Source organism: Cupriavidus sp. L7L, assembly GCF_004353535.1.
Taxonomy (GTDB): domain Bacteria; phylum Pseudomonadota; class Gammaproteobacteria; order Burkholderiales; family Burkholderiaceae; genus Cupriavidus; species Cupriavidus oxalaticus_A.
This window is the reverse complement of record NZ_SMNY01000001.1, coordinates 168,851-272,619: the sequence shown is the minus strand read 5'-3', so window position 1 is coordinate 272,619 and position 103,769 is coordinate 168,851. Positions and strand designations below refer to the sequence as shown.

Here is a 103,769-nt window from a genome sequence, read left to right as displayed (position 1 = left end):
GTCGAATTTAAGTCTTAAAACGTCCTTGATCATGCGCATGTTCATCCGGTGCGCGGGCATGCTCTCTCCGGCAAAAGCCGGCGAGCATAGCCCGTGCGGTTGATGTCATGCGCAACGCCAACCCTGCCTTCCGGTCCGGTCGGTCACGTTCCCGAAATGCCCGGTCACGTTGCCGAAATCGCCGGTCACGATCCCGAAACGGCCGGTCACGTTCGTCCGAAATACGCAGCCGGAGCCCTGCTTGTTGCGAATTCGATTGACGCCCAAGGCCGAGAGGAAGAGCCCCCGCTCCATCGACTTGACCGCCGGCTCGCTGGCCTGCTCGGGACTTTCCGGAACGGCGAGGTCAAGGGCAACGAAGGCCATGCCGAGCAGCGCCTGGAAGTTGGCGCCGCTCGGATATCTTCCCTGCAATGTTTCGAGGACATGGGCGGCCGTGGCCTCCATCAGGTCTTTTCCGGTTCCCGCGATCAAGGCGGCATCCTCGGCCCCTTTTTGCGCGCGTCTGGCGTAGGCGACCAATGCATCTGTTAGTGCTACGCCGCGCAAAGAGGAGAGCACCTTGGGCGACAGCGTGCCGTCGTCGGTCAAAATAAAGCCTTCCGCGTCGAAAGCTGTCTTTGCGTTGTCGATCGCCTCCCGACCCACATAGTTGGTAGACGCTTCTCGGAACCCGCCGCACGCCCGAACCTTTGCGAGCAAACCTGAAGCGAACCGGCTTGCCGCTCCAGGATTTGAGTCCATAACTGCGTAGAGCACGGCGCGAACGCGCTTCGCCTTTCCAATTAGCTGGCCTTGCTGCTTTGGGTCATGCTTTGCAAGGCCCGCCTGGTTGACGTGAAACTCGATGTCGGCATGCGAAGGTTCTCGGTAGACGCCGTTATTGTTCGAGTCGTCCACCAGTTGCATGAGTGCGTGCGCAATCGTGTCGGTCACCGGGATATGGGACATTTCTCTTTCCTCTTTTTAAGACGTGCCAAAAACACTGTCTCCTTAGCTTGCCTCCGAACCTCATCATATATAGCTTGGGGAGCGCTTGGCGTGCCAGCAACCTGGCAGGCAGCCACTTTGGCTTTTGCTTATACAGTGCCAGCTTATTGTAAAGTGTGCACGAAAGGAGACCATTGTGCGCCCGCCACTTCACCAGCGTTTCGTTGATAAGGCCGTTGCCGCAATCACAGCGGCTGTGGAGATCTACAACAAGCCGGCGTTCTTGTACCGGGAGGAAACATTCTCGATTCTGGCTCTGAACGCCTGGGAGCTGCTGCTCAAGGCAAAAGTCTTGAAGGATGCAGACAATGCCATCGCATCGCTAAGGGTTTACGAGAATCGCCTAACCAAGGCGGGCATTAAGTCGCAGAAGAAATTTTTGAAGCGAAACCGCGCCGGCAACCCGCAGTCCATCACATTGAGTGGCTGCGTTGCACGTCTTGAAGAGGCGCCGGCATCCAGACTGCCCAAAGAGGTAAGGGCGAACCTCGACGCACTGGTTGAAATCCGGGACAACTCAGTTCACTTCATCACCGCCAGCACAACGCTCGCACGCCAAGCTCAAGAGTTGGCCGCAGCGTGCGTTCGAAATTTCATTCTTTTGGCGAAGAGCTGGTTCAAAAGGGATTTTGCGGGAATATTGAATTTAGTTTTACCGCTGTCGTTCGTGACCCCTGCACAAGATGCCGGAGCCGTGGTGGTATCTGCCGACGAGTCTCGCCTCATTGAACATCTCAAGACACTGGCACAGGAAGTAGGCGACGGCGAGGGCGAATACGCCGTAGCCATCCGCCTGCAAGTGAAACTAGAGAAGAGCGCCCTGGCAAACGCCTCCAAGGTTCAAGTCTCCAAGGACGCCGACGCCATCAAGGTGCAGCTTGCGGAACAGGATATCAAGGAGAGGTACCCTTGGACCTATGATGAGCTATGTAAGCGTATGGCCGCTCGCTATAGCGACTTCAAAATGAACAACGAGTTCCACGCTTTGCGTAAGCCACTGCTCGACGACGAGAAGTACGCGAAGGTCCGGTATCTTGACCTCGAGAACAAGGCTGGCCCGAAGAAGCCTTACTTCAACGCGAATATTCTGCTGGTCTTTGACCAGCACTACACGAAGAAGATCGGGTGAGTCTCAGTTGGACTGGCGCGAAAGCGAAAGCGAACCCAAACTGCCCGCATTGTGGAAGGCACTGACGCGCTTGGTATCCGCAGACGCTGTTGATGGACATTCGAACGTCAGCTTTGCGACGTTCACTTCTGGCTTACGATGGTCCGAAATGGGTCGGTAGGGGGGCCGTATACCAGCGCCTACCGACTTGACAGTCTACGTTATCCCACCCAAATAACTACCCGCTGGCGCTGAACTTTTACCTTCAGCGATTGGCCGACGCGGAATCCCGCCCGCTCCAACCAAACACCCTTCAATCGAATCCACGGAATCACCCGCAGACCAGTGAAATTGTTGCTGCTACCTGGAATAACGGGGAAATGGGTTCGGCTAATCTTGATTGTCCGAACGTGCGTGCCTGCAAATCTGGACTTCATGGCGGCTCCCAAGAGAGTGACCGCGAGCTGTCCGGGTGCGGTAAAGCCGCTGCAAGAGTGTGTTCAGCACTTGACGAGAAAGAGCCTACGTAAGACCGTTGCTGCTTGCAATCTTCTATAAGGACACGCATTACGGCGCTTCCAAGTCGATCTATCAGACCTTCTGATCGGCATCGGCGCTGGCCTCGAACTGCACCTTGTCACACAACGGCCAATACTTGCCAACCAGCCGGTCGCGTGGAAACGAGGCAATCGCAGCCGTGCTCAAGCCCTCGCTATCGACTGAAATTATCTGCTTAGCCACCGTCCGATACCCGGCACGGAAGTGATTGGCCCCCTTGATCGCGACGACCTTGTATCCAGTGACATCCACGCCGTGCAGCACAAACGGCTCGACATCAAAGATCTGCTCGGCACGCGAAGCCACGATGACATCGACACCGTTTATGATCAGGCGACACATCACCCCCAGGTCAAAGCGAACGCCTTCGAACATCGATCCAGGGCGATTCACAAAACGACCGTCCGTGATGCATTTCACATAGGCATCGGCCTCGATCGGCGCGCCCTGGAAGCGGCCTTGCTTGCCGCCCAGCGAGACCTTGATCGTGGCCCCGACACCCGCGCGCTGAGCTTGTGCAACCACGCTAGCATCGTTGATCGACGCAAAACAGCACGTGCCCGCGGGCGGATTGGCGTCCAGTAACGCGCGAAGCAGATGCGTGCCGTCTCCGGGTGTGCCGCCGCCCGGGTTGTCTGCGTACTCGTTGACAACGACAGGCCCCTCTGCCGCCGACAGGGCAAGGGCGACGCCCTGTGCGGGGGGCGGAAACGTCGGACGGAACGCCTCGCGATGCGACCAGATCCATTGCGCGACGTCGTCGACGCAACGCTGCGCAAGCGCGGCGTCTCCGGTTGTGGTGCACACGACCGCCGGGCAGGGGGCAGCGATATCCGCGTAGGGGAAACCGTGGAACCACGAGCAGTCGATCACGCCGGGCTGTGCGGCCAGCTTCCGGCAAACGTCGTTGACTTCCGCCGGGATGAACCCGTCTTGTGTCGTCACGATGTACGGCAGCATCGGCAGGCGTCGCACCGCGGTGACCGGTGTGAGCCCGCCCCGAATCATCTCAAGCAGCAGCTCGACGGCTTCGACGCCCCGGTCATGGAAGTCGGTATGCGGATACAGCTTGCACGGCAAAGTCAGGTCGCAAGCGTCGCGCATCGCGTCCGTCATGTTGCCGTGCAAATCGTAGACCGCCGCAATCGGGACACCCGGCCCGACCAGCGCACGAACGGCAAGCGCCAGATCGCCTTCGATGTCTTCAGTGCCGTCGGCGACACCGGCGCCATGCAGGGCCAGCAGCACGCCGTCAACCGGCAGCGCAGCGCGAATGCCATCGAGGATGTCTTGCTTCATGGTGGCATACGCGCCGGCTTCGATCGTGCCCGACGGCGTCGCCTGCCCGACATAGGTGGGAATGAGCGTGGCGCCGGTCCTGCGCGCGCCTTCGATAAAGCCGCCCACCTGATGATTCGATTTGTCGAACGCCGCCAGGATTTCGTCGCCCCGATACTGCTCGAACGCGCGCAGCGGCGTCATGCCCGCGAATTCGGCGGCGTACGTGTTGGTCTCATGGATGAGTCCGGCAACGGCCAGGCGGGCGGGCGATTGGTCTGAAGTCACGGGAATGCCTCCGGGATGCTTGTTTTGCGCGCGATCAGCGATTGACCTTCTTTGGATCAAAGCTTAGGGCGACCAGGGCGCCGGCGACAAGCGCCCCGGCGATGATAAAGATGGCCGGCGCGGTGCTGTGGTACGTGTCGCGGATCCAGCCGATCAGGTACGGGCTGACGAAGCCGCCAAGGTTCGCCAGGCTGTTGATCGCGCCGATGCACGCCGCTGCCGTCGCCCCGCCGAGGAATGCCGTCGGCAATGTCCACATGATCGGCGAGAAGCTGATGATCCCAGCCGCCGCGATCGACAGCGAGATCACGGCGAGTACGAGATTCTGCCCCGCGAAAACGCTCGCCACGAGCCCGAAGGCGCCCACCAGCATGATGCCGGCAAGGTGCCAGCGACGCTCTCCATGCCGATCCGAACTCCGCCCCACCAGCACCATGGCCACCACGGCCACGCAATACGGAATCGCGCTGAGCAGGCCGATCTGTACGCCACTGACTGCCCCGGCGTCCTTGATCAGCGTGGGCAGGTAGAAGCCGAGTGTGTACAGCGCCATCATCGCCGGAAACGTCATCAGGATGATCTTGCAGATCCGCATGTCGCGCAGAATGCCGGTCAACGGCATGTGCTCCCGGCCATGATCGTCCTGCGCGATATCGTTCTCGATCAGCTGGCGTTGCGCTGGTGTCAGCCATTTGGCGTCCTTGACGCGATCCGTCAGGATCCACAGCACGCCGATGGCCAGCGGCAGCGTCGGCAGGGCTTCGAGCACAAACACCCATTGCCAGCCGGCGTGACCGCCGACCTGGTGAAAGCGCTCCAGGATCCAGCCCGACAAAGGGCTGCCGAGCAAGCCGGCGATTGGAATGCCCGCCTGGAATATGGCCGTGACCTTGGCGCGGCGGCGATTCGGAAACCAGTACGTCAGGTAGAGGATCACGCCGGGGTAGAAGCCGGCTTCGGCGACGCCGAGCAGGAAGCGTACCGTGTAGAACTGCCACGGTGTCGTGACAAATGCCATGACTCCCGAGAGTAGGCCCCAGGAGATCATGATCCGGGCAATCCAGAGTCGCGCGCCGACACGATGCATGATGAGGTTGCTCGGCACCTCGAACAGCATGTAGCCAATAAAGAACAGCCCTGCGCCGAGCCCATAGGCTGCCTCGCTGAATTGCAGGTCGGCCAGCATATTGAGCTTGGCGATGCCGATATTTACGCGATCGAGATACGCGACGACGTAGCACAGCATCAGGAACGGGATGAAGCGGAGGGCGACCTTGCGGTAGGTGGCATCCTCGAATGCGTAAGCGTCAGTCTGCCCCCGAACATCGGGCGATAGCGTGGCGTGCTGGTCCATGAAAATGTCTCCTTTTATTGTTGGGGGCGACGACAAGAGGGTCAGGCTGCCTGTTGCATCGGGCCAGAAGCATGGCCGGCCAGCGTTGCGGCGTAATCCTGGAACCGGCGAAGCTCCTCGGGCGGGACGAGCGAGCCGCCGGTAGCCCAGATCACATGCGTGGCGTCGTGCATGGACAATCCTTGATCGCGCACATACGTCTGACCCTCAGGCGAGCGGCGCAGCCAGCCCGGGCCTCCGATGCCGGCGGCCGCTGACGGCTCGACTTCCACGCCCATCGAAGTCTTGAGCGCGAGCAACTGAACATAGAGTTGATCGTCGGCGACGGTGAACACGCCGGCGAGTTGGGAAGCCATCAACGGGCTGACCAGATGGGATGCCTGGCCGACGGCGAGGCCATCGGCATCGGTCCGGTTATCCAGGCCGATGTCATAGACGGATACGGGAGCTTGCGCACCGGAGGCCAACTGCACCAGTACGCACGGCGAGGCCACCGGCTCGGCGAAGAAGCAGTGCACATGTTCGCCGAACAGCGCCTTGAGCCCGTAAGTGATGCCACCGGGTGCGCCGCCGACACCGCAGGGCAGATAGACGAAGAGCGGATGCGCGGCATCCACGACGCGGCCGGCTTCGGCCAGCTGGCGCGCCAGGTGGCGTGCCGCGGCGGCGTATCCGAAGAAGAGCATGGCGGAGCGCTCGTCATCAACAAAATGGCAGCGCGGCGCTGCCAGCGCCTGCTCCCGGCCCGCTGCCACGGCTTCAGCGTAGTCGCCTTCATGTTCCACGACGCGTACGCCGCGTTTGCGCAGGCGGTCCTTCTTCCACGCCTTGGCGTCCGCGGACATATGTACAACCGCATCGAACCCGAGAGCAGCCGCCATCACGCCGATGCTCAAGCCGAGGTTGCCGGTGCTGCCGACCATCACCGAGTATTGCGAGAACAGCGCGCGCGCTGCCGCCGTCGCCAGCACGCGGCGATCACCGTCCGGGTCGAGGACACCGTGCTCGATCGCGATGGATTCGGCAATCGCCAGCACTTCATGAAAGCCGCCGCGTGCCTTGATGGAACCGGCTATCGGCAGTTCGTCGTCACGCTTGATGAACCACGCGCCCTCGGCGCCATCGTTGCCGACGATCGCATGCTGGAGGGCGGTAGCCGGCATCAGTTGCGATTCCACTTGCCCATGGCTTGACCCCAGTTCGGGAAACAGCGTCGCCAGGAGCGGTGCACAACGCGCTAGACGCGCCTCGGCTGATGCGATGCCTTCCGCCGATGGGGCGGAAGCCGGCAGGGGTTGCCCCAGCCTCGGATTCAGCCAAAGCAATGGCTGTCTCGATTGAAGCCTTGCTAATAGATCGCCAGAGAGCGGCAGAGTGGCCATTACGTCATTCTCCAAGGAATTCCCTATGAGCCGTGATCGTAGGCGCTGTGATCGTGCAAAAATAGCGATCGTTTCTAACGCATGCATTAGCCAAGCTAATACGAATGCAGCTCGATTCCTCTGTTCTCGGGGCGCTGCGGTGTTTCGAAGCCGCAGGCCGCCTGCTGAGCTTCACCAAGGCCGCCGAATCGCTAAGCCTCACCCAAAGCGCGGTGAGCCAGCAGATCCGCCATCTGGAAGACCGTCTCGGCTACGCGCTTTTCGTGCGCCAGCCGCGCAACCTGAAACTGACGCCAAAGGGGGAGGCGCTGTTCGAGACGACCACGCGCGCACTGCACGAGATCCAGCAGACGATCCAGCGACTCGGCCTGCCAAACGCGCCTTTGCAGGTCAATTGCCTGCCGTCGTTCGCGCTGCAATGGCTGATGCCGCGCCTGACCGAATTTCACCGCGAGCAGCCGGATGTGTCCGTGCGCCTCAAAGCTGAGTTCCAGTCGCTGGACAGGCAATCGATGGACGCGGAAGACATTGACGTGGCAGTGCGTTACGACCCGGTCCGCTACAGCCGGTTGCACGCGGACGTCTTGCTGGATGAGTACCTGATTCCCGTGGCCACGCCCGAGTACCTCGCCCGGCATCCTGGGTTATCTGATGGCGCTTCGCTCGACGGCGTCGTGTTGCTGCATGACGCATCGCCATGGGTCGGCGCAGCCGAGTTCGTGGAATGGCGGACATGGCTTGAGGCCTTTCATCCGGCATGGATTGCGCATCTGGAGGGGCCGCAATTCAATCTGTCGAGCCTTGCCATCAGCGCTGCGCTGAACCACCAGGGGGTGGCGATGGGGCGCACGGCCCTGGTCTATGACGAGATCAGGAGCGGACGGCTGGTGAATGTCTTCGGCAAGCACGTACGTGCGCCGGCGCGCTACATGCTGCTTTCTCGTAATCCTGAGGATCGGCGCACGACCATTTTCTCTACGTGGCTCAAGGCAGAGTGTGCGCGCTTTGATGCTGCGCGGATGGAGTTGCTTTCGCTGGATGGCGTACCGGGAAGAGCCGGGTTAGGGCGTTGATTCGATAATCCCCGCGATGAGAGCCCTTCCAAACCTGGCTTGACGAGATTGCAGAGAAGCGGATAGATTGACGCCACCATGACCCGCCGCCCCGCCTCCCTCTCTTTTCATCTCACTGCGACCCAACCGCAGTGGGGCGCGCGCGCCAAATCCAAAAAACAGTCGCTCATCTGACCGGAGCGTGCTGTTCCGTCAGTTGAGCGACGGAACAGCATCAATGTAAAAGACGGTCTGCCAATCCCCTTACTGTCTTGAGCGCATCTTGCTCCGTCGCTTGCCTGTGCGGTTTCCGAATCGGTCGATCCGGAGCATGCAATGCAAGAAGTGGAATATCTCTATCGTGGTATCTGGCTACCCTTGGTCACCCCATTTCGCAACCATGAGGTCGATCACGTCGCACTGCGGCGGCTAGTGGCCCATTACCGCTGTAGCGGCGTGGCGGGATTGGTGGTGTGCGGCAGCACCGGCGAAGCCGCCGCGCTCGATGAGGCGGAACAGTTGGCGGTGCTGGATACCGTGCTGGCCGAGGCGGGGGAGTTGCCGGTCATGATGGGCCTGGCTGGCAACAATCTCCGGCATGTGCTTGGCCGTCTGGACAGGATTGGCGAACGTCCGCTGGCGGGGGTGCTGGCGCCTGCACCGTACTACATAAGACCGTCGCAGGAAGGATTGAAGGGGTATTTTCGCGAGCTGGCCGACAGATCTCGGGCACCCTTGGTGCTTTATGACATCCCCTACCGAACCGGTGTGACGCTGAGCGCCGAAACGCTGCTCTCGTTGGCAAGCCACGGCAATATTCGAGGAATCAAGGACTGCGGCGGCAATGCTGAAACCACGCAAGCGTTAATCGCCGATGGCCGCCTGGCAGTTCTCGCGGGAGAGGATCACCAACTGCTTGCCACGCTGTGCATGGGCGGGCAGGGTGCGATCGTTGCGTCAGCGCACATTCGGCCTGATCTCTTCTCGGTGCTGTGGCGCGCTGTGGATGACCAGCGCCTGAGCGTTGCCCGCGAGCTTTTCCATGCCCTGATGCCGCTGATTCGGCTGATGTTTGCAGAACCTAACCCTGGACCGGTCAAGGCATTACTGGCTAGGCAAGGCTTGCTGTCTGATGAACTGCGCCTGCCGATGATGTCGGCTTCAACCGCGCTCGCCGGGCAATTGGCAATTTTTTGTGATGCCTTGGACGCGGTACACGCGAATGCGTTGTAACTGAGCAGGTTAGATGTGGGCGTACGGTCGCCCGTATGCCTTCATAAGCGCAGCCCGGAGATATTCGGCGCAACACTGGACTATGGCCGCCGTGCTCAATCGACGGCGCTTCCTTAGCCATTGACTCCCGCCATCTTGCGACATCGGCACCGCCATCGACCCGCACCTCATCCGACGAAGGCCAGAATTCTCCAACGAGCCTTTCACGCGGAAACGACGCAATTGCAGCCGTACTCAAGGCATCTGCTTCGATCGAAGCAACAGGAAGCGGCCTTGCTTGCCGCCAAGTGACACCCTGATGGTGGCACCGAGCCGCTGTGCTTGTGCAACCTAAATTCTGATACGAATTCATTTCATTCAGATTCGGAACCGTCCTATGGCGGGGCGGGCGCCCCTAGTGGAAGCATGGCTGTGTCGAATTTGGTCGTTGAATGTTGGTCCGATTCGCTCATCCTTTTCCCTCTAAGGAATGCTAAACCTTGCGTAGCGCTGTCCACAGCGGCCCGCCCTTGCGGACACATCCCCACACTACGCCGGACCTATGTATTTTGGTCCGCTACCAACCCAAAAAAGACGACGTCTTTTACGCCAACACCGCGATAAGGAGTTGTAATGCCTGATATTCGCTATGCTCTGCTCGATGGGGACAAGACCAACACAAACGGTGTACTCATCGCCACCGGCGAGAGCATGTTCCATCACGGTGTGAAGGTGGGTGTCGAAGGCGACTATGCAACCTGTCTGGCCTGCAAGGCTGGCGGGCCTGTGATGAACGACTGTTACCCTGCCTTTGATCTGCGTGGGAAACAAATATTGGTGAGCGGCGCGCGCGTCTATTGCAAGTGCCCGACCAACCCGATAGTCATCCACTCCCAGACCAATTTCACCATGGAAGTAAACCGGATGGGGCACTATGCGCCGCCACTCTCATCGGGGCCAAGCTCCAGCGTAGTATCGGCAAGTCACGATACGCAAATCATTGAGCAATACTACGAGCTTGTTGATGCCGAGACGGGCGCGGGGGAGGAAGGTTATCGCTATGACCTATTTGTTGAGGGGCAGCGGATTAGCCAGGATACCCCGTTTGGCAGCGGAGCAACCCCGACGGTGCGCGGTGGCGTGTCCATGGAAATCGTCATGTGGCTGGACAAGGCAAAGGAAACACGAGCATGACAGAAGTTTCAAGATCGGCGTCGGCAAGTTCAGCGCTGTCTTCTGAGGAGCGTCTGTTGGCAGCTATCGCCTATGGCGAGTCGTCAACAAGGGACCTGTACGAAGAAATGGCCGCACTGGCAAGTGTGATGGTCCGTCAGATGAAAGCCAGGGGCTATTCCACCATCGATGCCTTTACATCGAAGGACAAGAATTTTTCATTTGTGAGAGCAGACGGCAACGCGCGCTACGCTAAGTTAATGAAGGCCACGGAGAAAGACATTGAAAAGAGCCCGCCTATGTCCGATGCAGTCAAGGCCGCACGAAATGCTTTCTCAGGAGGCGTAGATTTCTCGAATGGCGCGTATTTTTGGGATGGAGCAGACATAAAGTCTAACTACAAGCATCACGCGAAAGTAAAGTCCGGAATCCATATCACGGATCCTGTTCACAATATTTACGGAATCAGCGAATCAGGGAAGACGAAAATTCTGTACAAAACAGTCAAGAAGAAGGTAGGCGGACAGGTGAAGACTGTGCGGGAGGAGGTTGGACGCTACTCCTGGGTCTATGAATCCACCGCAGGCGTAGGCGGCACCATCTTCTGGCGTTACGGCCGGGATTGGGTGACAGTCACCCGTGCGAAGGAGTACAGATGATACGGCCCACCATTCTGGCTTTGCTTGTCGCACTTTCAGTTTCTGCACATGCCGAACTGGTGCCGGAGGCGGTCATCGATAGTTGCCTGCTATTTGACAAATCGACTGACGCTTCGGTTTCTATTGTCCCAATTGAAGGGGAGGCGCATCTGATTGATGATGTAACGGTACCCGGCCATCGGCTATTTATACCTGCCAGCGACAGAAACAGGCTTCGGATTGGCTATGCGACCAGCAAGCGCGGACTCAAGGATTATATCTTCGTAGGTACACATCGTGGCTACATCATGCGAGCGGTTGCGGTCGGCAAATTCCGGCCAGCAAGAGTTGAGGAACCGGGCCTTGCAGCTTTTGCATTGTTGCGCCAGCGTGGACTTCAATATGTGTGCCTGATGGAAAGCAACGGCAACGGCAGTGCGGCTTTTGTGAGATCGGCCTTTGTAGGCCGAATTCCACCCTCGAAAGGCTCCGCACTGAAACTGTTCTACAAGGTGGCAGACGTGAAGAAGTTCAATGCATTCGATGGCGCAGAGCGCTTTTGATGCGGACTTAGCTTCCATCGCTTCAGACAACAAGCTTAGATGTAAGGAGGATGGCGGGACGACACAACGATTACAGTCCGGCCTAGCCGCGAAGCGCATCAATCATCAGCGGCTGCCCCGGTCCCGCCCAAATACTCGTTCGAGGGTTGCATGGGAAATCTGCAATTGCCCAGATCGCTTGAGCGGTGGAAAATCGGGCCGCCACGGCTCTTTTTTCGAAGGGCCCAACCCCAGCCCGGCAGCCTTTCTTCCGCAACGACGCAGCAGATGCGACCATCGTGACGTCCTCCGCCTCCTCTCGCCTTCCTCGGCTGCATTTCGACCTGACAACTGTCCAGCTCTTCATCGCCGTCGCCGACCTGGGCAGCATCACCCGCGGTGCAGAGCGTCTCCACCTGGCTCCCGCCGCCGCCTCCCGCCGCATCCTCGAACTGGAAGCCCAACTAGGCGTCTCGCTGTTCGAGCGCCTTCCCCATGGGATGGCTTGCACTGAAGCCGGCCGCGCACTGTTAGCCCACGCCCGCGGCATTACCCACACCGTCCAGCGCATGCAGGACGACGCCGCCTCCTTCGTCGGCGGCGACCTGGGCGTGGTACGTGTAGCCGCCCCCAAATCCGCAGTCATCCAGTTCCTCCCCTTCGACATCCAGCGCTGTGCCACAGACTGCCCCGGCGTCCGCATCGACCTCCAGGAAATGAACAGCCTGGAAGTCCAGCAATCCCTGCGCCGCGGCACCGTGGACATTGGCATCTACGAAGGCAGCCTGGGCGTCGTGGACCTGCCGACCGCGCTCTACCGGACCGACAAGCTGGTGCTGGTGGTGGCGCGCGGCCACGCGCTGGCCAAGCGCAAGCAGGTCACCTCGGAAGACGTGCTCGACTGCGACCTGATCGTCCTCGGCGAAAGCTCGGCCATTTCCATCGGCCTTGAGCGTCTGGCCGAGGAAGCCGGCCGCGTGCTCCACATGCGTATGCGCGTCGGCGGCTTCGACAGCATCGCCGCACTGGTGGCCCAGAACCTGGGCGGCGGCCTGATGCCGGAGGCCATTGCGCACGAGGTGGCAGGCGGCAGCCGTTTCGCGCGGTTACCGATTGCCGAAGACTGGGCGCAGCGCCAATTCGTGCTGTGCCACCGGCCCCATAGTGCACTTTCCTCCGCCGCGCTCAGCGTCCTGGAAGTGCTTGCGCAAAACGCGAAACCAGAATCCCCAAAATAGCGATAGCCCGCGGCGCGTGCATTGCGGAAGATGGCTCCATAACGATTAGTACTACGGAGACACGCAATGCAGCGCAGACAATTCATCCTGGCCACGGCGGCCGGACTGGCGATGCCCGGCCTGGCGCGCGCCGCCGCTGACGTGCAAGGGCCGGTGCGCATCGTAGTGGGTTTTGCCCCCGGTGGCGGCACGGATGTGCTGGCGCGCGTGATCGGGCAGAAGCTCGGGGTCATGTGGAATACCAGCGTGGTTGTGGAAAACAAGCCCGGCGCGACCGGCGCGATCGCCGCTGCCTATGTGGCCAAGCAACCGCCGGATGGCACCACGCTGCTGATGGCGCATGTCAACAGCCATGCGATCGCCCCGGCGCTGCTGGACGTCAAGTACGACCCCCGCGCTGATTTCACCCCGATTTCGATGGTGGGCGTCACGCCCAATATGCTCACCTGCCGTCCGGAACAGAAGGTGCGCACCGTTTCGGACATCGTGGCGCTGTGCCGCAAGAACCCGGGCAAGATTTCCTTCGGCTCGTCCGGTATCGGCTCGGCGCAGCATCTGGCGCTGGAGATGTTCCGGATGCAGGCCAGGATCGACGTGGTGCACGTCCCGTACAAGGGCTCGGGCCCGCTGGTGGCGGACCTGATGGGCGGCCAGATCGACTATGCGTTCGACACCATGACCGCCGCCACGCCCTTTATCCAGCAAGGCAAGGTGATCGCGATCGCGCAGACCCGGCTCAAGCGCGCGGCCAGCCATCCCAATGTGCCGACGCTGGCGGAGTCGGGCTTCCCCGGCCTGGACGCGGCGTCGTGGTACGGCCTGGTGGGGCCGAAGGGCATGCCGCCGGCGCAGGTGCAGCGCATGAACGCGGACGTCAACCGCGTGCTGGCGATGCCCGATGTGGCCGAGCGCCTCAAGAGCTTTGGCGCCGAGGACTCCGGCGGCACGAACCAGCAGTTCGGCGCCTTCATCGCGTCCGAGTCTACCAAGTGGGCCAAGGTCGTGAAGGACGCCGGCGTGAAGGCCGAGAGCTGATGGCGCGGAGCCGCCGCGCCCACATCCGCCGACTTGTCGAATTTCCCAGGAAGCACCCGATGACCGATTTCACCGATTCCGGCGCGCAAGCGCCTGCCACCAAACTGCCGCTGTCCGGCGTGCGCGTGCTCGACGTCAGCCAGGTCATGGCCGGGCCCTACGCGTGCATGCTGCTGGCCGACCTCGGCGCCGACGTGATCAAGGTCGAACCGCCAGAAGGCGGTGACCAGACGCGCGGGGCGATGGGGTTCAAGATGAAGGGCCCGGACAGCATGGGCTTCCTCAACATGAACCGCAACAAGCGCAGCGTCACGCTGGACCTGAAGACCGAATCCGGCCGGGAGGTGCTCTATCGCATGGCGGAATCGGCCGACATCCTGGTGGAGAACTACCGCCCCGGCGTGATGAAGCGCCTGGGGATCGACTACGAGACGCTCAGCAAGATCAATCCGAAGCTGGTCTATTGCAGCATCTCGGGCTTCGGCCAGAGCGGGCCGTGGGCCGGGCGGCCGGGCTTCGACCTGATGGCGCAGGCGATGTCGGGCGTGATGAGCGTCACCGGCTACCCGGGCGGCGCGCCGGTGAAGGCGGGCGTGCCGGTGGCCGATATCGGCTGCGCGCTGTTCGCGACCTACGGCATGCTGTCGGCCTATATCGGCGCCAAGGAGACGGGGAAGGGGCAGTATGTCGACGCGTCGCTGTTCGACTCCGCGCTGGCATTCTCGGTGTGGGACACCTGCGAGTACTGGGGCACGGGCCGCGAGCCCGAGCCGCTCGGCACGGCCAACCGCATGAGCGCACCCTACCAGGCGATGAAGGCCGCCGACGGCTACTTTGTGATGGGGGCTACCAACCAGAAGCTGTGGCAGCTGCTGTGCAACACGCTCGACCGGCAGGACCTGCTGGCGGATGAGCGCTTTGCCACCGTGGCGCTGCGGCTGGCTAACCGGCAGGCACTGATCACGGCGCTGGAGGAGAGTTTCGCCAGGCAGGGCGCCGACTACTGGATCGAACAGTTGCTGGAAGTCGGCATCCCTGCCGGGCCGATCCTGACCTACCCGCAAGCTTTCGACAGCGAGCATGGCCGTCACCGCCAGATGCGTATCGAGATCGATCACCCGATCGAGGGCAAGGTGCCCAATATCGGCTTCGCGGTGAAGATGGGCGGCACGCCGCAGCAGGTACGCCGTCCGCCGCCGCTGCTGGGCCAGCATACGGAAGAAATCCTGGCCGAGCTGGGGCTGTCGAAGGACGAACAGCAGTCGCTGGCCGCGGCCGGCGCGTTCGGCGCATGAACGCCGCGCAGCCGCCGGGAGGCGGTCAATCCGGGGCGAGCCAGCGTGAAGGCGGTGCTGGCAGCGACGGGCAAGTCCGGCTCACGGTGCAGGGGCAGGTCGCGACGCTGACCTTCGACCGCCCGGCCGCGCGCAACGCGATGACGTGGGCGATGTACGAGCAACTCGCCACTCACTGCCGCGCGCTCGCGGCGGATGGCAGCGCGGGCGTGCGCGTGGTAGTGCTGCGCGGGGAGGGCGGGGAGGCCTTTGTCGCGGGCACTGATATCGCGCAGTTCCGGCAATTCTCGAATGGCGATGACGGGGTGGCCTACGAAGCGCGCATCGACGAGGGCATCCGCCTGGTCGAACAGCTGCCGATGCCGACCGTTGCCGTGATCGAGGGCTGGGCGGTGGGCGGCGGGCTTGCCATCGCGACCGCCTGTGATTTCCGCGTGGCGACGCCCAAGGCCCGCTTCGGCGTGCCGATCGCCAAGACCCTCGGCAACACGCTGTCGGCGCTGAACCTCGCCAAGCTGCGCGCGGCGTGGGGCTTGCAGCCGGTGCGGCGCATGCTGCTGCTGGCGCAGATCCTGGATGCGGATGCCGCATTGGCGTGCGGATTCCTGGAAGGTGTCTATGCTGCCGAGTCGCTGGAGAGCGAGGTCGCTGCGCTATGCAGCCGGCTTGCCGCGCTGGCGCCTGTTACGCAGACGGTCGTCAAGGAGGCCTTGCGGCGGCAGACCGTGGAGGCGGTGGCCGATACCGATGATCTCGTGCGCCTGTGCTACGGGAGCGAAGACTTCCGCGAAGGGGTGGAGGCGTTTGTAGGCCGGCGGCCGCCGGAGTGGAAGGGGCGTTAAACGTGCAGGCTGGCCCGGCGCGAATGATGGTTCGCGCCGGGCCATTATCGTTTACCGTCAAGCGGCCTTCCTCGCCTCGGAAGTATCCGCCTGTGTGCGCGCATCACCGCGCTGGGACTTCATAAATCAGCCGCACATATTTCGGCGCGGGCTGGCTGTCCACTACCACGCCGCCCATCGCCTCCGGAATCCGCCGGCTTGCCCAATTCTCTTCCGCCACCGGATAGATGAACCGCGGCGGCTGCAAGGCAGCCATCGCCCAGTCTTTCACCGCCAGCACGGCCTCCATTCCATAGCCGTGGCCGTGGGCGTCTTCCCGGATCCAGATGCCGAATTCCGGCGCGGGCGTATCGGCGTGATGCAGCCCTGCCAGTCCCAGGAATTGGCCGTCACTCGTGCGGCGGATGGTAAAGATAAAATCCGATCCGTCGTCCATGGCCGGCAGCCAGGCTTGCCAGACGTCACGGAATGCCGCCAGGGATGGGGCAGGTTCCCATTCCATGTAGCGTGCCAGGGTTGGCGTGATGCAAGGCCATACTTCGTCGGCATCGGCGCCGGAGAAGGGGATCAGGGCGAGGCGTGCCGAATGGATCGTTGGTGCGGACATGGCGTTCTCGATGGGAGATCAGGCACCTTCATTATTGCGCACAAGAATCCATTCGACCGGTACTACGCATTGCTTTGGGGGAATCAAGCGGCTGTCATTCGTTGACCGTACGCATGGGTGTACCTGGGCGTTACCCTGCCCGATCCAGCACTCCTTCCCGCGCCTGCATCGTCCTCTTTGCAATATTCAACTGGTGAATCTGCGTGGTCCCCTCATACAACCGGAACAACCGCACATCGCGATAAAACCGCTCCGCCACGGTACGCGCCATATACCCGCTGCCGCCAAAGATCTGCACCGCACGATCCGCCACGCGTCCGCACATTTCAGAGGCGAACAGCTTGCACATCGATGCCTCCATAGTCACGTCCTCGCCGTTGTCGCGGCGGCGGGCGGTTTCCAGTACCAGCGCGCGCGCGGCGTGGATGTCGGTGTTGCTGTCGGCAACCATTTGCTGCACCAGCTGGTAATCGGCGATCGGCTTGCCGAACTGGCGTCGCTGGCTCGCGTAGCGCACCATCTCGTCCACCAGGCGGATGGCAGGGCCGATGCACAGGCCGGCCAGGTTGATGCGCTGCTTGTTGAGCGCCTTCATCGCCGTCTTGAAGCCGACGCCAGGCTGGCCGCCGACGATGGCGGTGGCGGGCACGCGACAGTCCCGCAGGTAGACGTCGCCCACCGGCGAGCCGTGCTGGCCCATCTTGCGTTCCGGTTCGCCGGTGCTGATGCCGGGCGTGCCGCGTTCTACAAGGAAGGCGCTGATGCCGTGCGCGCCAGCGGTATCGGAGTCGGTGCGCGCGAAGACGGTGAACAGGTCGGCGATCGGTGCGTTGGTGATGAAGCATTTGCTGCCGTTCAGCACGTAATGGTCGCACTCGCGCCGGGCCGATGTCAGCAGCGAGGTGGCGTCGGATCCGGCTTCGGGCTCGGTCAGCGCGAAGCAGCCGGTCAGCTCGCCCGATGCAAGCCGCGGCAGGTAGCGCGTCTTCTGCGCTTCGGTGCCGTCGACGACCAGCGACTCGGAGGCGATGCCGGTGTTGCCGCCGAAGCGCGCGCGGAAGACGGTCGCGGCCTGCGAAACTTCGATGTTGACGAGCGTCAGTTCTTCGGACGTCAGCCCCGCGCCGCCATAGGCCTCGGGGATGCTGTGTCCGAACAATCCGAGTTGTCGCATGGCGTCGACCACTGGTTCAGGGATGACGTCGTCGCGGTCGATGTCGGCTTCTAGCGGAATGCAGGTATTGAGGACGAACTGGCGGAGGTCGGCAAGCAAGGCTTGCATGCGGGCGGCGTCACGGATCATGGGAGTGTCAGCTGGGTAGGTGTCTGGGAAGGAGCGGGATGTGTCTTGCCGTGTGGACGACAGGCGCTACTGGGCGCTGATGCCGGCGGTCTTCAGCACGCGGGTCCACTTCTTCGACTCGCTGTCCAGGTAGCGGTCAAAGGCCGGTGCGGATTGCGGGGCTACGTCCATGCCGATGTCGGCCAAACGCTTGACCACGGCAGGATCGCTGACGGCCTGCGCCGCGGCGTCGGCGAGCTTGCGCACGACGGCGTCGGGGGTGGCGTGCGGCGCGACCAGTCCGAACCACGCGCCTACTTCATAGCCGGGCAGGCGCGCAACTTCGGCGACGGTGGGAATGTCCGGCAACGCCGCGGACCGCTTGGCGGAAGTCACCGCGAGTGCGCGCAGCTTGCCGCTCTGGACCTGCTGGCGGGCGATCGCCGCGGTCAGCGCCATCATCGACACGCGCGCGCCCAGCACGTCCGTCAGCGCCTCGGGCTGGCCCTTGTACGGCACATGCATCAGCTTGACCTCGGTCATTTGCGCGAGCAATTCGCCGGAGAGGTGGTTGGAGGTACCCACGCCGGCGCTGGCGTAGGTCAGCGCACCGGGCTGGCTGCGCGCGGCGTCAAGCAGTTCAGGCAGGGTGCGCAGGCGCGACGATGCGGGGACCACGATCACGTTGGGCACCACGCCAAAGCCGGCAACCGCGCGGAAGTCGCGGGTGCCTTTCCAGTTGATCGCGCTGTTGAGCAGCGGCCCGACCACGTAGCTGGGACTGACGGCAAGCAGGGTATAGCCGTCAGGCGTGGCCTTGGCAGCGATGTCGGTGCCGATGGAGCCGCCCGCGCCGGTGCGGTTCTCGACGATGACAGGCTGGCGCAGCAGCAGGGCCATGCGCTCGGCGGTGACGCGGGTGACGGTGTCGACCACGCCGCCGGCCGAGAACGGCACGATGATGCGAATGGCGTGGGCGGGGAACCTGTCGGCACTGTCGGCGGCGCCAAGGGCCACGGCAGGCGCGAGCGCGGCGCAGCCGAACATGGCGGCCAGCAGGCGCCGGCGCGCTGTTTGAGAGGATTGCATCTTGTCTCCTGGTCTGGGATGTTCCCGTGGTTTCCCGATAAGGCCGCAATCTCGCCGGATCGCTTGGCGCCTCCTTGCTACAACCTCCGCGGCGTCGTCACCGCTTGTCGTCACTGCCTGGCATCACATCAACGCGCGCACGCCAGCTCGATCTGCCTGACGCCTTCGCGCAATTTCTGCGCGACCGTGCGCGCCAGCATGTCGTCACGGTCGCGCGCGGCGGCGACGGTGCAGTTCAGCGCGAACGGGTCTTCATGCAGCGATTGCCGGATCGGCACGGCTATCGCGTGGATGTCCGTTCGCCATTCGCCGCGGCTAAGGCAAAAGCCATGCGCCGCGTAGTGCGCCTGTTCCGCAATCCACATCGGCTGCTCCCGTTCGAAGCGCCCGGCATCTTCCACGCGCAGCCGGTTCAGCACCGCGGCGCGCTCTTCCGCCCCGCACGCCAGCAGCACGGCGCGGCCGATCGAGGTGGACAGCAAGGGCCGCGTACTCCCGATGTCGGGCTGGTACACGTTGCCCGGATCGACGCGGCAGCTGTCCACGTACACCACCGTCAGCCGCTCGCGCATCCCCAGGTTCACCGTGCACCCGGTTTCGCGGGCGATGGCTTCCATATATGGCCGCGCGATCTGGCGGATAGCCAGCCCGGCAAGCATCGGATACGCCAGCGCCAGCACGCCAGCGCCGAGCCGGTACTTCTGGTTGCCCGGCACCCGGCTCAGGAAGCCAAGCAGGCTGAGCGTGTACGTCAGGCGCGACACCGTTGCCTTGGGCAGTCCGGTCCGCGCCACGATGTCCTGGTTGCCCAGCACCGGGCTGCCCGGCGTGAACGCCCGCAGCACGTCCAGCCCGCGAGCCAGGTTGCTGGCGAACTGGCGATCGGTTGAGAGTTCGTCGGCGCTGGCAAGGCCGGGCAGTGGAGTGCGTTCCATGTCTGGCGGCGGTCTGTTGGCATTCATGCTCGGATCCGTGAGGGGGGCTCGTCAATGTTGTAGCACGACGGTTCCGCACAGCGAAACCGTGCTTGCGCCCGGCGAGCGGGGCTGTCAGTTTGGATCGCAGCGACCTGCGCCCAACCCCAAAACGAAGAGACAGATCCCAATGCCGAACGCGTCACCCGACCACGCCGCCACGGCGGCAACGCCTTGCAACACCCACACCGACGCCGGCACCGGCCCGCTGGCGGGCGTGCGTATCCTGGACATGGCCACCGTGGTGGCGGCACCGTTCTCGGCCACGCTGTGCGGCGACATGGGCGCCGAAGTCGTCAAGCTGGAACTGCCCGATGGCAGCGATCCGCTGCGCTCGCTTGAACCCGTCACCGACGCGCACGCGCTGTACTGGAAAGTGACCAACCGCGGCAAGCGCGGCATCTCGCTGGACGTGCGCACACCGCGCGGCAAGGAGATCTTCCTGAAGCTGCTGCCGCAGTTCGATGTCCTGGTCGAGAACTTCCGCACCGGCACGCTGGCGCGCTGGGGGCTGGATATCGAGACCCTGCGCGCGGCCAATCCCGGCCTGGTGGTATTGCGGCTGACCGGCTTCGGCCAGACCGGACCGTATGCGCAGCGACCCGGGTTTGCGCGGATCTTTGAAGCGATGAGCGGGTTCACCAACCTGGCAGGCTCGCCGGAGAGCGGGCCGATGCACATGAACTACCCGGTCGGCGACATGGTCGCTGGCTTGTTCGGCGCCTTTGCCATCGCCACCGCCGTGGCGGAGCGGCGCGCGCGGCCGGACCTGCCTGGCCGCGAGATCGACCTGGCCGCCACGGAAGCACTGTTCCGGCTGCTGGAGCCGCTGGCGGTGGAGTACGAGCAACTGGGCCGCGTGCGCCAGCGCGCGGGCAATCGGACTACCTATGCGGCACCGTCGAATATGTACCGGACCTCGGACGATGTCTGGGTCTCGGTGGTGGCGTCGTCCGATGCCACCTTCCGCCGCCTGGCAGAAGCGATGGCGGCGCCGCAGCTCGCGTGCGCGGCCGACTACGCCACCAACGCCGGCCGCGTGCGTAATCTCGATGCGCTCGACGCGCAGATCGCGGCCTGGTTTGCTGCGCGGTCCTACGCGGACGCGGCGTCGGCGCTCGAGGCGTGCCAGGTGCCGTTCAGCAAGGTGTTCAGCATCGCCGACATTGTCGAAGATCCGCAGATGCAGGCGCGCGAGGCGATCGTGCGCCTGCCGGATGCCGAGCTTGGGTCAGTGCCGGCGCCATGCGTGGTGCCGAGATTCTCCGGCTACGCACCGGCCGCGCCGCGCTGCGGTCCGGCCGTGGGCGAGCACAATGCGCTGGTCTATGGCGCGTTGGGACTGGGGGCGAGTGAGTTGCGCGCACTGAGGGAAGCGGGCGTGATCTGAATCGTTTCAGTTCTTGCCGACTGGTGCCGCCGAAAGAACTTAGCGTGCGCGAAGGACACACCGATTGCAGTGTCCTCTCAGTGCCGCTTTAAGTCCCTATTTCACACTCCTTCGATTCATAGGCTTTCGTCTGCGTTAGTTGTCAGTTGACAACTAACGCAGACGCACCGTGACGCGGAGTCCGCCATAGACGCCATCATGAGCGCGCTCGCCGACATAAAGCGTGCCATACCATCCGCAATGCTGATCGAAGCCGCGCCGGATCTGGTCGGCCTGACGGATATTGCCGATGCGATCGGAATGTCCCGCCAGAACATGCGCAAACTGATGATCGGCCATCCCGAGTCATTTCCGCCGCCGGTGCATGAAGGCGCCAGTTCGCTATGGCACCTGCGCGAGGTCTTGTTGTGGATGAGCAAAAACAGCTACGAGATAGAGCGGACACTGATTGAAACGGCATCCACGACCATGCAAGTCAATCTGGCAATGCGCGTCAGGGACGTGAGCCCTGCAATGGAGCGCCGGTTCCGGCCGTTGGTGGCCTGATCAGCGCTTCCGGTTGCCCCTGTCAGCGCACCACACCCCGCTGCGGCATGCCGTAGCCAGTTGGTGCGCTGGTTCCGCAATTACGGCGTCTGACGCATGCCAGCTCAATCCAGCCGGATGTTGTACTCCTTGATCACATTCCCCCAATAAGCCTGGTCGGCTTTCGCCACCGCCGCGAACGCCGCCGGGCGCGAAGTCTTGACGATCAGCCCCAGGTCGGCCATGCGTTGCCGGATATCGGCCGCGGCCATCACGGTCTCCATATCCGCGGAAATCTTCTCGACGATGGCCTGCGGCGTGCCGGCCGTGGTGAACAGGCCGAGCCAGGCCGGGCCGTCCAGCCCCTTGTAGCCGAGTTCCTGGAAGGTGGGCACGTCGGGCAGCATCGGCGCGCGCGTGTTGCCGGTCACGGCCAGCGGCTGCAGCTTGCCGCTGCGCGCATGCTGGCGCACGGTCATCGGCGACAGCGTACCCAGCGAGATCTGGCCCCCGATCAGGTCGGTGGCGATCGGCGCCTCGCCCTTGTACGGGACGTGCAGCAGCTCGACGCCGGCACCGGTCGTGAACACCTGCATATAGAGATGGGCGCCGGTGCCGATGCCATAAGTGCCGTAAGAAAGCTTGTTCGGCTGCGACTTGGCCAGGCTCACCACCTCGGGCAGCGTGCGTGGCATGGCGCTGTTGGCGGTCAGCACCAGGCTGGAGGTGCACAGCTGGCCGATGGCGGTCAGGTCGCGCAGCGGATCGAACGGGGGCTTGGCCACCATGTAGGGCGTCTGCACCAGGCTGGGCAGCGCCAGCAGCAGCGTGTAGCCATCGGGCGCCGCCTTGGCCACCACGTCGGCGCCGATCATGCCGCCGACGCCGGGGCGGTTCTCGACGATGACCGGGCGCTGCCACAGCTTGCCGAGCGGTTCGCCAAGCGCGCGTGCCAGCACGTCAGTGGCGCCGCCCGGCGGGTAGGGCACGACCAGCCGCACCGGCTTCGACGGATAGTTCAATACGGCGGACTGGGCTGACTGGGCCCGGGCATGGCCAAGGCCAAGGCCAAGCGCCGAGGCCGTGGCGGCGAGGGAACCTGCACCCAGCCACTGCAGGGCTTTGCGTCGGTCAGCTTGCATGGTGTTTCCTCCTGGTTGTGACGTCCTGGTTGTCTTGTAGCGCCTTGCGCGCATGTCAAACGGCAGCGTACGGGCCGCTGCCGGCGCGGCACATCGGCGCTATGGACGAGACAGTGGGACGGTATTTACCCCGAGGAGCAAACGGCGATGACAGCGCCGCCGTGAAATCTTTCAACACACTCGGCAAGAAATCTAAATTCCTTTTCAGTAACCGTTCTGTGACGATACCCGCAGGTGCGCTATTGCACCTTTTTGTCTTTTGGCGGAGGACGTCCTATGGCAACCGGCAAGCGCAACGGGCTTCATTCGCAGGCCCCGGCGCACGGCGCAGCGCAAGCGCCGCCTGCCTCTGCTGCTGCGGCGCCGCATCGACGCCGCACGTTCCTGATTGCCGTGCTGGCCTGTGCCTGCATGGCGGCAGGCGCGGGCGGCAGCTGGTGGTACGCGCAGTCGCTCTCCGGCAAGGCGCCCGGGGTGGTGGAAGGCGACGGCAAGAGCGGTCCGCTCGGCATGGTCCGCATACCCGGCGGCGAATTCCTGATGGGCAGCGACAGCAAGATGGCGCAGGCCAACGAGAAGCCGGCGCACAAGGTGCGCGTGCATGCGTTCTGGATGGACAAGCACCATGTCACCAATGGCGAGTTCCGCAAGTTCGTCGAGGCCACGGGGTACGTCACCACGGCGGAGCGGGTGCCGGACTGGGAGACCCTGAAGGTACAGCTGCCCCCTGGCACGCCGCGTCCGGCCGACAGCGCGATGGTGGCCGGCGGCATGGTCTTTGTCGGCACGCCGCGTCCGGTGCCGCTGCGGGACTATTCGCGCTGGTGGCGCTATGTGCCCGGCGCCGACTGGCGTCATCCGGGAGGTCCCGGTACCTCGATCGAAGGCAAGGACGACCATCCGGTGGTGCAGGTGTCGTACGAAGACGCCCAGGCCTATGCCAAATGGGTCGGCAAGCGCCTGCCTACCGAGGCCGAGTGGGAATTTGCCGCGCGTGGCGGGCTGGAGCAGGCCACCTACGCATGGGGCGACCAGTTCGCGCCCGCCGGCAAGCAGATGGCCAACGTCTGGCAGGGCCAGCAGAACCAGCCGTTCCCGGTTGTTAGCCCGGCAGTGAGCCAGGTAGTCAGCCCGAAGGCCGGTGGCGCGCTGGGCACCAGCCCGGTCGGCACGTTCCCGCCCAACGGCTACGGACTGTCCGACATGACCGGCAATGCCTGGCAATGGGTCGCCGACTGGTACCGCGCCGACCAGTTCCGGCGCGAAGCCGGCAAGGCGCAGCCGATCGAGAACCCGGCCGGCCCCCTGGCCTCATGGGATCCCAGCGAGCCTGGCGTACCGGTCAACGCGCCCAAGCGCGTGACGCGCGGCGGCTCGTTCCTGTGCAACGAAGACTACTGCCTGAGCTACCGCCCCAGCGCTCGGCGCGGGACGGATCCTTTCAACAGCATGTCGCACCTTGGCTTCCGGCTCGTGATGGACGACAGCCGCTGGGCCGAAATGCGCCGCAACGCGCCCCATCTGCCGCTGGCGATGGGCGGACAGCCGCAGCCGGCGTCACGCTGATGCCGGAGCGGTGCGACACGACACAGGAGCAAGTGCCATGAGCATGCCTGCCAACAGCGCCTTGCGCGCAAGCGCATCGCGCAAGACGATCGCGGCACTATGCGCCGCGCTGGCGCTTGCGGGCCTGCAGCTTTCCGGCTGTACCGCGCCCGCCGGACCCGCGGCCCCCGCGGCACAGGCCACTGTCGTCCAGGCGCAGCCCGCCGCACAGCCCGCGGAACAAGCGCTGCCATCGTGGCGCGACGGCGCCGCGCGTCAGGCGCTGCTCAAGTTCGTGGCCGACGTGACGCGCCCGGGCTCGCCCACCTTCGTGCCACCCGAGGCGCGCGTGGCGGTGTTCGACAACGACGGCACGCTGTGGAGCGAGCAGCCGCTGTACTTCCAGTTCTTCTTCCTGCTCGACCAGGTCAGGGCCGCCGCGCCGCAGCATCCTGAGTGGCGCAACAATGCCGCGTTCAAGGCGCTGATGGCCAACGACATGAACGCGCTGATGGCAAACCAGAAGCAGCTGCTCGGCTTGATCGCCACTGCCAACAGCGGCATGAGCGTGGACGAGTACGACCGCACCATCCGCGACTGGCTGTCCAGGGCGCGCCATCCCAGGTTCAAGCGGCCCTATACCGAGCTGGTCTACCAGCCGCAGCTGGAACTGCTGTCCTACCTGCGCGCCAACGGCTTCAAGACCTACATCGTCTCCGGCGGCACCATCGATTTCATGCGGCCGTGGAGCCAGCAGGTCTATGGCATCCCGCCCGAGCAGGTGATCGGCTCGTCGCAGGCGGTGCGCTACATGGTGCGCGACGGCAAGCCGGTGCTGGTGCGCGATCCCAAGCTCGACTTTATCGATGACGGCCCCGGCAAGCCGGTCGGCATCTACCGCCATATCGGCCGCCGGCCCATCCTCGCCGTCGGCAATTCCGACGGCGACCTGCAGATGCTCGAGTACACCGCCGGCGGCGACGGTCCGTGCATGGCGGTGCTGGTGCATCACGACGACGCCGAGCGGGAGTTCGCCTACGACCGCCAGTCCAAGGTGGGCAAGCTGGACAAGGCGCTGGATGCGGCGCGCTCGCGAGGCTGGACCGTGGTCAGCATGAAACAGGACTGGCAGCAGATTTATCCGGCCGGCAAGCCATGAGCACGATGCGACCAGCAGTGAACCGACCGTAACGGGTCAATGAACGGAGGCGGAACATGCACCGAGTTGAAGAAGGCATAGGGAAAGGGCGGGGCTCCAGGCTGGTGATACTGGCCATGGCCGCCGCCGTGTTCGCGATTGCGGGCTGCGGCAAGAAGGAGACGCCGCCCAAGGAACAGCAGCCGGCGGCGCAGGCGCCCACGGCGGCGCCAGTAGCGGCCGAGCCAGCGCCGGCCAAGGAGAATCCGCCGGTGGCGGCCAACGCGCCGGTTGCCGCGGCTTCGGCGCCCGCGCTGGCGGCCACCGCGCCGTCCGGCAAGAAGCCGAACATCCTCGTCATCTTCGGCGATGACGTCGGGCAGACCAACATCAGCGCCTACAGCCACGGTGTGGTGGGCTATCGCACGCCCAATATCGACCGGATCGCGAACGAAGGCATGATGCTCACCGACTACTACGGCGAGAACAGTTGCACGGCGGGCCGCTCCACCTTCATCACCGGCGAGGTCGGGCTGCGCACGGGCCTGCTGAAGGTGGGTATTCCGGGCGCGCCGGTCGGCCTGCAAGCGCAGAACGTGACAATTGCCCAGGCGCTCAAACCGCTTGGCTATGCGACCGGGCAGTTCGGCAAGAACCACCTGGGCGACCGCAACGAGTACCTGCCGACCGCGCACGGCTTCGACGAGTTCTTCGGCAACCTGTACCACCTCAATGCGGAAGAGGAGCCTGAGCGTCCGTACTACCCGAAGAACGACGCGGCCTGGGTCAAGGCGAATGGGCCGCGCGGCGTCCTCCACTCCTACGCCGACGGCAAGGTGGAAGATACCGGTCCGCTGAACCGCAAGCGCATGGAGACCATCGACGACGAAACCACGGCGGCGGCGATCGGCTTCATGGAGAAGCAGGTGAAGGCGGACAAGCCGTTCTTCGTGTGGATGAACACCACGCGCATGCACGCGTTCACGCACGTGCGCGAGTCGATGCGCGGACAGAGCGGCATGCCTGGCAATGAGTACGCGGACGGCATGCTCGAACACGACGGCGACATCGGCAAGCTGCTCAAGTCGCTCGACGACCTGAAGGTTGCCGACAACACCATCGTTGTCTACACGACCGACAACGGACCCAACCAGTGGTCCTGGCCGGACGCGGCAACCACGCCGTTCCGCAGCGAGAAGGACACCAACTGGGAAGGGGCATTCCGCGTGCCGGCACTGGTACGCTGGCCGGGCAAGATCAAGCCTGGCACGGTGTCCACGACCATGATGTCCGGTCTCGACTGGTTCCCGACGCTGCTTGCGGCCGCCGGCGATGCCGACATCAAGGACCGGCTGCTCAAGGGCGCCAGCATTGGCGGAAAGTCCTTCAAGGTCCACCTGGATGGCTATAACTTCCTGCCGTACCTGACCGGCCAGACCAATGCCGGGCCCCGCCAGGACTTCTTCTACTTCAACGATGACGGCGTACTGGTGGCAATGCGCCACAACGACTGGAAGTTCGTGTTCTGCGAGCAGCGTCACCCGGGCGGCTTCGAAGTCTGGGCCAACCCCTTTACCTGCCTGCGCGTGCCAAAGGTGTTCAACCTGCGCATGGATCCGTATGAACGGGCGGATATCGTCTCCGATCAGTACTATGACTGGACGGCGAAGAATGCCTATATGGTCAGCTATGCATCGTCACGGGTGGCGCCGTTCCTCCAGACGTTCAAGGACTACCCGCCCAGCCAGCGCCCGGCGAGCTTCACCATCGACCAGATGACCGAGGCGGTGATGAAGTCCCTCGACAAGGGGGCAGCCGGGAAGTAATTCCAGTGGCAATGGTTGGCCGGGTCATCCCGGCCAACCTCTTCACCAGGATCGCACCATGAGAGAAGCGCATGCCGGCGCCAACGCCGGCAAGCAGCAAGCGCGGCACAGTTCTGACAAGCCGCGGCGCGCGGAAGGCGCCGCCTTGCAGGCAGGGCAGGGTCAACTGGCGCATCACGGCGCCATGCTGACACCTGCCCTGCTGCTTTTCGTGTCCGGTGCGGCCGGACTGATCTACCAGATTCTCTGGATAAAGCAGCTCGCGCTCGTGGTCGGCGTGGATGTGCACGCCGTCACCACCGCCGTGGGCGCATTCTTTGCCGGGCTCGCACTCGGCGGCTGGTTGTTCGGGCGTGTCGCGGACCGCCATGCGCGGCCGCTGCGGCTGTATGCGTGGCTCGAAATCGCCGTGCTGGTGCTGGCCATTGGCGCCACGCTGGCGCTGGCGCGCTCCGCCGCGCCGTTCGCATGGCTGGAGAGCCGCGCCGGGCTGCTGGCCTGGGCGTTGCCGTTCGTGCTGGTGATCGTGCCGGCGGCAGCCATGGGCGGCACGCTGCCGGTGCTGATGCGTGTGCTGGCGTCGCGCCCCGGCTACATCGGCACACATGGCGGACGCCTGTATGCCGCCAACACCACGGGCGCCATTGCCGGCACGCTGCTGGCGGGCTTCGTGCTGATCCCGTGGCTCGGCATCACCGGCAGCGCGCTGGCCGCGGCCACGCTCAACGGTCTCGCCGCGGTCGCCGCGCTGGTCCTGGCTTCGCGCACCGTGCCTGCGCAGGAACCGGCCGCCACCGCTGCCGCGCCAGCATCCGCGGAGCGCGTGCGCGATGCGGACGACGGGCGGCTGGCGCTGGTGCTTTATGCCGCCGCGGGCGGCATCGCGCTCGGCTATGAAGTGGTGTGGTCGCAGGCCATCGTGCAGTTCATCAGCACGCGCACCTTTGCCTTCACGGTGGTGCTTGCGACGTATCTTGCTGGCCTTGCCATCGGCAGCGCGCTGGCCGCGCGGCGGTCCGATCGGGCGCGCGACCCGTGGGGCGCATTCGCGATGCTGATCGCCGCCGCAGGGCTGGTGGCGCTGCTCGAAATCGTGGTGCTTGGCGAATGGCTGCTGCAGGCGCAGGCTGGGGTGTCGGCCTGGGTGCAATCGGCCACGTCGAGCGGCCTGGCGGCCGCCTGCGCGAGTTTCGCGGTGGCGGCGCTGTGCGTGGTGTTCGTGCCCACGCTGCTGCTGGGCGCGGCGTTCCCGTTCGTGCTGCGAGTGGGCGTGGACAACCACCGGCTCGGCGCCGGCGTGGGCGCGGTGGTCGCGCTCAACACGCTGGGCGGCATCGTCGGCACGGCGGTGGCGGGGTTTGTCCTGGTGCCGCGCATCGGCCTGGTCCATACGCTGTCGCTGCTGGCCGTGGGCGCCGGCATGGTCGGCATCGTCGCGGTCGCGCTCGGCTCGGGTGTGCGCAAGCTGGCGCGCTGGTCGGTGCCGATGGTGGCGGTGCTTGCGGTGATTGCCGCGGCGCTCGCGCCCGCGGACCGGCTCGCCACGCTGCTGGCGCGCGCACGTGGCGGCGAGATCGTGTTTTACGAGGAAGGCGGTGGCGCCACCGTGGCGGTGGTGAAGCAGTCGTCGCCGAGCCACACATTCAACCGCCTCTATATCCAGGGCGTGTCCAATTCCGGCGACACCATGACGTCGCTGCGCTACATGCGATTGCAGGCGCTGCTGCCGCTGATGGTGCATGGCGGCACGCCGCGCTCGGCGCTGGTGATCGGCCTCGGCACCGGCATCACGGCCGGCGCCACGCTGCCGTATCCGGGGCTGGAACAGCGCGTGGTGGCCGAACTGCTGCCGCCGGTGCTGCGCGCCGTGCCGCAGTTCCAGGGCAACTTCGGCGTGGCCGGGGACAAGCGCGTGGAGATCCGCCTGCGTGACGGCCGGCGCGAACTGTTGCAGAGCGAGCAACGCTACGACCTTATCACGCTGGAACCGCCGCCGCCTTCGGCCGCGGGCGTGGTCAACCTGTACTCGACCGATTTCTATCGCCTCGCCGCGGCACGGCTGCAACCGGGCGGACTGGTCGCGCAATGGCTGCCGTTGCCCACGCAGAACGATGAAGACACGCGCTCGCTGGTGCGTAGCTTCCTCGACGTGTTCCCGCACGCGACGCTGTGGACCACGGAGCTGCACGAGATGATGCTGGTCGGTTCGCCGTCGCCGATCACACTCGATGCGGTGCGCATCCGCCAGCGTTTTGCGGAGCCCGAAGTCGCGTCGGCGCTGCGCGCGGTGGGCGTGGCGTCGCCGGCAGCGCTGCTGGCGACCTGGGTGACGGACCGCGCGGGCCTGGAGCGCTATGCCGGCGATGCGCCCGCCGTGACCGACGACCGCCCGCGCATCGAATACGCTACCTGGGTGCGGCGCGCCGAGTTCCCGCAGGTCCTGCAGCGCCTGCTGACGCTGCAGACCGAGCCGACGGTGACGGGTGCCGATGCCGGGCTGATCGCCGACATCGGGCGCGAACGCGAAACGCTGCACACTTTCTACACTGCCGGCCTCGACGCCTATTACGGCGACCGCGACGCGTGGGCGCTGCATATGCAACAAGTCATGCGTGCCGATCCCGACAACCCTTACTACGCCTGGTTCGGAGGTGGCCGCCGAACGCCCGGCCCGGCGCCATCGAGGAAAGCCCCATGAGCACCCGTGACGACGTGCTGGCACTGCAGCAGCGGATGGGCGAAGCCATCGTCGGCCAGCAGCACATGATCGAGCGCATGCTGCTGGGCCTGCTCGCCGATGGCCACCTGCTGGTGGAAGGGCTGCCGGGCCTGGCCAAGACGCGCGCGATCAAGGTGCTGGCGCGGAACCTGGAGGCGAAGCTGTCGCGTATCCAGTTCACGCCCGACCTGCTGCCGGCCGATATCACGGGCTCCGAGGTGTACTACACCGAGGGCGGCAAGGGCGAGTTCCGTTTCCAGCCCGGGCCGATCTTCGCCAACCTGGTGCTCGCCGACGAGGTCAACCGCTCGCCGGCAAAGGTGCAGGCGGCGCTGCTCGAAGCCATGGAAGAGCGCCAGGTCACCGTCGGCGGCGTCACCCACAAGCTTGATCCGCTGTTCCTGGTCATGGCTACGCAGAACCCGATCGAGCAGGAAGGCACCTACCCGCTGCCCGAAGCGCAGATGGACCGCTTCCTGATGCACGTGAACGTGACCTATCCCGAGGCCGACGCCGAGGCGCAGATCGTGGCGCTGGCGCGCGCCGAGGAGTCCGGGGCCGCCCCGGGCGCGCAGTCGGCCGCCGCGCAGAAGCTGGGGCCTGAAGTCATCTTCGCCGCGCGGGCCGAGATCCACGGCATCCACGTGAGCGAAGCGGTCGCGCGCTACATGGTGGCGCTCGTGCATGCCACGCGCCAACCCAAGGCCGTCGACGACGAGCTGGACCGCTGGATCCAGGTCGGCGCGAGCCCGCGCGGCTCGATCGGGCTGGACAAGGTGGCGCGCGCCCATGCCTGGCTGCGCGGTCACGACTTCGTCTCGCCCGAGGATGTGCAGGCCGTGGTGCACGAGGTCTTCCGCCACCGCCTGATCCTGTCGTACGAGGCGCACGCGGCCGGTGTCAGCGCCGATGCCGTGATCGACCGCCTGGTGCGGCAGGTGGCCGTGGCCTGACGCGGCGGGCGGCGCCATGCGTTCCCACCTTGCCTCGCTCGGCCGCTCGCCGGTGCCCGCCGGGGAGGGGCCTGCTTCGCGCGCGCAGCCTGGTGTCTGCGTCGATGCCGCGGCGCTGGCGGCGCTCGAAGTTGCCGCGCGCGATTTCCATTTCCTGCCGCGGCAGCCCGTGCACAGCGTGCTGGCCGGCCGGCATGCCTCCAGGGTGCGCGGGCGCGGCCTGACCTTCGAGGAGGTTCGCGGCTACCTGCCCGGCGACGATATCCGCAGCATGGACTGGCGCGTCACGGCGCGCACCGGCAAGCCGCACGTACGCGTGTACAGCGAGGAAAAGGACCGGCCGGTGCTGCTGCTGGTGGACCAGCGCATCAACATGTTCTTCGGCAGCCGCCGCGCGATGAAGTCCGTGGTCGCGGCCGAGGCCGCAGCGCTGGCCGCGTGGCGCGTGCTGTCCGAGGGCGACCGTGTCGGCGGCCTCGTGTTCGGCGACGGTGAATGCACCGAGCTCGCGCCGCGCCGCAGCCGCCAGGCGGTGGAGCACATGCTCGGCGAGATCGCGCGCCATAACCAGGCGCTGCGCGCCGATGCCCCCGCGCGGCGCGGCGCCGGCCAGCTCAATGCCGCGCTCGAGCGCGCGGCGCGGCTCGCGCGGCATGACCACCTCGTCATCGTCATCAGCGACTTCGATGGCCATGACGCGGCCACGCGCGACCTGATGCTGTCGATGAGCGCCCGCAACGACCTGCTGACGATGCTGGTCTATGACCCGTTCCTGCTCGAACTGCCGGACTCCGGCCACCTTGTCGTCAGCGACGGCGAGCTGCAGGTCGAGCTGGGATTCGGCCACGCGTCGACACGCAAGGGCATTGCCGAATTCGTCGATGCGCAGAGCCGCGACCTGCTGGGCTGGCACCGCGCCATCGGCGTGCCGCTGCTGCCGCTGTCGGCCGCGGAGGAAACGCCGCTGCAACTGCGCCGCCTGCTCGGGCAGGCGCTGCCGCAAGGCCAGGGAACGCTGCGCGCCCGGCAGGGAGGGCGGCCATGAGCGACCTGGTGCACAGCACGGCCGCGCCCGACAGCGCCACGATTGCCGGCGATCTCCTGCATATGGCCGAGGTGGTCGTGCCGCCGCCGCCGTCATGGCGGCCGCAGACCATCGGCTGGCCGGTGGCCGGCGCGATCGTGCTGGCGCTGCTGGCCTTCGCGGCCTGGCGCTGGTGGCGCCACTACCGCGCCAACCGCTACCGCCGCGAAGCACTGGCCGAGCTGGCACGGTTGCGCGCGGGCATGTCCGCGTCGCCGCAGGCTCGCGCGCACGCGCTGGTTGCCATGGCGGAGCTGCTCAAGCGCACCGCGCTGGCGGCGTGGCCGCGCACAGAGGTGGCGAGCTTGGCCGGCGCCGAGTGGGCGCGGTTCCTGCAAGCCTGTGCGGGCAAGGCCGGCGCGGCGGCACCGGTGCTCGCGACGCTGGTCAATGACGCGCAGTACCGCGATGCGGCCGAGCTGGCGCAATGGTCCGACAGCCAGGTGAAGGCAACCGCCGCGGCCTGCCAGCAATGGATCGCCGGCCACCATGTACCAGTTTGAATACCCGTGGCTCTTCGTGCTGCTGCCGCTGCCCTTGCTGCTGTGGTGGCTGTTGCCGCCGTATCGCGAGGAAAGCCCGTCGGTGCGGCTGCCGTTCTTCGGCGAGGTGGCCAGCGCCGTGGGGCTGAAGCCGGCGCCGGGCGCGGTCGTGCCGCGCAGCAACTGGCTGCAGCGCATCCTGGCGCCGCTCGCATGGGCGCTGCTGGTGACCGCGCTGGCGCGCCCGCAGTTCCTGGAGGCGCCGATCGAGAAGGTGCAGCCGGCGCGCGACCTGCTGCTCGCGCTGGACCTGTCGCAGTCAATGGATACGCAGGACTTCCGCGATCCGGCCGGCGCGCTGATTCCGCGCGTGCAGGCGGTGCGCGACGTAGTCAGCAGTTTCGTGGCGGGCCGGCCCGGCGACCGCGTCGGCCTGATCGTCTTCGGCGACGCGCCGTACCCGCTGGCGCCGTTCACGCTGGACCACGCGCTGGTGCAGGCCATGATCCATGACCTGCTGCCGGGCATGGCCGGGCCCAGCACGGCGTTCGGCGATGCCATCGGCCTTGGCATCAAGATGTTCGACCAGAGCCAGGCGCCCGAGAAGGTGCTGATCGTGCTGACCGACGGCAACGACACCGCCAGCAAGATGCCGCCCGAACGCGCCGCGGAGATCGCCAGGCAGCGGCACGTGATCGTGCATACGATCGGCATCGGCGATCCTTCCGCCGAGGGCGAGCAGCGCGTCGATCTGGGCGTGCTGCAGCGCATCGCCGCGCAGACGGGTGGACGCTATTTCTTCGGTGCCGACCAAAAGGGACTCGAAAGCATCTACGCAACGCTCGACCGCATTACGCCGCACAACCACAAGACGCTGTCGTGGCGGCCGCGGCGCGAGCTGTTCATGTGGCCGCTCGGCGCGGCGGTTGGCATGGTGCTGGCGTACCAGCTCATCATGGCGGCGTGGTCGGCATGGCTTGCGCGTCCGCGCCGGCGTGGCGCGCCGCAGCCGGCGGCGCAGGAGTCGTGATGCAGGCGCTCGCGGATTTCCATTTCCTGCGCCCGTGGTGGCTGCTGGCGCTGGTCCCGGCGGTGCTGCTGGTGTGGGCCGTGCGCCGCCGCGGCGATGTGCGGCGGCGCTGGCGCGATGCGATTGCTCCGCACCTGCTGGACGCGTTGATGGTCGGCGAGCGGCGCCGGCTGGCCATCCGTCCCGTGCACCTGACTGCGCTGCTGCTTGCGCTCGGCGCCATTGCGCTGGCCGGTCCCGCGTGGGAGCGCGAGCGCCCGCCGTTTCTCGACGACAAGGCGCCGCTGGCGATCGCCATCGACCTGTCGCCGACCATGGATGCCATCGACGTGACGCCCACGCGGCTCGAGCGCGCGAAGCTCAAGGTCAAGGCGCTGCTGGCGCGCCGCGACGGCGGACGCACGGCTATCTGGGCCTACGCCGGCTCCACGCACCTGGTGCTGCCGCTGACCGACGACGCCATGCTGCTGCAGACTTTCGTCGATGCGCTGCAGACCCGTATCATGCCGGCGCCCGGCAGGGACACCGCACTTGCGCTGCGCACCATCGACGCGGCGCTCGCGCAAGAGGAGGTGCCTGGCACCATCCTGTTCCTGACCGACGGCGTGGAAACCGCCGCCGTGCGCGCGTTCAAGACCCGGGCAGGCAGCGGGCGCAGCCAGCCGGTGGTGCTGGCGATCGGCACCGAACGCGGCGGCCCGCTGCGCAGCGGCACCGACGGCTTTGTCGAGAAGGACGGCGTGCGCGTGTTCGCGCGCATGGACACGGCCGCGCTCAAGCGCTTTGGCGACGACACCGGCGTGCCGGTCGCCACGTTCACGCCCGACAGCGACGACGACGTCGCCTGGGTGCAGCGCCATGTGCAGTCGCACCTCGCGCAGAAGCAGTCGGCGGACAACACGCGCTGGAAGGATGAGGGCTGGTGGCTGACGGTTCCCATCGCACTGCTCGGCGTGCTGTGGTTCCGCAAGGGCTGGACCGTGCGCTGGATCACCGGCGTGCTGCTTGCCGTGGCGCTGGCGGCGCCGCAGCAGGTGCTGCGCGCGCAGGCGCCGGCGCCCGGTGCCGAAGCGCCACGCGCGTCGCGCTTTGTCGACCTGTGGCTCACGCATGACCAGCAGGGCCGCCGGGCCTTCGAGCGCGGCGATTTTGCCGCCGCCGCCGCGCTGTTCGACGACCCCATGTGGCGCGGCGTGGCGCAGTACCGCGCCGGGCAGTACGCGCAGGCGGTGCAGAGCTTCGCGCTGATCGATTCGCCCGAGAGCGACTTCAACCAGGGCGATGCGCTGGCACGGATGGGCAAGTACAAGGACGCGGCGGCGCGCTACCGGGAGGCCCTGAAGCGCCGCCCCCAATGGCCCGCGGCAACGGCCAACCTGGCGCTCATGGAGAAGCTGGCCGCGAAGGCGGAAAAGCCGAAGGAAGGCGAGGAGCCGCCCGACATCAAGCCCGACGAAGTGAAGTACGACAGCGAGTCCAGGCCGCCCGAAGGCGAGGGCAAGAAGCTGGAGATGGGCGCGGTCGAAAGCGCGGAGACCTGGATGCGCGCGATCCAGACCACGCCGACCGAACTGCTGCAACGCAAGTTCGCGCTGCAGCAGGGCCAGGCGCAGCCGGGCGCCGGAGCCAAACCATGACGCGCGCGGGTCGGGGCTTCGGCATCTGGCTCGCCGGCCTTGCGCTATGGCTGGCGAGCGCGCTCGCGCTGGCGGCCGATCCCATCGTGCGCGTCGACGTGGCGGCGCGGCAGCCCGTGCTGCCGGGCCAGCAGATCCGCGTCGACGTGACGATACTGGCGCCCAACTTTTTCCTGTCGGCGCCCGTCTTCCCGACACTGCAGGTGCCCGGCGCGATCATCACCATGCCGGACGACCGCGGCCAGAACATGGTCGAGACCATCGGCGGCGTGAGCTATGCCGGCATCCGGAAGACCTACCTGTTTGCCGCGGAGCAGGGCGGAGATTTCAGGTTGCCGCAGGTCTCCATCGCCTTCACTTATTCCGGCGACGACGGCAAGCCGCGCCAGGGCAGCGTGACGCTGCCGGCCACCACGATCCGTGCCGCGGGCGCAGCCGGCGCGCCGGCCGTTGCCACGCTGCCGGTGGCGCGCCTGAACGTCACGCAGCGCTTCGACCGCCCGGTCAGCGGCCCGCAGGCCCAATTCCATGCCGGCGACGCGCTGGTGCGCACTATCACCACGTTCGCGCCGCAGACGCAGGCCATGATGATCCGGCCGCCCAAGGTGGAAGCGCCGGCCGGCGTGCGCGTGTTCGCGGGCGATCCGCAACTCAGCGATGCCGCGCACGACAGCGCGGGCAACACGGGCGGCAGCCGCACGGACCGCATCACCTATGTGTTCGAGCACGCCGGGACCTATACGCTGCCGGCGATCAAGGTGGAGTGGTTCGACCCGGTCACGCGCAAGCCTGGCGAATCGGAGGCGCCCGAGGTGAAGGTAGACGTGGCCGGCGCGCCGCACCTTGCAGGATTGTCCCCGACCGGCCCCCGCGCCGCGCCGTTGCCCGGGGAGGGCGGGACCGCGTGGCGCCTGTGGCTGTGGGCGGCCGGCGGCGCCCCGGTTTTGCTGCTGGGATGGCTGCTGCTGCATTGGGCACGGCCGCGCGTGGCACGCCTGCGCCGGGCGCTCGCGGCACGGCGCAGCGCCAGGGCGGCCGGCAGCGAGGCGCAGCTCGCGGCGCTGCTGCAGGCCTGCCGCGCGAACGACGCGCCGGCAGCCTATCGCGCCCTTGGCGTGTGGTCGCGCAGCGCGTGGGGCAAGGCACCATCGGAGTGGGCGGCAGGCACCGACGCGGCGCTGGCTTCCGCCGTCGATGGACTCGAACGGCGCCTGTTCGGTGCCGGCACCGGCACGGGGCAATGGAACGGCAGCGAACTGGCGGGCCTGTTGCCGAAGTACGGCCCCGCACACCGGCCTGTCCGGGCGCATCGGGCCACGCCGGCAGCCCTGCCGCCGCTCAATCCCTGAGCCCCGCTGGCGAACCGGCCGGATCGACTATGATGGGCGCCTCGCCGCCAGCCTGCCCGGAATCGGATGGTCCTTATGCGTGCCTGGCGGCGGCTTCTTGTCCACTTTGCCCGATGCCGCCATGGCCCGCCTTCAACTCGATCTTCCCGACGACCAGTTCTGCTATTCGACCCACCTGACCGTGCGCGTCACCGACATCAACTCGGCCAACCACCTGGCCAACGATTCGATGATCTCGATGATCTCCGAGGCGCGCGCCCGCTTCCTCTATGAGTTCGGCAGCGAGGGAGACAAGGTGGAGGGTCTCGGCATCATCGTCACGGACCTGGCCACCATGTACCGCAACGAAGCGCACGCGCGCGACCAGCTGCTGTTCGAAGTCGGCGTGATGGACTTCAACAAGTACGGCGGCGACATCATCTTCCGCATCACGCGCCCGGCTGACGGCACGCTGATCGCCATGGCCAAGTCCGGCTTCGTGTTCTTCGACTACGTCGGCAAGACCGTGATGCCGATGCCGGCCGGGTTTGCCGACCGCTTCCCCAAGGTGAACTGGGTAGCGTAGCCGGCGTATCGGTGCGCCGGCGCGCGGCAGCGCGCGCCGCCAGCATCAGCTCTTGCGCTCGCCGCCCAGCGCTTCGGTCAGGTCGCCCAGCAGGCCCGACAGCTCGCCGGCCATCATGGCAAAGTCGGCGTCGAAGCGCTCGTCTTCGTCATGCGTGGTGCCGTCGGCCTGTTCCTTGATCACGTCCAGCGGCGCCACCTTCTTCACCACCAGCCCGTCGGTCAGCACGAACGAGACCCGGTCGTTCCAGGTCATCGCCAGGCGCGTGCAGCGCTTGCCGGCGGCAATGTGCCGGCGCAGGTCTTCAGGATCGAGGGGGTGGCGCACGTAGCGCACCGTGGCCTTGCTTTCGCTGCCGGACTGCAGCTCGATTTCCTGGTCGACGGTGAAGCCGCCCGGCGCGGCGTCGCCGGCCAGCCATTCGGTCATCGCCGCCACCGGCGACTGGTTGACATGCAGGTTGACCAGGGGCAGCGGATCCAGCGCCTTGAATAGCATGCCGCGCACTTCATCGGCCTTGGCCGCGGCAGCGGCGTCGATCGCCAGCCAGCCGTTGTCCGGGTCGATCCACACGCGGGTGTCGCGGCGGATGCTGAAGGCGCGCGGCAGCAGTTCCTCGGTGACCTGCTCCTTCAGTTCCTTCAGCTGCTTGCGGCCCGGCTTGTAGCCTTGCTGCTCCTCGATCTCCGCGGCGCGTGCGCGTGTGACCTGGTTGACCACGGTGGTCGGCAGCAGCTTCTTCTCGGTGCGCAGCGTCAGCAGCATCTGGCGGCCGACGGCGTGGACCAGCTGGCCGTTGTCACGGGGCGAGGCCCAGCCCTGCGTCTGCATTTCGAGGCTGGTGCCGGGGTAGAAGGCGTGCTTCGCCAGGCTGGCTTCGACCTCGTCGGCGCCGGGCGTCCACGGGGCGGAGAAACGATGGACCTGCAGGTTCTTGAACCACATGAGAATTCGGCCAAAGGGACGAATTCTATCCCCTCGCGGCGGATGGCCGCGAAAAACCGCCGCCGCACTGCCGTCGGACCGTGCGGCGCAAGCCGGCGCCAGGCGCTTACAGGTCGAGCCGGGTGACCTTGCTGCCTTCGAGGCTCAGGCCTGCCATCAGCCCGGCATTGGTCATCACGAAACCGACGATCGGCTGCTGCGCGGTATTGGTGTCGAGCACGCCGCTGGCGCCGACCGTCGCCAGCGCGACGGTAGCGTCGACACCAGCGGTCCAGCCTGAACTGCGCACGAATTTGTCGTACGCGTCCTGCGTCAGGAACATCAGGATCACCGACTTGGACTGCGCGCCGATCTGCCAGCCGACCGAGCCGGAGACCAGGCGGTAATAGCCGCGCGTCGCGCCGCCCGAGCGCAGCGCGCCGTCCCCATATTCGCCGCCGACGATAAAGCCCGCCGACAACGTCTTGGGGAACACCAGGATGCCGCGCGCGCGGTTGCCGAGTTCACGCGAGCCGTTGACCGAGCCATACAGGCGCGACAACGTGGCATCGACGCCCGAGTCCAGCTCGCGGCGCCGTGCCGCCTTGTCGGTCGGCGCGTCGGGCTTTGTGGTGGTGCAGGCACCCAGTGCCAGGCTGCCCAGGGCAAGGCCCGCGCTGGCGGTCAGGAAGTTTCGACGTTTCATCTTGTCTCCTTGGGTGTTGTTGTCGTCTCTGAAGCATAGGCGGCAAAAGCACTCGGACAAAAGATCACGTGGTGACGAGTCGTTTCCATTTGTGACGAAGGTAGCCTCGCCCGGGCATTCATGGCAGTTTGTCGGCTCCAGAAATGACTACGCATCCATGCGGCACCGCCGCATCGCATCATCAAGGCATGAAGAAATTACTTACCGCCCTGCCACTGGCCTTGCTCGCCGCGTGCGCTTCCCAGCCCTCGACCGGACCCGCCAGTGAAACTACCAACACTGCCGCCAGCGCCGCCACCGCCGACAGCAGCGGCTGGCAGGCGCTGCGCGCCAAATACATGGACTGCGTCAAGGAGAAGGCCGACGACAACCTGTCGTCCAAGGGCCAGTCGAAAGACGTGGCGAATGCGGCGCTAGCCGCATGCCAGTCCGACCTGAACGCCATGCACGACTCTTTCCGCAGTTACCTGGACGGTCAGATGTCGTCGGCGCACGGCAAGAACAGCGCCCGCCAGGCGGCGGCGCGCGTCACTGCCGATACCCGCGACAAAGCGCGCAACTACCTGGTGCGCTATGTCGAGAACCAACGCTACGCGTCGCGCGTGAACTGACGCCGCGCCGCGGGCGCGCTCACAGCATCTCCAGCGCCCCCGGCCCGTCCGGAGGCGGGAAGATGCGGTCGAGTTCGGCCAGCTGGGCCGCCGACAACGGGTGCGACAGCGCGCCGATATTCTCCTGCAGGCGCTCGCGCCGGCCGGTCTTGGGGATGGCGATGACGCCGTCCTGCGCCAGCAGCCAGGCCAGCGCCGCCTGCGCCGCGGTCATGCCGTGGTCGCGCGCGAAGCGCTTCAGCCCCGGGTTGCCCAGCAGCCGCGATTGCTCGATCGGCGAGTAGGCCATCACCGGGATGCCGCGCTGGCGCAGCCACGGCAACAGGTCCCATTCGATACCGCGCCGGCCGAGGTTGTACAGCAGCTGGTTGGTGGCCATGCCGTCGCCGCCGGGCGCGTCCCATAGCTCCTGCAGGTCCGCCAGGTCCAGGTTGCTGACGCCCCAGTGGCGGATCTTGCCGTCGCGCTGCAGCGCCTGCATGGCGGCGACGGTCTCTTCCAGCGGCACGCCGCCGCGCCAGTGCAGCAGGTACAGGTCGATGCGATCGGTCTGCAGCCGCCGCAGGCTGCGCTCACACGCCTGCACGGTGCCGCGGCGGCTGGCGTTGAACGGATAGACCTTGCTGACCAGGAAGGCCTCGTCGCGCCGCCCGGCCACGGCCTCGCCGATCATTTCCTCGGACTGGCCCTCGCCGTACATCTCGGCGGTATCGATCAGCCGCAGGCCCAGGTCCAGGCCCAGCCTTAGCGTGGCGATCTCTTCGGCGCGCGCGGCGGGCGTCTCGCCCATGTTCCATGTTCCCATGCCGAGCGCGGGGATACGCTCGCCGTCGGGCAGGGTGATCTGTTTCATGCGTCGGATTCCAGGATGGCCGGGTTGGGTGCCGGCGGCACCCAACTCACACTAGTTAACAACGCACTAAATGTACAAGCGGCGGGGCGCCCGATTGCTTCAGACCAGTCCGGTCACAAAATACATCCCGATTACAGCGCGATAACGCCGCCCTGCAGGCGACGCGCGCTTCATCCGTGCTGGTGCCGATACTCCTGCGTGCGGCCGCCGTAGCCATACGCCGCCGCGCGGGCATCGATCACATGCACATAAGAGACGGGATGCAGGTTGCCGAGCAGGCCCGCCATGGTCTCGAACACAGCCTGGATGAACTGCGCCTTCTCGGCTTTGGTATTGGTCTCATCGGTGACGCTGATATCGAGATGGAAGGCGTTGCGCCCCTGCTCGGACAGCGGCACGCCGCCGATGATCCAGCTGTCGTGCGGCACGTAGTGGACGGTGATGGCAATCACGTCGCGCTTCTTGCCGAGCACGCTTGCGGTCAGGTCGGCGATGGCGGCGGCGCTGCGGCGGGTGAGGGCGGCATCGGGCTGGCCGGACAGGTGCAGGACGATGTGGGGCATGGCTGGCTCCTGGTTTCGTGGGTGGGTGATGCCATGTTAGGAGCCGGTGTAGTATCGGAAAAGCGGGAATATCCGATGCCATCCATCGGATTGGCCGAAGTAACTGCGGCCGCCTTTGCCTCCCTCTGCCACCCTCTGCCAGCCTATGCCGGAGCGCCCATCATGCGTGGATTCGACACAGACCAGTTGCGCACCTTCGTCACCGTTGCAGACTGCGGCAGCCTGTCCGCCGCCGCGCCCCGGCTGTTCCTGTCGCAATCGTCGGTCAGCGAGCAGCTGCGCAAGCTGGAAGAGCGCGCCGGCGTGCCGCTGCTGTCGCGCGGGCGGCACGGCGCGGTGCCGACGCCGGCCGGCGCGCGGCTGCTGGAGCACGCGCGGCGCATCCTCGCGCTGAACGAACTGGCGCTGCAGGAACTGCGCGGACACGCGCTGGAAGGCGACCTGCGGCTTGCCGTCACCGACTACTTCCGCCCGGGCGAAATCGCCGGCATGCTGCGGCGCCTGCGTGAACGCTATCCCTACCTGCGGCTGCACGTGACGGTGATGAAGAGTGCGGCAATCGATGCCGCCGCCGGGATGGATGCCTTCGATATCGGCCTGAGCATGCGCCTGCCGCGCGGCCGCGACACACAGGGCAAGAGCACGCGGGGCACGGTGCTGCGGCGCGAACCGCTGGCCTGGGTGGCGGCCTCCGGCGAGGCCGGCGCCTTGCCCGCCACGCTGCCGCTGGTGCTGCTGCCCGACACCTGCTCGCTGCACCAGTTCGTGGTGCAGCTGCTGTTGCGCAAGCGCTTGCCCTTCGAGATCGCGCACTCGGCCTCGGGCGTAGCGGGCCTGCATCTCGCGCTCGCGGCCGGGTTGGGGCTGTCCTGCCTGAATGCGGCGGCGATCGGGCCGGGGGTCGCGCCGCTGGACGGCGGCACGGTCGCGCGGCTCGGGTTGCCACGCCTGCCCGAAGCGGAGTTCTTCCTGCTACCTGCCCGCCGCAACGAATCGCCGTTCATTGCCGAGGTACGCAACGTGCTGGCCGAGCAGTTGGCCTGAGTCGGCTCATCTGAGTCGGCTCATAAGTCAAACACCAGCGTACTGCTCCCGGTCAACGCCGATCTGAAAACAACGCTGCGCGACATTGAATGGGAATAATTCGCAATCTCGTTGACCCCTTCATTCTCATAATTGATAATGCATCGCTTTCTTAAAAAGAATTACAGTCAATTACAGGGAAATGAGAATAAAACTTCACCCGATCTGCGCCGCGGTGGCAGGGACCCTTGTTTTTCAACCGATGGCAGCCTGGTCGCAGGCGACACCGACGGCAGCGGCGCAGCTGCCCGAGGTCACCGTCAAGGCCGACGTCAGCCGTGAGCTGGGCGCCGGCTACAACCCGCCCAACGCGGTCAGCGCGACCAAGACCGAAGCGCCGCTGCGCGACGTTCCGCAGACCGTCAACGTGGTCACTGCCGAGGTGATGCGCGACCAGCACGCCACGTCGATGCAGGACGCGCTGAAGAACGTGCCCGGCGTGTCGTTCTCGCATGGCGATGGCCAGCGCGACCAGGTCTCGATCCGCGGCTTCACCGCGATCGCCGACCAGTTCGTCGATGGCATTCGTGACGATGCGCTGTACTTCCGCGACCTGTCCAACGTGGACCGCGTCGAAGTGGTCAAGGGCCCGGCGGCGGTGCTCTACGGGCGCGGTTCGGCCGGTGGCCTGATCAACCGCGTCACCAAGAAGCCTGGCATCGACGTCACCGATTTCGCGCTGAGCTATGGCATGTGGGCCGACCGCCGCGCCGAGGCCGACGTCGGCCGCGTGTTCGCCGACGGCGCCGCCGCGTTCCGCATCACCGGCGCCGTGCAGAAGGCCAACAGCTATCGCTCGCAGCAGTTCCTGGACCGCAAGGCGATCGCGCCGTCGCTGGAGCTTCGCGTGGCGCCGGAGACCACCGTGCTGTTCCAGGCCGACTACCTGGAAGACCGCCGCGTCACCGACTTCGGCATCCCGGCCTACCAGGGCCGCCCGGTCGACGTGCCGGCCTCGCGCTACTACGGCGCGGCCAATGCGCGCGATGCCGACTACTCGCAGTCGCGCGTGTTCTCCGGCACCGCCACGATCAACCACCGCTTCAACCAGAACTGGTCGATCCGCAATGCCACGCGCTACTACCACTACTCGCTGGACCGCAACAACACGCTGACCGCTGCGGTCAACGAAGCGGCGCGCACGCTGACCATGAACCACGGCAATGTCCGCCGCGAGGAACATGGCTGGTTCAACCAGACCGACCTGACCCAGAAGGCGACCTTCCTGGGCATGGAGCACGAGATCCTGTACGGCATGGAGATCGGGCAGCAGAACAAGGACCAGGTCAACAACACCAAGCCGGTGCCGGGCACGTTCGACCTGTTCAACCCCGTGCTGCCGACCCTGCCGCGCCTGGCGCCGGGCAACCCGACGACCTCGAACCTCGGCGTGTTCGACACGCTGGCGTTCTACACCCAGGACATGATCAAGTTCAGCGAGCAGTGGAAGGCGCTGGTCGGGGTGCGCTACGACAACTTCCAGCAGGAGACCAGGAACCGGATCGCCGGCCAGCGCGACCTGTCGCGCACCGACACCGCCTGGAGCCCGCGCGCCGGCCTGGTGTGGCAGCCGTCGAAGGCGCAGTCGTACTACGTGTCGTGGAGCAAGTCGTTCCAGCCGTCGGGTGAGGCCTTTGCGCTGGCGGCCAACAACGCCGACCTGGCGCCCGAGACCACCAACAACACCGAAGTCGGCGCCAAGTATGACTGGCTGAACGGCAAGGCCAGCACCACGATCTCGGTGTTCCGCCTGGAGCGCAGCAACATCAAGGTGGCCAACGCCACCAACACGGCACTGCTGCCGATCGGCGAGCAGCGCACCGACGGCATCGAGATCTCCGGCGCGGCCGAGCTGGGCGGCGGCTGGCGCATGCTGGCGGGCTACGCGTACCTGGATGCCACCATCACCAAGTCCACCGCCGCGCTGCAGGGCAAGCGCGCCACCATCACGCCGCGCCACTCGGGCAACGCGTGGGTGACCAAGGACCTGGGCCACGGCTTCGGCGTGGGCGCCGGCCTCAACCTGGTGGGCGCGCGCTATGCCGATCCGCTCAACACCGTGACGCTGCCCGGCTACGTCACCGCCGACGCCATGGCCTGGTACCGGCGCGGCGCCTTCGAGGCGCAGCTGAACGTGTACAACCTGTTCGACAAGGGCTACATCGTGTCGGCGCACGGCACCAGCCCTAACCTGAACATGCCGGGCGCCCCGCGCAGCGTGATGGCGACGCTGCGGTACCGGATGTAAAGCGCAGCATCGAGGACAAAAAAACCGGGCGGTGAGAATCGCCCGGTTTTTTTTCGCCAGCCGCGTCGCCGCGCCATCGCATGCTGCCGGCGGTTGCGGAGAAACCCTGAGTCACATGAGCCGTCGCACGCTCAGTGATCGCGCTCCCAGGTCTGGGTGCGGCCGATCAGGCTGATGCCGATGAAGCCGCGCACGTTGAGCTTGCTGCCATCCTCGGCGAGCGACATCTTGCTCTTGTAGACCTTGCCGTTCTCCGGGTCGAGGATCTCGCCGCCGCTCCACTCGTTGTCGCCGGTCTTGCGCAGGCCGGTCAGGATGGTCATGCCGATCAGCGGCTGGTCCTTGCGCGCGTCGGTGCACTTGTCGCAGACCCTGGGCTTGCCGTCGCCTTCGACGAAGGTCTTCACCAGGCGTCCGCTGTAGACGCCGTTCTTCTCGCTGATCTCCACCAGGCCGCGCGGCTTGCCGGTGCTGTCGTCGATGGTCTTCCACATGCCGCTCGGCGAGGCCTGCGCCATCGCGGCGGCGCTGCCGAGCAGGGCGGCGGCGAGCACCGCGGCACGCAGTGCCGGACGCACCAGCGGACGGACAGCGGCGAGGTGGGATGGGTTGCGCATGATGTCTCCTTTGAGGTTCGTTGCCACCGGCAGGGTGCCGGTGCGATGCGCCGCGCGGCGATTGCCGCCTGCGTCGAAGCAGCGGAGCCTGGGCGGCGGGCGCGCACGCCAATCTACTGTCGCAGCCGCGGCACTGCAATCGCCCGGCATGCTGCGCCGGTCCCCGCGGCGGCCTGCGCGCACGTCTTGCATGCTCCCCGCAAAGCCGCATGCAGCCGTTGTTTGCGGGTTATTGTGTTGCAGCAAATCGGGCCGCCGAGCGCGCTGCCGAAGCATTCCTCTAAGCGGACGTGCGGCGCATCGCCGGGCTCTCGCGGCGAGATCGGCAAGCCTGTGGCAAGCGCTGCGAAGCGTGCCGGCACGCGCGGCATCGCGCGATGCGCGCAGCGATCTGTGGTGCGTGATCGGAGTCATCCGAATGGATGAGAGCGGCGATCGCGATGCTGTCGGCGCAGCTGTGTCCCGACAACCGATCGAAGTGTTGCCGCGATGCTTCGCACGCGTCGCCGCTTTGCTCAATCGCAACGCTTTGATGTCCTCGCGCTGTTGCTTCGATGCAAACCGTTGCGTTCGCGCATCACTCTTCGTGGGCTTGTTCGGCGTGCTTTCGCGAGGTGAGTGGCGCGAGTCGTCGCAGTCAGCCGGACGCCCTTCGCGCGTGCGCGCTGACGACTGTGTAACGCATGCAGGCGACGAAGCGCGCCACCCGTTTCCGGCGCGAGCGCTTACGTGCTCGCGCACTGCCGCGCAGGTCGCGCGCGTATCGGTGCATCGCCCGCAAAGCCTTTGTCCATGCGGCTTTTCGGAAAGCGCGATGACGTGCGCAGCAGGGCGCGCGCAATCCTGCGATGCGCGTTGCGCGGGTTGTAATCGGGTGCCGTGCGGGTGTGTAAAAGCTGCGCGTGCGCGGGTCGGGATGGAGGGCCGCGACGCGTGTGCGAACGAGCGAAGCGCGTGTTCGCATCAGCGTGCGCGCGATGCATTGCGATGCCATCGGCAACGTCTTCGTGACGACGCGCGAGAGAACTAGTTTGAGTAATGCATGCAGGCAAGTTTTTTTGCACTTTTTTCTTAACATCATCGTGCAAACGAATTATGATTCGCCTTGACAAGAGTCTCACTTCATTGCAGAGAAGCAGGAAGCAAGATTGGAACGACGAGCGCGATGCGCGCTTCGATGCAGTGATGAAGGTTGTAGCTGAGGAGCACGAGAACTTTGACGCAGACCTGGCCGAGCCGGCTTCTTAAAACGCGTGCAGTCTCCCTTGGTCCATTGACGGGTTGGACCAGCTACCACCGAATGAATGCCGCTTGCCGTGCGCGAGGCCATGCCCGCACCGCAGGCCTGCTGTCCGATATCTCCTCTTTTCAGGCCGCGCGCCGACCCGACTGGCGGGGCGGGCCGATCGAATATTCCAGGGCGCGGCAAGTGCCCCGGTCCCGCTTGCGGGTCCGCGACTGCCGCGAAGTCACCGCCATGGGCGGTGCGCCTGCAACCGAATTCATTAGCGTGCAGCCGCAGTCGGGCCGCGCGCCGATGAATCGCTCGCTCGACTGGGGCCGCGCTGTGGTATCGCGCCTCGGGTTGGTCGGGTCGCCTGACTTAGGTCATTCGATATTCACTCTCTAGTGAAGGAGTTATCCATGGCAACTGCTGCAAAGAAAAAGCCGGCGGCTAAGAAGGCCGCCAAGCCGGCCGCCAAGAAGGCCGCTCCGGCCAAGAAGGCCGCAACCAAGAAGGTAGCCGCCAAGAAGGCAGCACCGGCCGCCAAGAAGGCACCGGCCAAGAAGGCCGCCGTGAAGAAGGTCGCCGCCAAGAAGGCTGCGCCGGCCAAGAAGGCTGCGGCCAAGAAGGCCCCCGCCAAGAAGGCCGCGGTGAAGAAGGTCGCCGCCAAGAAGGTTGCAACCAAGAAGGTCGCCGCCAAGAAGGCAGCACCGGCCAAGAAGGCCGCAGTAAAGAAGGTCGCCGCCAAGAAGGCCGCACCGGCCAAGAAGGCTGCAACCAAGAAGGTCGCCGCCAAGAAGGCCGCACCGGCCAAGAAGGCTGCTGCCAAGAAGCCGGCTGCCAAGAAGGCTCCTGCCAAGAAGGCTGCTGCGAAGAAGCCGGCTGCCAAGAAGGCTGCCGCGAAGCCTGCCGCTGCCCCTGCCGTTGCTCCCGCTTCGGCTGCCAAGACCGCGCTGAACCCGGCCGCTGCCTGGCCGTTCCCGACGGGCAACCGTCCGTAAGCTGCGCCGCCACGGCGTGGGACTTACGCGTTCCGTACGGAACCACATCGGCACGCAGTGCGTGCCAGCATGACCGGATACTGCGTATCCGGTCAGCAAGACGCCAGTCTTGCTGACCCGCCGATGGCCGCTGGCCCGGCGGGTTTTTTCATTGGTGCGCGAGCAAAGAAAAAGCGCCGCGGCCCTTGCGGGCGCGGCGCCTGGATGCGCTGCATGCTGGCGCCCGCCCGGGCGCAGCGGTTCAGTGCGTGACGCGGGTGACGCCGCCCGAGGACAGCAGCCGCACGCGCTCGCCCGGGCGGAAAACCTCGTCGGCCTCCTGCGTGATCGCGCGCATCTCGCCGTTGTCCAGGCGCACGGTGATCTCCAGGCCGCGCCGCTCGTTGACCTTGTTCTCGGCAGCGCTGCCGGCGATGCCGCCCAGGATCGCGCCGAGGATGCCCGCCGCCACCGCGCCGTTGCCGCTGCCGATGGTGCTGCCAGCGGCGATGCCGCCGATGGCACTGCCGGCGAGCGTGCCCGCGCCGGTCTGGCTGCGCTGGATGGCAACTTCGCGTATGCCTTCGACCACGCCATAGCGTACGGTCTGCTCGCGCTGCGCCTGCCCGGTGCTGTAGACGCTGTTGGAGTTCGACTCCGTCGCACAGCCGGCGACCAGGGCCGCGATGGCAATGACGGCAAGCGCGCCGCCACGGAGCTGGTGGTTCATGTCAAATCCCGAAGAGGCCACGCACTGGCCGCAGGTCAGGCGTAGCGGTACCCGAATGCAGACTGGAACCGGTTGCCGATTTCCTCGCGCGACAACCAGTGGTTCTGCGGACCCTGCTGCGCGATCTTGACCGACCCCATCAGCGATGCCAGGCGGCCGGTCGTTTCCCAGTCTAAACCGTTTTCAATGCCGTAGAGCAGGCCGCCGCGGAAGGCGTCGCCACAGCCGGTCGGGTCGACGATGCGCTCGGCCCGCACGGCCGGGATCGCGTACTGCTGGCCATCGGCATAGATGCTGGCGCCGCGCTCGCCGTGCGTGACGATGAAGGCACGGACCTTGGCGGCAACCTCGGCGCTGGTCCATGCGGTACGGGACAGCAGCACCTGCGCCTCGTAGTCATTGACTGTCACGTAACTGGCGAGTTCAACGAACTCCCGCAGGTCTTCGCCGTTGAACAGCGGCATCGCCTGGCCCAGGTCGAAGATGAACGGAACACCCGCCTCGGCGAACTGGCGCGCGTGGTGCAGCATGCCTTCGCGGCTGTCCGGGGCCACGATGCCGAGCGCGGGCGCCTTGCCGCTGCCGAGCGCGTCCCTGACGTTGTTCAGCTGCGACTGGCTCATTGCGCCAGGGTGGAAGGCGGTGATCTGGTTGTTGTCCAGGTCGGTGGTGATCATGGCCTGCGCCGTGAAGCTCTCGGGCAGCACGCGGATGTGGCTGGTGGGAATCTCCAGCTTGCGCAGGTATTCCAGGTAGGGCTCGGCATCGGTGCCGACGGTGGCCATCACCACCGGATCGCCGCCCAGCATCTTCAGCGTGTAGGCGATGTTGCCGGCGCAGCCGCCGAACTCGCGGCGCATGCCTGGCACCAGGAACGAGACGTTCAGCATATGGATCTGGTCCGGCAGGATGTGTTCGCGGAAGCGTCCGTCGAACGTCATGATGGTGTCGTAGGCGACGGAGCCGCAGATCAGGCTGGCCATGCTCTCTCCAGGTGGTAGGTTGTTGGTGGATAGGTCAGATAAAGCAAAAACGGCCGCCCCGGTTGCGCGGGCGGCCGCTGCCGTCAGGCGGTGCGGATTACTTCAGCGCGGCCAGGGCGGCTTCGTAGTCCGGCTCGGTCTTGATTTCCGGGACCAGCTGGGCGTACTTGACGGTGTCGTTCTCGTCGAGCACCACCACTGCGCGCGCGGTCGCGCCGGCCAGCGGGCCGCTCTTGATGTCCACGCCGTAGTTGCCCTTGAACTCGGCGCCGCGCATCGTCGACAGCGTCACCACGTTGGCCAGGCCTTCGGTGGTGCAGAAGCGGCCCATCGCGAAGGGCAGGTCGGCCGAGATCGTCAGCACGACGGTGTTGGCCAGGCTGTTGGCGGCCTCGTTGAACTTGCGGGCCGAAGCCTGGCACACCGGCGTGTCCAGGCTCGGGACGATGTTCAGCACCTTGCGCTTGCCGGCGAAGTCGGCCAGCGTGACGTCCTTCAGGTCCTTGCCGACCAGCGAGAAGGCGGGCGCCTTGTCGCCGGCTTGCGGGAACTTGCCTGCGACTTCGATCGGGTTGCCGCCGAGGGTAACGCTGCTCATGTCTGCTCCTTGATGTCTGATGGTTTCCGGTTCAGTTTCCGGCGCCTGGCCGGCCAATGCCCCGGTGGGGGGCGCTGCCCGCCGCCGGACTCGGATTCGGTCCGGCGGCAGGCCGCGGAATTCAGGGATAGAAAATCAGCACGCGGTAGTTGGATGGCGCCTGCTGCGTCCGGAATCGTACCCGAACCGGCAGCTCCATGCCGGCGCGAAGCCCCTCTGTCGCGAAGGCCTTTTGCGAAGGGTCCAGGTAATCCGCCGGTTGCAGCACACGCCGCAGCAGCAGCTGGTCCTGCAGGTCGGTCATTACCAGCTCGATCGCTGGCAGCGCGGTGGTGGCGCGGCCGAGGTTGCGCAGCGTGACGGCGAGCATGTAGGCATCGCCGCCTTCGTCCAGGCGCTGCAGCTGCGAACTCTCGATGCGCAGTGCGTCGATGTCGCGCCACGGCGGCACGTCGCAGCCGAACGGGGCGCATGCGGCTTCCAGTGCCGGGCGCAGCATCGGGAACTGTCCGGCCAGCGGGCTGCGCGCGAGATACACGGCCTGCACCGTCGCGCCCAGGGCGAGCACCGCTGCCGCGGCGTACCAGAGCGTGCGCGGCGCCGGCGCGCGGCTGCGCGCGGGGGCACGCTCGCGCTCGCGTTCGCGGGCGTGGCGCAGGAAGTCGGGAGCGAAGACCGGGCCGGCCGGGGCTTCGGCGCGGGTCCAGCGGCGCGTGGTCTGCTCGCGTGCGACGGCTTCGCCAGTGATGCTGGCGGGCGCGCCAGTGTCGGGCGCGGGCCCGGCGTCGCGGCCGTAGCGCGTATCGCTGGTGTCGGTGCGCTCGGCAGCCTTGCTCTCGGACGGCTCGGCGGCGGACTCGGGCGTGTCTGCCGGCGCCGGATGGATCGCCGGTGGCGGGCCGATATCCGCCGACGCCGCGCGCAGGAATTCGCTGGCACTCGGGATTGCCGCGGGTGCGGGCACAGCGTCCGGCTGGGGCGCCGGCGCTTCCGCTTTCCCTCGCGCTTCTGCTTCGGGCTCCCCGGCCTTGCCGATCCGTGCCGGCTCTTCGAGCGCAGGATGATCGAGTGCGTTGTGGTTCAGTGCGGGCCATGCCGGCGCTGCAACTTCGGGTTCGGCCGGCTGAGGCGCCGCGTGCGTCGCGGTGGCCTCCGCGTCGTGCGTGGCTTTGCGCTCTGGTTCAGGCTGCGCTTCGGGTTCCGGTCCTGGTTTTGCTTCTGGCTCCGGTTCCGACTCCGCCATGGGTTCCGCTTCCCGCGCGGTCTCCGTGGCGGGCGTCTGCTGCGGCGCGGGCTCGATGTCCGCCTGCCGTTCCGCATCGCGCGCGTCGCGCTGGGCGACGGCATCGTTGGCCTCGCGCAGCGCCCGTTCGATCTCGTCCTCATGCACGTCCGCGTGGGGCGGTGCCGCGACGTCGAGGTCCGCGGGCGAGGTCATGAGCATGGTAGGCGCGTCCAGCGCCGGCACGTCATAGCCGGGATCGGTGGTGGGCGTGAAGGGCGTGAAGGGGGCAGGGGCTGGCTGCGATGCCGGGGCAGACTCGCCGGGGCGCGCAGCTTCAGCTGCCGGTGCGGGCGTGGCCGCGGTCGGCGTGGTCGTTGCCGGTACGGCGGACGCCGGCGGCGTGGCACTGCCTGCCGGCACGGGGATTTCGATCAGGTGCTCGCGCGCATCGAACACCGTTTCGCAGTGGCCGCAACGCACCAGCCCCTGGCGCAGGCGCAACTGGTCGGCGACCAGCCGGAAGGCGGTGCGGCAGGCCGGGCAGCGCGTGACGAGCTTGACGGCGGCCATCTGGACTGGTCAGGGACGGGTGCCGTGCAGGCACACCCAGCCTTCCTCGGCGCGCCATACCGTCAGCGGCAGCCACGGTGCATAGGCGGCGGCAACTTCCTCCGCCTGGCGCTCCAGCACGCCCGACAGCACCAGCCGGCCGCCGGGGCGCACGCGGGCGCTGAGCATGGCGGCCATCAGCTTGAGCGGGTTCGACAGGATATTGGCGACCACCAGGTCATAGGTGGCCTCCGACACCGACTCGGGCAGCGCGAACGACGCCTCGACCTGGTTGCGCTCGGCGTTGTAGCGCGACGCTTCCACGGCGTTGGGATCGATGTCGATGCCAACGGTAGCGCCCGCGCCGAGCTTGCGCGCGACGATCGCCAGGATGCCGGAGCCGCAGCCATAGTCGAGCACGGTCTCGCCCGGCACCACGTGTTGCTCCAGCCACTGCATGCACAGCCGCGTGGTCGGATGGCTGCCGGTGCCGAAGGCCAGGCCGGGGTCCAGCTCCAGCACCACCGCATCGGGCTCGGGGGCGTCGTGCCACGACGGCACCACCCAGATGCGCTCGCCGATGCGGATCGGTTCGAACTGCGATTGCGTCAGGCGCACCCAGTCCTGGTCTTCCACCGCGCGCAGTTCGTATGCCGGCACCGGATCGATGCCAAGCTGGTTGGCGGCAGCGGCCACCACCACGGCGGGATCGGCATCGTCGCCGAACAGCGCCACCACGCGCGACCGGTTCCACGCGAGTTGCTTGGGTTCGAGCCCGGGCTCGCCGAAAAGCGGTTGCTCATCGGGCGTATCGGCATCGGCGTCTTCCACCGAGACCGACAGCGCACCGAGGTCGAACAGGGCCTCGGACCAGGCTTCGGCCTGGTCCTGCGCCACTTCGATCACACATTCCTGAAATGCCACGGGCTTCCTTGCTTGCTGCTTGGGGTTGCGGGTAAGTCGCGTCAGGCCTTCGCGCGCTCCGCCAGGCGATGCTCGAGATAGTGGATGCTGGTGCCGCCTTCGACGAAGTTGGCGTCCATCATGAGCTCGCGGTGCAGCGGCACGTTGGTCTGGATGCCGTCCACAACCATTTCGGACAGCGCGATGCGCATGCGGGCGATGGCCTGCTCGCGCGTGGCGCCGTATGTGATGATCTTGCCGATCATCGAATCGTAGTTGGGCGGCACGAAGTAGCCATCATACGCGTGCGAGTCCACGCGTACACCAGGGCCCCCCGGCATGTGCCAGGCGGTGATGCGGCCGGGCGACGGGATGAACTTGAACGGGTCCTCGGCATTCACGCGGCATTCGATCGCGTGGCCGCGGAATTGCACGTCCTTCTGGCGGAAACGCAGCTTCTCGCCGAAGGCGATGCGGATCTGTTCCTGCACGATGTCGATGCCGGTGATCATCTCGGTGACCGGGTGCTCCACCTGCACACGCGTGTTCATCTCGATGAAGTAGAACTCGTTGTTTTCGTACAGGAACTCGAAAGTGCCGGCGCCGCGGTATCCCATCTTCTTGCAGGCCTCGGCGCAACGGTCGCCGATGCGCTCGATCAGGCGGCGCGGGATATGCGGCGCCGGCGCTTCTTCGATCACCTTCTGGTGGCGGCGCTGCATCGAGCAGTCGCGCTCGCCCAGCCAGATCGCCTGCTTGTGCTGGTCGGCCAGGATCTGGATCTCCACATGGCGCGGATTCTCCAGGAACTTCTCCATGTAGACCTCGGGATTGCCGAAGGCGCGGCCGGCTTCCTCACGCGTCATGTTGACGGCGTTGATCAGCGCCGCTTCGGTGTGCACCACGCGCATGCCGCGGCCACCGCCGCCGCCGGCGGCCTTGATGATTACCGGGTAGCCTACGCGGCGCGCGGTCGCCAGGATTTCCTTGGGGTCGTCGGGCAGGGCGCCGTCAGAGCCCGGCACGCACGGCACGCCGGCCTTGATCATGGCCTGCTTGGCCGAGACCTTGTCGCCCATCAGGCGGATGCTGTCGGCGGTCGGGCCGATGAAGACGAAGCCGGATTTCTCCACGCGCTCGGCGAAGTCGGCGTTCTCCGACAGGAAGCCGTAGCCCGGGTGGATGGCCTGCGCATCGGTCACTTCGGCGGCCGATATGATGGCCGGCATGTTCAGGTACGACTGCGGCGACGGGGCCGGGCCGATGCAGACGGCTTCGTCGGCCAGGCGCACGTACTTGGCCTCCTTGTCGGCCTCGGAATACACCACCACCGTCTTGATGCCCAGTTCGCGGCAGGCGCGCTGGATGCGAAGTGCGATTTCGCCGCGGTTCGCGATCAGAATTTTTTCAAACATGGTCTCTCTCTGCGAGAACGGGAGCGGTCCCGCCGCGTGCCGCCATGGCACGTCGGGCGCGCGGCCGTCAGGCTGGCCGCCGGGCCGCACGCCGGGCCGCACTAACGCGCGGAACTGCATGGAACTGCACGGAACGGGTCGCGATGCCCACAACGTCCCTGGCGTCCTGAAACGCCATAGAGGGCCGCGCCGGTGCTGTGCCTGCCGCCGCAAGGGCGGTCGTCGGCAGCGCTGGGCGCGGCATGCCTTTCAGGCTCAGCCGATGACGAACAGCGGCTGGCCGTATTCCACGGCCTGGCCGTTCTCGACCAGGATTTCCTTGATGACGCCGGCCTTGTCGCACTCGATTTCGTTGAGCAGCTTCATGGCTTCGATGATGCAGACGGTCTGGCCTTCCTTGACCGAATCGCCGATATTGACGAACGGTGCGGCGCCCGGCGACGGCGCGCGGTAGAACGTGCCCACCATCGGCGAGGTCACGATGTGGCCGGCGGGCAGTTGCGCAACCGGCTCGGCGGCCGGGGCGGCGGTGCCGACCGGGGCAGCGGCCGATGCGGCCGGCAGTGCCTGCAGCTGCGGCATGGCCATCGGCGCGGCGACGATTTGCGGCGGTTGCTTGACGATGCGTACCTTGCCGTCGCCTTCGGTGACTTCCAACTCGGAGATGCCGGATTCGGCCACCAGGTCGATGAGCGTCTTCAGCTTGCGCAGGTCCATCTTCTTATCCTCCTGAATCAGGTTGTCCGGCCGCGGCCCCGCTGGGCTGCGGCGGAAGAAATCGTTTGGCGCCCACCACGGAGCCGCGCCCGCCGTGCCGCAGCACGTGCAACGGGCGCGGTCCGCCGGGCGGCGCGCGCAGGTTCGTCAAAAAATTCTGGCAGGGGTCAGCGCCCCGGGCTTCCTGGCGGCGGCTGTTCCTGGGCGAGCGCATAGTCGAGTGCCAGCAGGTATCCCTGCCAGCCCAGCCCACAGATCACTCCGACAGCGATATCGGAGAAATAGGAGTGGTGACGGAAGCTCTCGCGGCGGTGCACGTTGGACAGGTGGACCTCCACAAACGGGATGGCCACGCCGGCCAGCGCATCGCGCAGGGCCACGCTGGTGTGCGTGTAGGCCGCCGGGTTGATGATGATGAAATCGACGCCTTCCTCGCGCGCGGCGTGGATGCGGTCGACCAGTGCCCCCTCATGGTTGGACTGGAACGAAGCCAGGGAAATACCGGCCTTGGATGCATGGTCGGCCAGCGCTGCGTCGATATCGGCCAGGGTGGTGTGCCCGTAGGTCTCCGGTTCGCGCGTTCCCAGCAGGTTCAGGTTAGGCCCATGCAGGACCAGCACCTTGCGGTAGCGGGCTGAGCGACGGATGGAGCGGGTTGCAGTCACGGCGGCTCGACCAGATCAACGAAATTGCGCGGAGATTACCGTAGCTTAGAGGGATTTGTCTAGCGCGGGATACAAGGCGCGGCGGCATCGGGACGATACGGCGGCGCTTTCGGCACTTTCCCGGGCCTCAGATACGGAAACGGAACAAATCGCGCGAGAAATCCGAAATTGACCGGAGATACCGAAAGAACTTACTCAGGTGCGAGGCAGCACCGCGCGCAGCTCTTCCGCGGTGACGCGGCCCATCTTGCGGTACTTGACGCTGCCGTCGGGGTTGATGACCACGGTATAGGGCAAGCCGCCGGCGCTGTTGCCGAAATTGCGCGACAGCTCGGTGCCGGCGAAGCCTGCCACCGCGAGCGGATAGGCGACCGGTACCTTCCTGGTGAACTGCTGGATATTACTGGCTGAATCAATACCGATGCCGACAAACTCGACTTGCCGGTCCTTGTATTCCTCGTGCAGCGCGGTCAGCTCGGGCATTTCTTCGACGCAGGGGCCGCACCACGGCGCCCAGAAGTTCACCACCAGTGTCTTGCCCCGCAGCGTGCCCAGGTCAAGCTCGGTGCCCGCGGGGTCCGGCAGCCGCGTCTGGAAGAACGCCTCGACGGCCTGGTCGCTGGCCGGCTTGGGCGAGAACACGAAATGGCCGGCAATCGCGCCGGCGGCGCATGCCGCCACGGCAACCGCGATCCACAGCCAGAGGCGGGAGCGGCGGACGGTCGAGGAGACGGTATCAGTCATTGGATTAGGTAGCGTGAGCGGGGCGGGCGCGGGCCGTGATTCAGGACGGCCCGGTGCCGGCATCTTCGCCGATCAGCGCGCGTACGGCCTGCAGGTCCGCGCGGGTGAGCCGCCCGGAGGCGTCGGCGCGCACGGCGCCGCGTTCATCGACGGCATCATACAGCGCAATATGGATGCCGACCGGCGCACCCAGTTCCGCGCGCACCTCGCCGGCCAGCTGGCGGGCCGCGCGGCGGTCGGGCCACTGGCCCTTCCACAGGAAGCTGAGGGTCTCGACATCGCCGCGGCCGCCGAAGTGACGGCTTTCGCTGGTTTCGAAGTCGACCCCGGCGTTCAGCAGGTGCAGCGTGGCGTCCTTGGCGCTGTCGCAGAAGCACTGCAGGTAGATATCCGAGTGCTCGGTGGCGGTGCCGTTCAGCACGGCGCCCACCAGGTAGGGCCGGAACGGCGCCAGGTCCTCCATGGCCAGCACGGCCACGCGGCGCAGCAGGGCCAGCACGCGCGGCTGGGTGTCGCCATGGAACAGCGCCTGGTAGGCGCGCACTTCGGCCTCGACCTGGTCGTTGTCGGGCAGCCATTCGCCGGGCACGCGCTGCTCGCCCAGCACCTGGCGCGCGGCCTTGCGCTTGGCGGTGGCGTAGTCGGCGCCGTCCTCGGCGATCATGCGGGCGGCGGCCTGGGCGATTTCCTCGCGCAGGCGGGTGGGGTCGGGCGGGGCACGTCGGCTCATTGCCCCATGATACCGGAGCGCACGCGGGGCGCCGCACGCACGTGGCCGCCGGTGCCGCGGTGCAGCGAAGGCCGCCGGCGCTCGGGTACAATCAGTGGCTTCCTGCCCGGCCTGCCATCACCATGCGGCCACGCTGCCGCCGCGCGAGCGCCGGGTGCCGAGTCCCCAAGCCTGCGGGCTTCATGTCTTCCCGGGAACCCATGCATATTCATATCCTTGGCATCTGCGGCACCTTCATGGGCGGCCTGGCGGTGCTGGCCAAGCAGGCCGGCCATCGCGTCACCGGCTGCGATGCCAATGTCTATCCGCCGATGAGCACCCAGCTGGAAGCGCAGGGCATCGAGCTGATCGAAGGCTTCGACCCCGCCCAGCTGGCGCTGGAGCCTGACCTGTTCGTGATCGGCAACGTGGTTTCGCGCGGCAATCCGCTGATGGAAGCCATCCTCGATCGCAACCTGCCCTATGTGTCCGGCCCGCAATGGCTGGGCGAGCACGTGCTTGCGCGCAAATGGGTGCTGGCGGTGGCCGGCACGCACGGCAAGACCACCACCACGTCGATGCTGGCCTGGATCCTGGAGGATGCCGGCTACAACCCGGGCTTCCTGGTGGGCGGCGTGCCGCAGAACTTCGGCATCTCGGCGCGCGTGACCGAGTCCGATTTCTTCGTGATCGAGGCCGACGAGTACGACACCGCGTTCTTCGACAAGCGCAGCAAGTTCGTGCATTACCGCCCGCGCACTGCGATCCTGAACAACCTGGAATACGATCACGCCGACATCTTCCCGGATCTGGCGGCGATCGAGACGCAGTTCCACCACCTGGTGCGCATCGTACCGGGCCAGGGCCGGCTGGTCGTCAACGGCGTCGAGGAAAGCCTGGCGCGCGTGCTCGAGCGCGGCTGCTGGAGCGAGGTCGAGCAGTTCGGCGTGGGCGACTGGCGCGAGAGCGATGCCGCCCACACCGCCCACACCGCCCACACCGCACAGCCGGGCAAGGATGCCTTCGACGTCTGGTTCGAGGGCGCCGTGGTCGGCACCGTGGTGTGGGACCTGCAGGGCACGCATAACCGCATGAACGCGCTGGCGGCAATCGCCGCGGCGCGCCACGTGGGCGTGCCGGCGGAGCAGGCGATCGCTTCGCTGTCGCGCTTCGCCAACGTCAAGCGCCGCATGGAAGTGCGCGGCGAGGTCGGCGGCGTGACCGTCTACGACGACTTCGCCCACCATCCGACCGCCATCCAGACCACGCTGGAAGGGCTGCGCCGGCGTGTCGGCAATGCCCGCATCCTGGCGGTGCTGGAGCCGCGCTCGAACACCATGAAGCTGGGCGTGATGAAAGCCCAGCTGCCGGCAAGCCTGGAGCAGGCTGACCTGGTGTTCGGCTACGGCGCCCCGGCCGGCAAGGACGCGCTGGGCTGGGACCTGGCCGAGTCGCTGGCGCCGCTGGGCGACAAGGCTGGCGCATTCCAGGACCTGGGCGCGCTGGTGCAGGCCGTGTGCGCCGCGGCACAGCCGGGCGACCACGTGCTGGTGATGAGCAACGGCGGCTTCGGCGGCGTGCACCAGAAGCTGCTGGACGCGCTGGCCGCGGCGGCCTGAGCCGCAGGGGGCTGCCATGCTGCTGTACCTGCACGGATTCCGCTCCTCACCGCAGTCGTTCAAGGCGCGCCTGGTGCAGGAGCGCATGCGCGAGTGGGGCGTGGGCCGCTACTACGCCTGCCCGGAGCTCAATGTCTCGCCGGCGCTGGCGATCGCCCAGGCCGACGCCGCCATCCGCGCCGCCCAGGCCGGCGGCGACCAGGAAGTTGCCATCGTGGGCTCGTCGCTGGGCGGCTTCTATGCCCGCTGGCTCGGCGAGCGCCACGGCTGCAAGACCGTGCTGCTGAACCCGGCGGTCCATCCGTGGACCGACCTGGAGCAATACCTCGGCGAGCAGCCGCTGTGGCACGGCGGCGGCTCGGTCACGGTCGAGCGCCGCCACCTGCTGGAGCTGCTGGCCCTGCGGGTGGACGCCATCACGCGCCCCGAGCGCTACTACCTCCTCGCCGCCACCGGCGACGAGGTGCTGGACTACCGTGAAATGGTGGCCGCCTGCCCCGGCGCGAATATCCGCGTGATCGAGGGCAGCGACCACGGCATCAGCGAATTTGCCGACTACGTCGACGAAGTGCTCGCCTTCTGCGGCTATGGCCCGGGCGGCAAGGTGCCGGCAAGCGCGGGCGCGGCATGAGCGCGCAGTCCGCGCGCCGCTGCGGCTGGAGTTCGCACCTGGCATTCGATGCGGCGATCACGCCCAACCTGCGGCGCTGGGTCACCGGCGACGACGGTTCGCTGACCGCGCGGCTGGTGGCCGCGTCCGAGCGCTTCCGCGTGGCGCAGCTGCTGCAGCGCCCATTGCGGCCGCTGGCCGATGAATGGCAGGTGCTGGGCCAGCACGACCGCGTCCCGGCGCTGACGCGCGAAGTGCTGCTGATCTGCGACGATATCCCCGCCGTCTTCGCCCACACCGTGGTGCGGCTGCGCCATGCGCGGCGCGACTGGCCGTTCCTGCGGGGGCTGGGCGCGCGCCCCCTGGGCGGGCGGCTGTTTATCGATCCGGCCGTGACGCGCGACCCGTTCCAGTTTGCCCGGCTGCTGCCGCACCATCCATTGCGCCAGGCGCTGCAGCGCGTGCTGCCGGCGATGGCGCCGCTGCCCATGCTGCCTGCGCGGCGCTCCGTATTCCGGCGCGGCGACGGCGTCATGCTCGTGACAGAGGTCTTCTTGCCGGACCTGCTGGCACGGCCAGCCCCGGGGACCAAGGCGATTGCGCTACCGATGTTCCGGCGCACCACAGACCGCGGCCCCATCACTTCACACACTACCGAAATCAAGAGATAACAAGATGAAACTGCAGGGTCGGGTTGCCATCATCACCGGTGCCGCCGCTGGCATCGGCTTTGCCACCGCGCAGCGCTTCGCCGCCGAAGGCGCCGTCGTCGTGCTGTGCGACGTCAATGAAGCGCGCGTGCGCGAAGCCGCCGGCAAGCTTGCCGGCGCCGGCGCCAGCGTCTCCGCCTACCGGGTCGACGTGACCCGCCGCGAAGACGTCGATGCCATGGTGGCTGCGGTGCTGGCCGCGCACGGCCGCATCGACATCCTGGTCAACAACGCCGGCATCACCAAGGACGCGCGCCTGGCCAAGATGACCGAGGCGCAGTTCGATGCCGTGATCGACGTCAACCTGAAGGGCGTCTTCAACTGCGCCCAGGCTGTCGCCACGATCATGACCGAGCAGGGCAAGGGCGTGATCCTGAACGCTTCCAGCGTGGTCGGCCTGTATGGCAACTTCGGCCAGACCAACTATGCCGCCAGCAAGTTCGGCGTGATCGGCTTCACCAAGACCTGGGCGCGCGAGCTGGGTCCCAAGGGCGTGCGCGTCAACGCCGTTTGCCCCGGCTTCGTCAATACCGAGATCCTGCAGACCGTGCCCGACAAGGTGCTCGACGGCATGAAGTCGTCGTGCTGGCTGCGCCGGCTGGCCGAGCCGGCCGAGATCGCCAGCATCTACGCCTTCCTGGCCAGCGACGACGCCAGCTATGTCAACGGCGTGGCGATCGAAGCCAGCGGCGGCATGTCGCTCTGACCCTTCCGGTTATTTCCGGCCCGGTCCCCGGCGTCCTGCGGCGCGCACCGCCCCGGGGCGCACGCCCGGGGCCGCAGCGCCGGTGCGGTATCATTCCGGGTCTGCGGCCTGGCCCTCGTGGCCACGGCGCGGCGTGCAGCGCGCCGCCGGCCGGGGCCGTTTGCACCATTTCTCCCACAGGATCCACCGCTGCGCCCGCTCCGTGGCGCCCCGAAGCGGATCCGCGCATTTCTGAAAGTACCGATCGATGCAGTTGCTGTTCGAAGAAGGCGGCGAGATCCGCGCCGGCACCGTGCTGAACCAGCAGGGCGAGGCTTACCAGGTGGAGCTGCCGGCCGGCAAGCGCACCAAGGTCAAGTCGCGCGACGTGCTGCTGCAGTTTGCGCAGCCGTCGGCGATCGAGCTGGTCCGCCAGACCGGCGACATGGTGGCCGAGATCGACCTGGACTTCCTGTGGGAATGCGCCCCCGAGGCCGAGTTCGGCTTTGCCGAGCTGGCCGCCGAGTATTACGGCGCCGAGCCTGGCGCGGTGCAGCAGGCGGCGCTTGCGATGGCGCTGCACGGCAACCCGGTGTACTTCCGCCGCAAGGGGCGTGGCCGCTACCAGCGCGCGCCCGAGGACCAGCTCAAGGCCGCGCTGGCCGCGCTCGAGCGCAAGCGCCAGCAGGCGCTGGTCCAGGCCGAATATGAAGAGCAGCTCAAGGCGCTGACGCTGCCGGAATCGTTCCGCAACAAGGTGCTGCAACTGCTGTTCAAGCCGGACAAGAACAGCCTGGAATACAAGGCCATGGACGCGGCCTGCACCGCGCTCGGCATGACGCCGATGCGGCTGATGGTGGCCGTCGGCGGCGTCGCCAGCGCACGTGCGCTGCACGAGGCCAAGTTCCTCGCCGAGTGCTTTCCGAAGGGCACCGGCTTCCCCGATACCGACGTGCCCGAGCCGCCCGCCGACCTGCCACTGGCCGAGGTCGAGGCGTTCTCGATCGACGACGTCACCACCACGGAGATCGACGATGCGCTGTCGGTGACGAAGCTGCCCGATGGCAAGCTGCGCATCGGCATCCATATCGCCGCGCCCGCGCTGGGTATCCGCCGAGGCGAGGCGCTCGACGTGATCGCGCGCCAGCGCCTGTCTACGGTGTACTTCCCGGGCGACAAGATCACCATGCTGCCCGACCCGGTGGTCGAGCGCTACACGCTGCAGGAAGGCCGGGTTTGCCCGGCCCTGTCGCTGTATGTGACGGTGGACACGACGGTCTGGCTGATCACCGGCAGCGAGACCCGCGCCGAGATGGTGCCGATCTCCGCCAACCTGCGCCACAACCTGCTGGACGATGTCATCACCGAGGCCTCGCTCGCCGACGGCACCGGCGACTACCCGTTCCGCGAGGCGCTGACCCAGCTGTGGCACTTCGCCGGCTACCTGTACGATGAGCGCCAGAAGGCGCGCCTGGCCAGCGGCCTGCGCCCCGAGACACACAACCGCGCCGACTTCAACTTCTACCTCGACGACCAGGACGACGGCAGCCAGCGCGTGCGCATCGAGCAGCGCAAGCGTGGCTCGCCCTTGGACAAGATCGTGGCCGAGCTGATGATCCTGGCCAACAGCACGTGGGGCAAGCTGCTGGCGGACAACGGCGTACCGGGCATCTACCGCACGCAGAAGGCGTGGGGCATGCACCGCACCCGCATGCAGACTTACCCGGCGCCGCACGAAGGCCTGGGCGTGCAGCAGTACGCGTGGAGCACCTCGCCGCTGCGCCGCTACGTCGACCTGGTCAACCAGTGGCAGATCCTGGCGGTGGCGCAGCACGGCGTGACCGCCAAGCTGGTGGCGCCGTTCAAGCCCAAGGACGCCGACCTGCTGGCTGCCGTGGCCGACTTCGAAGGCACTTATGCCGCCTATGCCGACCACCAGTCGACCATGGAGCGCTACTGGTGCCTGCGCTGGCTCAAGCAGGAGAACCGCGAGCGCCTGGTCGCCGCAGTGCTCAAGGAAGGCGCGGTGCGCTTTACCGAGATCCCGCTGGTCACACGCGTGCCCGAGCTGGTCCAGGCGCAGCGCGGCACCCAGGTGCTGCTGGAGATCGGCGAGACCGACGAGATCACGCTGGAAGTCTCGTGCCGCGTGCTGGAAATCTTTGCCGGCGAGGGTGTGTTGCCTGAAGAAGAGCTGGAAAGCGACGAGGAAGCCGCTGAAATGTCAGCCGAAGCCGCTGCCGAGGCTGCTGCGGAAGACGCTGCCGAGCAGGCCGCGGGGGCCTCGGAAGAGGCTGCCGCAGAAGCCCCCGCAGAAGCCGGTGGCAACGTGCCGGCGGAGCCGTCGGCTGAGCGCGACACCGGCGGCACCGCCGCGGGCTGAAGCCTTCGGAAATCGGCGGGGCTCACTTACAATGCCTAGCGGCATTCCCGGCTGGCCGGGAATGCTCGTCAACCAGTCGCCTCGCACCTTCCGAGCCAAATTCCCGCCATCGTGAACGCCGCATTCGCCGCTCCCCGCCACTGGTGGCACGCCAGGTGGCACAACAGCAGTACGCTGGCCAAGGCGCTGGCCATTTCCCTGGTTGTGCATGCGCTGCTGCTGATGGTGCGCGTCGCCGCGCCCGAGGTGTTCGAGATCAAGCGCACCGACTCGCCGCTTGACGTGGTGCTGGTCAATGCCAAGTCGGCGCAAAAGCCGCGCAACCCGACCGCGCTGGCGCAAGCCAACCTCGAAGGCGGCGGCGACCACGACCTGCAGCGCGCCACCACGCCGCTGCCCGCGCAGACCGTGACGCAGGAGGGCGACCTTGTGCGCCAGGTGCAGCGCCGCGTCGAGCAGCTCGAAATGGAGCAGCAACGCCTGCTGACACAGGCACGCGAGGCCGCGCCCGCGGTGCACAGCCAGCCGCTCAAGCCCGGCGAGAAGCGCCAGGACAATCCCCGGCGCGGCCAGGACGAGCGCACCTCGGCCGACGAGATGGCCAAGCTCGAAGCCGAGATCGGCCGCAACCTGGACCACTACGCCAAGCGGCCCAAGCGCTTCCAGCTGACCGCGACCAGCGCGCAGGCGGTCGACTACGCGCAGTACTACGACCGGCTGCGCCGCAAGATCGAGGCGCGCGGCACCACCGATTTCCCGCAGCGCAATGGCAAGCCGCTGTACGGCCAGCTGATCCTGGTGATCAACGTGAACCGGCTCGGCAAGCTCGGCTACAACCGCGACGGCTACAACATCGACGCCATCGACGTGGTCAAGAGCTCGGGCGATCCCGCGCTGGACCGACAGGCCGTGGCGATCGTGCGCGCGGCCGCGCCGTTCGGCGCCTTCACCGCGGAAATGGCGGCACGCCAGGACATCCTGGAAGTCATTTCCACCTTCAAGTTTTCGCGCAGCGGGCTGGAAACCCGGCTGCAGGCACGCTGATGACAACTCCAGACACTACGCCCGACAGCACCCAGAACACGCCGGACCAGTATGTGGTGATCGGCAATCCGATCGCGCACAGCCGTTCGCCGGCGATCCACGCCGCCTTTGCGCGCCAGACCGGCGAAGCGGTGCAGTATGACCGGCTGGAAGCGCCGCTGGACGGGTTTGCCGATACCGTGCGCAAGTTCTTCGCCGACGGCGGTTACGGCTGCAACGTGACGGTGCCGTTCAAGCTGGAGGCCTATGACCTGGCCGACCGCCTGACCGAGCGTGCCGAAGCCGCCGGCGCGGTCAATACGCTGTGGATCGAGGATGGCCTGATCCACGGCGACAACACCGATGGCGTGGGCCTGGTGCGCGATATCCAGGACAACCTCGACACGCTGGTCGAAGGCAAGCGCGTGCTGCTGCTTGGCGCGGGCGGCGCGGCCATGGGTGCGATGCTGCCGCTGATCGAGGCGCGTCCGTCGCGCATCGTGGTGGCCAATCGCACCGCGTCGCGCGCGTCCGACATGCTTGAAGAATTCGTCGAAGCGGCCGACCAGTTCGGCGTGGAGCTGTGGGGCGGCGGCCTCGATGCGCTCGAAGGCCTGTCCGAGGACGAGGCCTGCGACATCGTGATCAACGCCTCGTCGAGCAGCCTGCATGGCGAAGTGCCGCCGCTGCCCGAGTTCCTGCTGGGCGAAGGCGTGCTGGCCTATGACATGATGTACGGTGCCGAGCCGACCGTGTTCCTGCAGTTCGCCGCGCGCTGCGGCGCGCGCACCAGCGACGGCCTGGGCATGCTGGTCGAGCAGGCCGCCGAGGCCTTCTATATCTGGCGCGGCGTGCGTCCCCGCACCGCTCCCGTGCTGGCCGAGCTGCGCGAAGCGCTGCAGGCCGAACGCAAGGGCTGAGCGGGGCGCCGCCAGCCGTGGCCATCCGCAACCGCACGGCCGGCGCTGCCCGCGGCGCTGCTTCCGCCGGCTCGGCGCTCAATCCGCTGCGCTGGCTCGGCTACCTGCTGGGCTGCGTGGTCGCGGGCGTGCTGGCGATGCAGCTGTATTTCTTCGTGCAGATCGCCAGCTGGCAGTACGTCAATCCGTCGAGCACGACCTTCATGCGAGCCGAGCGCTGGCGGCTGTGCGGCTTCAACTTTTGGAGCTGCGGGCTGGAACGCGACTGGGTGCCATACGAGCGCATCTCGCGCAACCTCAAGCGCGCGGTGATCGCCAGCGAGGATGCGGGCTTCGTCAACCATCCCGGCTACGAACTCGACGCCATGCTCGATGCCTGGGAGCGCAACAAGAAGCGCGGCCGCATCGTGCGCGGCGCGTCGACCATCACGCAGCAGCTGGCCAAAAACCTGTTCCTGTCGTCCGAGCAGCATTACCTGCGCAAGGGGCAGGAGCTGGCGATCACGTGGATGCTGGAGTTCTGGCTGGACAAGCAGCGCATCTACGAGATCTACCTGAACTCGGTGGAGTGGGGCGAGGGCGTGTTCGGCGCGCAGGCCGCGGCACAGCACTACTTCCGCACCAATGCCGACAAGCTCAGCATCGGCCAGTCCGCGCGGCTGGCGGCGGCGCTGCCGGCGCCCAAGTGCTTCGACAAGAAGGAGTACTGCGCCAACGTGCGGGTGAATTTCCGCGCCAAGGCGGGGATCATCGCGCGCCGGATGGGCGCGGCGACGCTGCCGGACTGAGGCCCGGCGGGCCTCCGGGACTCAGCTCAGCCACCCCTTGCGGCGGAAATACACCAGCGGGATCGCCGCCGACACCGCCATCAGCGCGATCGCCCACGGATAGCCCGCGGCCCAGTCCAGTTCCGGCATCACCTTGAAGTTCATGCCGTAGATACTCGCGATCAGCGTGGGCGGCATCAATGCCACCGACACCACCGAGAACAGTTTGATGATCTTGTTCTGGTTGATGTTGATGAAACCGACGGTCGCATCCATCAGGAAGTTGATCTTGTCGAACAGGAACGCGGTGTGGTTCTCGATCGAGTCGATGTCGCGCAGGATCTGGCGCGCTTCGTCCTGCTGCTCGGCCGACAGCAGCTGGCTGCGCATCAGGAAGGACACCGCACGGCGCGTGTCCATCACGTTGCGGCGGATGCGGCCGTTCAGGTCTTCCTCGCGGGCGATGGTTTCCAGCACGTCGGCCGCGGCGGCATCGGTCACGTTCTCGGCCAGCACGCGGCGGCTGGCTTCTTCCAGGCGCTCGTAGACTTCTTCGATCGAGTCGGCCGAGTATTCCGCATCGGTCGCGTACAGGTCCATCAGTACATCCTTGGCGTTGCGCACCGAGCCCGGTCGCATGCGCGCGCGCAGCCGCACCAGCCGGAACACCGGCAGGTCTTCGTCGTGGATGGAGAACAGGACGTCCTTGGTCAGCACGAAGGCCACGCGCACGTTGCGCGAGACCTCTTCCTCGGCGAGCAGGAAGTCGGTGCGGATATGGATATTTTCGTCCTCGCCCTCGAAATAGCGCGCCGACGCCTCCAGGTCGCCGAGGTCTTCCAGCTCGGGAAGGGCGACGCCGTAGGCTTCCTTGATCCAGTTCAGCTCTTCGTCGTCAGGGTTGACGACATCGATCCAGATCGGCTTGTGCTGCAGCAGCTCATTGCGCTCGTCGACTTGCTCCTGGGCAAGCCGGCCTTTCTGCAGGACGAACAGGTTGATCATCCCCGGGATTCCTTATTGCTGATTTGCGACGAAAAACAATGACAAGCGCGAAGACAAGCGCAGGCGGCTCGCCGCATCCCAGGTATTGCGTCATGCCCCGTCATGGCCCAGCGGCAAGCCGCGAAAGGCCGGGCCACGGGCAAGCGTGATCGCGCTGTCCCGCGGCTGCGCGAGAGCAGGGCGGACAAGGCGATGGCGTTTGCCTGGGTTGGCTGGCTAGCCGGGAGAGGGAAGATCCGCCACGGCAGGGCGCGCATGGCGGCGCCGCCGGTGGCACGGAAAGACACTCGCCCGCAGTTCTGACTGCGGGCAAGGCCGACGAAGCGCGGAGCCGGGTGCTCCGGGCAGGTCGTCGTTACGCAGCCCGCAGTGACATGGCATTCGCAGTGGCCGCATGACTGCGCCAACTCGAACACCCGATGCTACTGCCCACGTAATTTCTCCGGGATTGTGATGGCCGCGAGTGTAGCCCAACGAAGGGGCGCTTGTTAAGTGAAATCTCCGCGAAGTCGGCGCGGCAGGCGGCGTGGCCGTTGTGCTCCGCCCCCCAGGCGGGCTCAGCCCATGGCACCGCGCAGCCGGCGCCACAACAGCGGCGCCAGCATCACCGAGGACAGGGCCATGAACATCAGCACGATGGCGGCGTAGTCCTGCCAGTGCGGCAGCTCGCCCAGCAGCCACATGCCCGAGAAGACGCCGACCACCGGGATGAACATGATCGACAGGCTCGACACCACCGGCGGCAGGCTGCGCGCCAGCCCGAACCAGACCAGGTGGCAGAAGGCGAAGACCACCACCGCGTTGTAGGCGATCGCACCCCATTCGACGGCGGTCGGCATGCGCCACCCGTGCTCCAGCAGCAGCGTGCCGGCGAGCAGGAAGGGCACGGTTGCCAGCAGCATCCAGAAGGTCATGGCGCCGATCGGCACGTCAGTCTGGGTGCGCTTCATCAACTGGGTGCCGAAGCCCCAGCCAGCCGCGGCCAGCAGCATCAGCAGCGTGCCGGCAGGGCTGCCGGTCAGCGCGCTGATTTCGCCCGACAGCAGCAGCACCGTGCCCGCCAGCGCGCAGCCGATGCCAATCCAGGCCCAGCCGCCGATGCGTTCGCGGAAGAAGACCAGGCCCCACACCACGGCCCAGATCGGCATGGTGTAGCCGAGGATGGCGGCACGTCCCGACGACAGCATCTTGACCGCGCAGATGGCGAACAGGTGCCACACCACCATGTTGGGCAGGGCAAGGCGGAACACCGTGCCCCATTCGCGCCGCGGCACCGCCAGCGAATCGCCGCGCAGGCGCAGCGCCAGGCCCAGCGCGACCACGCCGCCGGCCATGCACAGCAGGCGGAAGCCCATCGGCGGAAAATGCGCAACCCCGACCTTCATGATGGGCCAGTTGATGCCCCAGGCGAGGGTCAGCACGACAAGCAGGAAAATACCGCGGCGATCGAGAGACATGACTGCAGGATGGCGGCTGTGCGCGATGCCGCTCTTTGTTTTGAGAGGAAGCGCAAAACGATAGCACGCAGCGGGTAAAATTGCCGGAAACGACATATGCTGCAGGGATGAAAGGTTTTCACGCCGCTGCGGCCAACCGTGCCGGCCTGGGACTTGGATGTCCCATGAGGCGCCGGCGCCACCAGGAAATTTCGAGCATCCCATGACTTTCACCGAGCAGCTTGCTGCCGCCTGGCAGCGCAACGATTCCCTTCTGTGCGTCGGGCTCGACCCTGATCCGCAGAAGCTGCCGCTGTCGCTGACCGGCACGGGCGGCGCCATCTTCTCGTTCTGCCGCGAGATCGTCGATGCCACCGCCGACCTGGTTTGCGCCTTCAAGCCGCAGATCGCGTATTTCCATTCGCAGCGCGCCGAAGACCAGCTCGAGCAGCTGATCCACTACATCCACGACGCCCACCCCGGCATCCCGGTGATCCTGGACGCCAAGCGCGGCGATATCGGCTCGACCGCCGAGCACTATGCGCTGGAAGCATTCGAGCGCTACCGCGCCGACGCAGTCACGGTCAGCCCGTACATGGGCTTCGATTCGATGCAGCCGTACCTGGCCTACCCGGACCGCGGGGTGATCGTGCTGTGCCGCACTTCCAACCCCGGCGGCTCGGACGTGCAGTTCCTGCAGGTCGAGGGCAAGCCGCTGTACCAGCTGGTGGCCGAGGCCGCGCGCGAGCGCTGGAACACCACCGGCCAGATGGGCCTGGTGGTGGGCGCCACCTTCCCCAACGAGATCGCGCGCGTGCGCCAGATCGTCGGCGACATGCCGCTGCTGATCCCCGGCATCGGCGCGCAGGGGGGCGATATCGAAGCAACGGTCAAGGCCGGGCGTACCGCGGATGGCACCGGCATGATGATCAACTCGTCGCGCGCGATCCTGTACGCCAGCCGCGAGAAGGATTTCGCGGCGGCGGCGCGCAACGTGGCGCTGCAGACGCGGGAGACCATCAATCGCTACCGCCACGGCTGACTGCCGCATGCGGAAGGTTAAAAAAAACCGCGCCAGCTGGCGCGGTTTTTTGTTGGGCTGCAGTGTGGGCTGCGGTTGGGCACCCTGGGACGGCAGGAGCCCTCAGGCCTCATTGCGCAGCAACTCCAGCAACCCCCGCATCGCGTGCTCCGCCGCCTGGCGCCGGATCTGCGCCCGGTCGCCGGGAAAGCGCTGGGTTTCCACGATGGTGGTGATGCGGTTGCTCCAGCCAAAGCACACCATGCCCACCGGTTTCTCCGGCGTGCCGCCGTTGGGGCCGGCCACGCCGGTGATCGCCAGCGAGACCTGCGCGCGGCTGTTCAGCAGCGCCCCTTCCGCCATCGCGCGCGCGACCTCTTCGCTGACGGCACCGTGGTCGCGGATCAGCTTGGCCGGCACGCCCAGCATAGTGGACTTGGCTTCGTTGGAATAGGTGACGAAGCCGCGCTCGAACCAGCCTGAAGAGCCCGAGACATCGGTGATGGCGGCGGCGACCAGTCCGCCGGTACAGGACTCGGCGGTGGCCAGCATCAGGGATTTATCGGCAAGGGCGACGCCGGACTGGACGGCAAGCTGGTCGAGCAGGCGGCTGACTGACATGATGGATTTGGGGTTTGTTGGAAGGGGCGGGACTCAGAACGAGCGCCACAGCGCGAACACCAGCAGCGTGTAGAAGGCCGCGAAGATGTCGTCGAACATCACGCCGAAGCCGCCGCGCAGGCCGGGGCCCTTGAGCGTGCGGTCGTAGTAGCCAATCGGCGCGGGCTTGGCGATATCGAACAGCCGGAACCACAGGAAGGCGGCGAACTGCCCCCAGAATCCGGTCGGCGTGACAAAGGCCAGCACCAGCCAGAACGCGATGATCTCGTCCCACACCATGCTGCCATGGTCATGCACGCCCATGTCGCGCGCGGTTTTGGCGCAGGCCCAAAGGCCCAGCAGGAAGCCGCCGCCTACCACCCATAGCCAGGTGGTCGGCTCGATCCACAGCGACACCACCACGAACGACAGCCACGCGTAGAGCGTGCCGACCGTGCCGGGGCTGACCGGCGACAGGCCCGAGCCGAAGCCGAAGGCGATCAGGTGGGCCGGATGCGCCAGCATGAAGCGCGCCGTCGGGCGCGTGACCTTGACGGTCTGGCCGGCTTCCAGGGTCATGGCGGGATCGCGGGGTGCGGCCCCGGACGGGATGGTGGACATCAAGGTTGGCTCGTGTGATGCGGATGCTGCTTATGGTTATGGCCGGCTTGCTGCGGCAACTGCTGCTTTCAGTGCTGCAAAAGGCGGGACTCCGGTTCCCGCGCGGCGCGCCGATGCCGGCATCATGACACGCCTGTGCCCCGGTGTCAGGAGGAGGCGAAGTGGTCGAAGCTGGCGCCGGTGTAGCGCGTGGGGTTGCCGGCATGGTCGACCAGGCGCAGGCCCGGCTCCGATGTGATCGCACCGACTCGCGTCAGCGGCAACGCCAGCCGTTCGCTGATTGCGGCGAGCGCATCGCGGTTGCCCGCCGGGGCGGTGAAGCACAGCTCGTAGTCGTCCCCGCCCGCCAAGACGCATTCACGCTGGATCGCCTCCGGCTGGCTGGCCAGCACCGCCGAGCGCGGCAGGGCGTCGACATCGACCAGCGCGCCCACCTGCGAGCGTGCCAGGATATGGCCAAGGTCGCCGATCAGGCCGTCGGAGATGTCGAGTGCTGCATGCGCTACGCCGCGCAGGGCCATGCCCAGTGCCACGCGCGGTGTCGGCGTGTCCATGCGCGGGCGTACCTGGGTGAAGTCGGGCTCGGGCAGCAGCCATTCTCCACGGCAGTCGCCCAGTGCGAGGCGCGCGTCGCCAAGCGTGCCGGAGATCCAGATATCGTCGCCCGGGCGTGCCGCGTCGCGGCGCAGCGCCGCGCGGTGCGGGACATCGCCGAACACGGTCAGCGACAGCGTCAGCGGACCGCGCGTGGTGTCGCCGCCGACCAGCTCGCAGCCGTGGGCGTCGGCCAGGGCCAGCATGCCGTCGGCCAGCTCGGCCAGCCATGCCGGGTCGGCCTCGGGCAGGGCTAGCGCCAGCGTGAAGGCGCGCGGCTCGGCCCCCATCGCGGCGAGGTCGGACAGGTTGACCGCCAGCGCCTTGTGGCCCAGCGCGCGTGGCGCCACGTCGGCAAAGAAATGGCGGCCGCTGACCAGCATGTCGGTGCTGATGGCGAGGTGATGGCCCGGGCGGCCTTCGATCAGTGCGCAGTCGTCGCCCACGCCGAGTGCGGCTTTGTGCACCGGACGCGTGAAATAGCGGCGAATCAGGTCGAACTCTGAAAGGGGAGCGGTCTGGGCGTCGGACATCGCGGCGAACTGGCAGTGGACAGGTGTTTGCCCGGCCGGCAGGCACCGGAGGGACGGAAGGACTCGGAAGGGCGCATCAGGATGCGGCGCCGGCAGCGTTTCAGCAAGATACTGCCGCGCACGACAGCCATGACCGCAGCGAGTCACCAGCCATGCGCCGGGCGGCGCTACGCTTGCTGGTGTTGCCCCGCTGGATGGGGCATATTGTACCGAATAGCAAAGGTGCCCCAAGCAAAAGGCTTATTGTGAAATAGTATTTCACTATATAAAATGCTGGGTTCCAAAGGAAGAGAAGGGCGGACACGTGGAGCCGGTCCGCCGATCGTCCCCGCCAGTCAATGACGGCTCCACCGATTGGAAAATGCGCCGATGACCAGCCCTCAGCAGTCCCCGTCCCAAGACGATCTGAAACAGCAGCAGCGTGAGGCGCTGCGCAAAGCGGCGCTCGAGTACCACGAGTTTCCGACCCCCGGCAAGATTTCCGTCACCCCGACCAAGCCGCTGTCGAACCAGCGCGACCTGGCACTGGCCTACTCGCCGGGCGTGGCCGCGGCCTGTGAAGAGATCGTGGTCGACCAGGCCAATTCCTTCCGCTATACCGCGCGCGGCAACCTCGTCGCGGTGATCACCAACGGCACCGCCGTGCTCGGCCTGGGCGACATCGGCGCCGCGGCCTCCAAGCCCGTGATGGAAGGCAAGGGCGGCCTGTTCAAGAAGTTTGCCGGTATCGACGTGTTCGATATCGAAATCGACGAGAAGGACCCGGAAAAGCTGGTCCAGATCATCGCCGCGCTGGAGCCCACCTTCGGCGGCATCAACCTGGAAGACATCAAGGCACCGGAGTGCTTCTACGTCGAGCGCAAGCTGCGCGAGAAGATGAAGATTCCCGTCTTCCACGACGACCAGCACGGCACCGCAATCGTGGTGGCCGCGGCCGTGATCAACGGCCTGAAGGTGGTCGGCAAGGACATCAGCAAGGTCAAGCTGGTCGCCTCGGGCGCCGGCGCCGCCGCGCTGGCCTGCCTGGACCTGCTGGTCGACATCGGCCTGCCCATCGAGAACATCTGGGTGACCGACCTGGCCGGCGTGGTCTATGAAGGCCGTACCGAGCTGATGGATCCGGAAAAGGCCCGTTTCTCGCAGAAAACCGACAAGCGCAAGCTGGGTGAGGTCATCGACGGCGCCGACATCTTCCTGGGCCTGTCCGCCGCGGGCGTGCTCAAGCAGGACATGGTCCAGCGCATGGCCGACAAGCCGCTGGTGCTGGCGCTGGCCAACCCGAACCCGGAAATCGCGCCCGAGCTGGTCAAGGAAGTCCGCCCGGACGCCGTGATGGCCACCGGCCGCACCGACTACCCGAACCAGGTCAACAACGTCCTGTGCTTCCCGTTCATCTTCCGTGGCGCGCTGGACTGCGGCGCCACCACCATCACGCGCGAGATGGAGATCGCCGCGGCCAACGCGCTGGCCGAGCTGGCGCGCCAGGAGCAGAGCGACATCGTTGCCAGCGCCTATGGCATCCAGGACCTGTCGTTCGGCCCCGAGTACCTGATCCCGAAGCCGTTCGATCCGCGCCTGATCGTCAAGGTGGCGCCGGCCGTGGCCGAAGCCGCGATGAAGTCGGGCGTGGCCGCCCGTCCGATCGAGGACATGGACGCCTACCGCCTGCAACTGCAGCAGTTCGTGTACCACTCCGGCACGCTGATGAAGCCGATCTACGCCGCCGCGCGCAAGGTCGAGATGGAGAAGAAGCGCATCGTCTTTGCCGAGGGCGAAGAAGAGCGCGTGCTGCGCGCCGTGCAGGTGATCGTCGATGAAAAGCTGGCCAACCCGATCCTGATCGGCCGCCCGGCCGTGCTGCAGCACCGCATCGAGCGCTTCGGCCTGCGCCTGCGCGCCGGCGTCGACTTCACTGTGGTCAATCCCGAGCACGACGAGCGCTTCCGCGACTACTCCGACGCGTATTACCGCATGATGGCGCGCCAGGGCATCACGCCCCAGTACGCCAAGCTGGAACTGCGCCGCCGCACCACGCTGATCGGCGCCATGCTGGTCAAGCAGGGCGAGGCCGACGGCATGATCTGCGGCACCGTCAGCACCACCGCGGCGCACCTGCGCTACATCGACCAGGTGCTGGGCGGCACCGGCAAGGTCTACGCGGCCATGAACGGCCTGGTGCTGCCGGGCCGCCAGATCTTCCTGGTCGACACCCACGTCAACGTGGACCCGACCGCCGAGGAGCTGGCCGAGATCACGCTGATGGCTGCCGAAGAACTGAAGCGCTTCGGTATCGAGCCCAAGGTCGGCCTGCTGTCGCACTCGAACTTCGGCACGTCCGAGGCGCCTTCGGCCCGCAAGATGCGCGATACGCTCGCCATCCTGCGCGAGCGCGCGCCGGAACTCGAAGTCGACGGTGAAATGCACGGCGACAGCGCGCTCGACCAGAAGCTGCGCGACCGGCTGGTGCCGGACAGCACGCTGCAGGGCGAAGCCAACCTGCTGGTGTGCCCGAACATCGACGCCGCCAATATCTCGTACAACCTGCTCAAGGTTGCCGCGGGCAACAACGTGGCGATCGGCCCGATCCTGCTGGGCGTGAAGGCGCCGGTGCATATCCTGACGCCGTCGGCGACGGTGCGCCGCATCGTCAACATGACCTCGCTGGTGGTGGTGGACGCTGCTGCCAAGCGTTAAGCCTGCTGCGTTGCAGCGGTTGCGGAAAAGCCGGGTTCGCCCGGCTTTTTTGTCGCTTGGCGGTGACGGTTAGTATGCGCACACATACGCTTAACATATTGAAACAATTGAAGAAATCCCGCTGCGCCGGGGCCGGGATTGATTAATTGCGTGCATGCGCGTAACCTTACGCCTTTGATACAGGCGCTCGCCATGAGCGCCCCGGTGCGGTTGGCATCCGGCGCGTGAATTGAAAGGCGCGCAAGGTTTGCCGGCCAGGGTGGCCCGGACAGATCGTCTACCCAAACAGCGGCAGGCTCGATTTCCGGTTCAACCTAGACAAGCAACGTGGTTTCCCAAGTACCCTTGATGCAGCAGGCAGCGCGGATGCTGGCCCGGTCGATGACCGGCGCGGCGTTGGTGCTGGCCCTGGCGCAGCCCGCGCTGGCGCGCCAGGCGCAGACCGAAGGCATGGGAACCATTGCGGTGCAGCAGTTGCCCAACGAAGCACGGCAGACCCTGGAGCGCATCGAAGCCGGCGGCCCGTTTCCGTATGACAAGGACGGAACCAGGTTCGGCAACTACGAACGCCTGCTGCCGCAAAAAGAACGCGGCTACTACCGCGAGTACACGGTAAAGAGCGCCAGAAGCCGGAACCGGGGAGCCAGGCGGATCGTATGCGGCGGGGAACAGCGCGCTGCCAACGATTGTTACTACACGGAAGACCACTACAACAGCTTCAAACGGATACTCAAATGATGACTGACATTTTCGGATTGGGCGACGCCCTTGCCGCCCGCGAAGAGCGCGGCGCCGGAGATGGCTGGCAGCGGGCCCAGCAGCAGGCCCAGAACCTATACGACAACGTGCTGACGATGCCGCAGCGCCAAGAGCTCACGCACAAACTCCCGCCCGCGAACGCGCCCGTGGCCATGCCGGCCGGTGCAGGCTGGGCTGACGGCACCAGCGAGGGGGCCATGAACCTGTTCAAGACGGTGCGTCCGAACATCGTCCAGTCGATCCGCGCCTTCCGCGTGCCCGAGCTGGCCCAGGCGGCCGCCGATCTCGGCCAGCATTTCCTGTATGCCAACTGCGCGCATTGCGCCAGCAAGGCCGAGGTTCTGGAAACGATCGCAACGTCGTTTATCTTTCCCAAGCATTTCGGCAAGAACTTCGATGCGCTGGCGGACTGCCTGACCGACCTGATCTACAAGGCTGGCCCGCAGCCGGGCTTTGTCATCGTTCTGGAAGGCCTGCCGATTGCGCAGAAGTTCGACAAGGAAGGGCGCGAGGTGCTGCTCGACGTGTTTCGCGATGCCGCCGAGTTCTGGGGCGAGCGTAAGGTGCAGTTCCGGGTGTTCTACTCGTTCGCCTGAGCGCCGGTACCGTTCCATACAAGCAAAAAGCCCGCAATTGCGGGCTTTTTGCTTGTATGCGCGCGGCGCGTGCCGGCCTCACTCCTGCGCAGGGACATGCCCGTGCGGCGTCAGCCGGTCGATCAGCTCGGGCAGGCCCTCGCTCAGTTGCGCTGCCACGTCCTCCTGCGACATCCCGGTCGACTGTGCCAGCGAGTCCAGCGCCCCGGTCCCGCCCAGCGCGTCGCTCAGCGCCGAAGGCGTGACCGGCTGGTTGGCGCCGGTGCCGATCCACGAATCCACCTGCTCGCCCAGCCCCGCCTGCGCCAGGATCTGCTGCAGCGCGCCGATGCCGCCTGCGGCAGCGCCCAGCGCCTGGCTGTTGGCCGGGGCGCCACCCTGGCCGCCAAGCAGCCCGCCGAGCAGGGAGCCAAGGTCGAGCCCGCCGGTGGCGCCGGGCGCGCTGGCATTGCCGCCGATCATGCCGCCCAGCAGCCCGCCAAGGCTGCCCAGTCCACCGAGCCCATCGTCGACCGGCGCTGCGGAGCCGCTTTCCTGGCTGCGGTTGCGCATGGCCAGCATTGCCAGCAGGCCGAGCGCCATCATCAGCTTCGGATTGAGCCCGCCGGCGCTGCCTTCTTCGCCGCGGGCATTGCCCAGTTGTCCGAGCACGCCGCCCAGCACGCTATCGAGTAGTCCCATGGTCGACTCCTTCAGTCAAGGTTGGCGCTGGCCGGATGGCCGCCGCCGTCAGAATCCGCCAAGCAAGGCGTTGAGCGTGGAAAGGCAGGCCAGCCCGGCGGTCTCTGTGCGCAGGATGCGCGGGCCGAGCGACACGCCGGTGAAGCCGGCTTGCCGCGCCGCTTGTTCTTCATCGGGCGACAGCCCGCCTTCCGGTCCGATCAGCAGCGTGACGCCATCGGCGAGCAGGGCGTCGCGGTGCTCGGCAATATAGGCCGGCAGCGACTGCTCGGCCCGCGGCGATACCAGCAGCCGTGCACCGGCGCCGCTGCCTGACTGCGCCAGCCACGTCTCAAAGTTAGCGACCGGGGCCACTGCCGGCAAGCGATTGCGCCCGCATTGTTCGCAGGCGGCCTGCACCAGCGCCTGCCAGTGCGCCTGGCGCTTGTGCGCGCGGTCACCGGCGAGGCGCACCACCGAGCGGTTGGCCTGCAGGGGCTGGATCGCGGCGACACCGAGTTCTACCGCTTTCTCGATCAGCCAGTCCATCTTGTCGCCGCCGGCCAGCCCTTGCGCCAGCGTGACGCGGAAGGGCAGCTCGGCCTCGGCCGCGTCGTGCGCGCCGATGCGCGCCAGCGCATGGCGCTTGCCCAGTTCAAGCAGGGTGGCGGCGTGGCTGCCGCCGCGACCGTCGAACAGCGTGATGGCGTCACCGGGCGCCAGGCGCAGCACCTGGGCGTGGCGTACCACCGGTTCGGGCAGCGGAAATTCGGCTTCGGCGGCCAGGACCGTGTCCGTGCCGCCGACAAAGAAACGCGGAGCCATCAGCTTGCCTTGCCCCCGTTCGGATCGAGCGGCTTGCCGAAGCCCCAGCGGTACCCGTCCGGGTCCTCGACCATGCAGTAGCGGTCGCCCCAGAACTGGTCGGCGGGGGCCATCAGGCTGACGGCGCCGGCGTCGACCGCGCGCTGGTGCATCGCGTCGACATCGTCGCAGTAGACATAGAAGGTTTGCGGGCATTCCACGCCCAGCGAGCGGGGCGTGCGGGCGGTGCTGCCCCAGGCGCCTTCGGGTGCGAACATCACCACCAGGTCGCCCTGGTAGTGCATTTCGGCATGGGTCGGCACGCCGTTTTCATCGACCACGTTGCCGGCGGCAAAGCCGAAGGCGCGGCTGTAGAAGTCCAGTGCGGCGCGCCCGTTGGCGACGGTCAGGTAGGGGGTGAGCCAGGGGGTGTTGGCCGGTCTGCTCATGATCGTCTCCTGTCTGCGGGAAACCCGGCGCGGTCTGTCACTCGTCTGTTGCCGAGCCGGCCCGCGCGGTGCGAGTGTGCATCTTACGCGCGTGGCGGTGCGCTGTCGAAGTCGGCGCAGCGCTACGTGCACAGCCACCCGGGTGATCCCCGAGCCATGCCCGCTGCCGGTGTCCGGGAGTCCGGAAAACCCCTTAGCTTCTGTTAAAATTGCGGTTTTCCCGCCGACAGGCTCACGCCCGCCCGCGTCCAAGCTCACGTCCAAGACCGCACGAATGTCCGCCCTAGCCCATCCCGCCACGAGTCCCTTCGCTTCCCAGCCCGCCAAGCTGATGGCCGATGCCATCCGCGTGCTTGCCATGGACGCCGTCCAGCAGGCCAATTCCGGCCACCCCGGTGCGCCGATGGGCATGGCGGATATCGCCGTGGCGCTGTGGGGCCGGCACCTGAAGCACAACCCGGCCAACCCGCACTGGGCCGACCGCGACCGCTTCGTGCTGTCGAACGGCCACGGCTCGATGCTGATCTATTCGCTGCTGCACCTGAGCGGCTATGACCTGCCGGTCGAAGAGCTGAAGAACTTCCGCCAGCTGCACAGCAAGACCGCCGGCCACCCGGAATACGGCATCACCCCGGGCGTGGAGACCACCACCGGCCCGCTCGGCCAGGGCATCACCAACGCGGTCGGCATGGCGCTGGCCGAACGCCTGCTGGGCGAAGAATTCAACCGCCCCGGTTTCGATATCGTCAACCACCACACCTACGTCTTCCTGGGCGATGGCTGCCTGATGGAAGGCATCTCGCACGAGGCTTGTTCGCTGGCCGGCACGCTGAAGCTTAATAAGCTGATTGCGCTGTGGGACGACAACGGCATCTCGATCGACGGCGACGTCGTGCACTGGTTCAACGACGACACCCCGAAGCGCTTCGAAGCCTACGGCTGGAAGGTGATCCGCGGCATCGACGGCCATGACGTTACCGCCGTCGACCTGGCGATCTCGCAGGCCAAGGCCAGCGACAAGCCGACCCTGATCTGCTGCCGCACCAAGATCGGCAAGGGCGCGCCCAACAAGGAAGGCGGCCACGACGTGCACGGCGCGCCGCTGGGCGGCGCCGAAGTGCTGGCCACGCGCGAGGCGCTGGGCTGGGCCCATGCCCCGTTCGAAGTGCCGGCCGACGTCTATGACGCCTGGGACGCCAAGGCCAACGGCCAGGCGCTGGAGCGTGCCTGGACCGCGCTGTTCGACGCGTACGCCGAGCGCCACCCGTATGAAGCCGGCGAATTCACCCGCCGCATGAAGGGCGAGCTGCCAGGTTCGTTCGACGCCGCCGTCGAGGCTTTCATCGCCAAGTGCGAGGAAAAGGCCGAGACCATCGCCACCCGCAAGGCCAGCCAGAACACCATCGAAGCCTTCGGCCCGGTGCTGCCCGAGTTCCTCGGCGGCTCGGCCGACCTGACCGGCTCGAACCTGACCAACTGGTCGGGCAGCAAGGCCGTGCGCGTGGACGCCTGGGGCAACCACATCAACTACGGCGTGCGCGAGTTCGGCATGAGCGCCATCATGAACGGCATCACGCTGCATGGCGGCTACATCCCCTACGGCGCGACCTTCCTGACCTTCTCGGACTACAGCCGCAATGCGCTGCGCATGGCGGCGCTGATGAAGATCCGCTCGCTGTTCGTGTTCACCCATGATTCGATCGGCCTGGGCGAAGACGGCCCGACGCACCAGTCGATCGAGCATGTCGCCAGCCTGCGCCTGATCCCCAACATGGACGTCTGGCGTACCGCCGACACCACCGAGACCGCGGTGGCCTGGGCCGAGGCGATCCGCCGCGAGAATGGCCCGAGCTGCCTGATCTTCAGCCGCCAGAACCTGCCGTTCCAGCAGCGCGACGACGCCACCCGCGCCAATATCGCGCGCGGCGGCTACGTGCTGCGCGACAGCGTCAACGCCAGCACCGGCCGTCCGGACGCCGTGATCATGGCGACCGGCTCGGAAGTGGGCCTGGCGGTTGGCGCGGCAGACGCGCTGGCAGCGGAAGGCGTGCATGTGCGCGTGGTCTCGATCCCGGCGACCACCGTGTTCGACAAGCAGGACACCGCCTACAAGGCCAGCGTGCTGCCGGCCGGCGTGCCGCGCGTGGCGGTCGAGGCGGGCGTGACGGACTTCTGGTGGAAGTACCAGGTCCAAGCGGTAGTGGGCATCGACACCTTCGGCGAATCGGCCCCGGCCGGCGTGCTGTTCAAGCACTTCGGCTTCACCGTCGACAACGTCGTGCGTACGGTGAAAGACACCCTTATCTAAGCATCCGGGCGCTGCAACCGCGCGGTGCGCCGCGCGGCAGCAGCGGCGCCCACCGGTTTTCATCGATCCTCAGGAGAGACAGTCATGACCATCAAGATCGGCATCAACGGCTTCGGCCGCATCGGGCGCATGGTGTTCCGCGCCGCCGCCGCCAACTTCAAGGACATCGAAGTCGTTGCCATCAACGACCTGCTCGAGCCCGACTACCTAGCCTACATGCTGAAGTACGACTCGGTGCACGGCCGCTTTGACGGCGAAGTGTCGGTCGACGGCAACACCCTGGTCGTCAACGGCAAGAAGATCCGCCTGACCGCGGTCAAGGATCCGGCCGAGCTGAAGTGGGGTGAAGTCGGCGCCGACGTGGTGATCGAGTCGACCGGCATCTTCCTGACCAAGGAAGGCGCGCAGAAGCACATCGATGCGGGCGCCAAGAAGGTGATCATGTCGGCCCCGTCGAAGGACGACACCCCGATGTTCGTGTACGGCGTGAACCACGAAACGTACAAGGGCGAAGCGATCATCTCCAACGCGAGCTGCACCACCAACTGCCTGGCACCGGTGGCCAAGGTGCTGAACGACAAGTGGGGCATCAAGCGCGGCCTGATGACCACCGTGCACGCTGCCACCGCCACCCAGAAGACCGTTGACGGCCCGTCCAACAAGGACTGGCGCGGCGGCCGCGGCATCCTGGAAAACATCATCCCGTCGTCGACCGGCGCCGCCAAGGCCGTGGGCGTGGTGATCCCGCAGCTAAACAAGAAGCTGACCGGCATGTCGTTCCGCGTGCCGACCTCCGACGTGTCGGTGGTCGACCTGACAGTCGAGCTGGAAAAGTCGGCTTCGTACGAGGAAATCTGCGCCGAGATGAAGGCCCAGAGCCAGGGCGCGCTCAAGGGCGTGCTGGGCTACACCGAAGACAAGGTTGTCGCCACCGACTTCCGCGGCGATGCCCGCACCTCGATCTTCGACGCCGAAGCCGGCATCGCGCTGGACGGCACCTTCATCAAGGTCGTGAGCTGGTATGACAACGAGTGGGGCTACTCGAACAAGTGCCTGGAAATGGCCCGCGTGGTGGCCAAGTAATCCGGCTGTCCTTGCAGCCAATAAAAAACGCGCCTTCGGGCGCGTTTTTTATTGGGCGCGATGGCCGTTCAGGCGCCCTCGCGCGGCGCCAGCGGGCGCGCGTCGACCGCCGCGCCGTCCACCAGGAAGTGGCCGCCGGCGACATGGTGGATCGTACGCAGCGCGTCGTGGCCCTCGAAATGCCAGCGCCCGTTGCTGAACACGCGCGAATCCGCATGCGCGGCTACCACCTCACCGAGGAACAGGTCATAGGTCTGCTGCGTTGCCGGTTCCGGCAGCAGCCTGCATTCGAGCCAGGCCGCGCTGCCTTCCAGCAGCGGCGCGCCGACGACGGTGCCGGCAAAGGTGCCCAGCCCGTAGGCATCGAACTTGTCGATCCCTTGCTGCTCCAGCAGGGCCAGCCCGGAGCTGGAGCCAAGCGCTTCGGTCAGGTCGACCTGGCTGACGGTGGGCACCTGCAGCACGAATTCGCCGCTATCTTCCAGCAGGCGCCGGGTCCAGGTGCTCTTGTCCAGCACCACCGCAACCTTGGGCGGCGCGAAATCCAGCGGCATTGCCCACGCGGCGGCCATGATGTTGCGCTTGCCGCCCGCGGCCGCGCTGACCAGCACGGTCGGGCCATGGTTGAGCAGCCGGTAGGCCTTGGGCAGTTCGACAGGAAGGCGGTAATGGTCGGTGCGGGAGTCAGGCATGATGGCGGACGCGTTCGCGGCCTGGGAAAAGAATGACAAAAATGGGATGGTGACCCCCAATATACGCCGATGCCCAAGGCTCTGCTGCGGCACGGAAAGTATGCGTATATGAGACCAACTTCATAAAAATGACCTCATTTTTCAGAAATGTGACAAGGTTTGGCGCTCCGAAAATGCCGAATTTGCTTTCCGAGCTTGTTTTTTCCTCTTACACTATCAAGATGCCGTTGAACTCTGATGTGCAGCCAGTGCAAGTGGTGGGGCCATCTTTGCTAAGAAAAATCTGACCTGGGCCTGATCATGGTGAACGTAGACACAAAGCTTTTAGTGATCTTCACCGAGCTGCTGAGTAAGCGAAACGCCACCTACGTCGCGGAGAAGATGCACATGACCGCGCCGGCGGTATCGCATTCGCTGGGCCGGTTGCGCGAGATTTTTGATGATCCGCTCTTCATCCGCGTTCCCCACGGCCTGACGCCCACCCCCCGCGCGCTGGAGCTGGGCCCCAAGATCCGCGACATGCTGGACCTGTGGTCGTCGATCAACGAAGGCGACGCCGATAATTTCGATCCCGCGGTGGCCACCGGCACGCTGAGCATCGGCTTTGCCGCCGAGCTGGGCGACACGGTGTTCAACCGCTTCGTGCTGCGCATCAAGCAGCTGGCGCCGGACCTGCATATCAAGCTGGTCGAGTCCCATTCCTGGGAAGCCGACGTGGCCTCGATGCGCGCCAATGAGCTGGACCTGGCGTTTTCCCCGTTCCCGACCCGGCATCCGGAAATCGTCGAGGAAATGGTGACGTCGCTGAACCTGTGGGTGTGCGCGCGCAAGAACCACCCGGTGCTGAAGAACCACTGCACGCTCGAGCAATACCTGGACTGCGGCCATATCTTCATGGCGCATTCCGGCGGCGCGGGCCGCCCGGCGCCGTCGCTGATCCCGCTCGACTACGCGCTGCAGCAGCGCGGCCTCAAGCGCAATGCGACGCTGACGGTGCATTCGTGGCGGGCGCAGGCCGAGATGGCCGCGCAGACCGACATGATCTTCACTGTCAATGCGCTGACCAAGGACATGGCCTGCGAAACCTACGGCCTGAAGGCGTTCCCGCTGCCGGCTGAACTCAATACCACGGTCGGCCTGAACATGTTCTGGCACCGCAGCCGCAACACCCATCCGATGCTGGTATGGGCGCGCAACCTGTTCCGCCAGGTGGTGGCCGAGTTTGTCGGCCTGTCGGCGTCGCGCCCGTCGCGCGTGGTTGCTGCAGACGACCTGCAGGCGCTGCGCGAGCCCTGAACCAGGGCATGCCCATAAAAAAACCGGCGCCTGGCGCCGGTTTTTGTTTTGCCGGATGCGCTACGCGGTGCGTGCGCCGGCTTATCGTTTGGGTCTGTGGGGACAGTCGGTCTTCGTGCAGTTGCCGTACAGCGACAGTGCATGTTCCTGCAGGGTAAAGCCGCGCTCGCGCGCAATGCTTTGCTGGCGATGCTCGATCTCGGAGTCGAAGAACTCCTCGACGCGGCCGCAATCGAGGCAGACCAGGTGGTCGTGGTGCTTGCCTTCGTTGAGTTCGAAAATGGCCTTGCCGGATTCGAAGTTGTTGCGCGACAGCAGGCCTGCCTGTTCGAACTGGGTGAGCACGCGGTAGACGGTTGCGAGGCCGATATCCATATGCTCGTTCAGCAGGATACGGTAGACGTCTTCCGCGCTCAGGTGCCGCTGTTCGCTGGTCTGAAAAATTTCAAGAATCTTCAGCCTGGGCACGGTCGCCTTCAGGCCGATATTCTTGAGGTCCGCCGGACTCGGCATGGGCGTGACTCCCTAGAGTACAATGTCTGGATAGTTGAATCATAAGGGTTTTGACAGCAAAAGTCGCCCGCGGTGCCGCATGCCATGTGGGCAACGCGCCTCAGGCATTTGCCGTCGGTCCCATGTGGTTGCCGCGGCAGGCGCCCCGTGCGCATGTGGTGTAGCCGGCTCTTGCAGCGCTTGCTGCGCCGGTCTTCCGCGGTACTTTCCGTACTTTCCCTTTCCCTCCCGGAAGCGAGATACATGCGTTATATCCGTTCGTCCGCCATGCGCCCGACGCTGGTTGTCTCCCTGCTGGCCGCGGCTCTGCTGGCCGGCGCCTGCTCGGCCTACGATTCCACCTCGCGCAAGGTAGCCAACGCCATCACGCCGTACCGGATCAATATCGTGCAGGGCAACTTCGTGTCCCGCGAGGCCGCTTCGCAACTGCGCGAAGGCATGACGCGCGAGCAGGTCAAGTTCCTGCTCGGCACGCCGCTGTTGACCGATGTGTTCCACGCCAACCGCTGGGACTATGTGTTCTCGTTCCGCCGCGGCAATACCCCGGTGGTGCAGCAGCGCCGCTATACGGTCTTTTTCGATGGCGACCGCCTGGTCAAGTTTGGTGGCGACGAACTGCCGTCCGAATACGAGCTGATCGCCGAAATTGACGGCATGAAGAAGGCGCTGAAGGACCAGACCCCGGGCAAGGTGTCCACCAGCAGCACGGCCGCTGCCCAGGCTGAGCCGCAGACCACCGTGGAAAACTTCGTGCCGCGGCAGGCGGCCGAGCCGGCCGCCGCGCCGGCACAGGCGCCCGCTGCATCTGCCGCCCCCGCGGCTGAAGCGCCGCCGGCTGCGGCCCCCGCCCCCGCCCAGGCCACCGCGCCCGCCGAAGCGTCCAAGGCCAACTGAGCCGCCATCCGCGGCTTGCCATCTGTTCCCGGGCCGGTCAGCCATGACCGGCCCATTCACTTTTCGCGTATTGCGCACATTCCGCTGAGCCAGACACCATGAACATCGCCATCGCAGGCGCATCCGGCCGCATGGGCCGCATGCTGATCGAACAAGTGTTGAACACCGAGGGCGTGAAGCTGTCGGGCGCGCTCGACCTGCCGGGCTCGCCGGCACTGGGCCAGGACGCGGGCCTGTTCCTCGGCCGCAACACCGGCGTGGCGATCACGGCGGACCTGGAAGCCGGCCTGGCCGCTGCGGATTGCCTGATCGACTTCACCCGTCCGGAAGGCACGCTGGCGCACCTGGCCGTGGCGAAGAAGCTGGGCGTCAGGATGGTGGTCGGCACTACCGGCTTCGACGACGCCGGCAAGGCCGCGCTGGCCGAAGCCGCCAAGTCCATCGGCATCGTCTTTGCCGCCAACTTCAGCGTCGGCGTCAATGCCACCTTCAAGCTGCTGGAAGTGGCGGCCAAGCTGCTGTCGACCGGCTACGACATCGAAGTGATCGAGGCCCACCACCGCTTCAAGGTCGACGCCCCGTCGGGCACCGCGCTGAAGATGGGTGAAGTGATCGCCGATGCGCTCGGCCGCGACCTGAAGACCTGCGCCGTCTATGCCCGCGAGGGCCATACCGGCGAGCGAGATCCCAATTCGATCGGCTTTGCCACCATCCGCGGCGGCGACATCGTCGGCGACCACACCGTGATGTTTGCCGGCATCGGCGAGCGCATCGAGATCAGCCACAAGTCGTCCAGCCGCCAGTCCTATGCCGACGGTGCCGTGCGTTCGGCCCGTTTCCTGGCCGACAAGCCCAACGGCCTGTTCGACATGCAGGACGTGCTGGGCCTGAAGTAAGGCGCCCCCGGCGCGGCCAGCGCCGGCGCCACGGTTATAATCGATTGCTTTAGCATTGCTCGCCGGACGGGCGCCCCAGACGGGCGCCCGCCGCCCACATTCCAACGCTTCCCCGGCTGCCGGCAGGCCAGATGCCGCGCAGACGCTGCCCTGATCGTTGCCCTGACTGCTGTCCCGACCATGCAAGACAAATACCTTCCTTCCGCCGTTGAACAAGCCGCCCAGCAGCACTGGCAAGCCATCGACGCCTACCGCGTGTCGGAGCATGCAGCGGGCCCCGACGGCAAGGAAAAGGCCAAGTTCTACGCCTGCTCGATGCTGCCATACCCGTCGGGCAAGCTGCACATGGGCCACGTGCGCAACTACACCATCAACGATGTGATGGCGCGCTACCTGCGCATGAACGGCAACAACGTGCTGATGCCGATGGGCTGGGACGCCTTCGGCATGCCGGCGGAAAACGCCGCGCTGAACAACGGCGTGGCGCCGGCCGCCTGGACCTACGACAACATCGCTTACATGAAGAAGCAGATGCAGTCGATGGGCCTGGCCATCGACTGGTCGCGCGAGGTCGCCACCTGCAGCCCGGACTACTACCGCTGGAATCAGTGGCTGTTCCTGAAGATGCTGGAAAAGGGCATCGCCTACCGCAAGACCGGAACCGTCAACTGGGACCCGGTCGACCAGACTGTGCTGGCCAACGAGCAGGTCATCGACGGCCGCGGCTGGCGCTCGGGCGCGGTGGTGGAAAAGCGCGAGATCCCGATGTACTACCTGCGCATCACCGAGTATGCGGAGGAGCTGCTGGGCGACCTCGACGGCCTGGGCTGGCCCGAGCGCGTCAAGGTAATGCAGCAGAACTGGATCGGCAAGAGCGTGGGCGTGCGCTTCGCCTTCACGCATGACATCCCGGGCGAGGACGGCAAGCCGATCAACGACGGCAAGCTCTACGTCTTCACCACGCGCGCCGACACCATCATGGGCGTGACCTTCTGCGCGGTCGCCGCCGAGCACCCGCTGGCCACGCACGCCGCGCTGAACAACCCCGAACTGGCTGCCTTCATCGACGAATGCAAGCACGGCTCGGTCATGGAAGCCGACATGGCGACCATGGAGAAGAAGGGCATGCCGACCGGCCTGCAGGTCACGCACCCGCTGACCGGCGACAAGGTCGATGTGTGGGTCGGCAACTACGTGCTGATGAGCTACGGCGACGGCGCCGTGATGGGCGTGCCCGCGCACGATGAGCGCGACTTCGCCTTCGCCAACAAGTACAGCCTGCCGATCAAGCAGGTGATCGACGTGAAGGGCCAGCCGTACTCGACCGAAGCCTGGCAGGAATGGTACGGCGACAAGGAAAACGGCACCTGCATCCATAGCGGCAAGTATGACGGCCTCGGCTACCAGGCCGCGGTGGAAGCCATCGCCGCCGACCTGGGCGCGATGGGCCTTGGCGAGAAGAAGACCACCTGGCGCCTGCGCGACTGGGGCATCTCGCGCCAGCGCTACTGGGGCACGCCGATCCCGCTGATCCACTGCGACAGCTGCGGCGTGGTGCCGGTGCCCGAGCAGGACCTGCCGGTGGTGCTGCCCGAAGACCTGGTGCCGGACGGCACCGGCAACCCGCTGGCCAAGGACCCGCGCTTCCTGCAGTGCACCTGCCCGTCGTGCGGCAAGCCCGCGCGCCGCGAGACCGACACGATGGATACCTTCATCGATTCGTGCTGGTACTACATGCGCTATACCTGCCCGGACGCGGCCACCATGGTCGATGCCCGCAACGACTACTGGATGCCGATGGACCAGTACATCGGCGGCATCGAGCACGCGATCCTGCACCTGCTGTACGCGCGCTTCTGGACCAAGGTCATGCGCGACCTGGGCCTGGTCAAGTTCGACGAGCCGTTCACCAACCTGCTGACGCAGGGCATGGTGCTGAACGAGACCTTCTACCGCGAAGACGCCTCGGGCAAGAAGCACTGGTACAACCCGGCCGACGTCGACGTGCAGACCGACGAGCGCGGCCGCCCGGTTGGCGCCGCGCTGAAGGCCGACGGCCAGCCGGTGGTGATCGGCGGCATCGAGAAGATGTCGAAGTCCAAGAACAACGGCATCGACCCGCAGGCGCTGATCGACCAGTACGGCGCCGACACCGCGCGCCTGTTCGTGATGTTCGCCGCGCCGCCCGAGCAGCAGCTGGAGTGGAGCGGCTCGGGCGTGGAGGGCGCCTCGCGCTTCCTGCGCCGTGTGTGGAACTACGGCTACGCCAACGCCGCCGCGTTGCGCGATGGCGCCGGCAGTGCGATCACGGCCGATGACGCCGAGCTGCGCCGCGAGATCCACGGCGTGCTCAAGCAAGCCAACTACGACTACCAGCGCATCCAGTACAACACCGTGGTCTCGGCCACGATGAAGATGCTGAACGCGCTGGAAGACGCCAAGACCGCTTCGCCGGCCGCGCGCCGCGAGTGCTTCGGCATCCTGCTGCGCGTGCTGTACCCGGTGGTGCCGCACATCACCCACGGCCTCTGGGAACAGCTGGGCTTCGCCGCCGAAGCCGGCGGCCTGCTCGACGCCCCGTGGCCGCAGGTCGACGAAGCCGCGCTGGTGCGCAGCGAGATCGAACTGGTGCTGCAGATCAACGGCAAGGTGCGCGGCAGCATTACCGTGCCGGCCAGCGCCGACCGCGCCGCGATCGAGGCCGCCGCCGCCGGCTGCGAGACCGTGGCCAAGTTTGCCGAAGGCAAGGCGCCGAAGAAGATCGTGGTGGTGCCGGGCCGGCTGGTGAACGTGGTGCTGTAACGGGTCAGCGGCCCGGAACCTGACTGAGGAATCGCCAAGAATGAAGCGACTGAACATGGGCCGCCGCAAGGCGCTCGCGGCGATGCTGGCGGTGCCGGCAACGGGCCTGCTGGCCGGCTGCGGCTTCCACATGCGCGGCAATTCGGACTTCGCGTTCAAGCGGCTCTATATCGGGATCCCGCCCAACTCGCTGATGGGCGCGGACCTGCGCCGCGCCATCCGCGGCGGCTCCGACACCCAGGTGGTGGCCGACCAGAAAGAGGCCGACGCGCTGCTGGACGTGCTACAGGACACCCGCACCAAGTCCATCCTGTCGATCACGACCGAGGGCGTGGTGCGCGAATACCGCCTGACGCAGCGCTTCACCTTCCGCCTGCGCGATGCCGCCGGCAAGGAACTGATCGCGCCGTCGCAGCTGGTGCTGACGCGCGACCTGACCTACAACGAAGCCAACACGCTGGCCAAGGACTACGAAGAGCAGCAGCTGTACCGCGACATGCAGCGCGACATCGTGCAGCAGCTGATGCGCCGGCTGGCCGCGGTCAAGGCCATCTGAGCAGGGCAGAGTGACGGCATGCAACTCAAGCTCGACGGGCTCGACGCGCACCTGAAGCAGGCCAGGGCCCGCGGCCTGGCGCCGCTGTATGTGGTGCACGGTGACGAGCACCTGCTGGTGCTGGAGGCCGTGGATCGCCTGCGCGCCACGGCGCGCGAAGCGGGATTTTCCGAGCGCGAGGTGCTGGTGGCCGAGCGCGGCTTCCACTGGGGCCAGCTGGTCGAGGCGCAACAGTCGATGTCGCTGTTCGGCGACCGCAAGATCGTCGAGCTGCGCATCCCTTCGGGCAAGCCCGGCAAGGACGGCGGCGAGGCGCTGCGCGCGGTGGCGGCGCAGCCGTCGCCGGACGTGGTGATGCTGGTGACGCTGCCGCGGCTGGATTTCGCCACTTCCAAGTCGGCGTGGTTCCAGGCGCTGGAAGGCGCCGGCGTGTCGATCAAGGTCGACACGGTGGACCGCACCCGGCTGCCGGCCTGGGTCGGCGAGCGGCTGGCACTGCAGCAGCAGCGCGTCGAGGGCGGCGAGCCTGGGCGGCGCGCGCTGCAGTTTGTCGCCGACAAGGTCGAGGGCAACCTGCTGGCGGCGCACCAGGAAATCCAGAAGCTGGGCCTGCTGTACCCGCCGGGGGAACTGAGCTTCGACCAGGTCCACGACGCGGTGCTGAACGTGGCCCGCTACGACGTTTTCAAGCTGTCCGAGGCGATGCTGTCGGGCGACGTGCCGCGCCTGGTGCGCATGCTCGAAGGGCTGCGCGGCGAGGGCGAGGCGACGGTGCTGGTGCTGTGGGCGCTGACTGAGGAAATTCGCGTATTATCCAAGGTCCGGCAAGGCCTTGCGGCCGGCAAGCCGGCGGGCGTGCTGATGCGCGAACTGCGCGTCTGGGGCCCGCGCGAGCGGCTGGTGCCACAGGCCGCGCAGCGGCTCCAGCTGCCCCGGCTGGAAGCGGCGCTGGCACTGGCGGCGCGGCTGGACCGGCAGGTCAAGGGCCTGTACGACCTGCCGCCACCGGGCGGCGCGCCGCTGCCCGCCGAGCCATGGGACGGTTTGCAGCAGCTGGCGCTGATGATTGCGCGCTAGGGTTTGCTTCCCTGAGGGTTTGCTCCCCTCTCCCGCTTGCGGGAGAGGGGCCGGGGGAGAGGGCAGGCAGGCGGGAAATCTTGCGATATCGCCCGTTGATGCACCGGCCCGCTCCCCCAACCCCTCTCCCGCGCGCGGGAGAGGGGAGGAACACACACTGACGGCCTTCCCCCGGCCACTGACATGAACGAGCTCGACCTCAACCAATACATGGACCGCGTCGGCCGCCAGGCCCGCGCGGCGTCGCGCGCGATGGCGCGTGCCTCCACGGCGGACAAGAACCAGGCGCTGCTGACCATTGCCGCCGCCATCCGCCGCGATGCCGACAAGCTCAAGGCCGTCAATGCGCGCGATGTGGAACGTGCCCGCGCCAACGGCCAGGATGCCGCCTTCGTCGACCGCCTGACGCTGTCGGACAAGGCCATTGCCACCATGGCCGCCGGCCTGGAGCAGATCGCCGCGCTGGCCGACCCGATCGGCGAGATCTCAAACATGAAGTTCCGCCCGACCGGCATCCAGGTCGGCCAGATGCGCGTGCCGCTGGGCGTGATCGGCATCATCTACGAGTCGCGCCCCAACGTGACCATCGATGCCGCGGCGCTGTGCCTGAAGTCGGGCAACGCCACCATCCTGCGAGGCGGATCCGAAGCGATTGAATCCAACACCGCGCTGGCCGCGCTGGTGGCAGAGGGCCTGGCCGCCGCCGGCCTGCCGCCGGAAGCCGTGCAGGTGATCGAGACCACCGACCGCGCCGCGGTCGGCCGCCTGATCACCATGACCGAATTCGTCGACGTGATCGTGCCGCGCGGCGGCAAGAGCCTGATCGCGCGCCTGATGGAAGAAGCGCGCGTGCCGATGATCAAGCACCTGGACGGTATCTGCCACGTCTACATCGACGCCGCCGCCGACCTGGACAAGGCCGTGCGCGTCTGCGACAACGCCAAGACCCAGCGCTACGCGCCATGCAACACCATGGAAACGCTGCTGGTGTCGCGGGACATCGCCGCCACCGCGTTGCCGCCGCTGTGCCGCATCTACCAGGAGAAGGGCGTCGAACTGCGCGTCTGCCCGGCCACCCGCGCCACGCTGGAAGCCGCCGGCTTCAGCGGCCTGGTCGATGCCGCCGAGGAAGACTGGCGCCTGGAATACCTGGCCCCGATCCTCGCCATCAAGACCGTCGCCGGCCTGGATGACGCCGTCGCGCATATCAACGAATACGGATCGCACCACACCGATTCGATCATCACCGAGGACTACTCGGCGGGCATGCGTTTTATCCGCGAGGTCGATTCGGCCAGCGTGATGATCAACGCCTCGACCCGCTTCGCCGACGGTTTCGAATACGGCCTGGGCGCGGAGATCGGCATCTCCAACGACAAGCTGCACGCACGCGGCCCGGTCGGGCTGGAAGGGCTGACCTCGCTCAAGTACGTGGTCTTCGGGCACGGCGAGATCCGGATCTGAAGCTGGACCTGAGGCCGGACCTCAAGCCGGCCCGCCAACAACAATAACAACCGCAAGCCAACGTCTGTCCGCCGATGCTCTGGGTCAAAGCGCTGCATATCGTCTTCGTCGTTTCGTGGTTCGCCGGCCTGTTCTACCTGCCGCGCATCTTCGTCAACCTGGCGATGGAGACCGACGCCGCCAGCACCCAGCGCCTGCTGCTGATGGCGCGCAAGCTGTTCCGCTTCATGACCATGCTGGCGGTGCCGGCGGTGGTGTTCGGGCTGTGGCTGTACCTGGGCTACGGCATCGGCCGCGGCACCGGGCAGGGCTGGATGCATGCCAAGCTGGCGCTGGTGCTGGTGCTGATCGGCTACCACCACGGCTGCGGCGTACTGCTGCGCAAGTTCGAAGGCGGGCGCAATACGCGCTCGCACAAGTTTTATCGCTGGTTCAACGAGCTGCCGGTGCTGGTGCTGCTGGCGGTGGTGATCCTGGTGGTCGTCAAGCCGTTCTGAGCAGGGCGACCGCTCCACAAATTGCGAGATCGAGATGAGCAAGCTGGTTGACTACTACCTGACGCCGCAATCGCCGTTCGTCTACATGGGCCATGCGCGCTTTGCCACCATGGCCGAACGCCACGGCGTGCAGGTGAACCTGAAGCCCTGCGACATGGGCAAGGTATTCTCCGTCTCCGGCGGACTGCCGCTGGCGCAGCGCCCGCCGCAGCGCCAGGCTTACCGGCTGGTCGAGCTCAAGCGCTGGAGCGCATTCCTGGACCTGCCGCTGAACCTGGAGCCAACCTTCTTCCCGGTCTCCGGCGACGCGGCCAGCAAGCTGATCATCGCGGCGCAACTGGCGCACGGCACCGCGCGCGCGATGCAGCTGACCGGCGCGATCGGCGCAGCGGTGTGGGCGCAGCAGCGCAATATCGCCGATGCCGCCACGCTGGCGCAGATCGCCGGCGAGGCCGGCCTGGACGGCGATGGCCTGCTCAAGGCCAGCGAGGCCCAGTCGGTACAGGCGGCCTACGCGCAGAACACGCAGGATGCGATCTCGGCCGGCGTGTTCGGTGCGCCGTGGTATGTGTTCGACGGCCAGCCGTTCTGGGGCCAGGACCGGCTCGACTTCCTCGAGCGCGCGCTCGCCGCCGCTTGAACTAAGCTATCGGATATCTCCCGTCCGCTACGGCGGACGTTTTTGTTTGCAGGAAACCTGACCCATGACCCAAGCCTTTTTTGCCCCTTGCCCGCGCGGCCTGGAGGGCGCCCTCGCCGAAGAACTGCGCGAGATCGCCGCACGGCCGGGCGTGGCCGCGCTGGCGCCGTTCACGGTGCACCAGGAGGTGCCGGGCGGGGTCAATTTCTCCGGCGAGATGGCCGCCGCCTATGCGGTCAACCTGCATTCGCGCATTGCCAGCCGCGTGCTGCTGCGCGTGGCCGCGCGCGGCTACCGGCACGAGGACGACATCTACAACCTGGCGCGCGGCGTGCGCTGGGAGCAGTGGTTCTCGCCGGACGAATCGCTGCGCGTCGATATCACCGCGCACAAGTCGCCGCTGCGCAGCCTGAATTTCATCGCGCTGCGGGTCAAGGACGGCGTCTGCGACGCCATGCGCGAACGCCTCGGCGCGCGCCCGAGTGTCGATACCGTCAGCCCGGATGTGCGCGTCTATGCCCACCTGACCGAGCGCGACTGCACGCTGTACCTGGACACCACCGGCGAGCCCCTGTTCAAGCGCGGCTGGCGCACCGAGAAGGGCGAGGCGCCGCTGAAGGAAAACCTGGCCGCCGGCATTCTGCGCCTGGCGGGCTGGGTCCCTGGGCAGACCTTCCGGCCGTTCTACGACCCGATGTGCGGCAGCGGCACGTTCCTGATCGAAGCCGCCCAGGTGGCGCTGGGCATTGCCCCGGGCGGCAGCCGCAGCTTTGCCTTCGAATGGCTCAAGGGCGTCGACCGCAAGGCGTGGCAGAAGCTCAAGGACGACGCCCAGCGCGCGCGCATGCTGGCCTCGGCGGATGAGTTGCAGGTGGTGGGATCGGACATCTCAACCGACATGCTGGCCATCACGCAGGCCAACTGGCAGCGCGCCGGCCTGCCGGGCGAGGCGCGCACCAAGCAGGTCGATGCGCGCTTCGTGCAGCCGCCCTACGACGAGCCGGGCCTGCTGCTGATGAACCCGCCATACGGCGAGCGCATCGCGGTCCGCGGGCAGCGCCGCATGGCGGAGGAGGAGATGCCGCGCGACGAGGTGGAGGAGGCGGCCGCCAACCAGTTCGCCAACGCCTTTGCCACGACGCTCAAGCAGAACTTCGCGGGCTGGCAGGCGTGGGTCTTTACCGGCGACCTGGGCTTTCCGCGCCGGCTGCGGCTTAAAGAATCGCGCCGCACGCCGCTCTACAACGGCAATATCGAATGCCGGCTGTTCCGCTTTGACATGGTGCGCGGCACCAACCGGGTGCCGCAGGCGGACTGAGCGCCTCTCTGTCCGGGCAGTGCCCGGCCGGTGTCAGGGGCGCTTGCGCCCCGTCAAGGCCTCGGAATGGCGCGAAAAATCGGCCAGGAAGCCCTGCAGGCTGACCACCGGCTCCTGCAGCAGGTGGCGCGGCAGGTCGAACAGGGCGTAGAAGAACTCTTCGTTGCCCTCGCAGCGCTCGGCCGGCAGGCAGTATTGCTCCCAGTCGATGCAGGCGGGCGTGTACATGCCGTTGCCCGGCCAGAAAAACGGTATCAGGCGGCCCTCGCGCAGGCCTTCGATCAGCGCGGCGGGCGCATCGTAGGCTTCGGCCGATTCCACTTGGCTCATCAGGCCGGCGCGGGTCTCGATCACCATCAGCGTGGCGTGGCCTTGCGCAGTCAACAGCAGGATGCCGGCCGGGTTGGGGTACAGGTAGTACTCGACAAAGCCGTAGCGCGCCGTGAGCTGGCGCACCCGCTCGGTCATGGCCGGGTCGGACAGGAACGAGAACGAATGCCGCGTCAGCAGCTCGCGCAGCGTGCGCGACAGCGTGGCGAAGTATGCCTGCTGCATGGCCTCGATTTCCTGGTCCAGCCGCTCCACCATATTGCTGTCGTGCTTCTTGACGTAGCGGTCGATCAGCCCGTGGTTGAAGCCCTGCACGGCGATGCTTTCGTCAGCCGTGCCGGTCAGCAGGATGGTCTTGCACGGCAGGTCCTGCAGCGCCTGGCAGAACTCCAGTCCGTCCATTTGCGGCATCGAGTAGTCCACCACGATCACGCCCGGCTGCAGGAAGCGGTTGACATCGTGGATCTGGCGGTAAATCCGGTCGATGTCGAGCTGGACGGTGCGGCGCTCGGTCAGGAAGGTCAGGTCGTCATGCGTGACCCGCACCGGCAGGAAGCCGGGGAAGCGGGTGGCATAGGCCTCGCGGATCCATTGCAGCGCTTCACGCGGATCGGTAAAGGTGATGACCGCGCGCGAGGCATCCATCTGGAAGGCCAGGCTGTCGATGAACGATTTGCTGTCGTCGACCAGGACGGTCAGGACCGGGTGATGGAAGACCGACAGGTTCCGGTCATGCGGGTTGAAGGTCATGATGCGTTGGCGTCGGGGCCGGCGGGCAGGGGTTCGGCGCATTCGGCAAGCCGGCGTGCGCATTCGCAGGCCAGTATAGCGCGCCGTGGCTGCCTTGCAAGGCACGGCGCCGCAGGCGGCCGGGACGGCCCGGCCGCCTGCGGGCACGGCGGTCTTAGTCGACCGCCTTGAACATGTCCTCGACCACCTTCTTGGCGTCGCCGAACACCATCATGGTCTTGTCCATGTAGAACAGCTCGTTGTCCAGGCCGGCGTAGCCGGCCGCCATCGAGCGCTTGTTGACGATGATGGTCTTGGCCTTGTACGCCTCCAGGATCGGCATGCCGGCGATCGGCGACTTGGGATCGGTCTTGGCCGCCGGGTTGACCACGTCGTTGGCGCCCAGCACCAGCACCACGTCGGCCTGGCCGAACTCGCTGTTGATGTCTTCCATCTCGAAGACCTGGTCGTACGGCACTTCGGCCTCGGCCAGCAGCACGTTCATGTGGCCGGGCATGCGGCCCGCCACCGGGTGGATCGCGTACTTCACGGTCACGCCCTTTTCGGCCAGCTTTTCGGTCAGTTCCTTCAGCGCGTGCTGCGCGCGCGCCACCGCCAGGCCGTAGCCGGGGACGATGATCACGGTCTCGGCGTTGCCCATCAGGAAGGCGGCATCGTCGGCCGAGCCGGACTTCACGTTGCGCTGCGCCTGCGCCCCGGCGGACGCGCCAGCCGACGCATCGCCGCCGAAGCCGCCCAGGATCACGTTGAAGAACGAGCGGTTCATCGCGCGGCACATGATGTACGAGAGGATGGCACCGCTTGAGCCCACCAGCGAGCCGGCGATGATCAGCATCGGGTTGTTCAGCGAGAAGCCGATGCCCGCCGCCGCCCAGCCCGAGTACGAGTTCAGCATCGACACCACCACCGGCATGTCGGCGCCGCCGATCGGGATGATGATCAGCACGCCCAGCACGAACGCGATCGCCAGCATGATCAGGAACGGCAGCCAGTCCTGCGACATGAAGAAGATCACGCCGAAGCCGACCATCGCCACCGCCAGCAGCAGGTTCAGCCAGTGCTGGCCGGCGAACACCACCGGCGCGCCCTGGAACAGGCGGAACTTGTAGCGCCCGGCCAGCTTGCCGAAGGCGATCACCGAACCGGAGAAGGTGATGGCGCCGACGAAGCAGCCGATGAAGAGCTCGATGCGGTTGCCCAGCGGGATCAGGTGCGAGCCTGCCGGCGTGATGCCAAACGCGGCCGGCTCGGCCACCGCGGCCACCGCGATGAACACCGCCGCGAGACCGATCAGCGAGTGCATCGCCGCGACCAGTTCGGGCATCTTGGTCATCTGCACCTTGCGCGCCACGTAGGCGCCGATGCCGCCGCCGACCACCAGCGCGCCGAAGATCAGCGCCAGGCCCGAGCCCACCGACGACTGCGCCGTGCCGGCCGCCAGGAACTCATTCTTGAGCTTGATGATCAGGACCAGCGTGGTGACCACCGCGATCGCCATGCCGATCATGCCGAAGGCATTGCCCTTGCGCGCCGAGGCCGGGTGCGACAGCCCCTTGAGCGCCTGGATAAAGCAGACCGAGGCCACCAGGTAGAGCAGGGTGACGAGGTTCATGCTGACGAGGCCGGCTGCCATTACGCGCCCTCCCTGGCCAGTGCCTGCTTGGGTTCGGCCGCCTTGGCCTTCGGCTCCTTCTTCTTGAACATTTCCAGCATGCGCTGGGTGACCAGGAAGCCGCCGAACACGTTGACCGCGGCCAGTGCCACCGCCAGCGTGCCCATGATGCGGCCCGTGGCGCCTTCGGTCAGGCCCGCGGCGAGCATCGCGCCGACGATGATGATGGCCGAGATTGCGTTGGTTACCGCCATCAGCGGCGTATGCAGGGCCGGCGTGACCGTCCAGACCACGTGGTAGCCCACGTAGATTGCCAGCACGAAGATGATCAGGTTGATCACCGTGTGGTTCACCATCTCCATCGACTTCTCCTCCTTTGCTTTGAAACCGGGATGCTGCGTGTCGCTATGTTGTTCTTTGCAGTATTACGGTCAGGGCACGTCAAGGGCCAGTGGCTCTGGAAGACCGTTGCGTGCCCCCTCTCCCGCTTGCGGGAGAGGGGCGCAGACTCAAACCGTCTTGATTTCCTCGCGCGCGGCGCCCGCGGGCATTACGCAGCCTCGCGCACGACCTGGCCGTCCCGGCACATCAGGCAGGCGGCGACGATGTCGTCTTCGAGGTTGAGCGTGAACTGGCCATCCTTGTCGACGACAAGCTTGAGGAAATCCAGCACGTTGCGCGCATAGAGCGCCGAGGCGTCGGCCGCCACCATGCTGGCCAGGTTGGTATGGCCGATAAGGGTGACGCCATGGCGCTCGACCACTTCGTCGGCCACCGTCAGCGGGCAGTTGCCGCCCTGGGCGGCGGCCAGGTCGACCACCACCGAGCCCGGCTTCATCTGCTGCACGGTCGCTTCCTGCAGCAGCACCGGCGCCTTGCGGCCCGGGATCAGCGCGGTGGTGATGACGATGTCGGCCTGGATCGCGCGCTGGTGCACCAGCTCGGCCTGGCGCTTCATCCAGTCCGGCGGCATCGGCCGCGCATAGCCGCCCACGCCCTGCGCGATCTCGCGCTCTTCGTCGGTCAGGAACGGCACGTCGAGGAACTTGCCGCCGAGCGATTCGATCTGCTCCTTGACCGCGGGGCGCACGTCGGACGCTTCGATCACCGCGCCCAGGCGCTTGGCGGTGGCAATCGCCTGCAGGCCGGCGACGCCAGCGCCCAGGATCAGCACGCGTGCGGCCTTGACGGTGCCGGCGGCGGTCATCAGCATTGGCATGAAGCGCTGGTAGTGGTGCGCGGCCACCAGCACGGCCTTGTAGCCGGCGATGTTGGCCTGCGACGACAGCACGTCCATGCTCTGCGCGCGCGTGGTGCGCGGCGCGGCCTCGAGTGCGAACGCGATCACGTTGGCTGCCGCCATGCGCGCGTTGTTCTCGGCATCGAAGGGATTGAGCATGCCCACCAGTACGGCCCCCGGCTTCATCTGTGCCAGTTCCGCGTCGTCGGGCGCGCGCACCTTGAGCACCAGCTGTGCCCCCAGCGCTTCGGCAGCGGTGCCGATGGTGGCGCCGACCGCTTCATACGCGCCGTCGGGCTGGCTGGCGCGAACGCCGGCGCCGGCCTGCACGACCACCTTGTGGCCCTGGGCGACGTATTTCTTGACCGTCTCGGGGGTGGCGGCGACGCGAGTTTCGCCTGCCCGCGTCTCCTGCGGGATGCCGATGTACATCGTCGATTTCTCCTTTAGCTGGCGTCGTAATCTGGTTGGTCGGACCGACGTCTGGCCCGTTGCTCGCCGTGCCGGTTTGGCCGCAGCGCACAATTTTTTCGCAGCTTACAGCAATCTGACGCGCTATGGTGTGACCGCGTGGTCGGTTATTGCTGCACTGCGGTGCCGGATTTCCGGACAGTTCCGAACAGTTACGCAGCGCTGGGCGGCCGGCAGGCCCATGGCGCTGCACGATGGCCCGGCAACCGGTAGAATGCGAGATTGCCTAAAAATTGAGCATCATGCCACGTGATTGGAATGCCAGCGTGACCGTTGCCGCCGTGATCGAGCGTGGCGGACGTTTCCTGCTGGTCGAAGAGGAAACTGCGGACGGGCTGCGCCTGAACCAGCCGGCCGGCCACCTGGATCCGGGCGAGAGCCTGATCCGCGCCGTCATCCGCGAAACCCTGGAAGAAACCGCGCACACCTTCGAGCCGCGCGCGTTGCTCGGCTGCTACATGGGCCGCTCGCTGTCGTCGCGCACCGGTACGGATGTCACATACGTGCGCTTTGCCTTTACCGGCGACCTGGGCTCGCTCGACGCCGGCCGACAGCTCGACACCGGCATCGTCCGCACCGTGTGGATGAGCGCCGACGAGATCCGTGCCTGCCCGGAACGCCACCGCTCGCCGCTGGTGATGGCCTGCATCGACGACTACCTGGCCGGCAAGCGCTTCGCGCTGGACGCGCTGTACACGCACCCTTCGGCGTTGTCCATGGGAGCACAGCTGTGAGCGCGAACGGCAACGGAAGCGCGAACGGGAAGCGCGTGGTCGTGGGCATGTCGGGCGGGGTCGATTCGTCAGTGACCGCGTGGCTGCTCAAGCAGCAGGGCTACGAGGTCATCGGCCTGTTCATGAAGAACTGGGAAGACGATGACGACAGCGAGTACTGCTCCACGCGCCAGGACTGGCTGGACGTGGTGTCGGTGGCCGACCTGATCGGCGTCGACGTCGAGGCGGTCAACTTTGCCGCCGAGTACAAGGACCGCGTCTTTGCCGATTTCCTGCGCGAGTACTCCGCCGGCCGCACGCCCAACCCCGATGTGCTGTGCAATGCCGAGATCAAGTTCAAGGCCTTCCTCGACCATGCGATGACGCTCGGCGCCGAGACCATCGCCACCGGCCACTACGCGCGCGTGCGCCAGAACGCGGCAGGGCGCTTCGAGCTGCTCAAGGCACTCGACCACACCAAGGACCAGAGCTATTTCCTGCACCGGCTGAACCAGGCGCAGCTGTCGCGCACGCTGTTCCCGCTGGGCGAGATCCCCAAGACCCGGGTGCGCGAGATCGCCGCCGAGATCGGCCTGCCGAACGCGAAAAAGAAGGACTCGACGGGCATCTGCTTTATCGGCGAGCGGCCGTTCCGCGATTTCCTGAACCGCTACCTGCCGACCAAACCGGGCCCGATGAAGACGCCCGAGGGCAAGGTTGTGGGCGAGCATATCGGGCTGGCATTCTATACGCTGGGCCAGCGCAAAGGCATCGGCCTGGGCGGCAGCCGCGACGGCAACGGCGATGCCTGGTATGTGGCGCGCAAGGATATGGCGAGCAACACGCTATACGTAGTGCAGGGCCACGACCATCCTTGGCTGCTGACGCCGGTGCTGACCGCGTCGGACTTGTCGTGGGTGGCGGGCGAGGCACCGGTCGCGGGCGCGGCGATGGCGGCCAAGACCCGCTATCGCCAGAGCGATGCCGCCTGCACCGTGCAGGCGGCGGACGGCGACACGCTGCAGCTGGGGTTTGCCGAGGCGCAATGGGCCGTCACGCCGGGGCAGTCGGCGGTGCTGTATGACGGCGAGGTGTGCCTGGGCGGCGGCATCATCCAGTAGGCGCTGCCGTCGGCCGAATAAAAAACACCCGCTGCGTGCGGGTGTTTTTTATTGAGGCAGGCGGGTTTCAGCCGCGCGGCGGCGCGGTATCGATGAACGACTGCCGCTTCGACAGCTTTTCTTCCAGCGCCGCCAGATTGGGATGGCGCTCGCGCCAGGCGATGTCGGGGAAGCGGAAATCCAGGTAGGACAGCGCGCAGCCTACCGCGACGTCGGCCAGCGAATAGTGCGTGCCGGTGCAGAACGGGCGGTCGGCCAGGCCCTGGGCCATGGCGGCCAGCGCCGTGTCGATCTTGCCGAGCTGGCGCTTGACCCAGCGCTCGCTGCGCTCGTGCGGCTCGCGCTGTGTCACTTCCAGGCGAGCCAGCAGGGCCGCGTCGAGCAGGCCGTCGGCCAGCGCTTCCCAGCAGCGCACTTCCAGCCGCTCGCGCCCGCCCTGCGGAATCATCCGGCTGACCGGCGTCAACGTGTCGACATACTCGACGATCACGCGCGAATCGTAGATGGCACTGCCGTCTTCCATCACCAGGCAAGGCACCTTACCCAGCGGGTTGTACTGGACGATCTTCGATTCCGGCGACCAGACGTCCTCTTCAACCAGCTGGTAGTCGATCTTCTTTTCCGCCATCACCACGCGCACCTTGCGCGCGTAGGGACTGGTATGGGACGCATACAGCTTCATGTTCTCCCCTTGAGCTTGTTATGAAGTGCATCGCCTGCCGCGTGGCAACGGCGCCGGGGTGCGCTGCTGCCCGATGCACTTCATAACAGGCTACTGGAACGGCGTGCGCGAGTATACCTGCGGTACCGGACGAATGCGGGGTCGCGCACCGATGCCCCGCGGGCGCACTGGACCGCTGCCCCGGAGCCGGGGCAGGGGTGGTAAAATCCCGCGTTGCGCAGCGCCGGGTGCCGGTGCGGCGCATCGGGCGCTTCGCCCTTGTTGCCGGCGCTTCAGGCGCCTCCGCCGATCCGACGCTGATTTCGCGCCAGCCCCCGCGGCGCGCACCGTACGTCCCCTATTTCCTTCCTTTCCCCGGTTTCCAGCATGACCACCTCTTCGCTTTCGCCGCTCACCGCTCTTTCCCCGATCGATGGCCGCTACGCCGCCAAGGCCGACGCGCTGCGCGAATGGCTGTCCGAGGCGGCCTTCATGCGCAACCGCGTCAAGGTCGAGGTGCACTGGCTGATCGCGCTGGCCCAGACCGGCCTGCCCGACATGCCGAAGTTCTCCGCCGCCTCCGAAGCCGCGCTGCTGGCGCTGGTGGACAAGTTCTCCGAAGCCGATGCCGCCCGCATCAAGGAAATCGAAGCCGTCACCAACCATGACGTGAAGGCCGTCGAGTACTGGCTCAAGGAGCAGGTCAAGGGCAATGCCGAACTGGAAGCGGCCAGCGAGTTCATCCACTTCGCCTGCACCTCGGAAGACATCAACAACACCTCGCACGGCATGATGCTCAAGGGCGCCCGCGACGGTGTCATCGTGCCGGCGCTCAAGCGCGTGCACGCCCGCCTGGTGGAGCTGGCCAGGCTCAATGCCACCCAGCCGATGCTGTCGCGCACCCACGGCCAGCCGGCCAGCCCGACCACGCTGGGCAAGGAAATGGCCAACGTGGCCGCGCGCCTGGCGCGCGCGATCCAGCGCATCGAGCAGGTCGAGCTGCTGGGCAAGATGAACGGCGCGGTGGGCAACTACAACGCGCACCTGTCGGCGTATCCGGCGTTCGACTGGGAAGCGTTCTCGAAGCAGGTGATCGAGACCCGCCTGGGCCTCGCCTTCAACCCGTACACCATCCAGATCGAGCCGCACGACTACATGGCCGAGCTGTTCGACGCGGTCGCCCGCGCCAACACCATCCTGCTCGACCTGAACCGCGACATCTGGGGCTATATCTCGCTGGGCTACTTCAAGCAGAAGACGAAGGCCGGCGAAATCGGCTCGTCGACCATGCCGCACAAGGTCAACCCGATCGATTTCGAGAACTCGGAAGGCAACGTCGGCCTGGCCAACGCGGTGCTGCGCCACCTGTCGGAAAAGCTGCCGGTGTCGCGCTGGCAGCGCGACCTGACCGATTCGACCGTACTGCGCAACATCGGCGTGGCCTTCGGCTACAGCCTGCTGGCCTATGAGGCCTGCCTGCGCGGCCTGGGCAAGCTGGAAACCAACCCCGAGCGCCTGGACGAAGACCTTGACAATTGCTGGGAAGTGCTGGCCGAGCCGGTGCAGACCGTGATGCGCCGCTTCGGCGTGCCCAACCCGTACGAGCAGCTCAAGGAGCTGACCCGCGGCAAGGGCATCTCGCGCGAGGCGCTGCAGACCTTCATCAACGGCCTGGCCATCCCGGACGATGCCAAGAAGCTGCTGCTCGACATGACGCCGGGCAGCTACATCGGCAAGGCGGTTTCGCTGGCCGAGCGCATCTAAAGGCACATCTGCCGGCCGCTAGGTCGGCATAGCCGAAAAAGCCATCCGCAGGATGGCTTTTTTGTTTTTGTGGCAACGGGTTGCGCCAACTGGCCGGCCGCCTGCGGCGTTGTGGCGTATGCGGCAGAATGACACTTCAAAGCATTTGAATAACTTAATGAAGGACTGTCCTGCATGGGCGCACTTCCCGCCGCAATAATGCGAGAATCTTCAGCGGCCCGGCGGATCCAATTGCTGGGTGCGTCCCCAAATTTGTGAAATGCCCATGACCACGGGCGAGAGGAAACAGATGCGTTCTACCGCCAATGCCCCGGCCGGCTACGGTGCCACCGCCATCGCGCTGCACTGGATCGTCGCCCTGGCGATCTTCGGCGCGTTCGGGCTCGGCCTGTACATGACCGGCATCCCGGGGCTGACGCCGACCAAGCTGAAGCTGTATTCGTGGCACAAGTGGCTGGGCGTGACGATCTTTGCCGTGGCGCTGCTGCGCGTGCTGTGGCGCGCCACGCACGCGGCGCCGCCGGTCGCGCCGGGCACGCCGGCGTGGCAGGCCAGGGCCGCCGCCGGCGCGCATCACCTGCTGTACCTGCTGATCGTGATCGTTCCGATCAGCGGTTATCTCTACAGCTTGGCGGCTGGCGTGCCGGTGGTCTACCTCGGCCTGTGGAAGATGCCGGTGCTGATCGAGAAGAACGACGAACTGAAGGAAGTGCTCAAGTTTGCGCATGCCTGGCTGAACTATCTGATGGCCGCCGTGGTCGTTGTCCATGCGGCGGCGGCGGTGAAGCACCAGTTCGTCGACCGCGACGGCACGCTGGGCCGGATGCTGCCGTTCTTGCGCTGAACTTCTGCGCTGACATTACCGTTACCGCGGCGCCTTGCGCCGAACCCCGAACCTGACAGGAGTCATTGAAGATGAATCGCCATTCCCGCCGCGGCTCGCTGGCCCTCAACGCCACCGTGGCAGCCGTGCTGGCCGCCGCCGGCATCGCCGCCAACCTGGCCTGGGCCCAGGTCGACGCGGCCAAGAGCTCGGTGACCGCCGTGGCGCGCCAGATCGGCGTGCCGATGGAAGGCAAGTTCAGGAAGTTCGACGCGCAGGTCAGTTTCGATCCCGCCAAGCTGGCCACCTCGTCGGCCAAGGTCGAGATCGACGTCGCCAGCTTCGAGATCGGCGATGCCGAGACCACCAAGGAAGTGAAGGGCAAGGACTGGTTCGACGCGGCCAAGTACCCCAAGGCCGTGTTCCAGTCCACCAGCATCAAGAACGGCACGCCGGGCAAGTACGACGTCGCCGGCAAGCTGACCATCAAGGGCAAGACCGTCGACGTGGTGGTGCCGGCCACCTACCGCCAGGAAGGCGCCAGCCAGGTGTTCGAGGGCGCGCTGCCGATCAAGCGCACCGTCTTCAATATCGGCGACGGCGAGTGGAAGGACACGTCGGTGGTGGCCGACGATGTCCAGATCAAGTTCCGTATCGTGCAGGCCAGGAAGTAAGGCCGGCAATCCGCTGACGTACCAGGACGTTAATAACCAAGAACGTTCCGCTTAACCTGTTTAACCTGATTTTGTCGGGAGATCCCATGAAACTGCGTTCCGTCGTTGCCGCCGTCGCGGCCATTTCCGCAACCGCCGCCTTCGGCGTGGCTTCGGCCAATACCGTGACGTACAACCTCGATCCGACCCATACCTACCCGAGCTTCGAGGCCGACCACCTGGGCGGCCTGTCGACGTGGCGCGGCAAGTTCGACAAGTCCAGCGGCACCGTCACGCTGGATCGTGCCGCCAAGGCCGGTACCGTCGAGGTCAAGATCGATCCGTCCTCGATCGATTTCGGCAATGCCAAGCTGAACCAGCACGCCAAGGGCCCGGACATGTTCAACGTGGAAGCCTTCCCCGAGGCGACCTACAAGGGCAAGTTCAGCAAGTTCAAGGGCGACGTGCCGACCGAAGTCGACGGCGTGCTGACGCTGCGCGGCGTGTCCAAGCCGGTCAAGCTGGAAATCCGCGAGTTCAAGTGCATCCAGCACCCGATGCTCAAGCGCGAAGCCTGCGGCGCCGACGCCGTGGGCGAGTTCAACCGCGCCGATTTCGGCCTGGACTACGGCGTGAAGATGGGCTTCAAGCCCGAAGTCAAGCTCGCCATCCAGGTGGAAGGCGTGCGCGCCGAGTAAGAGCGCGCCCATGGGCTGGCTCCGCAGGGGCCGCTCAC

At 66.5% G+C, this 103,769-nt stretch carries 98 protein-coding genes; 58 read left to right on the top strand and 40 right to left on the bottom strand.

What is annotated here, in order from left to right; genetic code table 11:
- Window positions 1-105: 105 nt before the first annotated feature.
- Window positions 106-951 carry an abortive infection family protein gene (locus E1J61_RS01310; protein WP_243736719.1) on the bottom strand — a complete coding sequence of 282 codons (846 nt, stop codon included), beginning with the start codon at window positions 949-951 and terminating at the stop codon, window positions 106-108.
- A gap of 175 nt (window positions 952-1,126) precedes the next feature.
- On the opposite strand from E1J61_RS01310, the gene E1J61_RS01305 reads away from it, so the two are divergent.
- Window positions 1,127-2,119, top strand: a complete 993-nt coding sequence (locus E1J61_RS01305; RefSeq protein ID WP_133092376.1) for a DUF3644 domain-containing protein — start codon at window positions 1,127-1,129, stop codon at window positions 2,117-2,119.
- 200 nt (window positions 2,120-2,319) lie between these two features.
- On the opposite strand, the gene E1J61_RS38760 is transcribed toward E1J61_RS01305, so the two are convergent.
- The 4 genes from E1J61_RS38760 to E1J61_RS01285 all read right to left on the bottom strand — a co-directional run bounded on the left by E1J61_RS38760 (window position 2,320) and on the right by E1J61_RS01285 (window position 6,958).
- Window positions 2,320-2,535, bottom strand: coding sequence for a SymE family type I addiction module toxin (locus E1J61_RS38760; protein ID WP_243736718.1), 216 nt, complete (start codon window positions 2,533-2,535; stop codon window positions 2,320-2,322).
- A 154-nt stretch (window positions 2,536-2,689) separates the two neighbouring features.
- Window positions 2,690-4,222 carry a M81 family metallopeptidase gene (locus E1J61_RS01295; RefSeq protein WP_133092375.1) on the bottom strand — a complete coding sequence of 511 codons (1,533 nt, stop codon included), beginning with the start codon at window positions 4,220-4,222 and terminating at the stop codon, window positions 2,690-2,692.
- A gap of 34 nt (window positions 4,223-4,256) precedes the next feature.
- Complete coding sequence (locus E1J61_RS01290) at window positions 4,257-5,576, bottom strand: MFS transporter (protein WP_165971398.1); 1,320 nt, start codon at window positions 5,574-5,576, stop codon at window positions 4,257-4,259.
- Between the two features lie 41 nt (window positions 5,577-5,617).
- A complete protein-coding gene (locus E1J61_RS01285) occupies window positions 5,618-6,958 on the bottom strand; it encodes a D-serine ammonia-lyase (protein ID WP_133092374.1) in 1,341 nt (446 codons plus the stop codon).
- Between the two features lie 98 nt (window positions 6,959-7,056).
- Between E1J61_RS01285 and E1J61_RS01280 the strand changes: the two genes are divergently transcribed.
- From E1J61_RS01280 to E1J61_RS01240, 9 genes are all read left to right on the top strand, one after another.
- Window positions 7,057-8,031, top strand: a complete 975-nt coding sequence (locus tag E1J61_RS01280) for a LysR substrate-binding domain-containing protein (RefSeq protein WP_165971400.1) — start codon at window positions 7,057-7,059, stop codon at window positions 8,029-8,031.
- 315 nt (window positions 8,032-8,346) lie between these two features.
- Window positions 8,347-9,243 carry a 4-hydroxy-tetrahydrodipicolinate synthase gene (dapA, locus tag E1J61_RS01275; RefSeq protein ID WP_133092372.1) on the top strand — a complete coding sequence of 299 codons (897 nt, stop codon included), beginning with the start codon at window positions 8,347-8,349 and terminating at the stop codon, window positions 9,241-9,243.
- Between the two features lie 612 nt (window positions 9,244-9,855).
- Window positions 9,856-10,416: a PAAR domain-containing protein gene (locus E1J61_RS01270; protein ID WP_133092371.1), complete on the top strand. Its 561-nt coding sequence runs from the start codon at window positions 9,856-9,858 to the stop codon at window positions 10,414-10,416.
- Window positions 10,413-11,054, top strand: coding sequence for a hypothetical protein (locus E1J61_RS01265; protein WP_133092370.1), 642 nt, complete (start codon window positions 10,413-10,415; stop codon window positions 11,052-11,054). Before E1J61_RS01270 ends, E1J61_RS01265 begins: the two co-directional genes overlap by 4 nt.
- Window positions 11,051-11,596: a hypothetical protein gene (locus tag E1J61_RS01260; protein ID WP_240745899.1), complete on the top strand. Its 546-nt coding sequence runs from the start codon at window positions 11,051-11,053 to the stop codon at window positions 11,594-11,596. The genes E1J61_RS01265 and E1J61_RS01260 overlap by 4 nt, the downstream gene beginning before the upstream one ends.
- 278 nt (window positions 11,597-11,874) lie before the next feature.
- Window positions 11,875-12,813: a LysR family transcriptional regulator gene (locus E1J61_RS01255; RefSeq protein ID WP_133092369.1), complete on the top strand. Its 939-nt coding sequence runs from the start codon at window positions 11,875-11,877 to the stop codon at window positions 12,811-12,813.
- Window positions 12,814-12,879: 66 nt separating this feature from the next.
- Window positions 12,880-13,848: a tripartite tricarboxylate transporter substrate binding protein gene (locus tag E1J61_RS01250; RefSeq protein ID WP_133092368.1), complete on the top strand. Its 969-nt coding sequence runs from the start codon at window positions 12,880-12,882 to the stop codon at window positions 13,846-13,848.
- Window positions 13,849-13,907: 59 nt separating this feature from the next.
- Window positions 13,908-15,143 (top strand): CaiB/BaiF CoA-transferase family protein, encoded by a 1,236-nt coding sequence (locus E1J61_RS01245; RefSeq protein ID WP_133092367.1) that lies wholly within the window; start codon window positions 13,908-13,910, stop codon window positions 15,141-15,143.
- On the top strand, window positions 15,140-15,985 hold the full coding sequence (locus E1J61_RS01240) for an enoyl-CoA hydratase/isomerase family protein (protein ID WP_133092366.1): 846 nt from the start codon (window positions 15,140-15,142) through the stop codon (window positions 15,983-15,985). The genes E1J61_RS01245 and E1J61_RS01240 overlap by 4 nt, the downstream gene beginning before the upstream one ends.
- 103 nt (window positions 15,986-16,088) lie before the next feature.
- Here the strand turns inward: E1J61_RS01240 and E1J61_RS01235 are convergent, their stop codons facing one another.
- The 4 genes from E1J61_RS01235 to E1J61_RS01220 form a co-directional block, all read right to left on the bottom strand.
- Window positions 16,089-16,592: a GNAT family N-acetyltransferase gene (locus E1J61_RS01235; protein WP_133092365.1), complete on the bottom strand. Its 504-nt coding sequence runs from the start codon at window positions 16,590-16,592 to the stop codon at window positions 16,089-16,091.
- A gap of 130 nt (window positions 16,593-16,722) precedes the next feature.
- The gene (locus E1J61_RS01230; RefSeq protein ID WP_133092364.1) at window positions 16,723-17,895 is read right to left on the bottom strand and encodes an acyl-CoA dehydrogenase family protein; all 1,173 of its coding nucleotides are present in this window, start codon (window positions 17,893-17,895) and stop codon (window positions 16,723-16,725) included.
- Between the two features lie 66 nt (window positions 17,896-17,961).
- Window positions 17,962-18,963 (bottom strand): tripartite tricarboxylate transporter substrate binding protein, encoded by a 1,002-nt coding sequence (locus E1J61_RS01225; protein WP_133092363.1) that lies wholly within the window; start codon window positions 18,961-18,963, stop codon window positions 17,962-17,964.
- A 128-nt stretch (window positions 18,964-19,091) separates the two neighbouring features.
- Entirely contained in the window at window positions 19,092-19,898 is an 807-nt protein-coding gene (locus E1J61_RS01220; RefSeq protein ID WP_133092362.1) for an IclR family transcriptional regulator, read from the bottom strand.
- A gap of 271 nt (window positions 19,899-20,169) precedes the next feature.
- Between E1J61_RS01220 and E1J61_RS01215 the strand changes: the two genes are divergently transcribed.
- Complete coding sequence (locus tag E1J61_RS01215; protein WP_243736722.1) at window positions 20,170-21,327, top strand: CaiB/BaiF CoA-transferase family protein; 1,158 nt, start codon at window positions 20,170-20,172, stop codon at window positions 21,325-21,327.
- A gap of 198 nt (window positions 21,328-21,525) precedes the next feature.
- On the top strand, window positions 21,526-21,873 hold the full coding sequence (locus E1J61_RS01210; protein ID WP_243736717.1) for a DNA-binding protein: 348 nt from the start codon (window positions 21,526-21,528) through the stop codon (window positions 21,871-21,873).
- A 104-nt stretch (window positions 21,874-21,977) separates the two neighbouring features.
- On the opposite strand, the gene E1J61_RS01205 is transcribed toward E1J61_RS01210, so the two are convergent.
- Complete coding sequence (locus tag E1J61_RS01205) at window positions 21,978-22,994, bottom strand: tripartite tricarboxylate transporter substrate binding protein (protein ID WP_133092359.1); 1,017 nt, start codon at window positions 22,992-22,994, stop codon at window positions 21,978-21,980.
- A gap of 276 nt (window positions 22,995-23,270) precedes the next feature.
- Between E1J61_RS01205 and E1J61_RS01200 the strand changes: the two genes are divergently transcribed.
- The 11 genes from E1J61_RS01200 (at window position 23,271) to E1J61_RS01150 (ending at window position 37,322) form a co-directional block, all read left to right on the top strand.
- Window positions 23,271-24,560, top strand: coding sequence for a formylglycine-generating enzyme family protein (locus tag E1J61_RS01200; RefSeq protein WP_133092358.1), 1,290 nt, complete (start codon window positions 23,271-23,273; stop codon window positions 24,558-24,560).
- Window positions 24,561-24,603: 43 nt separating this feature from the next.
- Window positions 24,604-25,698: an HAD family hydrolase gene (locus E1J61_RS01195; protein ID WP_371702388.1), complete on the top strand. Its 1,095-nt coding sequence runs from the start codon at window positions 24,604-24,606 to the stop codon at window positions 25,696-25,698.
- Window positions 25,699-25,754: 56 nt separating this feature from the next.
- Window positions 25,755-27,503: an arylsulfatase gene (locus E1J61_RS01190; protein ID WP_243736716.1), complete on the top strand. Its 1,749-nt coding sequence runs from the start codon at window positions 25,755-25,757 to the stop codon at window positions 27,501-27,503.
- A gap of 58 nt (window positions 27,504-27,561) precedes the next feature.
- Complete coding sequence (locus E1J61_RS01185; protein WP_133092356.1) at window positions 27,562-30,201, top strand: fused MFS/spermidine synthase; 2,640 nt, start codon at window positions 27,562-27,564, stop codon at window positions 30,199-30,201.
- Window positions 30,198-31,175, top strand: coding sequence for a MoxR family ATPase (locus E1J61_RS01180; RefSeq protein WP_133092355.1), 978 nt, complete (start codon window positions 30,198-30,200; stop codon window positions 31,173-31,175). Before E1J61_RS01185 ends, E1J61_RS01180 begins: the two co-directional genes overlap by 4 nt.
- Before the next feature lie 16 nt (window positions 31,176-31,191).
- Window positions 31,192-32,220 (top strand): DUF58 domain-containing protein, encoded by a 1,029-nt coding sequence (locus E1J61_RS01175; RefSeq protein ID WP_133092354.1) that lies wholly within the window; start codon window positions 31,192-31,194, stop codon window positions 32,218-32,220.
- On the top strand, window positions 32,217-32,762 hold the full coding sequence (locus E1J61_RS01170; protein ID WP_133092353.1) for a DUF4381 domain-containing protein: 546 nt from the start codon (window positions 32,217-32,219) through the stop codon (window positions 32,760-32,762). Before E1J61_RS01175 ends, E1J61_RS01170 begins: the two co-directional genes overlap by 4 nt.
- Entirely contained in the window at window positions 32,749-33,771 is a 1,023-nt protein-coding gene (locus tag E1J61_RS01165; protein WP_133092352.1) for a VWA domain-containing protein, read from the top strand. The genes E1J61_RS01170 and E1J61_RS01165 overlap by 14 nt, the downstream gene beginning before the upstream one ends.
- Complete coding sequence (locus tag E1J61_RS01160; protein WP_133092351.1) at window positions 33,771-35,408, top strand: VWA domain-containing protein; 1,638 nt, start codon at window positions 33,771-33,773, stop codon at window positions 35,406-35,408. Before E1J61_RS01165 ends, E1J61_RS01160 begins: the two co-directional genes overlap by 1 nt.
- The gene (locus E1J61_RS01155) at window positions 35,405-36,757 is read left to right on the top strand and encodes a BatD family protein (RefSeq protein WP_133092350.1); all 1,353 of its coding nucleotides are present in this window, start codon (window positions 35,405-35,407) and stop codon (window positions 36,755-36,757) included. The genes E1J61_RS01160 and E1J61_RS01155 overlap by 4 nt, the downstream gene beginning before the upstream one ends.
- A gap of 121 nt (window positions 36,758-36,878) precedes the next feature.
- On the top strand, window positions 36,879-37,322 hold the full coding sequence (locus E1J61_RS01150) for a thioesterase family protein (protein ID WP_133092349.1): 444 nt from the start codon (window positions 36,879-36,881) through the stop codon (window positions 37,320-37,322).
- A gap of 45 nt (window positions 37,323-37,367) precedes the next feature.
- Here E1J61_RS01150 and E1J61_RS01145 read toward each other — a convergent pair whose 3' ends face one another.
- Together E1J61_RS01145 and E1J61_RS01140 are read right to left on the bottom strand one after the other, a co-directional pair.
- Window positions 37,368-38,267: a recombination-associated protein RdgC gene (locus E1J61_RS01145; protein ID WP_133092348.1), complete on the bottom strand. Its 900-nt coding sequence runs from the start codon at window positions 38,265-38,267 to the stop codon at window positions 37,368-37,370.
- 106 nt (window positions 38,268-38,373) lie between these two features.
- Complete coding sequence (locus E1J61_RS01140; RefSeq protein WP_133092347.1) at window positions 38,374-38,952, bottom strand: YSC84-related protein; 579 nt, start codon at window positions 38,950-38,952, stop codon at window positions 38,374-38,376.
- A gap of 188 nt (window positions 38,953-39,140) precedes the next feature.
- Here E1J61_RS01140 and E1J61_RS01135 point away from each other — a divergent pair, with 188 nt between their 5' ends.
- Window positions 39,141-39,563, top strand: coding sequence for a hypothetical protein (locus E1J61_RS01135; RefSeq protein ID WP_133092346.1), 423 nt, complete (start codon window positions 39,141-39,143; stop codon window positions 39,561-39,563).
- A 19-nt stretch (window positions 39,564-39,582) separates the two neighbouring features.
- On the opposite strand, the gene E1J61_RS01130 is transcribed toward E1J61_RS01135, so the two are convergent.
- Both E1J61_RS01130 and E1J61_RS01125 read right to left on the bottom strand, forming a co-directional pair.
- Window positions 39,583-40,416, bottom strand: coding sequence for an aldo/keto reductase (locus E1J61_RS01130; protein ID WP_133092345.1), 834 nt, complete (start codon window positions 40,414-40,416; stop codon window positions 39,583-39,585).
- A 170-nt stretch (window positions 40,417-40,586) separates the two neighbouring features.
- Window positions 40,587-40,979, bottom strand: coding sequence for a 4-oxalocrotonate tautomerase family protein (locus E1J61_RS01125; protein WP_133092344.1), 393 nt, complete (start codon window positions 40,977-40,979; stop codon window positions 40,587-40,589).
- 162 nt (window positions 40,980-41,141) lie between these two features.
- On the opposite strand from E1J61_RS01125, the gene E1J61_RS01120 reads away from it, so the two are divergent.
- Window positions 41,142-42,023, top strand: coding sequence for a LysR family transcriptional regulator (locus E1J61_RS01120; RefSeq protein WP_133092343.1), 882 nt, complete (start codon window positions 41,142-41,144; stop codon window positions 42,021-42,023).
- 181 nt (window positions 42,024-42,204) lie between these two features.
- Window positions 42,205-44,310: a TonB-dependent siderophore receptor gene (locus tag E1J61_RS01115; RefSeq protein ID WP_133092342.1), complete on the top strand. Its 2,106-nt coding sequence runs from the start codon at window positions 42,205-42,207 to the stop codon at window positions 44,308-44,310.
- Between the two features lie 131 nt (window positions 44,311-44,441).
- Here the strand turns inward: E1J61_RS01115 and E1J61_RS01110 are convergent, their stop codons facing one another.
- Window positions 44,442-44,927 (bottom strand): DUF2147 domain-containing protein, encoded by a 486-nt coding sequence (locus tag E1J61_RS01110; protein WP_133092341.1) that lies wholly within the window; start codon window positions 44,925-44,927, stop codon window positions 44,442-44,444.
- Between the two features lie 1,644 nt (window positions 44,928-46,571).
- Between E1J61_RS01110 and E1J61_RS01100 the strand changes: the two genes are divergently transcribed.
- Window positions 46,572-47,153: a histone H1-like DNA-binding protein gene (locus E1J61_RS01100; RefSeq protein WP_133092340.1), complete on the top strand. Its 582-nt coding sequence runs from the start codon at window positions 46,572-46,574 to the stop codon at window positions 47,151-47,153.
- A gap of 241 nt (window positions 47,154-47,394) precedes the next feature.
- Here E1J61_RS01100 and E1J61_RS01095 read toward each other — a convergent pair whose 3' ends face one another.
- The 10 genes from E1J61_RS01095 to E1J61_RS01050 form a co-directional block, all read right to left on the bottom strand.
- On the bottom strand, window positions 47,395-47,862 hold the full coding sequence (locus E1J61_RS01095) for a hypothetical protein (protein ID WP_133092339.1): 468 nt from the start codon (window positions 47,860-47,862) through the stop codon (window positions 47,395-47,397).
- Window positions 47,863-47,897: 35 nt separating this feature from the next.
- On the bottom strand, window positions 47,898-48,845 hold the full coding sequence (locus E1J61_RS01090) for a carbohydrate kinase family protein (RefSeq protein WP_133092338.1): 948 nt from the start codon (window positions 48,843-48,845) through the stop codon (window positions 47,898-47,900).
- A 97-nt stretch (window positions 48,846-48,942) separates the two neighbouring features.
- Window positions 48,943-49,443, bottom strand: a complete 501-nt coding sequence (tpx, locus tag E1J61_RS01085; RefSeq protein ID WP_133092337.1) for a thiol peroxidase — start codon at window positions 49,441-49,443, stop codon at window positions 48,943-48,945.
- A 121-nt stretch (window positions 49,444-49,564) separates the two neighbouring features.
- Complete coding sequence (locus tag E1J61_RS01080) at window positions 49,565-51,238, bottom strand: DUF3426 domain-containing protein (protein WP_133092336.1); 1,674 nt, start codon at window positions 51,236-51,238, stop codon at window positions 49,565-49,567.
- A gap of 9 nt (window positions 51,239-51,247) precedes the next feature.
- Entirely contained in the window at window positions 51,248-52,141 is an 894-nt protein-coding gene (gene prmA, locus E1J61_RS01075) for a 50S ribosomal protein L11 methyltransferase (RefSeq protein WP_029047872.1), read from the bottom strand.
- Between the two features lie 41 nt (window positions 52,142-52,182).
- Complete coding sequence (gene accC, locus E1J61_RS01070; protein ID WP_133092335.1) at window positions 52,183-53,535, bottom strand: acetyl-CoA carboxylase biotin carboxylase subunit; 1,353 nt, start codon at window positions 53,533-53,535, stop codon at window positions 52,183-52,185.
- Window positions 53,536-53,790: 255 nt separating this feature from the next.
- A complete protein-coding gene (gene accB, locus E1J61_RS01065) occupies window positions 53,791-54,252 on the bottom strand; it encodes an acetyl-CoA carboxylase biotin carboxyl carrier protein (protein WP_133092334.1) in 462 nt (153 codons plus the stop codon).
- Window positions 54,253-54,419: 167 nt separating this feature from the next.
- Window positions 54,420-54,917: a type II 3-dehydroquinate dehydratase gene (gene aroQ / locus E1J61_RS01060; protein ID WP_133092333.1), complete on the bottom strand. Its 498-nt coding sequence runs from the start codon at window positions 54,915-54,917 to the stop codon at window positions 54,420-54,422.
- 195 nt (window positions 54,918-55,112) lie between these two features.
- Window positions 55,113-55,661, bottom strand: a complete 549-nt coding sequence (locus E1J61_RS01055) for a TlpA disulfide reductase family protein (RefSeq protein ID WP_133092332.1) — start codon at window positions 55,659-55,661, stop codon at window positions 55,113-55,115.
- A gap of 40 nt (window positions 55,662-55,701) precedes the next feature.
- Window positions 55,702-56,391, bottom strand: a complete 690-nt coding sequence (locus tag E1J61_RS01050; RefSeq protein WP_133092331.1) for a UDP-N-acetylmuramate--alanine ligase — start codon at window positions 56,389-56,391, stop codon at window positions 55,702-55,704.
- Between the two features lie 200 nt (window positions 56,392-56,591).
- On the opposite strand from E1J61_RS01050, the gene mpl reads away from it, so the two are divergent.
- From mpl to mtgA, 8 genes are all read left to right on the top strand, one after another.
- Window positions 56,592-57,989 carry a UDP-N-acetylmuramate:L-alanyl-gamma-D-glutamyl-meso-diaminopimelate ligase gene (gene mpl / locus E1J61_RS01045; RefSeq protein ID WP_133092330.1) on the top strand — a complete coding sequence of 466 codons (1,398 nt, stop codon included), beginning with the start codon at window positions 56,592-56,594 and terminating at the stop codon, window positions 57,987-57,989.
- Window positions 57,990-58,005: 16 nt separating this feature from the next.
- On the top strand, window positions 58,006-58,620 hold the full coding sequence (locus E1J61_RS01040; protein ID WP_133092329.1) for a YqiA/YcfP family alpha/beta fold hydrolase: 615 nt from the start codon (window positions 58,006-58,008) through the stop codon (window positions 58,618-58,620).
- Window positions 58,617-59,270 (top strand): chorismate lyase, encoded by a 654-nt coding sequence (locus E1J61_RS01035; protein WP_133092328.1) that lies wholly within the window; start codon window positions 58,617-58,619, stop codon window positions 59,268-59,270. The genes E1J61_RS01040 and E1J61_RS01035 overlap by 4 nt, the downstream gene beginning before the upstream one ends.
- A 4-nt stretch (window positions 59,271-59,274) precedes the next feature.
- On the top strand, window positions 59,275-60,015 hold the full coding sequence (gene fabG, locus E1J61_RS01030; protein ID WP_133092327.1) for a 3-oxoacyl-ACP reductase FabG: 741 nt from the start codon (window positions 59,275-59,277) through the stop codon (window positions 60,013-60,015).
- 247 nt (window positions 60,016-60,262) lie between these two features.
- Window positions 60,263-62,377: a ribonuclease catalytic domain-containing protein gene (locus tag E1J61_RS01025; RefSeq protein WP_133092326.1), complete on the top strand. Its 2,115-nt coding sequence runs from the start codon at window positions 60,263-60,265 to the stop codon at window positions 62,375-62,377.
- 111 nt (window positions 62,378-62,488) lie between these two features.
- Window positions 62,489-63,421 (top strand): energy transducer TonB, encoded by a 933-nt coding sequence (locus E1J61_RS01020; protein WP_133092325.1) that lies wholly within the window; start codon window positions 62,489-62,491, stop codon window positions 63,419-63,421.
- Window positions 63,421-64,320: a shikimate dehydrogenase gene (gene aroE / locus E1J61_RS01015; protein ID WP_133092324.1), complete on the top strand. Its 900-nt coding sequence runs from the start codon at window positions 63,421-63,423 to the stop codon at window positions 64,318-64,320. The genes E1J61_RS01020 and aroE overlap by 1 nt, the downstream gene beginning before the upstream one ends.
- A gap of 86 nt (window positions 64,321-64,406) precedes the next feature.
- Window positions 64,407-65,108 carry a monofunctional biosynthetic peptidoglycan transglycosylase gene (gene mtgA / locus E1J61_RS01010; RefSeq protein WP_133092386.1) on the top strand — a complete coding sequence of 234 codons (702 nt, stop codon included), beginning with the start codon at window positions 64,407-64,409 and terminating at the stop codon, window positions 65,106-65,108.
- Window positions 65,109-65,129: 21 nt separating this feature from the next.
- On the opposite strand, the gene corA is transcribed toward mtgA, so the two are convergent.
- Together corA and E1J61_RS01000 are read right to left on the bottom strand one after the other, a co-directional pair.
- Entirely contained in the window at window positions 65,130-66,092 is a 963-nt protein-coding gene (corA, locus tag E1J61_RS01005; RefSeq protein ID WP_133092323.1) for a magnesium/cobalt transporter CorA, read from the bottom strand.
- Between the two features lie 557 nt (window positions 66,093-66,649).
- Window positions 66,650-67,549 (bottom strand): DMT family transporter, encoded by a 900-nt coding sequence (locus E1J61_RS01000; protein WP_133092322.1) that lies wholly within the window; start codon window positions 67,547-67,549, stop codon window positions 66,650-66,652.
- Between the two features lie 202 nt (window positions 67,550-67,751).
- On the opposite strand from E1J61_RS01000, the gene pyrF reads away from it, so the two are divergent.
- Window positions 67,752-68,570 carry an orotidine-5'-phosphate decarboxylase gene (pyrF, locus tag E1J61_RS00995; RefSeq protein ID WP_133092321.1) on the top strand — a complete coding sequence of 273 codons (819 nt, stop codon included), beginning with the start codon at window positions 67,752-67,754 and terminating at the stop codon, window positions 68,568-68,570.
- Window positions 68,571-68,672: 102 nt separating this feature from the next.
- On the opposite strand, the gene E1J61_RS00990 is transcribed toward pyrF, so the two are convergent.
- The 3 genes from E1J61_RS00990 to thiL all read right to left on the bottom strand — a co-directional run bounded on the left by E1J61_RS00990 (window position 68,673) and on the right by thiL (window position 70,897).
- Entirely contained in the window at window positions 68,673-69,170 is a 498-nt protein-coding gene (locus E1J61_RS00990) for a CinA family protein (protein WP_133092320.1), read from the bottom strand.
- 33 nt (window positions 69,171-69,203) lie between these two features.
- Window positions 69,204-69,770: a phosphatidylglycerophosphatase A gene (locus E1J61_RS00985; RefSeq protein ID WP_133092319.1), complete on the bottom strand. Its 567-nt coding sequence runs from the start codon at window positions 69,768-69,770 to the stop codon at window positions 69,204-69,206.
- Between the two features lie 146 nt (window positions 69,771-69,916).
- Entirely contained in the window at window positions 69,917-70,897 is a 981-nt protein-coding gene (gene thiL / locus E1J61_RS00980) for a thiamine-phosphate kinase (RefSeq protein WP_133092318.1), read from the bottom strand.
- Between the two features lie 369 nt (window positions 70,898-71,266).
- Between thiL and E1J61_RS00975 the strand changes: the two genes are divergently transcribed.
- The 3 genes from E1J61_RS00975 to E1J61_RS00965 all read left to right on the top strand — a co-directional run bounded on the left by E1J61_RS00975 (window position 71,267) and on the right by E1J61_RS00965 (window position 74,946).
- Entirely contained in the window at window positions 71,267-73,591 is a 2,325-nt protein-coding gene (locus tag E1J61_RS00975) for an NADP-dependent malic enzyme (RefSeq protein ID WP_133092317.1), read from the top strand.
- Window positions 73,592-73,957: 366 nt separating this feature from the next.
- The gene (locus E1J61_RS00970) at window positions 73,958-74,329 is read left to right on the top strand and encodes a ribonuclease domain-containing protein (protein WP_133092385.1); all 372 of its coding nucleotides are present in this window, start codon (window positions 73,958-73,960) and stop codon (window positions 74,327-74,329) included.
- Complete coding sequence (locus E1J61_RS00965; protein ID WP_029047850.1) at window positions 74,326-74,946, top strand: barstar family protein; 621 nt, start codon at window positions 74,326-74,328, stop codon at window positions 74,944-74,946. The genes E1J61_RS00970 and E1J61_RS00965 overlap by 4 nt, the downstream gene beginning before the upstream one ends.
- A gap of 78 nt (window positions 74,947-75,024) precedes the next feature.
- Here E1J61_RS00965 and E1J61_RS00960 read toward each other — a convergent pair whose 3' ends face one another.
- The 3 genes from E1J61_RS00960 to E1J61_RS00950 are packed head-to-tail and all read right to left on the bottom strand — an operon-like array spanning window position 75,025 to window position 76,859.
- Window positions 75,025-75,627, bottom strand: a complete 603-nt coding sequence (locus E1J61_RS00960) for a YidB family protein (RefSeq protein WP_133092316.1) — start codon at window positions 75,625-75,627, stop codon at window positions 75,025-75,027.
- Between the two features lie 48 nt (window positions 75,628-75,675).
- Entirely contained in the window at window positions 75,676-76,431 is a 756-nt protein-coding gene (locus E1J61_RS00955; protein WP_133092315.1) for a 16S rRNA (uracil(1498)-N(3))-methyltransferase, read from the bottom strand.
- Entirely contained in the window at window positions 76,431-76,859 is a 429-nt protein-coding gene (locus E1J61_RS00950) for a glyoxalase/bleomycin resistance/extradiol dioxygenase family protein (protein WP_133092314.1), read from the bottom strand. The genes E1J61_RS00955 and E1J61_RS00950 overlap by 1 nt, the downstream gene beginning before the upstream one ends.
- A gap of 274 nt (window positions 76,860-77,133) precedes the next feature.
- Between E1J61_RS00950 and tkt the strand changes: the two genes are divergently transcribed.
- The gene (gene tkt, locus E1J61_RS00945) at window positions 77,134-79,167 is read left to right on the top strand and encodes a transketolase (RefSeq protein ID WP_207951163.1); all 2,034 of its coding nucleotides are present in this window, start codon (window positions 77,134-77,136) and stop codon (window positions 79,165-79,167) included.
- An 84-nt stretch (window positions 79,168-79,251) separates the two neighbouring features.
- Window positions 79,252-80,250 (top strand): type I glyceraldehyde-3-phosphate dehydrogenase, encoded by a 999-nt coding sequence (gene gap / locus E1J61_RS00940; protein ID WP_011298986.1) that lies wholly within the window; start codon window positions 79,252-79,254, stop codon window positions 80,248-80,250.
- 68 nt (window positions 80,251-80,318) lie between these two features.
- On the opposite strand, the gene E1J61_RS00935 is transcribed toward gap, so the two are convergent.
- Entirely contained in the window at window positions 80,319-80,942 is a 624-nt protein-coding gene (locus E1J61_RS00935) for a flavin reductase family protein (RefSeq protein ID WP_133092313.1), read from the bottom strand.
- Between the two features lie 300 nt (window positions 80,943-81,242).
- Between E1J61_RS00935 and E1J61_RS00925 the strand changes: the two genes are divergently transcribed.
- Complete coding sequence (locus tag E1J61_RS00925; RefSeq protein WP_133092312.1) at window positions 81,243-82,238, top strand: LysR family transcriptional regulator; 996 nt, start codon at window positions 81,243-81,245, stop codon at window positions 82,236-82,238.
- Between the two features lie 81 nt (window positions 82,239-82,319).
- On the opposite strand, the gene fur is transcribed toward E1J61_RS00925, so the two are convergent.
- Window positions 82,320-82,751, bottom strand: coding sequence for a ferric iron uptake transcriptional regulator (gene fur / locus E1J61_RS00920; protein ID WP_010813212.1), 432 nt, complete (start codon window positions 82,749-82,751; stop codon window positions 82,320-82,322).
- 243 nt (window positions 82,752-82,994) lie between these two features.
- On the opposite strand from fur, the gene E1J61_RS00915 reads away from it, so the two are divergent.
- The 9 genes from E1J61_RS00915 (at window position 82,995) to E1J61_RS00870 (ending at window position 92,895) form a co-directional block, all read left to right on the top strand.
- Window positions 82,995-83,645: an outer membrane protein assembly factor BamE gene (locus E1J61_RS00915; protein ID WP_133092311.1), complete on the top strand. Its 651-nt coding sequence runs from the start codon at window positions 82,995-82,997 to the stop codon at window positions 83,643-83,645.
- A 98-nt stretch (window positions 83,646-83,743) separates the two neighbouring features.
- Entirely contained in the window at window positions 83,744-84,541 is a 798-nt protein-coding gene (gene dapB / locus E1J61_RS00910; protein WP_133092310.1) for a 4-hydroxy-tetrahydrodipicolinate reductase, read from the top strand.
- A 180-nt stretch (window positions 84,542-84,721) separates the two neighbouring features.
- Window positions 84,722-87,343: a leucine--tRNA ligase gene (gene leuS / locus E1J61_RS00905; RefSeq protein ID WP_133092309.1), complete on the top strand. Its 2,622-nt coding sequence runs from the start codon at window positions 84,722-84,724 to the stop codon at window positions 87,341-87,343.
- A 40-nt stretch (window positions 87,344-87,383) separates the two neighbouring features.
- Window positions 87,384-87,899 carry an LPS assembly lipoprotein LptE gene (lptE, locus tag E1J61_RS00900; protein ID WP_116318117.1) on the top strand — a complete coding sequence of 172 codons (516 nt, stop codon included), beginning with the start codon at window positions 87,384-87,386 and terminating at the stop codon, window positions 87,897-87,899.
- Window positions 87,900-87,917: 18 nt separating this feature from the next.
- The gene (gene holA, locus E1J61_RS00895) at window positions 87,918-88,976 is read left to right on the top strand and encodes a DNA polymerase III subunit delta (RefSeq protein WP_133092308.1); all 1,059 of its coding nucleotides are present in this window, start codon (window positions 87,918-87,920) and stop codon (window positions 88,974-88,976) included.
- Window positions 88,977-89,159: 183 nt separating this feature from the next.
- Window positions 89,160-90,440, top strand: a complete 1,281-nt coding sequence (locus E1J61_RS00885; protein WP_133092306.1) for a glutamate-5-semialdehyde dehydrogenase — start codon at window positions 89,160-89,162, stop codon at window positions 90,438-90,440.
- 74 nt (window positions 90,441-90,514) lie between these two features.
- Window positions 90,515-90,937 carry a CopD family protein gene (locus tag E1J61_RS00880; RefSeq protein WP_063241672.1) on the top strand — a complete coding sequence of 141 codons (423 nt, stop codon included), beginning with the start codon at window positions 90,515-90,517 and terminating at the stop codon, window positions 90,935-90,937.
- A 34-nt stretch (window positions 90,938-90,971) separates the two neighbouring features.
- Window positions 90,972-91,577, top strand: coding sequence for a 2-hydroxychromene-2-carboxylate isomerase (locus tag E1J61_RS00875; protein WP_133092305.1), 606 nt, complete (start codon window positions 90,972-90,974; stop codon window positions 91,575-91,577).
- Between the two features lie 64 nt (window positions 91,578-91,641).
- Window positions 91,642-92,895 carry a class I SAM-dependent RNA methyltransferase gene (locus E1J61_RS00870; RefSeq protein ID WP_133092304.1) on the top strand — a complete coding sequence of 418 codons (1,254 nt, stop codon included), beginning with the start codon at window positions 91,642-91,644 and terminating at the stop codon, window positions 92,893-92,895.
- A gap of 33 nt (window positions 92,896-92,928) precedes the next feature.
- Here the strand turns inward: E1J61_RS00870 and E1J61_RS00865 are convergent, their stop codons facing one another.
- From E1J61_RS00865 to E1J61_RS00850, 4 genes are all read right to left on the bottom strand, one after another.
- Entirely contained in the window at window positions 92,929-93,975 is a 1,047-nt protein-coding gene (locus E1J61_RS00865) for a response regulator (RefSeq protein ID WP_133092303.1), read from the bottom strand.
- Window positions 93,976-94,129: 154 nt separating this feature from the next.
- The gene (locus E1J61_RS00860; protein ID WP_133092302.1) at window positions 94,130-95,608 is read right to left on the bottom strand and encodes an NAD(P)(+) transhydrogenase (Re/Si-specific) subunit beta; all 1,479 of its coding nucleotides are present in this window, start codon (window positions 95,606-95,608) and stop codon (window positions 94,130-94,132) included.
- Window positions 95,608-95,949, bottom strand: coding sequence for an NAD(P) transhydrogenase subunit alpha (locus tag E1J61_RS00855; protein ID WP_133092301.1), 342 nt, complete (start codon window positions 95,947-95,949; stop codon window positions 95,608-95,610). Before E1J61_RS00855 ends, E1J61_RS00860 begins: the two co-directional genes overlap by 1 nt.
- A 188-nt stretch (window positions 95,950-96,137) precedes the next feature.
- Complete coding sequence (locus tag E1J61_RS00850; RefSeq protein WP_133092300.1) at window positions 96,138-97,259, bottom strand: Re/Si-specific NAD(P)(+) transhydrogenase subunit alpha; 1,122 nt, start codon at window positions 97,257-97,259, stop codon at window positions 96,138-96,140.
- On the opposite strand from E1J61_RS00850, the gene E1J61_RS00845 reads away from it, so the two are divergent.
- Genes E1J61_RS00845 through mnmA form a run of 3 tightly spaced genes read left to right on the top strand, consistent with a single transcriptional unit; the run spans window position 97,252 to window position 99,132 of the window.
- Entirely contained in the window at window positions 97,252-97,551 is a 300-nt protein-coding gene (locus E1J61_RS00845) for a hypothetical protein (protein WP_133092299.1), read from the top strand. The two genes, E1J61_RS00850 and E1J61_RS00845, sit on opposite strands and share 8 nt — an antisense overlap.
- Window positions 97,541-98,032 (top strand): NUDIX hydrolase, encoded by a 492-nt coding sequence (locus E1J61_RS00840; RefSeq protein WP_133092298.1) that lies wholly within the window; start codon window positions 97,541-97,543, stop codon window positions 98,030-98,032. The genes E1J61_RS00845 and E1J61_RS00840 overlap by 11 nt, the downstream gene beginning before the upstream one ends.
- Complete coding sequence (mnmA, locus tag E1J61_RS00835; RefSeq protein WP_256376119.1) at window positions 98,029-99,132, top strand: tRNA 2-thiouridine(34) synthase MnmA; 1,104 nt, start codon at window positions 98,029-98,031, stop codon at window positions 99,130-99,132. Before E1J61_RS00840 ends, mnmA begins: the two co-directional genes overlap by 4 nt.
- Before the next feature lie 67 nt (window positions 99,133-99,199).
- Here the strand turns inward: mnmA and E1J61_RS00830 are convergent, their stop codons facing one another.
- Window positions 99,200-99,814 carry a glutathione S-transferase family protein gene (locus tag E1J61_RS00830; RefSeq protein ID WP_133092297.1) on the bottom strand — a complete coding sequence of 205 codons (615 nt, stop codon included), beginning with the start codon at window positions 99,812-99,814 and terminating at the stop codon, window positions 99,200-99,202.
- Between the two features lie 366 nt (window positions 99,815-100,180).
- On the opposite strand from E1J61_RS00830, the gene purB reads away from it, so the two are divergent.
- The 4 genes from purB (at window position 100,181) to E1J61_RS00810 (ending at window position 103,731) form a co-directional block, all read left to right on the top strand.
- The gene (gene purB, locus E1J61_RS00825; protein ID WP_133092296.1) at window positions 100,181-101,557 is read left to right on the top strand and encodes an adenylosuccinate lyase; all 1,377 of its coding nucleotides are present in this window, start codon (window positions 100,181-100,183) and stop codon (window positions 101,555-101,557) included.
- A gap of 289 nt (window positions 101,558-101,846) precedes the next feature.
- Window positions 101,847-102,401 (top strand): cytochrome b, encoded by a 555-nt coding sequence (locus tag E1J61_RS00820; RefSeq protein WP_133092295.1) that lies wholly within the window; start codon window positions 101,847-101,849, stop codon window positions 102,399-102,401.
- A gap of 71 nt (window positions 102,402-102,472) precedes the next feature.
- Window positions 102,473-103,054 (top strand): YceI family protein, encoded by a 582-nt coding sequence (locus tag E1J61_RS00815; RefSeq protein ID WP_133092294.1) that lies wholly within the window; start codon window positions 102,473-102,475, stop codon window positions 103,052-103,054.
- An 86-nt stretch (window positions 103,055-103,140) separates the two neighbouring features.
- On the top strand, window positions 103,141-103,731 hold the full coding sequence (locus E1J61_RS00810) for a YceI family protein (protein ID WP_133092293.1): 591 nt from the start codon (window positions 103,141-103,143) through the stop codon (window positions 103,729-103,731).
- Window positions 103,732-103,769: the final 38 nt, after the last annotated feature.

Excerpts from the sequence above, each read along its gene's own strand:
- E1J61_RS01210 (WP_243736717.1), top strand. The coding sequence starts at position 21,526 with ATGAGCGCGCTCGCCGACATAAAGCGTGCCATACCATCCGCAATGCTG.
- E1J61_RS01150 (WP_133092349.1), top strand. The coding sequence starts at position 36,879 with ATGGCCCGCCTTCAACTCGATCTTCCCGACGACCAGTTCTGCTATTCG.
- E1J61_RS00885 (WP_133092306.1), top strand. The coding sequence starts at position 89,160 with ATGAACGAGCTCGACCTCAACCAATACATGGACCGCGTCGGCCGCCAG.
- E1J61_RS01100 (WP_133092340.1), top strand. The coding sequence starts at position 46,572 with ATGGCAACTGCTGCAAAGAAAAAGCCGGCGGCTAAGAAGGCCGCCAAG.
- E1J61_RS01155 (WP_133092350.1), top strand. The coding sequence starts at position 35,405 with ATGACGCGCGCGGGTCGGGGCTTCGGCATCTGGCTCGCCGGCCTTGCG.
- E1J61_RS00810 (WP_133092293.1), top strand. The coding sequence starts at position 103,141 with ATGAAACTGCGTTCCGTCGTTGCCGCCGTCGCGGCCATTTCCGCAACC.
- E1J61_RS01170 (WP_133092353.1), top strand. The coding sequence starts at position 32,217 with ATGAGCGACCTGGTGCACAGCACGGCCGCGCCCGACAGCGCCACGATT.
- E1J61_RS01220 (WP_133092362.1), bottom strand. The coding sequence starts at position 19,898 with ATGGAACGCACTCCACTGCCCGGCCTTGCCAGCGCCGACGAACTCTCA.
- accB (WP_133092334.1), bottom strand. The coding sequence starts at position 54,252 with ATGGACCTGCGCAAGCTGAAGACGCTCATCGACCTGGTGGCCGAATCC.
- E1J61_RS01130 (WP_133092345.1), bottom strand. The coding sequence starts at position 40,416 with ATGAAACAGATCACCCTGCCCGACGGCGAGCGTATCCCCGCGCTCGGC.
- tkt (WP_207951163.1), top strand. The coding sequence starts at position 77,134 with ATGTCCGCCCTAGCCCATCCCGCCACGAGTCCCTTCGCTTCCCAGCCC.
- E1J61_RS00955 (WP_133092315.1), bottom strand. The coding sequence starts at position 76,431 with ATGGCTCCGCGTTTCTTTGTCGGCGGCACGGACACGGTCCTGGCCGCC.
- E1J61_RS00915 (WP_133092311.1), top strand. The coding sequence starts at position 82,995 with ATGCGTTATATCCGTTCGTCCGCCATGCGCCCGACGCTGGTTGTCTCC.
- E1J61_RS01050 (WP_133092331.1), bottom strand. The coding sequence starts at position 56,391 with ATGAGCCGACGTGCCCCGCCCGACCCCACCCGCCTGCGCGAGGAAATC.
- E1J61_RS00850 (WP_133092300.1), bottom strand. The coding sequence starts at position 97,259 with ATGTACATCGGCATCCCGCAGGAGACGCGGGCAGGCGAAACTCGCGTC.
- E1J61_RS01055 (WP_133092332.1), bottom strand. The coding sequence starts at position 55,661 with ATGACTGATACCGTCTCCTCGACCGTCCGCCGCTCCCGCCTCTGGCTG.
- holA (WP_133092308.1), top strand. The coding sequence starts at position 87,918 with ATGCAACTCAAGCTCGACGGGCTCGACGCGCACCTGAAGCAGGCCAGG.
- E1J61_RS01135 (WP_133092346.1), top strand. The coding sequence starts at position 39,141 with ATGAAGAAATTACTTACCGCCCTGCCACTGGCCTTGCTCGCCGCGTGC.
- E1J61_RS00845 (WP_133092299.1), top strand. The coding sequence starts at position 97,252 with ATGTACATCGTCGATTTCTCCTTTAGCTGGCGTCGTAATCTGGTTGGT.
- E1J61_RS01265 (WP_133092370.1), top strand. The coding sequence starts at position 10,413 with ATGACAGAAGTTTCAAGATCGGCGTCGGCAAGTTCAGCGCTGTCTTCT.
- E1J61_RS00960 (WP_133092316.1), bottom strand. The coding sequence starts at position 75,627 with ATGGGACTACTCGATAGCGTGCTGGGCGGCGTGCTCGGACAACTGGGC.
- E1J61_RS00860 (WP_133092302.1), bottom strand. The coding sequence starts at position 95,608 with ATGGCAGCCGGCCTCGTCAGCATGAACCTCGTCACCCTGCTCTACCTG.
- E1J61_RS01245 (WP_133092367.1), top strand. The coding sequence starts at position 13,908 with ATGACCGATTTCACCGATTCCGGCGCGCAAGCGCCTGCCACCAAACTG.
- E1J61_RS01145 (WP_133092348.1), bottom strand. The coding sequence starts at position 38,267 with ATGTGGTTCAAGAACCTGCAGGTCCATCGTTTCTCCGCCCCGTGGACG.
- thiL (WP_133092318.1), bottom strand. The coding sequence starts at position 70,897 with ATGTCCGACGCCCAGACCGCTCCCCTTTCAGAGTTCGACCTGATTCGC.
- E1J61_RS00935 (WP_133092313.1), bottom strand. The coding sequence starts at position 80,942 with ATGCCTGACTCCCGCACCGACCATTACCGCCTTCCTGTCGAACTGCCC.
- E1J61_RS00840 (WP_133092298.1), top strand. The coding sequence starts at position 97,541 with ATGCCACGTGATTGGAATGCCAGCGTGACCGTTGCCGCCGTGATCGAG.
- E1J61_RS01175 (WP_133092354.1), top strand. The coding sequence starts at position 31,192 with ATGCGTTCCCACCTTGCCTCGCTCGGCCGCTCGCCGGTGCCCGCCGGG.
- E1J61_RS01285 (WP_133092374.1), bottom strand. The coding sequence starts at position 6,958 with ATGGCCACTCTGCCGCTCTCTGGCGATCTATTAGCAAGGCTTCAATCG.
- E1J61_RS01205 (WP_133092359.1), bottom strand. The coding sequence starts at position 22,994 with ATGCAAGCTGACCGACGCAAAGCCCTGCAGTGGCTGGGTGCAGGTTCC.
- dapA (WP_133092372.1), top strand. The coding sequence starts at position 8,347 with ATGCAAGAAGTGGAATATCTCTATCGTGGTATCTGGCTACCCTTGGTC.
- E1J61_RS01260 (WP_240745899.1), top strand. The coding sequence starts at position 11,051 with ATGATACGGCCCACCATTCTGGCTTTGCTTGTCGCACTTTCAGTTTCT.
- E1J61_RS01310 (WP_243736719.1), bottom strand. The coding sequence starts at position 951 with ATGTCCCATATCCCGGTGACCGACACGATTGCGCACGCACTCATGCAA.
- E1J61_RS01250 (WP_133092368.1), top strand. The coding sequence starts at position 12,880 with ATGCAGCGCAGACAATTCATCCTGGCCACGGCGGCCGGACTGGCGATG.
- E1J61_RS00875 (WP_133092305.1), top strand. The coding sequence starts at position 90,972 with ATGAGCAAGCTGGTTGACTACTACCTGACGCCGCAATCGCCGTTCGTC.
- E1J61_RS00990 (WP_133092320.1), bottom strand. The coding sequence starts at position 69,170 with ATGTCAGTCAGCCGCCTGCTCGACCAGCTTGCCGTCCAGTCCGGCGTC.
- E1J61_RS00855 (WP_133092301.1), bottom strand. The coding sequence starts at position 95,949 with ATGGAGATGGTGAACCACACGGTGATCAACCTGATCATCTTCGTGCTG.
- mpl (WP_133092330.1), top strand. The coding sequence starts at position 56,592 with ATGCATATTCATATCCTTGGCATCTGCGGCACCTTCATGGGCGGCCTG.
- E1J61_RS01240 (WP_133092366.1), top strand. The coding sequence starts at position 15,140 with ATGAACGCCGCGCAGCCGCCGGGAGGCGGTCAATCCGGGGCGAGCCAG.
- tpx (WP_133092337.1), bottom strand. The coding sequence starts at position 49,443 with ATGAGCAGCGTTACCCTCGGCGGCAACCCGATCGAAGTCGCAGGCAAG.
- E1J61_RS01000 (WP_133092322.1), bottom strand. The coding sequence starts at position 67,549 with ATGTCTCTCGATCGCCGCGGTATTTTCCTGCTTGTCGTGCTGACCCTC.
- E1J61_RS00870 (WP_133092304.1), top strand. The coding sequence starts at position 91,642 with ATGACCCAAGCCTTTTTTGCCCCTTGCCCGCGCGGCCTGGAGGGCGCC.
- E1J61_RS00925 (WP_133092312.1), top strand. The coding sequence starts at position 81,243 with ATGGTGAACGTAGACACAAAGCTTTTAGTGATCTTCACCGAGCTGCTG.
- corA (WP_133092323.1), bottom strand. The coding sequence starts at position 66,092 with ATGATCAACCTGTTCGTCCTGCAGAAAGGCCGGCTTGCCCAGGAGCAA.
- E1J61_RS01035 (WP_133092328.1), top strand. The coding sequence starts at position 58,617 with ATGAGCGCGCAGTCCGCGCGCCGCTGCGGCTGGAGTTCGCACCTGGCA.
- E1J61_RS00975 (WP_133092317.1), top strand. The coding sequence starts at position 71,267 with ATGACCAGCCCTCAGCAGTCCCCGTCCCAAGACGATCTGAAACAGCAG.
- E1J61_RS01200 (WP_133092358.1), top strand. The coding sequence starts at position 23,271 with ATGGCAACCGGCAAGCGCAACGGGCTTCATTCGCAGGCCCCGGCGCAC.
- E1J61_RS01185 (WP_133092356.1), top strand. The coding sequence starts at position 27,562 with ATGAGAGAAGCGCATGCCGGCGCCAACGCCGGCAAGCAGCAAGCGCGG.
- E1J61_RS00950 (WP_133092314.1), bottom strand. The coding sequence starts at position 76,859 with ATGAGCAGACCGGCCAACACCCCCTGGCTCACCCCCTACCTGACCGTC.
- E1J61_RS01195 (WP_371702388.1), top strand. The coding sequence starts at position 24,604 with ATGCCTGCCAACAGCGCCTTGCGCGCAAGCGCATCGCGCAAGACGATC.
- E1J61_RS01180 (WP_133092355.1), top strand. The coding sequence starts at position 30,198 with ATGAGCACCCGTGACGACGTGCTGGCACTGCAGCAGCGGATGGGCGAA.
- E1J61_RS01025 (WP_133092326.1), top strand. The coding sequence starts at position 60,263 with ATGCAGTTGCTGTTCGAAGAAGGCGGCGAGATCCGCGCCGGCACCGTG.
- E1J61_RS01215 (WP_243736722.1), top strand. The coding sequence starts at position 20,170 with ATGGCCACCGTGGTGGCGGCACCGTTCTCGGCCACGCTGTGCGGCGAC.
- purB (WP_133092296.1), top strand. The coding sequence starts at position 100,181 with ATGACCACCTCTTCGCTTTCGCCGCTCACCGCTCTTTCCCCGATCGAT.
- E1J61_RS01095 (WP_133092339.1), bottom strand. The coding sequence starts at position 47,862 with ATGAACCACCAGCTCCGTGGCGGCGCGCTTGCCGTCATTGCCATCGCG.
- lptE (WP_116318117.1), top strand. The coding sequence starts at position 87,384 with ATGAAGCGACTGAACATGGGCCGCCGCAAGGCGCTCGCGGCGATGCTG.
- E1J61_RS00815 (WP_133092294.1), top strand. The coding sequence starts at position 102,473 with ATGAATCGCCATTCCCGCCGCGGCTCGCTGGCCCTCAACGCCACCGTG.
- fabG (WP_133092327.1), top strand. The coding sequence starts at position 59,275 with ATGAAACTGCAGGGTCGGGTTGCCATCATCACCGGTGCCGCCGCTGGC.
- E1J61_RS01190 (WP_243736716.1), top strand. The coding sequence starts at position 25,755 with ATGCACCGAGTTGAAGAAGGCATAGGGAAAGGGCGGGGCTCCAGGCTG.
- E1J61_RS01090 (WP_133092338.1), bottom strand. The coding sequence starts at position 48,845 with ATGGCCAGCCTGATCTGCGGCTCCGTCGCCTACGACACCATCATGACG.
- E1J61_RS01165 (WP_133092352.1), top strand. The coding sequence starts at position 32,749 with ATGTACCAGTTTGAATACCCGTGGCTCTTCGTGCTGCTGCCGCTGCCC.
- E1J61_RS00865 (WP_133092303.1), bottom strand. The coding sequence starts at position 93,975 with ATGACCTTCAACCCGCATGACCGGAACCTGTCGGTCTTCCATCACCCG.
- E1J61_RS01110 (WP_133092341.1), bottom strand. The coding sequence starts at position 44,927 with ATGCGCAACCCATCCCACCTCGCCGCTGTCCGTCCGCTGGTGCGTCCG.
- E1J61_RS01120 (WP_133092343.1), top strand. The coding sequence starts at position 41,142 with ATGCGTGGATTCGACACAGACCAGTTGCGCACCTTCGTCACCGTTGCA.
- dapB (WP_133092310.1), top strand. The coding sequence starts at position 83,744 with ATGAACATCGCCATCGCAGGCGCATCCGGCCGCATGGGCCGCATGCTG.
- E1J61_RS01270 (WP_133092371.1), top strand. The coding sequence starts at position 9,856 with ATGCCTGATATTCGCTATGCTCTGCTCGATGGGGACAAGACCAACACA.
- aroE (WP_133092324.1), top strand. The coding sequence starts at position 63,421 with ATGACAACTCCAGACACTACGCCCGACAGCACCCAGAACACGCCGGAC.
- E1J61_RS01140 (WP_133092347.1), bottom strand. The coding sequence starts at position 38,952 with ATGAAACGTCGAAACTTCCTGACCGCCAGCGCGGGCCTTGCCCTGGGC.
- fur (WP_010813212.1), bottom strand. The coding sequence starts at position 82,751 with ATGCCGAGTCCGGCGGACCTCAAGAATATCGGCCTGAAGGCGACCGTG.
- E1J61_RS01160 (WP_133092351.1), top strand. The coding sequence starts at position 33,771 with ATGCAGGCGCTCGCGGATTTCCATTTCCTGCGCCCGTGGTGGCTGCTG.
- E1J61_RS00830 (WP_133092297.1), bottom strand. The coding sequence starts at position 99,814 with ATGAAGCTGTATGCGTCCCATACCAGTCCCTACGCGCGCAAGGTGCGC.
- E1J61_RS01230 (WP_133092364.1), bottom strand. The coding sequence starts at position 17,895 with ATGATCCGTGACGCCGCCCGCATGCAAGCCTTGCTTGCCGACCTCCGC.
- E1J61_RS01040 (WP_133092329.1), top strand. The coding sequence starts at position 58,006 with ATGCTGCTGTACCTGCACGGATTCCGCTCCTCACCGCAGTCGTTCAAG.
- E1J61_RS01225 (WP_133092363.1), bottom strand. The coding sequence starts at position 18,963 with ATGCAATCCTCTCAAACAGCGCGCCGGCGCCTGCTGGCCGCCATGTTC.
- E1J61_RS01235 (WP_133092365.1), bottom strand. The coding sequence starts at position 16,592 with ATGTCCGCACCAACGATCCATTCGGCACGCCTCGCCCTGATCCCCTTC.
- E1J61_RS00985 (WP_133092319.1), bottom strand. The coding sequence starts at position 69,770 with ATGTCCACCATCCCGTCCGGGGCCGCACCCCGCGATCCCGCCATGACC.
- E1J61_RS01290 (WP_165971398.1), bottom strand. The coding sequence starts at position 5,576 with ATGGACCAGCACGCCACGCTATCGCCCGATGTTCGGGGGCAGACTGAC.
- E1J61_RS01080 (WP_133092336.1), bottom strand. The coding sequence starts at position 51,238 with ATGGCCGCCGTCAAGCTCGTCACGCGCTGCCCGGCCTGCCGCACCGCC.
- E1J61_RS38760 (WP_243736718.1), bottom strand. The coding sequence starts at position 2,535 with ATGAAGTCCAGATTTGCAGGCACGCACGTTCGGACAATCAAGATTAGC.
- accC (WP_133092335.1), bottom strand. The coding sequence starts at position 53,535 with ATGTTTGAAAAAATTCTGATCGCGAACCGCGGCGAAATCGCACTTCGC.
- E1J61_RS01115 (WP_133092342.1), top strand. The coding sequence starts at position 42,205 with ATGAGAATAAAACTTCACCCGATCTGCGCCGCGGTGGCAGGGACCCTT.
- E1J61_RS00880 (WP_063241672.1), top strand. The coding sequence starts at position 90,515 with ATGCTCTGGGTCAAAGCGCTGCATATCGTCTTCGTCGTTTCGTGGTTC.
- pyrF (WP_133092321.1), top strand. The coding sequence starts at position 67,752 with ATGACTTTCACCGAGCAGCTTGCTGCCGCCTGGCAGCGCAACGATTCC.
- E1J61_RS00965 (WP_029047850.1), top strand. The coding sequence starts at position 74,326 with ATGATGACTGACATTTTCGGATTGGGCGACGCCCTTGCCGCCCGCGAA.
- gap (WP_011298986.1), top strand. The coding sequence starts at position 79,252 with ATGACCATCAAGATCGGCATCAACGGCTTCGGCCGCATCGGGCGCATG.
- E1J61_RS01125 (WP_133092344.1), bottom strand. The coding sequence starts at position 40,979 with ATGCCCCACATCGTCCTGCACCTGTCCGGCCAGCCCGATGCCGCCCTC.
- E1J61_RS00970 (WP_133092385.1), top strand. The coding sequence starts at position 73,958 with ATGCTGGCCCGGTCGATGACCGGCGCGGCGTTGGTGCTGGCCCTGGCG.
- E1J61_RS00820 (WP_133092295.1), top strand. The coding sequence starts at position 101,847 with ATGCGTTCTACCGCCAATGCCCCGGCCGGCTACGGTGCCACCGCCATC.
- leuS (WP_133092309.1), top strand. The coding sequence starts at position 84,722 with ATGCAAGACAAATACCTTCCTTCCGCCGTTGAACAAGCCGCCCAGCAG.